The 95,098-nt window shown below is 68.7% G+C and carries 88 protein-coding genes and 3 pseudogenes; 49 read left to right on the top strand and 42 right to left on the bottom strand.

All coding sequences use genetic code 11. The annotated features are described in order from the left end of the window. Positions 1–80 precede the first annotated feature (80 nt). The 5 genes from ABIB25_RS23345 to ABIB25_RS23325 form a co-directional block, all read right to left on the bottom strand. Entirely contained in the window at positions 81–1,571 is a 1,491-nt protein-coding gene (locus ABIB25_RS23345; protein ID WP_354530926.1) for a PAS domain S-box protein, read from the bottom strand. A 152-nt stretch (positions 1,572–1,723) separates the two neighbouring features. Further along, entirely contained in the window at positions 1,724–2,194 is a 471-nt protein-coding gene (locus ABIB25_RS23340) for a (2Fe-2S)-binding protein (protein ID WP_354530925.1), read from the bottom strand. A gap of 8 nt (positions 2,195–2,202) precedes the next feature. Beyond that, positions 2,203–4,566 (bottom strand): molybdopterin cofactor-binding domain-containing protein, encoded by a 2,364-nt coding sequence (locus ABIB25_RS23335; protein ID WP_502919890.1) that lies wholly within the window; start codon positions 4,564–4,566, stop codon positions 2,203–2,205. 274 nt (positions 4,567–4,840) lie between these two features. After that, positions 4,841–5,467 (bottom strand): TetR/AcrR family transcriptional regulator, encoded by a 627-nt coding sequence (locus ABIB25_RS23330; RefSeq protein WP_354530923.1) that lies wholly within the window; start codon positions 5,465–5,467, stop codon positions 4,841–4,843. 347 nt (positions 5,468–5,814) lie between these two features. Continuing rightward, on the bottom strand, positions 5,815–6,360 hold the full coding sequence (locus tag ABIB25_RS23325) for an ArsR/SmtB family transcription factor (protein WP_354530922.1): 546 nt from the start codon (positions 6,358–6,360) through the stop codon (positions 5,815–5,817). 61 nt (positions 6,361–6,421) lie between these two features. Between ABIB25_RS23325 and ABIB25_RS23320 the strand changes: the two genes are divergently transcribed. The 9 genes from ABIB25_RS23320 to ABIB25_RS23280 all read left to right on the top strand — a co-directional run bounded on the left by ABIB25_RS23320 (position 6,422) and on the right by ABIB25_RS23280 (position 15,152). Beyond that, complete coding sequence (locus ABIB25_RS23320) at positions 6,422–7,720, top strand: MFS transporter (RefSeq protein WP_354530921.1); 1,299 nt, start codon at positions 6,422–6,424, stop codon at positions 7,718–7,720. A 175-nt stretch (positions 7,721–7,895) separates the two neighbouring features. Then, positions 7,896–9,461, top strand: coding sequence for an alpha-amylase (locus ABIB25_RS23315; protein ID WP_354530920.1), 1,566 nt, complete (start codon positions 7,896–7,898; stop codon positions 9,459–9,461). A gap of 128 nt (positions 9,462–9,589) precedes the next feature. After that, positions 9,590–10,045, top strand: coding sequence for an SRPBCC domain-containing protein (locus ABIB25_RS23310; protein WP_354530919.1), 456 nt, complete (start codon positions 9,590–9,592; stop codon positions 10,043–10,045). After that, complete coding sequence (locus ABIB25_RS23305) at positions 10,042–10,368, top strand: ArsR/SmtB family transcription factor (protein ID WP_354530918.1); 327 nt, start codon at positions 10,042–10,044, stop codon at positions 10,366–10,368. The genes ABIB25_RS23310 and ABIB25_RS23305 overlap by 4 nt, the downstream gene beginning before the upstream one ends. A gap of 53 nt (positions 10,369–10,421) precedes the next feature. Further along, the gene (locus ABIB25_RS23300; RefSeq protein WP_354530917.1) at positions 10,422–11,555 is read left to right on the top strand and encodes a trans-sulfuration enzyme family protein; all 1,134 of its coding nucleotides are present in this window, start codon (positions 10,422–10,424) and stop codon (positions 11,553–11,555) included. A 254-nt stretch (positions 11,556–11,809) separates the two neighbouring features. Next, positions 11,810–12,637 (top strand): glycosyltransferase, encoded by an 828-nt coding sequence (locus ABIB25_RS23295; protein ID WP_354530916.1) that lies wholly within the window; start codon positions 11,810–11,812, stop codon positions 12,635–12,637. Positions 12,638–12,918: 281 nt separating this feature from the next. Next, the gene (locus ABIB25_RS23290) at positions 12,919–13,689 is read left to right on the top strand and encodes a hypothetical protein (RefSeq protein ID WP_354530915.1); all 771 of its coding nucleotides are present in this window, start codon (positions 12,919–12,921) and stop codon (positions 13,687–13,689) included. A gap of 119 nt (positions 13,690–13,808) precedes the next feature. Then, positions 13,809–14,867 (top strand): hypothetical protein, encoded by a 1,059-nt coding sequence (locus tag ABIB25_RS23285; protein ID WP_354530914.1) that lies wholly within the window; start codon positions 13,809–13,811, stop codon positions 14,865–14,867. Between the two features lie 150 nt (positions 14,868–15,017). Then, a complete protein-coding gene (locus ABIB25_RS23280; protein ID WP_354530913.1) occupies positions 15,018–15,152 on the top strand; it encodes a hypothetical protein in 135 nt (44 codons plus the stop codon). A gap of 98 nt (positions 15,153–15,250) precedes the next feature. Here the strand turns inward: ABIB25_RS23280 and ABIB25_RS23275 are convergent, their stop codons facing one another. From ABIB25_RS23275 to ABIB25_RS23260, 4 genes are all read right to left on the bottom strand, one after another. Continuing rightward, positions 15,251–16,297: a sensor domain-containing diguanylate cyclase gene (locus ABIB25_RS23275; RefSeq protein ID WP_354530912.1), complete on the bottom strand. Its 1,047-nt coding sequence runs from the start codon at positions 16,295–16,297 to the stop codon at positions 15,251–15,253. A 247-nt stretch (positions 16,298–16,544) separates the two neighbouring features. Then, positions 16,545–17,153, bottom strand: a complete 609-nt coding sequence (locus ABIB25_RS23270; protein ID WP_354530911.1) for a GDSL-type esterase/lipase family protein — start codon at positions 17,151–17,153, stop codon at positions 16,545–16,547. Between the two features lie 42 nt (positions 17,154–17,195). Continuing rightward, positions 17,196–17,789, bottom strand: a complete 594-nt coding sequence (locus ABIB25_RS23265) for a DinB family protein (protein ID WP_354530910.1) — start codon at positions 17,787–17,789, stop codon at positions 17,196–17,198. A gap of 247 nt (positions 17,790–18,036) precedes the next feature. Continuing rightward, positions 18,037–19,014, bottom strand: a complete 978-nt coding sequence (locus tag ABIB25_RS23260; RefSeq protein WP_354530909.1) for a GGDEF domain-containing protein — start codon at positions 19,012–19,014, stop codon at positions 18,037–18,039. Between the two features lie 118 nt (positions 19,015–19,132). Between ABIB25_RS23260 and ABIB25_RS23255 the strand changes: the two genes are divergently transcribed. From ABIB25_RS23255 to ABIB25_RS23245, 3 genes are read left to right on the top strand one after another with little or no spacing between them, the layout of a single operon-like run. After that, entirely contained in the window at positions 19,133–19,519 is a 387-nt protein-coding gene (locus tag ABIB25_RS23255; RefSeq protein WP_354530908.1) for a lycopene cyclase domain-containing protein, read from the top strand. Then, a complete protein-coding gene (locus tag ABIB25_RS23250; protein WP_354530907.1) occupies positions 19,516–19,926 on the top strand; it encodes a lycopene cyclase domain-containing protein in 411 nt (136 codons plus the stop codon). Before ABIB25_RS23255 ends, ABIB25_RS23250 begins: the two co-directional genes overlap by 4 nt. Continuing rightward, positions 19,923–21,476: an FAD-dependent oxidoreductase gene (locus ABIB25_RS23245; RefSeq protein WP_354530906.1), complete on the top strand. Its 1,554-nt coding sequence runs from the start codon at positions 19,923–19,925 to the stop codon at positions 21,474–21,476. Before ABIB25_RS23250 ends, ABIB25_RS23245 begins: the two co-directional genes overlap by 4 nt. A 45-nt stretch (positions 21,477–21,521) precedes the next feature. On the opposite strand, the pseudogene ABIB25_RS23240 reads toward ABIB25_RS23245, so the two are convergent. The 6 genes and pseudogenes from ABIB25_RS23240 to idi form a co-directional block, all read right to left on the bottom strand. Further along, positions 21,522–22,355: pseudogene (locus ABIB25_RS23240) on the bottom strand (calcium:cation antiporter); the annotation flags it as partial. Between the two features lie 457 nt (positions 22,356–22,812). Next, a complete protein-coding gene (locus ABIB25_RS23235; protein ID WP_354530905.1) occupies positions 22,813–23,838 on the bottom strand; it encodes a Rieske (2Fe-2S) protein in 1,026 nt (341 codons plus the stop codon). Next, the gene (locus ABIB25_RS23230; protein ID WP_354530904.1) at positions 23,828–24,745 is read right to left on the bottom strand and encodes a phytoene/squalene synthase family protein; all 918 of its coding nucleotides are present in this window, start codon (positions 24,743–24,745) and stop codon (positions 23,828–23,830) included. Before ABIB25_RS23230 ends, ABIB25_RS23235 begins: the two co-directional genes overlap by 11 nt. Before the next feature lie 20 nt (positions 24,746–24,765). Continuing rightward, the gene (locus ABIB25_RS23225) at positions 24,766–26,247 is read right to left on the bottom strand and encodes a phytoene desaturase family protein (RefSeq protein ID WP_354530903.1); all 1,482 of its coding nucleotides are present in this window, start codon (positions 26,245–26,247) and stop codon (positions 24,766–24,768) included. Beyond that, positions 26,244–27,500: a polyprenyl synthetase family protein gene (locus ABIB25_RS23220; RefSeq protein ID WP_354530902.1), complete on the bottom strand. Its 1,257-nt coding sequence runs from the start codon at positions 27,498–27,500 to the stop codon at positions 26,244–26,246. The genes ABIB25_RS23225 and ABIB25_RS23220 overlap by 4 nt, the downstream gene beginning before the upstream one ends. Continuing rightward, the gene (gene idi / locus ABIB25_RS23215) at positions 27,497–28,087 is read right to left on the bottom strand and encodes an isopentenyl-diphosphate Delta-isomerase (protein ID WP_354530901.1); all 591 of its coding nucleotides are present in this window, start codon (positions 28,085–28,087) and stop codon (positions 27,497–27,499) included. Before idi ends, ABIB25_RS23220 begins: the two co-directional genes overlap by 4 nt. A 300-nt stretch (positions 28,088–28,387) precedes the next feature. Between idi and ABIB25_RS23210 the strand changes: the two genes are divergently transcribed. From ABIB25_RS23210 to ABIB25_RS23180, 7 genes are all read left to right on the top strand, one after another. Beyond that, positions 28,388–29,863 (top strand): TIGR02677 family protein, encoded by a 1,476-nt coding sequence (locus tag ABIB25_RS23210; protein ID WP_354530928.1) that lies wholly within the window; start codon positions 28,388–28,390, stop codon positions 29,861–29,863. Further along, positions 29,863–31,293: a DUF2398 family protein gene (locus tag ABIB25_RS23205; protein WP_354530900.1), complete on the top strand. Its 1,431-nt coding sequence runs from the start codon at positions 29,863–29,865 to the stop codon at positions 31,291–31,293. Before ABIB25_RS23210 ends, ABIB25_RS23205 begins: the two co-directional genes overlap by 1 nt. A 203-nt stretch (positions 31,294–31,496) precedes the next feature. Further along, positions 31,497–35,702: a TIGR02680 family protein gene (locus ABIB25_RS23200; RefSeq protein ID WP_502919889.1), complete on the top strand. Its 4,206-nt coding sequence runs from the start codon at positions 31,497–31,499 to the stop codon at positions 35,700–35,702. Next, positions 35,699–36,958, top strand: a complete 1,260-nt coding sequence (locus ABIB25_RS23195) for a TIGR02679 family protein (protein ID WP_354530898.1) — start codon at positions 35,699–35,701, stop codon at positions 36,956–36,958. The genes ABIB25_RS23200 and ABIB25_RS23195 overlap by 4 nt, the downstream gene beginning before the upstream one ends. Next, a complete protein-coding gene (locus tag ABIB25_RS23190; RefSeq protein WP_354530897.1) occupies positions 36,955–37,860 on the top strand; it encodes a beta-1,6-N-acetylglucosaminyltransferase in 906 nt (301 codons plus the stop codon). Before ABIB25_RS23195 ends, ABIB25_RS23190 begins: the two co-directional genes overlap by 4 nt. Before the next feature lie 466 nt (positions 37,861–38,326). Further along, on the top strand, positions 38,327–39,790 hold the full coding sequence (locus ABIB25_RS23185) for an NAD-dependent epimerase/dehydratase family protein (protein ID WP_354530896.1): 1,464 nt from the start codon (positions 38,327–38,329) through the stop codon (positions 39,788–39,790). Further along, on the top strand, positions 39,787–40,464 hold the full coding sequence (locus tag ABIB25_RS23180; protein ID WP_354530895.1) for a metal-dependent hydrolase: 678 nt from the start codon (positions 39,787–39,789) through the stop codon (positions 40,462–40,464). Before ABIB25_RS23185 ends, ABIB25_RS23180 begins: the two co-directional genes overlap by 4 nt. A gap of 25 nt (positions 40,465–40,489) precedes the next feature. Here ABIB25_RS23180 and ABIB25_RS23175 read toward each other — a convergent pair whose 3' ends face one another. Then, on the bottom strand, positions 40,490–41,416 hold the full coding sequence (locus tag ABIB25_RS23175) for a DMT family transporter (protein ID WP_354530894.1): 927 nt from the start codon (positions 41,414–41,416) through the stop codon (positions 40,490–40,492). A gap of 85 nt (positions 41,417–41,501) precedes the next feature. Further along, positions 41,502–41,921: a hypothetical protein gene (locus tag ABIB25_RS23170; RefSeq protein WP_354530893.1), complete on the bottom strand. Its 420-nt coding sequence runs from the start codon at positions 41,919–41,921 to the stop codon at positions 41,502–41,504. Between the two features lie 16 nt (positions 41,922–41,937). Here ABIB25_RS23170 and ABIB25_RS23165 point away from each other — a divergent pair, with 16 nt between their 5' ends. Next, positions 41,938–42,198 carry a DUF732 domain-containing protein gene (locus tag ABIB25_RS23165; RefSeq protein ID WP_354530892.1) on the top strand — a complete coding sequence of 87 codons (261 nt, stop codon included), beginning with the start codon at positions 41,938–41,940 and terminating at the stop codon, positions 42,196–42,198. Here ABIB25_RS23165 and ABIB25_RS23160 read toward each other — a convergent pair. Further along, positions 42,185–42,532 carry an AAA family ATPase gene (locus ABIB25_RS23160; RefSeq protein ID WP_354530891.1) on the bottom strand — a complete coding sequence of 116 codons (348 nt, stop codon included), beginning with the start codon at positions 42,530–42,532 and terminating at the stop codon, positions 42,185–42,187. The two genes, ABIB25_RS23165 and ABIB25_RS23160, sit on opposite strands and share 14 nt — an antisense overlap. A 153-nt stretch (positions 42,533–42,685) precedes the next feature. Between ABIB25_RS23160 and ABIB25_RS23155 the strand changes: the two genes are divergently transcribed. From ABIB25_RS23155 to ABIB25_RS23145, 3 genes are read left to right on the top strand one after another with little or no spacing between them, the layout of a single operon-like run. Then, complete coding sequence (locus ABIB25_RS23155) at positions 42,686–43,474, top strand: LamB/YcsF family protein (protein WP_354530890.1); 789 nt, start codon at positions 42,686–42,688, stop codon at positions 43,472–43,474. Then, positions 43,471–44,097 (top strand): 5-oxoprolinase subunit B family protein, encoded by a 627-nt coding sequence (locus ABIB25_RS23150; protein ID WP_354530889.1) that lies wholly within the window; start codon positions 43,471–43,473, stop codon positions 44,095–44,097. Before ABIB25_RS23155 ends, ABIB25_RS23150 begins: the two co-directional genes overlap by 4 nt. Next, on the top strand, positions 44,094–44,978 hold the full coding sequence (locus tag ABIB25_RS23145) for a 5-oxoprolinase subunit C family protein (protein ID WP_354530888.1): 885 nt from the start codon (positions 44,094–44,096) through the stop codon (positions 44,976–44,978). Before ABIB25_RS23150 ends, ABIB25_RS23145 begins: the two co-directional genes overlap by 4 nt. Before the next feature lie 10 nt (positions 44,979–44,988). Here the strand turns inward: ABIB25_RS23145 and ABIB25_RS23140 are convergent, their stop codons facing one another. Next, entirely contained in the window at positions 44,989–47,448 is a 2,460-nt protein-coding gene (locus ABIB25_RS23140; protein ID WP_354530887.1) for an ATP-dependent DNA ligase, read from the bottom strand. 37 nt (positions 47,449–47,485) lie between these two features. On the opposite strand from ABIB25_RS23140, the gene ABIB25_RS23135 reads away from it, so the two are divergent. Continuing rightward, a complete protein-coding gene (locus ABIB25_RS23135) occupies positions 47,486–48,721 on the top strand; it encodes a cytochrome P450 (protein WP_354530886.1) in 1,236 nt (411 codons plus the stop codon). Between the two features lie 46 nt (positions 48,722–48,767). On the opposite strand, the gene ABIB25_RS23130 is transcribed toward ABIB25_RS23135, so the two are convergent. Genes ABIB25_RS23130 through ABIB25_RS23115 form a run of 4 tightly spaced genes read right to left on the bottom strand, consistent with a single transcriptional unit; the run spans position 48,768 to position 52,366 of the window. Then, positions 48,768–49,436 (bottom strand): response regulator, encoded by a 669-nt coding sequence (locus ABIB25_RS23130; RefSeq protein ID WP_354530885.1) that lies wholly within the window; start codon positions 49,434–49,436, stop codon positions 48,768–48,770. Next, positions 49,433–50,593 carry a sensor histidine kinase gene (locus tag ABIB25_RS23125; RefSeq protein ID WP_354530884.1) on the bottom strand — a complete coding sequence of 387 codons (1,161 nt, stop codon included), beginning with the start codon at positions 50,591–50,593 and terminating at the stop codon, positions 49,433–49,435. Before ABIB25_RS23125 ends, ABIB25_RS23130 begins: the two co-directional genes overlap by 4 nt. Positions 50,594–50,615: 22 nt before the next feature. After that, positions 50,616–51,446, bottom strand: a complete 831-nt coding sequence (locus tag ABIB25_RS23120; protein WP_354530883.1) for an ABC transporter permease — start codon at positions 51,444–51,446, stop codon at positions 50,616–50,618. After that, complete coding sequence (locus ABIB25_RS23115; RefSeq protein WP_354530882.1) at positions 51,443–52,366, bottom strand: ABC transporter ATP-binding protein; 924 nt, start codon at positions 52,364–52,366, stop codon at positions 51,443–51,445. Before ABIB25_RS23115 ends, ABIB25_RS23120 begins: the two co-directional genes overlap by 4 nt. Positions 52,367–52,601: 235 nt before the next feature. On the opposite strand from ABIB25_RS23115, the gene ABIB25_RS23110 reads away from it, so the two are divergent. Then, complete coding sequence (locus tag ABIB25_RS23110) at positions 52,602–53,375, top strand: AraC family transcriptional regulator (RefSeq protein ID WP_354530881.1); 774 nt, start codon at positions 52,602–52,604, stop codon at positions 53,373–53,375. Between the two features lie 67 nt (positions 53,376–53,442). Here the strand turns inward: ABIB25_RS23110 and ABIB25_RS23105 are convergent, their stop codons facing one another. Beyond that, on the bottom strand, positions 53,443–53,835 hold the full coding sequence (locus tag ABIB25_RS23105) for a VOC family protein (RefSeq protein ID WP_354530880.1): 393 nt from the start codon (positions 53,833–53,835) through the stop codon (positions 53,443–53,445). A 123-nt stretch (positions 53,836–53,958) separates the two neighbouring features. On the opposite strand from ABIB25_RS23105, the gene ABIB25_RS23100 reads away from it, so the two are divergent. The 4 genes from ABIB25_RS23100 (at position 53,959) to ABIB25_RS23085 (ending at position 57,258) form a co-directional block, all read left to right on the top strand. After that, complete coding sequence (locus ABIB25_RS23100; RefSeq protein ID WP_354530879.1) at positions 53,959–54,501, top strand: VanZ family protein; 543 nt, start codon at positions 53,959–53,961, stop codon at positions 54,499–54,501. Positions 54,502–54,595: 94 nt separating this feature from the next. Beyond that, on the top strand, positions 54,596–55,648 hold the full coding sequence (locus tag ABIB25_RS23095) for an NAD(P)-dependent alcohol dehydrogenase (RefSeq protein WP_354530878.1): 1,053 nt from the start codon (positions 54,596–54,598) through the stop codon (positions 55,646–55,648). After that, entirely contained in the window at positions 55,648–56,415 is a 768-nt protein-coding gene (locus ABIB25_RS23090) for an SDR family NAD(P)-dependent oxidoreductase (RefSeq protein ID WP_354530877.1), read from the top strand. The genes ABIB25_RS23095 and ABIB25_RS23090 overlap by 1 nt, the downstream gene beginning before the upstream one ends. A 72-nt stretch (positions 56,416–56,487) precedes the next feature. After that, entirely contained in the window at positions 56,488–57,258 is a 771-nt protein-coding gene (locus ABIB25_RS23085; RefSeq protein WP_354530876.1) for an SDR family oxidoreductase, read from the top strand. Between the two features lie 201 nt (positions 57,259–57,459). Here the strand turns inward: ABIB25_RS23085 and ABIB25_RS23080 are convergent, their stop codons facing one another. Further along, positions 57,460–58,938, bottom strand: a complete 1,479-nt coding sequence (locus tag ABIB25_RS23080) for a purine-cytosine permease family protein (RefSeq protein ID WP_354530875.1) — start codon at positions 58,936–58,938, stop codon at positions 57,460–57,462. A 195-nt stretch (positions 58,939–59,133) separates the two neighbouring features. Here ABIB25_RS23080 and ABIB25_RS23075 point away from each other — a divergent pair. From ABIB25_RS23075 to ABIB25_RS23065, 3 genes and pseudogenes are all read left to right on the top strand, one after another. Beyond that, a pseudogene (locus tag ABIB25_RS23075) lies at positions 59,134–59,772 on the top strand (6-phosphofructokinase); the annotation flags it as partial. An 80-nt stretch (positions 59,773–59,852) separates the two neighbouring features. Further along, positions 59,853–61,418, top strand: a complete 1,566-nt coding sequence (locus tag ABIB25_RS23070; RefSeq protein WP_354530873.1) for an ATP-dependent DNA ligase — start codon at positions 59,853–59,855, stop codon at positions 61,416–61,418. Between the two features lie 74 nt (positions 61,419–61,492). Beyond that, a complete protein-coding gene (locus tag ABIB25_RS23065; RefSeq protein WP_354530872.1) occupies positions 61,493–62,506 on the top strand; it encodes a hypothetical protein in 1,014 nt (337 codons plus the stop codon). 59 nt (positions 62,507–62,565) lie between these two features. Here ABIB25_RS23065 and ABIB25_RS23060 read toward each other — a convergent pair whose 3' ends face one another. Both ABIB25_RS23060 and ABIB25_RS23055 read right to left on the bottom strand, forming a co-directional pair. Beyond that, the gene (locus tag ABIB25_RS23060; protein WP_354530871.1) at positions 62,566–63,711 is read right to left on the bottom strand and encodes a glycoside hydrolase family 3 N-terminal domain-containing protein; all 1,146 of its coding nucleotides are present in this window, start codon (positions 63,709–63,711) and stop codon (positions 62,566–62,568) included. 117 nt (positions 63,712–63,828) lie between these two features. Continuing rightward, complete coding sequence (locus ABIB25_RS23055) at positions 63,829–64,860, bottom strand: LLM class flavin-dependent oxidoreductase (RefSeq protein WP_354530870.1); 1,032 nt, start codon at positions 64,858–64,860, stop codon at positions 63,829–63,831. Between the two features lie 178 nt (positions 64,861–65,038). Here ABIB25_RS23055 and ABIB25_RS23050 point away from each other — a divergent pair, with 178 nt between their 5' ends. Next, the gene (locus ABIB25_RS23050; RefSeq protein WP_354530869.1) at positions 65,039–65,494 is read left to right on the top strand and encodes a VOC family protein; all 456 of its coding nucleotides are present in this window, start codon (positions 65,039–65,041) and stop codon (positions 65,492–65,494) included. Between the two features lie 83 nt (positions 65,495–65,577). On the opposite strand, the gene ABIB25_RS23045 is transcribed toward ABIB25_RS23050, so the two are convergent. After that, entirely contained in the window at positions 65,578–66,156 is a 579-nt protein-coding gene (locus ABIB25_RS23045) for a TetR family transcriptional regulator (protein ID WP_354530868.1), read from the bottom strand. A 27-nt stretch (positions 66,157–66,183) separates the two neighbouring features. Continuing rightward, complete coding sequence (locus tag ABIB25_RS23040) at positions 66,184–66,336, bottom strand: hypothetical protein (protein ID WP_354530867.1); 153 nt, start codon at positions 66,334–66,336, stop codon at positions 66,184–66,186. A 196-nt stretch (positions 66,337–66,532) separates the two neighbouring features. Between ABIB25_RS23040 and ABIB25_RS23035 the strand changes: the two genes are divergently transcribed. After that, positions 66,533–68,437, top strand: coding sequence for a glycoside hydrolase domain-containing protein (locus ABIB25_RS23035; RefSeq protein ID WP_354530866.1), 1,905 nt, complete (start codon positions 66,533–66,535; stop codon positions 68,435–68,437). Positions 68,438–68,630: 193 nt separating this feature from the next. Here ABIB25_RS23035 and ABIB25_RS23030 read toward each other — a convergent pair whose 3' ends face one another. Next, positions 68,631–69,431, bottom strand: a complete 801-nt coding sequence (locus tag ABIB25_RS23030; protein WP_354530865.1) for a hypothetical protein — start codon at positions 69,429–69,431, stop codon at positions 68,631–68,633. A gap of 146 nt (positions 69,432–69,577) precedes the next feature. Here ABIB25_RS23030 and ABIB25_RS23025 point away from each other — a divergent pair, with 146 nt between their 5' ends. Continuing rightward, a complete protein-coding gene (locus ABIB25_RS23025; RefSeq protein ID WP_354530864.1) occupies positions 69,578–70,276 on the top strand; it encodes a response regulator transcription factor in 699 nt (232 codons plus the stop codon). Then, the gene (locus ABIB25_RS23020) at positions 70,273–71,745 is read left to right on the top strand and encodes a HAMP domain-containing sensor histidine kinase (protein WP_354530863.1); all 1,473 of its coding nucleotides are present in this window, start codon (positions 70,273–70,275) and stop codon (positions 71,743–71,745) included. The genes ABIB25_RS23025 and ABIB25_RS23020 overlap by 4 nt, the downstream gene beginning before the upstream one ends. Before the next feature lie 90 nt (positions 71,746–71,835). Here ABIB25_RS23020 and ABIB25_RS23015 read toward each other — a convergent pair whose 3' ends face one another. Beyond that, positions 71,836–73,422: a Na+/H+ antiporter gene (locus ABIB25_RS23015; protein ID WP_354530862.1), complete on the bottom strand. Its 1,587-nt coding sequence runs from the start codon at positions 73,420–73,422 to the stop codon at positions 71,836–71,838. A gap of 167 nt (positions 73,423–73,589) precedes the next feature. Here ABIB25_RS23015 and ABIB25_RS23010 point away from each other — a divergent pair, with 167 nt between their 5' ends. Next, a complete protein-coding gene (locus ABIB25_RS23010; RefSeq protein WP_354530861.1) occupies positions 73,590–73,853 on the top strand; it encodes a UBP-type zinc finger domain-containing protein in 264 nt (87 codons plus the stop codon). A gap of 9 nt (positions 73,854–73,862) precedes the next feature. Here ABIB25_RS23010 and ABIB25_RS23005 read toward each other — a convergent pair whose 3' ends face one another. Further along, a complete protein-coding gene (locus ABIB25_RS23005) occupies positions 73,863–75,329 on the bottom strand; it encodes an LLM class flavin-dependent oxidoreductase (RefSeq protein ID WP_354530860.1) in 1,467 nt (488 codons plus the stop codon). Between the two features lie 85 nt (positions 75,330–75,414). Between ABIB25_RS23005 and ABIB25_RS23000 the strand changes: the two genes are divergently transcribed. Continuing rightward, entirely contained in the window at positions 75,415–76,560 is a 1,146-nt protein-coding gene (locus ABIB25_RS23000) for an MBL fold metallo-hydrolase (RefSeq protein WP_502919887.1), read from the top strand. A 58-nt stretch (positions 76,561–76,618) separates the two neighbouring features. On the opposite strand, the gene ABIB25_RS22995 is transcribed toward ABIB25_RS23000, so the two are convergent. From ABIB25_RS22995 to ABIB25_RS22985, 3 genes are all read right to left on the bottom strand, one after another. Beyond that, the gene (locus ABIB25_RS22995; protein WP_502919888.1) at positions 76,619–77,116 is read right to left on the bottom strand and encodes a GNAT family N-acetyltransferase; all 498 of its coding nucleotides are present in this window, start codon (positions 77,114–77,116) and stop codon (positions 76,619–76,621) included. 304 nt (positions 77,117–77,420) lie between these two features. Then, positions 77,421–77,660, bottom strand: coding sequence for a mycoredoxin (locus ABIB25_RS22990; protein ID WP_354530858.1), 240 nt, complete (start codon positions 77,658–77,660; stop codon positions 77,421–77,423). 39 nt (positions 77,661–77,699) lie between these two features. After that, positions 77,700–78,488: a type 1 glutamine amidotransferase family protein gene (locus ABIB25_RS22985; protein WP_354530857.1), complete on the bottom strand. Its 789-nt coding sequence runs from the start codon at positions 78,486–78,488 to the stop codon at positions 77,700–77,702. Between the two features lie 67 nt (positions 78,489–78,555). On the opposite strand from ABIB25_RS22985, the gene ABIB25_RS22980 reads away from it, so the two are divergent. The 4 genes from ABIB25_RS22980 to ABIB25_RS22965 all read left to right on the top strand — a co-directional run bounded on the left by ABIB25_RS22980 (position 78,556) and on the right by ABIB25_RS22965 (position 80,872). After that, complete coding sequence (locus tag ABIB25_RS22980) at positions 78,556–79,410, top strand: phosphotransferase (protein ID WP_354530856.1); 855 nt, start codon at positions 78,556–78,558, stop codon at positions 79,408–79,410. A 47-nt stretch (positions 79,411–79,457) separates the two neighbouring features. After that, the gene (locus tag ABIB25_RS22975) at positions 79,458–80,213 is read left to right on the top strand and encodes a dienelactone hydrolase family protein (protein WP_354530855.1); all 756 of its coding nucleotides are present in this window, start codon (positions 79,458–79,460) and stop codon (positions 80,211–80,213) included. Position 80,214: 1 nt separating this feature from the next. Continuing rightward, positions 80,215–80,481 carry a DUF6295 family protein gene (locus ABIB25_RS22970; protein ID WP_354530854.1) on the top strand — a complete coding sequence of 89 codons (267 nt, stop codon included), beginning with the start codon at positions 80,215–80,217 and terminating at the stop codon, positions 80,479–80,481. 64 nt (positions 80,482–80,545) lie between these two features. Then, complete coding sequence (locus tag ABIB25_RS22965) at positions 80,546–80,872, top strand: L-rhamnose mutarotase (RefSeq protein WP_354530853.1); 327 nt, start codon at positions 80,546–80,548, stop codon at positions 80,870–80,872. Between the two features lie 605 nt (positions 80,873–81,477). On the opposite strand, the gene ABIB25_RS22960 is transcribed toward ABIB25_RS22965, so the two are convergent. Together ABIB25_RS22960 and ABIB25_RS22955 are read right to left on the bottom strand one after the other, a co-directional pair. Beyond that, positions 81,478–82,419, bottom strand: coding sequence for a pseudouridine synthase (locus ABIB25_RS22960; protein ID WP_354530852.1), 942 nt, complete (start codon positions 82,417–82,419; stop codon positions 81,478–81,480). A 50-nt stretch (positions 82,420–82,469) separates the two neighbouring features. Continuing rightward, positions 82,470–82,823: a hypothetical protein gene (locus ABIB25_RS22955; protein WP_354530851.1), complete on the bottom strand. Its 354-nt coding sequence runs from the start codon at positions 82,821–82,823 to the stop codon at positions 82,470–82,472. 491 nt (positions 82,824–83,314) lie between these two features. Here ABIB25_RS22955 and ABIB25_RS22950 point away from each other — a divergent pair, with 491 nt between their 5' ends. Beyond that, on the top strand, positions 83,315–84,856 hold the full coding sequence (locus tag ABIB25_RS22950; protein ID WP_354530850.1) for a hypothetical protein: 1,542 nt from the start codon (positions 83,315–83,317) through the stop codon (positions 84,854–84,856). A gap of 30 nt (positions 84,857–84,886) precedes the next feature. Here the strand turns inward: ABIB25_RS22950 and ABIB25_RS22945 are convergent, their stop codons facing one another. After that, positions 84,887–86,593, bottom strand: a complete 1,707-nt coding sequence (locus ABIB25_RS22945; RefSeq protein WP_354530849.1) for a dihydroxy-acid dehydratase — start codon at positions 86,591–86,593, stop codon at positions 84,887–84,889. A gap of 123 nt (positions 86,594–86,716) precedes the next feature. On the opposite strand from ABIB25_RS22945, the gene ABIB25_RS22940 reads away from it, so the two are divergent. Further along, entirely contained in the window at positions 86,717–87,736 is a 1,020-nt protein-coding gene (locus ABIB25_RS22940) for a zinc-dependent alcohol dehydrogenase (RefSeq protein ID WP_354530848.1), read from the top strand. Positions 87,737–87,781: 45 nt separating this feature from the next. Here the strand turns inward: ABIB25_RS22940 and ABIB25_RS22935 are convergent, their stop codons facing one another. Further along, positions 87,782–88,591: a phytanoyl-CoA dioxygenase family protein gene (locus ABIB25_RS22935; RefSeq protein WP_354530847.1), complete on the bottom strand. Its 810-nt coding sequence runs from the start codon at positions 88,589–88,591 to the stop codon at positions 87,782–87,784. 403 nt (positions 88,592–88,994) lie between these two features. Here ABIB25_RS22935 and ABIB25_RS22930 point away from each other — a divergent pair, with 403 nt between their 5' ends. Both ABIB25_RS22930 and ABIB25_RS22925 read left to right on the top strand, forming a co-directional pair. Then, positions 88,995–89,168, top strand: coding sequence for a hypothetical protein (locus tag ABIB25_RS22930; RefSeq protein WP_354530846.1), 174 nt, complete (start codon positions 88,995–88,997; stop codon positions 89,166–89,168). A 77-nt stretch (positions 89,169–89,245) separates the two neighbouring features. Then, a complete protein-coding gene (locus ABIB25_RS22925) occupies positions 89,246–89,368 on the top strand; it encodes a hypothetical protein (protein WP_354530845.1) in 123 nt (40 codons plus the stop codon). 130 nt (positions 89,369–89,498) lie between these two features. Here the strand turns inward: ABIB25_RS22925 and ABIB25_RS22920 are convergent, their stop codons facing one another. Continuing rightward, complete coding sequence (locus ABIB25_RS22920) at positions 89,499–89,975, bottom strand: hypothetical protein (protein ID WP_354530844.1); 477 nt, start codon at positions 89,973–89,975, stop codon at positions 89,499–89,501. Positions 89,976–90,066: 91 nt separating this feature from the next. Here ABIB25_RS22920 and ABIB25_RS22915 point away from each other — a divergent pair, with 91 nt between their 5' ends. Further along, positions 90,067–91,272 carry a PucR family transcriptional regulator gene (locus ABIB25_RS22915; protein WP_354530843.1) on the top strand — a complete coding sequence of 402 codons (1,206 nt, stop codon included), beginning with the start codon at positions 90,067–90,069 and terminating at the stop codon, positions 91,270–91,272. Between the two features lie 207 nt (positions 91,273–91,479). Continuing rightward, a complete protein-coding gene (locus ABIB25_RS22910; protein ID WP_354530842.1) occupies positions 91,480–92,697 on the top strand; it encodes a TerC family protein in 1,218 nt (405 codons plus the stop codon). A 659-nt stretch (positions 92,698–93,356) separates the two neighbouring features. Here the strand turns inward: ABIB25_RS22910 and ABIB25_RS22905 are convergent. Beyond that, a complete protein-coding gene (locus ABIB25_RS22905; RefSeq protein ID WP_354530841.1) occupies positions 93,357–94,106 on the bottom strand; it encodes an SDR family NAD(P)-dependent oxidoreductase in 750 nt (249 codons plus the stop codon). Between the two features lie 89 nt (positions 94,107–94,195). Between ABIB25_RS22905 and ABIB25_RS22900 the strand changes: the two genes are divergently transcribed. Continuing rightward, on the top strand, positions 94,196–94,885 hold the full coding sequence (locus ABIB25_RS22900) for a TetR/AcrR family transcriptional regulator (protein ID WP_354530840.1): 690 nt from the start codon (positions 94,196–94,198) through the stop codon (positions 94,883–94,885). A 69-nt stretch (positions 94,886–94,954) separates the two neighbouring features. Here the strand turns inward: ABIB25_RS22900 and ABIB25_RS22895 are convergent. Then, positions 94,955–95,098 (bottom strand): annotated as a pseudogene (locus tag ABIB25_RS22895) (IS630 family transposase); the annotation flags it as partial.

The following is a 95,098-nucleotide window of genomic DNA, read 5'->3' as shown; positions in this document are numbered from 1 at the left end:
TCCCGCTGATCACCCGCTCGACCCTGCATCCACCCATCGTCCCAAACCCGCGAATCAGGTGGGCGGACCGACACAGTTATTCAGGAGTCTCCTAGCAGGTCTGAAACGGGGACCGCGAGAAGCTGCCCGAAGGCTGCGTTGGTATCGACCAAGAGGCCGTTCTCGTCTGCGAGCGCCATCGCCACCGGACTGTCGTCGAAGACCGCACGGAACCGGTGTTCGGAGGCGCGGAGAGCTTCCTCGGCCGCCGCCCTCGTGCTGATGTCGCGCAGTTCGACCTGGATGGCCGACGCGCCACGGTAGGTGACCGCCACGGCGTTGACCTCGACGGTCAGCACACTGCCGGATGCTTGGCGGAGCTGCCGGCGATGACTGCGCAGTGGCGGGCCGCCGGCGAGCACCTCATCGAAGACTCGCCTGATGTCGGGTAGATCGCCCGGCGGGGCGAACAGGCCTGCCGGCCGGCCCTCGATGTCCTCGCGTTCGTGCACCCCGTAGAGCACCAGCGCCTCGGGATTGGCATAGACGAAATTGCCATCGGCGGCGATCACCGCCACCGCCACCGGCGAATGCTCGACGAGCGCGCGCCAGCGTTCCTGCGATTCCTTCAGCTCCGAGCGGGCGGCGGCCAGTTCGGTCACATCGGTGGACACGCCGGCCACCGCGTACACCTCGCCGTCCTCGCCGCGCAGCGGGAACTTGGTCGATCGATACACCCGGAGGCCGCCGTCGGCGTGGTTGAGTTCCTCGGTGAACGACTCGGGGCGCCCGCTGGTGGCAATCAGGGCATCGTTGCGACGGAACGTGCCTGCGTCCTCGGGCGTGAACAGGTCGTAGTCGCTCTGCCCGAGCAGCTCTCCCTCCACCGGCCCGATCATGTCGCGCAGCGCCGGGTTCGCCAGGACGAACCTGCCCGTCAGGTCCTTGGCGTAGATCAGCACGTCGGTGTTGCCCAGTACCTCGTCCAGCAGGTGTTGGTTGCGGGCCCTTTCCTCCTGGGCGACCATCCGGGCTACGACCTCACTCGCGAGCCGACCCGCCTGCTCGCGCAGTTCGAGCAACCGCACGACCTGGCGTGACAACAGCGCGAGGTCCTCGACCTGCTGGGCGTCCCCCGCGCGCGGCACCGTATCGAGCACGCAGAGTGTCCCCAGCCGATGACCGTCCGAGGTGACCAGCGGCGCTCCGGCGTAGAAGCGGATCCCGGCCCCCCCGACCACCTGCGGATTGTCCCAGAATCGGGGATCCCGGTCAGCGTCCTCGACGACCAGGACATCGTCGCTGTCAAGGGCGTGGGCGCAGAACGATTCGCTGCGCGGGGTCTGCGGCGGCTCGAACCCCACCCTCGCCTTGAACCACTGGCGGTCACGGTCGACCAGGCTGACGAGTGCCATCGGGGCCCCGCAGAGTCGTGCCGCCAGCTCCGCGATCTCGTCGAACGCATCCTCGGCCGGCGTGTCGAGTACCCCGAACCGACGGAGGGCCTGGAGCCTCAGCTCTTCCAGATCGACGGCGAGGTTGGTGTCTGCGGGTAGGGGCAGCGTCAGCGCACGGGGAATCAGAGATGTCATCGCCCTCGCCCCATCAGACCTACCCGCGACACTGCTCCCGAGGGAGACCCCCGCCCTTCGCGATGTTATCCGGGCAGGCATCGGCGTTGTCGGCCCTGACGGTGGATGTCATCGACCCAAAGACGGAAAGAAAACTACGGAGGGTGAGCTGGCTACATCTTCGCTGCGCCCTGCCTGATCGCCTCCCGGATACGCGGGTAGGTGCCGCAGCGGCAGATGTTCCGGATGCCGTCGAGGTCGGCCTCGGTGATCGGGGCGCCGTTCTTGGACTTGACCAGCGCGACGGCCGCCATGATCTGTCCAGGCTGGCAGTATCCGCACTGCGCGACGTCCTGGTCCAGCCAGGCCTGCTGCATCGGGTGCAGGTCCGCACCGACCGTGGCCGGCAGGCCCTCGATGGTGGTGATCTGGTCCGTCGGCTTGATGTCGGCCACCCGCACCGAGCACGGGTTGAACGACTTCCCGTTGATGTGGCTGGTGCAGGCCTTGCAGACATCCAGGCCGCAGCCGTACTTCGGTCCGTGGATGCCGAGCAGGTCGCGGAGCACCCACAGCAGTCGGACGTCGTCATCGGTCTCGACGGTGACCTTCTGGCCGTTGACGTTGAACGTGTGCATGGACATGGGTTTCCTCAATTTCCGGACGTGAGGCCGTTGGTGGGCTCGAGGGGCAGCGGCGGTTCGAGCGGGAGCGGAGTGAAACCGAGCGGTGAATTGTGGTTGATCGGGAAACTGGTCGGCATGGTGCCGGTGGCCCGGCCGTAGGCGGTGGCGACGGCGGCCATGGAGGCGGCCACGCCGAATTCCCCGGCGCCGCCAGGGTTACCGGTCGTCGTCGGCATGACGATGACCTGGATCGTCGGCGGGACGTTCCACTGACGCGTGTAGTAGTAGTTGTCCCAGCTGCCCTCGAGCGGGATGCCGTTCTTGAAATGCAGGCTCGAGGTGAGCGTCTGGGCGATGCCGTCCATGATCCCGCCGAGCATCTGCGCCTCGATCCCCTTCGGATTGAGCGCGAATCCGACGTCGACCGCGAAGACGACCTTGGTCACCCGAGGGCCGGTGAACGCATCTCTGATCTTGCGATTGACAGTAGCTGGGGTGCAGTCGATCTCGACCAGACAGGCTGACACGCCCTTGTACTCGGAGTGGAAGGCGATGCCCTGGGCCGTTCCGGCCGGCATCGTGCGACCCCAGTTGCCGACCTGGGCGACCTTGTCCAGCACCGCAATCGACCGCGCATCCTTGAGGAAGGCGCGACGGAACTGGTACGGATCCTGGCCGGCTGTCTTCGCGATCTTGTCGACCATCAGCTCGGTGGAGGTGCAGACGTCGGGCGAGTAGATGTTGCGCGTGCTGCCCGTGTGAAAACCCATGTCGACCTCGCTGAGCAGCTGCGTGGTCACCCCGAAGTTGTAGGGCACGTTCGCGGTGAGCTCGAAGACCGTCTCGGAGAACGAGAGATTGCCGGCGACGGGCAGCTGTGCGGCGACCGAGGTGATCGCTTCACCGAGTCCGTGGGAGAAGTCGGTCGACACACTGGTGTGACGCTGTTCGAAGGTCACCACGTTGCCGGCCAGGTAGGTCGCCCTGATGCGCGAGGTGGCCAGCGGATGCGTCCGTCCATGACGGAAGTCGTCCGTCCGGTGCCACATCAGCTTGACCGGCTTCTTCAGCTTCTGCGAGATCTCGGCCGCCTCGATCGCCGCGTCCCAGAACAGGTGTCGTCCGAAGGAGCCGCCGCCCGTCGTGACGTGGCACTTCACCGAGGTCTGCGGAAGACCGAGCTTCTGGGCGATCGCCGCTTGTGCGGAGATGGGGCTCTTCAGACTCGACCAGATCTCCGCGCTGGTCGCCCTGACATCCGCGATGGCGCAGTTGGTCTCGAGCGGGCTGTTGCTGCGGAAGTAGAAGGTGAAGTCACCGTCGACGGTCTTGGCCAGCAGGTTGAGCGGCGGGACGACGAGCGGGATCTGTGCGGCTCTGATCTCCGCGAGCACGGTGGCGTCGGACTGGGCGTCCTCGCTGCCGGCACCCCAGGTCACCTCTAGCGCATCGACGGCGTCGATGCACTGTCCGAAGGTCGCAGCGCGCACGGCTACCCCGGTCGAAACGATGACGACATCGGTGACGCCCGGCATCAGCTCCACGGCGGCGATGTTCGCCACCGACTTCACCGTTCCGTTGATGCTCGGCGGGCGACACACCATGGTGGGCAGGGCGTTCGGCACCACCAGGTCCATGGTGAAGACCTTCTTGCCGGTCACCGCCGCCAAGGCGTCGACGCGATTCTGGGAGGTGCCGACCAGGGTGAACCGCGACTGCGGCTTGAGCTGCACCGGCAGGGTGATCACCACCGACGACGAGGCCGCGACCGCCAGCGAACCATAGGTGGCGGTCCGTCCGTCAGCCGTGGTGATGACGCCGCCACTGACCTTCAACGTGGACACGTCGACCCCGAACTTCGCCGCGGCAGTGGCCACCAGACGCGCGCGGGCCGTTGCTGCAGCCACCCGGACGGGCGTGTACATCGACCGGATGGAGTTGGACCCGCCGGTGAGCTGGTTGAGGAGCAGTTCCGGGCGGGCATCGGCCAGCGTGACGATCACCTTGTTCAGCGGGAGGTCCATCTCCTCGGCGATCAGCATGCCGATCGAGGTGGTGATGCCCTGGCCCACCTCGGCGCGCGGCAGGGCGAACGAAGCGGTCCCGTCGGCATTGACCTGGATGGAGATCAGGCCGGAGGTCGGTGCGGCGGCGAGGTTCTGCAGATCACCCAGATCGAATAGATCCGATGGACCGGGCGCAGACGGGATGGCGGCGTCGGCCTGGTTGCTCCTGGTACTCGACAGGCTGAGCTCGGCCGCGACGACCAGAGTCGGAGCGGCGAGCAGGTAACCGAGAAACCGCCGACGGCTGAAGCCGTCACGAGCGGCCTCGCCATTGTCCGGAATGTCCCCGTGATCGTGCGGGCGATTGTCGGTGCCGGGCGCCATTGCGGGCCCGGCGGGGTGCTTGCGGGACTGCTGTGAACGTGTCGCCATTGACTGTCCTTTCGAAGGCCTGACCCATTCGCAGAGCGGCCGGTGAACTCGACTTCCCGCCACCTTCCCCTTTGCGACGCGAAGAGTCAACACTGACCGGAAGAAAGGTGAAATGGTGTATTTGTCCCCTGCGAAAGTCCATGTTCGGAACCGGAGGGCACGCGGATGGGTGCGATGCGCAAAATCCTCTGACAGCACTCCACCGTGCTGAGTTTGCGCGAAACGCCTACCGGGACAGCAGCTCCCGAGCCATCTTCACCCAGTACACCAGGTGCGGGTCGGCCGCCGGCACGCGGTTGCGGAAGGTGTAAGCGAGAGCAACTCCGCGCATGCTGGACAAGAGGATCTCCCGGACCTGTTGGTAGCTCGATCGGGTGGAGAAGACCGGACCGAACAGGGCGTCGACCGTGCCGTAGATGCTCTGGTAGAGCACCCGCTCGCTCGGACCGAGCGCTGCGCGGAGTTCCTCGCTGTGCCGGGCCGCGATCCAGAGTTCCATCTCGGCCCAGAAGTAGGGCTGGTGGAAGTCGAGCCAGACCCGGGCGACGGCCTGGTCGATCCGCGCCGGATCGTCCTGCGCCACCCTGATGATGGTGGTGGCCTCGTTGCCCAGTTCGATCACCCGACCCGCCGCAAGATGGTGGACGGCGCCGATCAGCAGGAGATCACGGGACGCGAAGTGGTAGAGGAGACGACCGCGGGAGACCCCGGCGAGCTCCTGGATCTTGAGCGTCGAGGCGCCCGCGTATCCGAACTCGACCAGGCACCTGACGGCCGCGTCCAGGATCTTCTCGCGGCTGACCTGAGTGCGGCGCTGCTGGGTGGTCGGGGGCTGCAACCGGTCCACGCTCACCTGCTCATGTTATCGGCTCCGTAAATCCGGAACGAATGAGAAGTTGTCACCGACGAATACGGGCGAGTCCGGACCCCTCGTCGCGCCGGACCACCTGCTCGCCCTCCGAGACCCACCCGATATCGAGACCCACCCGACGACCACCCGCTGACAATCTCAGCGGAGGCGGTCCCGCCGGCTGTTGGCTCAACCGGCGGGACCTGAGAGATGAAACGCCTGCAGTACGTTTCTCGCCTAGTGCCCCAACATGCCCTGTTCGTGGCCCCCAAAACCGAATGTGCCCCAAGGTAAACCGTCCACGGCCCGCCTTACACCCCAATGCCCCTCCGAACCAGCGAAAACCGGCCTCAGGGTCGGTTCGGGTCGGGGTGCACGCTCAGGAAAACCGACCACGCCGGGGCCGCGGGATCATCCGGGCGGCTGGCGAAGTCGTCGAGGAGGTGCTGCAGCTGCGCCCGGAACTCCTCCATGTCCGCCGGCGGCAGCCGCAGCCCCAGACGAGCCGTGTTCACGTCGGCTTCCGGCACCAGGGCGATCTCCTCCAGGAAGGTGTCCAGCATCAGCTGATCCTGCGGAGGCGTGCTGAGCCGCCAGGACTTCCTGGTGGCCAGATACGGGATCTCGCGTGCGCCCCTGGCGCCCCGCCGTTCGGCCTGTGCCTCGAGAAACCCGGCGCGGACCAGGGTTCTGACGTGATGCAGCGTGTTTCCCGGTTCCAGGTGCAGGATCTGGGCGATCTCGGAGTTGGTGTGGCTCTCCCCCAGGCAGATTCGCAGCATACGGAGCCGCAGCGACGACGCCAGCGCCTTGGCCTCCTGGTCGGTGGCCGCCCTCCGCTGATTCGATCCAGGGCTGCCAGGCTGACTCGTTGCAGGACCGCCAGGCTCCGTCATGCCAAGAACTGTAGTCGAAAGTGATTGACAAACCTCTATCACTGGTTCCATGCTGGCCGGCGTGACCACAACAGACCCCACCACGACGCCTCATCGACGGGGTGGGCTCTGGCACCACCGCGACTTCCGGCGGCTGTGGATCGGCGAGACCGTCAGCCAGTTCGGCTCGACCGTCAGCCAACTCGCGCTGCCGCTGGTGGCCATCCTGGCCGTCCATGCGAGCACCTTCGAGGTGGGGTTGCTGACGACGGCCGAGACGGCTGCCTTCCTGCTGGTCGGGCTGCCGGCCGGCGCCTGGGTCGATCGCATGCGCCGACGCTCGGTCCTGATCATCAACGACATCCTGCGTGCGATCGCCCTCGGGTCCATCCCGGTCGCGCAGTGGGCGGGCATGCTGACCATCGGGCAGCTCTACGTCGTCGCTCTGGTCGTCGGGGTCTGCACCGTCTTCTTCGACGTCGCCTATCAGTCGTATCTGCCAGAGCTCGTCGGCCGGAAGGGCCTGGTCGAGGGAAATGCGAAACTCCAGGCCAGTGAATCGGTCTCGCAGATCGCCGGGCCCAGCGTGGGCGGTCTGCTGATCCAGGTGCTCACGGCGCCTTTCGCCGTGGTGGTCGATGCGCTGAGCTTTCTGTGGTCGGCGTCGTGGCTGGCCGCCATCAAGGCCCGCCCGGCCAAACCGCCCCGGCAACCGGATCGACAGCTGCGGCGGGAAATCGGCGAAGGGCTGCGTTTCGTACTCGGCAACCGCCTCCTGCGGGCGATCGCGTTGTGCACCGGTACGTCGAACCTGTTCAGCGTCATGACCTTCGCGGTCTTCTACGTGCTCCTCGCGCGAGATCTGGGCCTGTCGCCCGGCTGGATCGGCCTGATCAGTTCGACCGGCGCGGTAGGCGGCCTGACCGGCGCATTCCTGGCCCGACGCTTTGCAGACCGGGTGGGGCAGGGACCGGCGATCTGGCTCTCGGTCCTCGTCATCGCCCCGTGCGGGTTTGTGGTGCCGTTCGTGCAGCGGGACTGGACGCTCGCCCTGCTGGCGGTCGCCCAGATCATCACCTCGATGGGAGTGGTGATCTACAACATCACCCAGGTCAGTTTCCGCCAGGGTCTCTGCCCACCGGCACTTCTCGGCCGGATGAACGCCACCATGCGGTTCCTCGTCTGGGGGACGATGCCGCTCGGCGCCTTCCTGGGCGGCGTGCTCGGATCGACCATCGGCGTCCGGAGCGCCCTTCTGGTCGCCGCCTGCGGTGGTGCACTCGCGTTCCTGCCGGTCTTCCTGTCGCCTCTGCGTCGGATGCGGGAGCTACCGGTGTACCAGGATCCACCGATCATGGAGGACCCCACGCACCCCGCGTGAGGCTGGGTGACGCCGATCACTATGTTGGGCGGGCAACGCCCGTCCTGGCCGCGTCGGGCGGCCCGGACCATCGACCCGACGAAGTGGAGATTCCATGAGAGTTCAACTCTGGCAAACCCGATCACATGCGCACGCAGCACCGGGGCGGGCACGCTCGAGCTGGCGCCGGGCCACGATGCCGATCACCGTAGCCGCCACGGTCGCCGTGGTCGCGCTGGCCCTGCCGGCGGTCGCTCCGCACACGGTGGCCGGCACGGCGTCGGTGGCCACTCCCGTCGGCACCCCCGACAACCACGGCCAGGACGGCCGGAACCGGCCGGTCAAGGACGTCATCGCCAACCTGTTCGAGTGGAACTGGCCCTCGGTGGCCAAGGAGTGCACGACGGTGCTCGGGCCGGCCGGCTACGGCGCCGTCCAGGTGGCACCGCCGCAGGATTCGGTCAAGCGACAGGCGCTCGGCAATGGCAGCAATGTGGTCCTGCACCCGTGGTGGGAGGTCTACCAACCGGTCGACTACCACCTGAGCAGCCGGATGGGCACCGAGAGCCAGTTCGAGGCGATGGTCAGCACCTGTCGGCGCGCCGGGGTGAAGGTCATCGTCGATGCCGTCATCAACCACATGACCGGCCAGGGCAACCTGTCCTACGGCAACGTCGCCTTCACCAAGTACAGCTACGCCGGCCTGTACTCGCCGGCCGACTTCCACAGCTACCCGAAGGACTGCCCGATCGCGCCGAACGCGGGCAGCACCGACCAGAACGGCTCGATCGCCGACTTCAACAGCTACACGCAGGTTTTCAACTGCGAACTCGTCGGACTGTCGGACCTGAAGACCAGTTCGGACAGGGTCCGCAACACCATCGCGGCCTATCTGAACAAGCTGATCGGCTACGGCGTCTCCGGTTTCCGGGTCGACGCGGCCAAGCACATCGGGCAGACCGATCTGACGGCGATCGAGTCGCGCCTGCACAAGACGGTGGACGGCACCCGTCCGTACATCGCCCTCGAGGTCGGAGCCGGTAGCCCCGGCCGTATCTCGGCCACCGCGTTCCAGCAGCAGGGCAGCCTGCTCGGTTTCGACTTCGCCTCGCAGATCCAGTCGGCGTTCCGCAGCTACACCACCACACCGGGCGGAAACATCGGTGACCTCAGGGTGTTCGGCGAGGCGTCGGGCCTGCTGCCGAGTTCGAAGTCGCTGGCCTTCGTGGAGAACCACGACACCGAGCGGAACGGCTCGAGCCTGAACTACAAGAGCGACTCCAACACCATCGCGACGCAGTTCATGCTGGCCTACGGATACGGAACACCCGCCGTCTACGCGAGTTTCGCGTGGACCCTTCCTGACGACTCGCCGCCGTCGGATGCGAACGGGTTCGTGACGAACACCGATTGCAGCAACGGCTGGGTCTGCGTCGACCGGTACACCGGCGTGGCCAACATGGTCGGCTGGCACAACGACGCGGGCAGGGCCGCCGTGACGAACTGGTATGACGACGGCGACAACCTGGCCGCCTTCTCGCGGGGCGACCGCGCCTTCATCGCCGTCAACAACGAGACCGCTGCGAAGAAGGTCACCGTGCAGACCGGACTGGCCGCCGGCACCTACTGCGACATCATCCACGGGTCCAAGGCCCAGCACGGATGCTCCGGGCCGACCGTTCGCGTCGACTACCGCGGCCAGACGACGATCACCGTCCCGGCAAAGGATTCGGTGGCGATCTACCGCCTCGCCAAGATCTGACGCTCGGTGGGACAAGGCACCGCACATACAACCCAGGGGTTGCATGTGCGGTGCCTTGGTGTCATAGTGACTGCAATCGCGCAGTTGCACACGAGCCGACTGCGTCCCGAACGGAAGGCTCTGCCGACATGACCGACCAGATCGAACGAAACATCCTGGTGCAGGCCCCATTGCCTCGCGTCTGGGACATGGTGACCGAACCCGGTTGGTGGGTTCCGAGCGAGGTCCCCGCCCCCGCCTACCGCAGCATCGGAGCGGTGACCGTCCGGAGCTCGGACAAGTGGGGACGTTTCCCGGTCGAGGTGATCGCCATCGACCCGATGACGTACGTAGCCTTCCGGTGGGCGAGTCAGTTCCCGGGTCGGGACCTGACGAACGGCATCAGCACCCTGATCGAATTCCATCTCGAGGAGGCGCCGGACGGGGTCAGGGTCAGCGTGGTCGAATCCGGCTTCGATGCCCTCGATTCGCCGGAAGACGTGCGTCAGGCCGGTTTCTCGGACAACTCCGAGGGCTGGGAGTCGGAACTGCGGAGCCTTGCCGGACGAGCGGCAATCGCTCCCGAAAGGGTCTCGGCACGGTGACGGTGACCGTCCCGCCCGAGCGGGTCTTCACCGCGTTGGCCGACGGCACCCGGCGGGACCTGCTCGTCCTGGTCGCCGATCGTCCGTCCAGTAGTGCCAGCGCCCTGGCCCGCGCACTGCCCGTCTCGCGTCAGGCCATCGTCAAGCACCTCACCGTGCTGTCGGACGCGGGCCTGGTCTCCAGCGAGAAGACCGGCCGTGAAATGTGTTTCCGTGTCAGGCCGGAGCAGTTGACCGCCACTGCGGCCTGGATGAACTCCTTGGCCGCAGCCTGGGACGCCCGCCTGCAGGAACTCAAGGCCAGAGCGGAGCATCCCGAGTAGTCGAGGCCGGCCACGGGATCGTCGGGGATGGCGATGGACTACCGTCCTCGACCATGAGCTTGCGTGAGTCCTCCGCCCTGCGGCAGTCGAGCGTGGTGGTCGCCGCCGGGCGTCCGGCCCCGGAGCCCGGCGCACCGCTGAACTCCGGCATCCCGCTGTCCGCCACGTTCCACGCCGGGACCGATGCGAACTACCTCCGGCAGGGCGGAAGCGAGATCACCCGCGCCTTCGAAACCGCTCTCGGTGAGCTGGAAGGCGGTCTGGCACTTGGCTTCTCGTCCGGCATGGCGGCCATCGCCGCCGTCATCGAGGGGCTGCCGACCGGTAGTGTCATCGTGGCACCGCGGTCGGTGTACTCCGGGAGCAGCATGCTGCTCGACGAGCAGGTACGGCTCGGGCGGGCACTTGTCCGGCGCGTCGACATCAGCGACACTGCAGCAGTTCTCAAGGCTCTCCGGCTGGTACCGGCACCGGCCCTGCTGTGGGTCGAGACGCCGACCAACCCGATGTTCGAGGTCGCCGACCTGCCCGTCCTGACCGAGGCGGCCCATGCCGTCGGCGCGCTGGTCGCCGTCGACTCCACCTGGAACTCGCCGGTGGTGCTGAGGCCTCTCGAACACGGGGCGGACATCGTCATGCACTCGGCCACCAAATACCTGGCCGGGCACTCCGACGTCCTGATGGGCGCACTGGTCGCCAAGGACAGCAAGGTCTGGGCCGGGCTCAAGCTGCGACGTGACCTCGGTGGCGCATCTCCGGGCGCGCTGGAAACCTTCCTGACCCTCCGGGGCATGCGCACCCTGGCCGTCCGGATGGACCGGGCCCAGGCCAACGCCGCGGACCTCGCGCGGCGGCTCGACGCGCACCCGGGCGTCGAGCGGGTGCTGTACCCCGGTCTGCCTGCGGATCCAGGCCACGAACGCGTCACCCGACTGCACCAGGGCTACGGCGCGATGATCTCCTTCCTGGTCACCGGAGGCGCGGCGGAGGCCGAGGCCGTCTGCGACCGGGTCGCCCTGATCACCCATGCCACCAGCCTGGGCGGGGTCGAGTCGCTGATCGAACGCCGGGCCCGTTACGCGGTCGACGCGGCCAACGGCGCCCCCGAGAACCTGTTGCGGTTCTCCGTCGGCATCGAGCACGTCGAGGACCTGTGGGACGACCTGGTACAGGCCCTGGCAGGCTGAGGAAGGCCGACCAAGGGACTGCTGTCACGACCCGGATCTGGTTCGCCCAGTAGCGCTGTGTTGTTGCCCGGATCACAGCGCGCGACATCGTCCCAGGTCAGGGGTTCGCTCGACGGGCCGCGCCGAGACAGCCCTACCCTGGGAGCGTCTGTTGGCCCTGCCCTGCAGAAGATGGTCGGCCCGCCATGCGAGAGGTGGCCGTCCCTGCCATGCGAAATGGTGTCCGGACCCGCCGTGCGAAAGGTAACCGAGCGATGTTGACCGATGCGGAAGAAGTGACCCCGATCGAGCAGTCCGTTCTTGTCATCGTGCCTGCGTTCGGGGCGTCGAACCTGACCGACACGGTGGTCGGTGATCTCCTGGACTGCGACGTGGCGCTGGTGCCGAACTACCGGATCGTCGTGGTCGACAACCGGGGCGATTACGAATCCCCCTACCAGGACGAACGGGTGTCGGTACACCGCCCTGGTAGCAACACGCGCTGGATCGGCGCCACGAACTGGGGCCTCGAGCACGCGATGGCGCAGGGCGACGACGTGTGCATGGTGGTCAACAACGACACCCGGCTCTCCCCGAATTTCGTCTACTGGCTGGCACTGTCGGTGATCGAGAACGACGACGTGGCCATCGCGGCCGCCTGCTACAACGACTTCTGGCTACACCAACGAGTGTGGACGGTGCAGGGGAGCGCCGCTTCGTTCGAACCACGCCGCGCCTACCGCGAGGTGCCGTTCTGCGACGGCACCGCGTTGGCCTTCAACATCGACCTGGTGCGGGTCGTCGGCATCCTCAACGTCGAGGCCTTCCCCCGTCACGGGTACGGGGCCGACGTCGACTACGCGCTGCGGGCCAGGGCCGACGGACTGCGCTGCCTGGTCACCGAGACCGCCTACGTGGACCACGCGGGTCGCGGAACCATGAACCAACTGCCTGCCGAGACCCACGACGTAGCAAGGGCCGAGATCACCACCGGACTGAACAACCTGTGGGGAGATCAATGGCGCAAGATCGCCGGTCTCACCGAGCGGGCCTTCGAGCCGAACAACACCGGATCAACGCGAGCCTGGTACGTCGGCTGGTGAATCCGGCGTTGCCGCATCCGGCGGCATCGGCAGAATTGCAAAGAAAACCCAAAGAAATGGGCCACCCCACCGAGGTCACGATCTGACCGACGGTCACCGGAGCCATGATGCCGGCCCGGCGGCTCCCTGCCCTTTTGCCCGGGAGAGCGACATCTGAAAGCTTTCCGGCTGATCGATTCGGGGCTCTGGGCGAAACGGCTATCGTCTGATCTGACCATTTCATCCGGTGCGAACAGGATGACCGCGGGCCGGGCGTCATTCGATCAGAAAGGGGCAACTCCATGACGAAGAAGAATGGGATCATCGCCACCGGTCTGAGCTTTCTGCTGCTCTGCACCGCTGCCTGTGGATCCTCCTCGACCGCCACCGCCGGACCCTCGACATCTGCCGCGGCCACCACTTCGGCAGCGTCCCCCGCCGCGATGACCCCGCCCCCGGAGATGTCGTCGGCCCCCGAGATGTCGTCAGGCCCAGCGATGTCGTCGGCCCCCGAGATGTCGTCGGGCCCCGAGATGTCGTCTGGCCCAGCGATGTCGTCAGGCCCCGAGATGTCCCCGCCCCCGGCGGCGTCCGGCGCGCCCGCGGTGACCCAGACCGTCGGCGATCCCTCCAGCACGCTGGACGATGCCACGACCGCCTGGTTCACCGCGGTCTGCGCCGGATTGGCGCCACTGAAGGCCGAAGCGGCCAAGATGGGTACCGCCGGCGGAGCGACGGACGCCGACAAGCTGAAGGCGTTGAGCCCGGTGCTGGCCGACATCGGCACCATCTACTCGACCACGTCCAGCAGCGTGGCCACCCTGCCGCCTCCCGGGTTCAGCGGTGGAAGTGACTATGCGACCAAGGCCGTGGCCGCTTTCAAGGAACTCGGGGACCTGTTCCAGGCGGGTGCCACCTCCGCCGCCAACGGTGACAACAGCAAGGTGGCCACCCTGACCGCCGATGCGAACAGCGGCCCGGCTGCGGTGGCGATGGCCGCCGTGACGCTCACGCCGGAGACCAAGGCGGCGATCAACACCAAGATCCCGCCCTGCGCGGGCATCATCAACTGACCCCACGCGGCCGCCCCGACCGACCGGGTCGGGTTGGTCCGCCTACACCGGCCTCACGGCTCTGACCGTCCGGATAGCCCTGTTACTCAGACGTTACGGCGGCTGAGTCGGATGAGGTCATGACTCCACCTCGTCTCACCGCCGGCCTCCTGATCGCGGCCACCGCGCTCTGCCTCGTTGCCTGCTCCTCGACCTCAGCTCCGACCACCGGGCTCGGGGCTCCGTCGCTGCCCGCGGTGGTCGTGTCGGCGATCGCCGCCCAGTCCGCCGCGGGTCCCGCATCCGAAGCGGACACCTCGACCGCGCCGGACACCGGTCCGGCCAGACCTGCCATCGACCCCTGCCGGGCGTTGACCAAGGCCGACCTGCAGCCGTTCTTCACCGTGCCGGTCGCCACCTCTCTGCCCTCGCCGATCAAGTCCGACTCCACGCTCGGTTGCGAGTGGGCGGCGGCCGACGGCGGCGGGCTGTCCACCAGCATGGACATGCTGGTGGTGGTCGGTCAGGACGGTCAGGACCGGTGGAATCTGGCCACCGAGACCGGTCACCCCGAGCTGATCTCCGGCATCGGGGACCACGCCGGGCACCTCGCCGGGAACCCCGACATGTTCGCCATCAAAGGGACGGGGGCCCATGCCGTCTGGTGCGGGGTCACGAGCCTCGGCTGGAAGGAGTTGGCCGGCAAGAAGGACCTGCCGGACGTGCAGAACATCCCGGACTCCGCCGCTTCGGCCATCGCCGCCCAGTACGGCCTGCTCTGCAACCGGATCTTCGGCAGCGGCAACACCTCACCTACCATGACGGCGCCGCTCCCCACCGGATCGGCCGCTGTGGTGACGGCGTCCGGACCGACGGTGGCGCCGGCCGCCGTGGGCGGGGTGATGCCGGGCACCGACGTACCGCTGCCCCGGGGCGCCGACTGCAGCGGGTCCCACACTGCGAAGGACACCGTGGGCAACCTGGTGTGCACGACCACCGATACCGAACCCGACGCGGCCTACAACTTCTTCCTGCTGGCGCTGCCCAAGGCCGGCTACGCCGTCAACCACCAGAGCTACGAGAAAGGAGCGGACGGAAAGGCTCTCGCGGGTCTCGGGTTCTCCGGCGGCAAGTTCAGCGGGTTCGATTTCGTCAACATTCGCGGCATCAACCTCTCCGTCACCGTCGCCCTGGGCTGAGCCCCGCACCCGCCCCGGCACCCCCACACCCCACCCCCCCACCGCTATCCGCCATCCCCCACCCGCCACCCGCCACCCGCCATCCCGCCACCCGCCACCCGCCACCCACCCAGAGTTGCGGGGAGCATAATTCCGACATTCCGGACACAAATGGGACTTTTGCTCCCCGCTCGATCCGCCGCAGCCGCAGCCGCAGCCGCAGCCGCAGCCGCAGCCGCCGCCGCAGCCGCAGCCGCCGCCGCTGCCGCGAACGCAGCCGCAGCCGCAGCCGCCGAGAACGCCTGACCGGATCGGGCGCCGCCGCCGAACGGAGAGGCCCGAATCGGTGGACCGTCTCGGGGTGGATGTCGATCTGGGGTGGGTCCCGGCTCCGTGCGGCCGGATCAGCTGGCGGTCTGGGCCGAATGACCAGTGCCCGCTGCACGCGGGGGACTCGCCGGGGCTTCGACGATCACCAGGGCACCGGAACGCTTGGACTCGTACTGGGCGCTGTCGGCTCGGGCGAGCAGCGCGGCCACGGACTCGTCGATGTGGGGGCGTTGGGCGACTGCGATGCCGCACGACGCGCCGTCGCCCAGCTCGAGATCGGCGATGCTGGCCACCGCCGCCTCGGCAGCTGCCGCCACGATCTCGGTGCTGTGGCTGGGCACCAGCACGACGAACTCGTCGCCACCGACCCGGGCGGTGAGACTGCCCGGCAGTCGGTTGAACTGGTTCTGGATGGCGGCGGCCGCGCTGGTGATGAGGCGGTCGCCTTCGGCGTGGCCGACGGTGTCGTTGACGTTCTTCAGACCGTTCAGGTCGATGGCCACCACGCTGACCCGCAGCATGTTCTTCCCGGCCAGCAGCCCGTAGGCCGACTCGGCCGCTTCGTCCAGCGCGCGGCGGTTCGCCAGCCCGGTCAGGGGATCACGGAAGGCCAGCCGCTCCAGGACGCGGATCTGCAGGACCTTGGTGATTGCGCTCTCGAGAACCGCCACGCAGACCTCGACGTAGGCCTTGTCGCCGGCGCCGAACAAATCCGCCTCGGCGTAGGTGACGTAGAGCTCGCCCCACAGGGTGTCGTCGACGATGAGCGGCGCCCCCATCGCGGTCTTCTTGCCCAGTTCTTCGAGCAGTCTCACCTCCGACGGCTCGGCCTCCGGATCGCCGATCGTCATCGTCCACATCTGCAGGTTGCTGACGATGCCCTGCAGGTTCAGGAAATTCTGCAACGTGTAGACCTCGTCCTTGGGCCAACGTTGTTCGCTGGGGCCCAGATCCCCGACGTTGATCAGAGTGCGCAACATGCCGGCACCGGGCTCCAACCGGGAGATCGAGACGGTCGAACAGTCGAGGCCGGCACGGATCTCCTCACCGGCCACCTCGAGCAACTGCTCCAGGGTCGTGACCTGGCTGAGGGATCTGGCCAGCGCAGACAAGTTGTGCAATTGGCCCAGCAGGGTGCTGCCCCTGGCGAGGGAGGGCTCATCAGCGTGATTGACGCACCCGCAATCGCAGTGCCTCACCACCCTGTGCTCCCGCACGGCACCACGGCCACCTCTGGAAGTGCTCGTCGTCCACGCCCCCGAACGCGCGGATCCGATCGACTGACGCAAAAGGTAGCACGGCCACCGATCCGGCACACGGCTTCACTTGATCTGCTGCCCACGTCCCTGACCAGCCAGAACCGGCACCTCACCTGGCGGAGGACACCTCGGCGGCGGTAGCGAGAATCGCGGGCGCAAGGGCCGCCGCGATCAATCCATACCCGGCACTCGAGGGATGGAACCGGTCGGCACTGAACAGGTCGAGGTCGGCGGCGAAGGCCGCAGAGGTGGCGCCGTCCAGATCAGCGACCCTGGCGCCCTCGGTCTGGGCGGCCCTGGTCTGGGCCCGGCGGAGCTGATCACTGGCCGAACTGACCAGGATGCGCATCTGCGGCGGCACCCACGGCACCACGCTCAGATCCGGGGCGGGGCTGACCACCACCCTGACGCCGGCGGCCCGGAGCGCGCGGACCGCGGCGCCGAGGGCGGCTGCGGCCTGGCCCGTCGGGACGAAGTGCGTCAGGTCATTGGCGCCGATGACGACGAGGGCGAGGTCGGCGCCCCAGTCCGTGGCCTGTCGGACCTGACCTGACAGGGCGTCACTGCATGCGCGCGGAACCGCGAAGACCCGCAGTTCCGTCGGTCTGCCGGAGGCGATCAATTCAGCCGTGAGGCGGGCGCCGACGGTGTCGGCCGGACGACTGGAGCCCTGGCCGTACGCGATGGAATCGCCGAGGACGGCGAAGGAAAGTGTCATGACCCCGGTACAACGTGCGGACCGCCGAACAGTTCCCGCCGCTCAGGGGTGCACGTCGCCCACCTGCAGAGCGACGGCCTCCAGCTGTTCGCGGTAGCGCTGCCACCATAGTTCGTCGCCGGACGGGAGGTTGCTGTTGTCCGCGCGCAACCCGGCAGCGCCGTCCGCGAGCTCCCGCACGATGTCGGCGTGGCCGGCATGCCGGTTGGTCTCGGCGATGACGTGCAGCAACAACAGATGCAGGGTCACGTCGCCGTGCTCTCCCCACCACGGCACCCGTCCGACGGCGTCCAGCGGATTCGAGGTGATGGTCTGGTCCGAGTGGACCCAGACCCGTCGGTAGAGGCCGATGATGTCCTCGCGGGATTCGTCGGCGGTCGCCCACATGTCGGAGTTGTCCGGGGCCTGCTCGTCCAACCACGGCAGGGATTCCCCGAACGGACGGCCGAAGGAGCCGCCGAAATAGCCGATCTCGACGCCGGCGGCGTGCTTGACCAGCCCGAGGAGGTTGGTGCCGGTCGGCGTCATCGGCCGCCGGATCCCGTACTCGGACAGGCCGTCGAGCTTGAACACGAGCGCCTCCCGGGCGATGCGCAGATAGCGCTGGAAGTCATCCCTTGGTTCGGTGATCGGCATGAGGGACAGAATGCCACCGCACAACGAGGGCTGCGGCTACCCGGTTTCCTGGCGCGAAAAAAGTGCTGCTGCAATGCGCGCTGCAGCGCCGGTTTCGTCTTCTGCACCGCCACCGGACGGCGAGCAGCAGCCGCCTACCGGGCGCCTGCCACGACTGGGCCAGCGCCCAGGCCGCGACCGGTGCCTCATCAGGGAATGTTTCGGGGCTGTCGCGGCAGGGGAAGTGGATCACCGGTCCCGACGTCCGTCAGTCGAGAGCTGCTCGCCTGAAACGCTTGTCGTCGTACATGGCGACGTCGGCCCGCTTCCAGGCACCCGCGAGACCATCCGTGACGGTGATGGCGGCAGCGCCGAACGAACCGGCGATGCCGGCCGAATCCAGCGAGTGCCGCATCCGGAGCAGAACCCGGTCGATCGCGTCGGCGGCGGCACCGACCGCGACGACCCAGAATTCGTCACCACCGAGCCGGGCGAGCACATCTCCCGACCGGACGGCAGCACGCAGAGCAGCTGCCGTCCGGCGGAGGTGGGCGTCGCCGGCGTCATGGCCGCGGGTGTCGTTGATGACCTTGAGACCGTCCAGATCCATCACCACCACGCTGGCCTGATCGCCGAATCTGCGGAAGGTGCCCTCCTCGCGTTCCAGGTGCCGGTCCCACCCCCGCCGGTTGAGAAGCCCTGTCAGCGCGTCGGTGTCGGCCTCGACCTGCACCGCCTCGAGGCTCCGGCGCGCCGTGGTCGCGGCGTGATCCGCCTCCAGTACCGACGAGAGCAGCCCGGACAGCAGGGCCAGCAGTGGTTCGTGCGCCTTCAGCGTCTCGGGCAGCGGATCCTGGTTGAAACCGCAGACCGTGCCGAACAGCTGGCCTTCCGGGGACACGATCGGCGTGCCGATGTACGCGCCCAGCCGAACCTGCGACGCGACGCCAGTGTCCCGGTACTCCGGAATCGCCATGGCGTTCGGCGCAATCTGCGGCGCCGCACCGGAGACCATGGCGTGACAGGGTGAATAGGAGAACGGAACCTCCGCGCCCGGCCCGAAACCGTAGTCGCGATCGTTGGCGACGAGCAGGATCTGCCGACCGTCGACCACCCTGGTGACCGCCCACAGACCCATCGGGACGACCTCAGTCAGGTAGTCGACGACCTGGGCGCTGGCGACGTCGAAGGTGCGCGGCGGCTGCAGGGATCCGGCGACATCGACGACATCGGTCGACGTGACCATCGAACCAGCCTAGCGGCGCCGGCAGGTTGCGGGCGGACTCCGATGGGTACCCTCGAAGGGGCTGCCCACCGGCCGGGGCGGGTGATCCGGCCCACCCGGCGATGGAGGAGATGCACAGATGCGGGAACTGGCCTACCTGGCGGTCCTGCTGGCCTGCGTGCTCGGCACCCTCCCGCTGGAATTCGTGTTGCACGCCAAGGTCTATCGACGGTGGCAGCGGGCTGTCGTCGCCATCCTCCCGGTCGCCGCGGTGTTCCTCACCTGGGACTACCTGGCCACCAGGGCGGGCTGGTGGCATTTCGACCGCTCGTACCTCACGGGCGTCTTCGCCGGACCGCTGCCCCTCGAGGAACTGCTGTTCTTCCTCGTGATCCCGGTGTGCGGTCTCCTGACGTTCGAAGCAGTGCGGCACCTGCGGCCGGAGTGGGCAAGGGGATCTGTGCTGGCGGCCCGTCGCGCTCCGCCGTCCGTCTCGTCTCCCCGGGCGACCGGTGACGGCTCGTGATCGACTACGGCTACACCGGGGGGTCGCTGCTCGCGATCCTCGTCGCCGTCGCCGTCGACCTCTGGGTGCTCCGGACCCGGCTGCTGCGCACCAGGCTGTTCTGGGCCACCTACGCCATCGTCGTCTTCTTCCAACTGATCGTGAACGGTGTGCTGACCGGGCTCGGCATCGTCCAGTACGACCCGCGGGTGATGCTCGGGATCCGCCTCGCCTACGCGCCGATCGAGGACCTGGGCTTCGGCTTCGGGCTCGTCACGTTGACCCTCGTGCTCTGGGCCTGGCTGGAGACCCGCCGCGGGCCGGGCGGCGCCGCAGCGGCCACGGGCGCCACGACCACGGAGGCCGCCCCGTCGAAGGGAAATACCACGGAACCCATGACGCACCAAGGACAGGACCGCCGGACATGAGCTCGACCTGGAAACCGGGGCGCGACCGACGCGCCGTTCGTCACATCGCCCGTACCGGCACGGCGACACCGGTCGGACCGGCAAGGAGGGTGGTGGTCGCCGGCGGTGGCATCGCCGGTCTGGCGGCCGCGGCCGGGCTGGCCGAACGCGGTGTCGAGGTCATCCTGGTGGAGAAGCACCGGCAGCTCGGTGGTCGCGTCCGGTCGTGGCCGGTCGCGGACGGCCCGGACAGCCAGGACGCCCAGGACGCACTCACCATGAGTCGGGGGTTCCACGCCTTCTTCCGCCAGTACTACAACCTGCGGAGTCTGCTGCGGCGCGTCGATCCGGCCCTCGACCGGCTCACCGCGGTGCCCGACTACCCACTGGTCCTGGCCGGCGGGCACGCCGATTCCTTCGCCAAGATCCCGCGGACCCCGCCGGTCAATCTCGCGGCGTTCGTGGCCCGCAGCCCCAGCTTCCCGCTGCGTGACCTGACCAGGGTGGACATCGGAGCGGCGCTCGAACTGCTGGACGTCGACTTCCCGGCCACCTTCTCCCGGTATGACGGCGAGAGCGCGTCCCAGTTCCTCGACCGGCTTCGTTTTCCTGACGGAGCAAGGCATCTCGCCCTCGAGGTCTTCGCCCGGAGCTTCTTCGCCCACCCGGCCGAATTCTCGGCCGGGGAGCTCGTCGGGATGTTCCACACCTACTTCGTCGGATCGTCAGAGGGACTGCTGTTCGACGTCCCCACCGACGACTACGACACCGCCCTCTGGGCACCGCTCGGCGAGTACCTGCGGGGGCTCGGAGTGCAGGTCCTCACCGAACGGACGGTCGAGGCCATCGATCTGTCGACGCCCGGCGTCGTCACCGTCACGCTGGCCGACGGTGGGATCCGGGCCGACGCCATCGTCCTGGCCACCGACCCTGCCACCACCCGGCGACTGGTCGGCACCGCACCCGGGTTGGGCGACCCGACCTGGCGCGCACGGATCGCCACCACCCGCAATGCACCACGCTTTGCGGTGTGGCGGATGTGGTTCGACCGTCCGGTCGCGGCGGAGCGTCCGGCGTTCCTGGGCACCAGTGGCTACGGATTGCTCGACAACGTGACGGTGCTGGAACGTTTTGAGGCGGGTGCCGCGCGCTGGGCGGCCGGGCATGGCGGATCGGTGGTCGAGCTGCACGCCTACGCGCTGCCCGACGACGGGGATGACCTCGACCTGCAGCGCCAACTCCGCGACCAGCTGTCGCTCGTCTACCCGGAAACTACTGCGGCGCAGGTCGTGTCCAGCCAGTGGCTGGTCAGCGACGACTGCCCGCTGGTCGACGCCAGCCCCTGGATCGATCGGCCGGAGGTCACCACCCCCGACCCACGGGTGGTGATGGCGGGCGACGGTCTGCGCTGCGACCTGCCGGTGGCTCTGATGGAACGGGCCGCGACCACCGGTTGGATCGCGGCCAATACCCTGCTGAGCGGATGGGGTGTCGCCGGTCACGACCTCTGGACGGTCCCGATGAGAGGTCGGATCAAGGCCATGGCCCGGCTCAGAAAGCTACTGGCGTGACGAATCCCGCCTGCTGACGGCGCGGGACGCGGCCGGACGACGCAATCAGGGTACGACGGCGAGGAACAGGAAGCCGCCGAAGATCGCTAGGTGCGCGGTGCCCTGGAGCACGGTGGCCCGACCGGGTACCACCGTCAGGACGCCGACCGCGATGGTCAGCCCGAGCAGGACCATCTCGGTGGCACCGAGGCCGAGCGTCAGGGGCCCGGTCGGCCAGATCGAGGCGATGGCAATGGCGGGAATCGTCAGACCGATGCTGGCCATCGCCGATCCCAGCGCGAGGTTCAGACTCGTCTGCACCCGGTCGCGGCGGACCGCACGCACGGCCGCCAACGTCTCCGGCAGCAGCACCAGGAGGGCGATGATGACGCCGACGAGACTGGCCGGTAGGCCGGCGGCCTTCACCCCTTGCTCGATGATCGGCGAATCGACCTTCGCCAGACCCACCACCGCGACCAGTGCTGCGAGCAGCCACCCGAGGCTGGTCAGCGCCTCGCGGTTCGACGGAGGCGAGGCGTGATCGTCCTCGGTGATGATCCTGCCGGACTGCGTCACGGGCAGGAAGTAGTCGCGGTGCCGGACGGTCTGGGTCAGCACGAACACGCCGTACAGCACGAGGGATGCCGCCGCGGCGAACGCGAGCTGCGAGCCGGAGAACTCAGGGCCGGACCGGCTCCGGGTGAAGGTCGGCAGGACGAGGCTGAGGGTGGCCAGGGTGGCAACGGCGGCCAGCGCCCCACCGGTGCCCTCGGGGTTGAAGACGGCTACCTTCTTCCTGATCGCCCCGATCAGCAGGGAAAGGCCGAGGATGCCGTTGCAGGTGACCATCACTGCGGAGAACACAGTCGTCGCACCACGGGCAGCAGTCCGGCCATCGATGGCGAACCATCGTTGGCCCAGATGATCTTCCGGTTGATCCTCTCCTCCGCTCCGTCGTCGATCGACTTCCGCAGTGGCCGACTGTTTCGTCGACGCCAGTCCTGCTGCGAACCTGTCCCCCGTCTCGAGATCGGGCCGCCGGTATTTCCATCGGGTCCAGCACCCATCTCTCCGGCGTTCCGGTTGGGCTCCGTGTCCGCGCCGGTTGGGCGCTGCGCCGACCGGCTGGGCCACGGTATGCACCAGTGGCCATCACCATCGGCCGGATCGGACGACGATCGTCACGGAATGGAATGGTAAAGCTCTGGTCATTCGGGGCAACGGTCCTGATGCTCTCGCCGGCCACGGTGTCGGCGCCGATCTCGCTGACCGAGGCAGCGGTCCTGGCCGCCGGCTCGCGCCTGATGCTCGCGGCGAACGCCAGGTCTTTGCGCGCCACGCGCCGCGGATCTGTTGCTCAGCCGGGGAACTCGCCCCGGCGGCGGAGGTCGTAGCGTCTTTCGGCGTAGACCAGGTCGTCGACCCACAGCCGCCGGGCGGTACTGCGCATGGCCGGCCGGATCATCGGGGCGGCCCAGCGCGCCACCTTGAAACCCTTGCGCGGCGAGTAGGCGATGGTCGCTTCGGTGATGATCGTGATCGGGCGGCCCTGCTCGTCGACACCCACTGGGGTGGCGTGGGTCTCGACCACACTGCGGGCACCCTCGCCCTCGACGATCAACATCACGATCGAGCGGGTGTCGGGGCAGAAGAACTCGGCCCGCACCGGCACTCCCCAGGTCCGGCCCAGCCGGAAGGTGACGTCGACGGCGAGCGTCCGGTCGTCACTGGCACCGTCGTCGACCTTCAGGTGGCTGAAGGAGTACGGGTGGAACCAGGCGCCGTGCCAGGGATCCAGCCGGTTCGCGATGACATCCTGCGGCTCGCAGATCCCGCGCACGCTGACCACGGCGGCGACCGACGCGTCCAGTGGTGGGCGCGGCGGCAACGACGGTCGATCGGTCGGCGACTCGCCGGCGACCGGCAGGCCCACCCAGATGAGCACCCCGTCGTCGTACGCACGGAAGGGACTCCAGGTCCGGTCCCCGACGGGTTTCAGTGGATACCCGTGCCAGCGGCAGAGCAGCGTGCCGTCCACCACGTTGCACTTGTCCAGCAGCGCGCCGAGGTGCGGGCAGGCGCCCGGCCCGGCCACCAGGGCGCCGTCGGTGTCACGCCAGAAGACGATCTCCCGGCCGGCGATGGTGCGGGTGATCGACGTCGTCGCCGGCACATCGGCACTGACCCCCGCGACGAACCAGCCGCCGGAGTTCTGTTCCTGCGACACTGCGAGAGAGGCCGCGATCCGGCCCGGCTTGGCCTGACGCCAGGTGGGGGACATCGCGCCCTGCGTCGGCTGGGGCAGCCGGGACAGCGGGATCCGCGACCTGACCTCGCGCTGGACCCGTTCCACCGCAGCGGATCTGCGGGCCTCAAGCGACATGTCCTACTCTCCGTTTCGAGCCTCGGGCGGTCGCCGGCCCGGTGATCAGGATGCGGCCGGCGATGCCGGCCTTGCGCCAGGTCGGCACCCGGACCCGGCGGGTGAACACGTCGTAGTCGACATCCTCGATCAGTTCGAGGATCTGCGAGTACAGCACTCGAGCCGCTGACACACATCTCGCAGACCGGGGCGGGAGCATCGGAATACCCACGTCCGCCCGGCGATAGAGGTCACGGTTGCGGGCCAACTGGAACGCCATCATCGCCCGCCACTCCTTCGTCACCGTGCGCGCCTCGACGTCCACCCCAAACCGGCGCAGGTCCTCCTGCGGGAGATAGACCCGTCCCAGGTTCAGGTCCTCGTCGACGTCCCGCAGGAAGTTGGTCAGCTGGAAAGCTTTTCCGAGATCCCGGGCAGGTTCGCGGGCCATCGGATCCATCGGCTGCAGGACCGGCAGCATCATCTCGCCGATGACGGCGGCCGAGCCCTCCATGTACCCGCAGAGGTCGTCCCAGCTCTCGTAGGACGTGGTGGTCAGGTCCATCGCCATGGCACCGAAGAACCGGTCGAAGCACTCGGGGTCGATGTGGGTTCTCGTCACGGTGTCGACCACGGCGGCCAGCACCGGGTCGTCACTGCCACCGGCGGCGAGCGCGGTCCGGAATCTGGCAGCGAAAGCGGCCAGGGCAGCGGTGATCTCGTCGATCGAACGGCCGGCGTTGACCTCCTGGTCGTCGACGATGTCGTCAGCAAGACGACACAGGGCGTAGACGGCGTGCACGTGTCGACGCCGCGGCCGGGCGAGCAGCGCTGCCCCCCAGAAGTAGGTGGTTCCATACTCTTTCGTGAGGTAGGCGCAGCGCCGATACCCTTCCGTCAGAACCGGATCCGCCGGGTTGTCCAACATTCTCACCGTTCTCGCTGGTTTCACTGTCGTCCGGGGAGGTAGGAGTCGACCCGCTGGGCGGCGAGCTTGCCGGAGACCAGAACCATCGGCACCCCGACGCCGGGAACCGTTCCGGAACCGGCGAAAAACATTCCCGGTACCTGCTTCTCGGTGTTCGCCGGCCGGAACGGGCCCGTCTGGGCGAAGGTGTGGGCCAGCGAGAACGGGGTGCCCTGCTGCATACCCTGGGCCTGCCAGTCGAGCGGTGTGACGATCTCCTCGGTCACGATCTCGCTGGGGTAGCCTTCCCGGTCCAGGAAGGCGTGCAGGCGATCACGCATCGGCGAGGTCTCCTTGCGCCAGTCGATGTCGGCGCTGAGGTTGGGCACCGGTTCGAGGACGAACAGGGTGCTGCAGCCGGCCGGAGCGGCGGTCGGGTCGTCCAGGGACGGGATGGTGACGAGCCGCGACGGGTCGGGCATGAGCTGCTTGCGGTCCAGCAGTGCGTCGAACGCTCCGGCCCACTCATGTCCGAAATGGATGTTGTGGTGGGCGACCTCGGGCTTCGGGACGCCCTTGACGCCGACGTGCCAGACCACCGCCGACGGCGAGTACTTGCCGCGCTTCACCTTTGCCGGCGTCTTCAGATCCGGGAGCAGCCGCTCGTAGGCCACCGGCAGATCGAGGGTGCAGACGACCGCATCGGCGGTGACGGTCTCGCCGCCGGCCAGCCGGACACCGGCCACCCCACCGTTGTCGGACCGGCGCAGGATCTCGGTGACCGTCTCGGAATACCGGAAGTCGGCGCCTGCCTTCTCGCAGGCGGCGGCCAGAGCCGAAGGAATGGCGTGCATCCCGCCCTCCGGGAACCAGACGCCCTCGATGCTGTCCATGTAGGTGATGACGGCGTAGAGGGCCAGCGCCGACTCCGGGGACAGCCCCGCATACAGGGCCTGGAAGCTGAACAGCCGGTGCAGCCGCGGATCCCGGAACCGTTTCCGGATCGCCGGACCCAGCCGGCCGAAACCGCCGAGCTTCACCATCTGCGCGGCGGCCTTCGGCGAGCTCAGCAGGCCGAGCGGAGAGTCGAAGTTCTTGTCGATGAAGTGCGGCATCTCGACCAGGTACAGACGCCGGACCCACTCCACGAAATCGTCGAAGGCCGCGGCGTCGACACTGCCGCAGGTTCGGTTGATCTCGTCGCGCATCGCCTCCCGCCCGTACCGGACGTAGATGGTGCTGCCGTCGGCGAAGTTCGCCCGGTAGGCCGGGTCGAGCCGGTGCATCGGCAGGACCTCGTCCATCCGGGTCCCGACCGCTGCGAATGCGTTGGAGATCAGGTCGCGCATCGTCAGGACGGACGGGCCGGTGTCGAAGGTGAAGCCGTCCTGCTGCAGCCGGCCCGAGCGACCGCCTGGGATGTCCTCCCGCTCGAGGACCGTCACGTGGTGACCAAGACCGGTCAGATGGCAGGCGGCGGAAAGTCCAGCCAAACCCGCCCCGATGACGATGACGTTGTTCACCGATCCCTCCAGGCGATCTGGTGGGCCATCCGGGTCAGCGCGACCACCCCGTCGGGATCCAGCACACCACCAGCCGGAGCATTTCCCTCCAGCGCTGCCAGAGCGATCTCGACGTGGTCGGAGATCCGCTTCTCGACGGCCGCAGCGATGCCCTCTTCCTCCAGTTGGCGCATCAGGGTCGTCAGGTCGGCGTGACTGAAGTCGGCCGAGCCGACCCGCTGCAGGGCGGAGCGGGCCGACGAGGATCGCAACCGCTGTTGGGCCAGCGCCAGGATGACCGTGGGTTTGCCGGAGATGAGGTCGTCCCCGGCAGGCTTCCCCGTCAGGAGCGGGTCACCCCAGATGCCAAGGAGATCGTCGCGCAGGGCGAACGCCTCGCCGACGGCGCGACCGTAGGAAGCCAATGCGGCATTGACTGCGGCGCCGGCCTCCGCCGCGGTGGCGCCGAGCTCGAGGGGCCGCTCCACCGTGTACCGCCCGGACTTCATCCGCGCCACGCTGCGGGCGAAGGACAGGTCACGGCGGCCGGCCGCACTGCCGGCGATGTCGCGGCGCTGGCCGGCGACCAGTTCCGCGACCATCAACCGCCACAGCCGGCGCATCGGTCCGGGCAACTCGCAGACCAGGTTGCCGGCCTCGGCGTGGGCGAGATCGCCCACCAGGATGGCGATGCTCTCGCCGAACCGCCGGCCGTCGCCGGTCGCTGCAGCGGCCTGGTGCAGGCGCCCGGCCTGGACGTGCACCGTCGGCCGGCCGCGGCGGGACATCGACTCGTCCATCACGTCGTCGTGCACCAGGGCGAAGACGTGGAGCAACTCGAGCGCGGCACCGACCCGGACCACCTGGGCGCGACCGGTGGAAGCGCTACGGCCACCAGCGGCGAGCCATCCCAGGTAGGACATCACCGGGCGGAGTCGCTTCCCGCCCCCGCCCACCAGGTCGCGCATCAGCGCGGGCAGATCGCAGTCGGCGAGGATGTCCACCGGGCCGTTGTCGGGTAGTTCTGCCCAGAGCTGCTCCAGATCGGACATGGTGTGGTCCAACAGTGCATCGACCTCGGCGAGGTGGTCACGCAAATCCGTTTCGTGCACCTCCGCCGGGACCGCCTCGTCGGCCCCCGCCGGGATCGGCTCGACGGAGCGAGGGCGGAGCACCTGCACCACACCCCGACCGCTACTTCTCCGGAGGGCCACCTCCGCCTCGCCCTGCTCGACCGAGAACGCCCGGTCGGCGGAGATCTGCGCTCTGCTCATGTCGATGTTGCCTCCGGCTCCCGGTGGAAAAGGGCACTCTGATCAGGCAGCTTCGCGAGCTGACCGATCTGGTCGACGGCCCAGGGACTGAAAGCGAACGGGGCGGCCGCCGTCGCCGCCACCACATCGCTCCACTCCGTCCAGGACCACTCCATCACTTCCCCCCGGTTCGGTCGGATCTGCGCCGACGGATGCACTGTGGCGAAGAACACGGGGCAGATCTCGTTCTCCCAGATTCCACTCGCATCGCGCGCCCGATAGGCGAAATCCGGTAGAGCGCAACGGATCCCTTCGATCTGCAGGCCGAGTTCGGAGTCCACCCGACGTGCGATCGCGTCCTGCATCGACTCGTCGGGGCCGGGGTGGCCGCAGCACGAGTTGGTCCAGACCCCCGGCCAGGTCACCTTGGTCAGCGCTCGCCTCGTCATCAGGAGCCGGCCGGACTCGTCGACGAGGTAGGCGGAGAACGCCAGGTGCAGCGGGGTGTCGGCGTGGTGCACGAACGCCTTGGGCAGTTCACCCACCGGCTGCCGGTCCTGGCTCATCAGGACGACGAGTTCGGTCGTCGAGGTCGTTGCCGAGGTCACGGTTGTATCCACCGGCCAGAGCGCGTGTCGTCCATCTCTCCTTAGTACCCGATCCGGAGCGGGTGTACCTGCCCGGAGGAGGTCCGTCATCCGGTGACCGGCCGGTGCGGCCCGAAGCACCCGTTTGCCTGGTTGCCTGCCCAGGGCGTCGGTCTCCCTTCTGCGGCTCGTGGCCGATCCCTTGCGCATCCCGCTGATCAGGGCCCGTGGCAGTATTCCAGCGTGGAGGAACCCAGCGCGCCGGCCGGGCAACGGCCCGGCGGCGCATTCGGCCTGGAGGCGTTCACCCAGGACGACCGGCTGCGCCTGTTCTCGTTCACCAATGCGGAGAAGGCCACTGCCTACCTGTGGACGCTCCGGGCGCTCGACCGTGCCAGAGCCAATTACGTGGTGTTGCTGCACGCCGGTGACGTCGCGGCCTCGCTCGGGGAGCTGCGCGAGGACTACCTCGGGCAGGCCGACGTCCCGAGCCTCACCGGCGAGGAGCTGACACCGCTGCTGGACCAGCTCTACCTGTGGCAACTGCTGGACCGCAGCTACGACGGCGCCAGGGCAGCCTCGCTGGCCGAGTACCGCAATCGGCACTACGTCTACCAGTTCACCCAGGCCGGCTACCGGGCCTACCGGGCCGTCGAGGACGTGCTCGGCGCCCGGATGGACGACGCGACCCTGTCCAGGCTCGTGCTGCCCGAGTTGCTCGCCGATCTGGAGGAGCTCGCGGCGGCCAACATCGAGGGCGACTCGGAGATGGTCTACCGCAAGCTGAACCGACTGGATTCCACCCTCGGTGAGATGGCCGACCGGGCCGCGCGGTTCTACCTGATGCTCTCGGATCTGGCCCGCACCAACGAAACCAGCGCGGAGGTCTTCCTGACGCACAAGGACGCCCTGCTGGCGCACATGCGTGAGTTCTCCTCCGAACTGGCCCGGTACGCGCCCCGGCTGGCGGCCGGTGTGCGCGCCGTCGAAGCCACTGGCCTCGAGCAACTGATCGAACTGGCGGCAGAGGCCGACGACAGACTCTTCCGCACTCCCGCCGAGCGGCTGGCCGATTGGCGCCAGCGCTGGTCCGGCCTGGTGCACTGGTTCACCGCCGCACCGGAGGATGCCCGGCGGAGCGAGGCGGACCGGCTGCAGGACGGCACCGTCACCGCGATCGCCGGGGTGCTCTCCCTGCTACGCCGGGTCACCGAGGCGAGGCGGGGTGGCGTCAGCCGGGAAAGTCAGTTGCGTCACCTGGCCGCGTGGTTCGTGGCAACGGCCGATCTCCGGGGCGCCCATGCTCTGTTCGACGTGACGTTCGGGCTCGGACGTCCGCGTCACGTCAGCCTCGTCCACCCCGATCCGGAGCTGATCCCGACCCGACGGACGTGGTGGGACGCCCCGCCCGTCGAGGTGTCCAGGACCCTGGTGGAGACCGGCCGGACCGCTTCGCCGGGCGCACCGGGCAGGATCGACCGGAACGACGCGGGTCGGCGCCGGCTGCACGATGCCCAGCTCGCGCGGCAGCGTGAGCGTTCGGCCGCGGCCCGGTCCCTCGCCGACGAAGGCCTGGTGGGGCGCACGCTGACCGAGGCGGAGACCACCCTGCTGCTCAGCCTGCTCGACATCGCGCTGGCCGCGAGGGTTCCGGTATCCGGGAAGGCGACCGCGACCGGGTCCTCGGACGGGGTGCGGCTGACCCTGGCCCCGGCCGCGACCTCGAGCACCATTGCGACGGTCCGTGGTGTGCTGCACCTGGACCAACTGTCGCTGACCGTCTCGGGAAGTCGCTGATGGCTGCGGATTCCGAGCGCGTCCCCGGTTTCGAGCGCAACGCCTACCAGAAGGCCGCCCGCACCATCTTGATGTTCCCGCTGATCACCGAGGTCTTCCCGAACGCCGAGGCGTTGTCGTTGGTCCGTCGCTGGGCGACTCCGTTGGCCGAAGATCTGTCCGACCTCTTCGGCTACCGACTGGAACTGACCCCCAGCACCGCCCGCCTGATGCGCGTCAAGGACCACCTCGACGGCGGACACCCGGCCCAGACGGCCGGGGCGACCCCCCGTCCCTTCGACCGTCGGCGCTACGCCTACCTGACCCTTGCCGTTGCGGTGCTCGGCCGATCCGGTCAGCAGCTGGCCCTCTCGGAGCTGGCCGAGCGGGTGGCCGGTGAGACCGGGCGCATCGACGGTCTGGAACTGTCACCCGAAAAGGCCTCCGACCGAGCGGCTTTCGTTGACTCGGTGGCCTGGTTGGAGATCCGTGGTGCGGTCAGGCTTGCGGATGGGAACGCCAAACGCTGGGCGGACGATCCCTCGGCCGGCGAGGCGCTGTACGACATCGACCGTGACGTTGTCCGGGCGCTCTACCGCCCCACCAGGGTGCTGCAGCACATCGACAGCGTGACCGCCCTGCTGACCAGGGACGAAGCCGTCAGCCGGGACACCGTCCGCCGGGAGGCGGCGCAGCGCGTGCGCAGGGCGCTGGTCGAACATCCGGTCGTCTACTACGACGTGCTCGCCCCATCGGACCGGGGTCTGCTTCGCAACCCCTCGGCGGCAGCCGATGTCGCCGACCTGGTCGGTCTGGCGGTCGAGAGGCGGGCCGAAGGCGTTGCGCTGCTGGACACCTCGGGGTCGTTCTCGGACCGCCGGTTTCCTGGGCCCGGCACCGTGCCGCAGGTGGCCCTCCTGCTCGCGAACGTCATCGCCGACCGGGTGCTGGACCTGGACGCGCCTGATCTGGTGCACCTGAGCGCCCCGGACCCGCCCGGCACGGTGCTGGCGGTCCAGCTCGACCTGGCCCTGCCGAGATCCGGCCTGACCGACGGCGCTCCGGAGACCGCGCCGCGCCCGTCCGGGGATCGTCCCCCGCCGACGGCCGCCGACTCTGCGGAGGACGGTGCGGTCGAGGATGCGGGGGATTCCGCAGCACCGGACGACGCGTCCACGCCGCCGGCTCGCTACCCGTTGCTGCAGCAGGGTTGGCTGCGCACCGCGACCGTGGATCTCGTTGCCGAATACGGCACCACCTTCGCGGCCGCGTGGACCGCCGATCCCGATCGGCTGCTGGCGGCCGCGCTGGAACTGTTGGAGGAATTGTCACTGGTCGTTGCGGTTCCTGGTGGGGTGCTCGCGCTCCCCTTGTTGGCCCGCTACCGCAACGCCCGGATCGAGGTGAATCGCCGGGCCGGCCGTGCCGAGGTCAGCCTGTTCGATCTGTAGGAGCGCGCCTCCTCCGCACCGCCCGTCGGGTCTGCCGGGGACCTCTCGCAAGGCCGGCCGCGCTGGGACCGGAGCGGTGGCGCTCCCGATCGACCCGCCGCGGCGTTCCACTACGCTGATGACCCGTGGCGCGTAGGCAGGTGGTGGAGACGAGCCCGGGGACGGATCCGGGGACGACCTCCGAAGCGCCGCTCCGGGAGCAGATCGCCGGCGACCGGTTCCGGCCGACCCGCTGCGGCATCATCAATCTCTGGGACTACCGCGACGAGGAATTCGTCTTCGCCGACGGTCGCATGGTGCTGCGGGGGCCGAACGGATCGGGCAAGACCAAGGCCCTGGAAGTCCTGTTCCCCTTCGTGTTCGACGGCCGGGTCGAACCCCGCCGGCTCAACCCGTTCGCGGGTGAGGAGCGCACGATGAAGTCCAATCTGCTCTACCGCGGGCAGGATTCGGCGTACGCCTACGTGTGGATGGAGTTCCGGCGGGAGGCAGGCGCCGAGGCTGCCGGCAAGGCGACCGCTGAGGTCGTGACGGTCGGCGTCGGGCTGCGGGCCCAGCGCCAGAACGACAGGGTGACCCGCTGGTACTTCGTCGTCGATGGCCAGGTCGGCCGCGACTTCTCGCTGCTGGGTCCGGACGACCGTCCGCTGACCCGTCGGCAGCTGGCCGAGCAGATCGGTGCCGATGTCGTCACCGATCGGCCGGTGGAGCATCGACAGGCCATCGACGCCAGGCTGTTCGGGCTGGGCGCGCAGCGCTACGAGCAACTGCTGACCCTGATCCTCACCCTGCGACGGCCGCAACTGGCGAAGAACCTCGACCCGAAGAGCCTGTCGCAGGCCCTGTCGGACGGGTTGCGTCCGCTCGACGACTCGCTGATCACCGAAGCGGCACACTCCTTCGGCGACATGGAGAGCGTGCAGCGAACCCTCGCCGGGCTTGTACTCGCGGACATGGCCGCCGGCAGCTTCCTTGCCGGATATACGACCTACCTCCGCACCCACGCCAGGGCTGCGGCCGACATCCTGACGGCAAGACTCGACCAGGTGGAGACGTCGCGGGTCCGCCTGGTCGGGTCGCTGTCCGAGCAGCGCACGTCGGCGCGGGCCCAGCTCGCGGCACGCGCTCGTCAGGAGGAGATCGCCGCGGAGCGAACCACTCTCGGTGCCCGACTCGATTCTCTCAAGGCCTCGTCGGCCTACCGAAGCCGCGAGGCGCTCGGGCGGCTCGCGGAGCTGACGCAGGATCTGCAGGCAGCGGCGGGTCGGGACCACACGGCAGCGGAACGGGCCACCGCAGAACTGACGAAGCGCCTGGACGCCGTCCGCCGGGCGGAGGATGCCCATCAGCTGGCGGTATCGGCCGTGTCCCGCGCGGCTGGTGATCTGCTGGAGTCTGCGCAGGAGGCGGGTATCGCCTGGCAACCGGTGGACCAGGCCGAGGACGGGTCGCTGGCCGTCCGCGCCGCTGCGCGCACCGCTGCCCGGGACGACGACGTGGCCGTGGTCCGTGCCCGGCTGACGCAGGTCGAGGAGGCGAGGCGGGTGCGGGATCGGGCGAACCAGGTACTGGAGCGTGCCCAGCTCCGATTGACCGGGGCGCAGCGGGATCTGGATGCTGCGGAGGCCGCGCTGATCGACGCACGGGCCGCGCTGCTCGAAGCGCTGCAGGCGTGGGGTCTACGCCAGGTCGCCGTGCTGGACGAACTGCCCGATCAGCTGATCCCGGATCTCCACGCGGCCGTCGAACTGCTCGGCACACCGGATGAGACGACCCTGACATCGGTGTTCGACCGAGGTAGCGCTGAAGCGGTGCAGCAGGCCCGCGACGACCTGGCCCGCCAACAGGACTCGTTGGCTCGTCAGCGATCCGAGATCGACCTGCGCCGCACGGAGCGCGCCGCGATCGCGGCCGAGCAGGACGAGGCGCCCCCGCCTTTCGCCGCCCGGACCGACTCGCGGGAGGGTCGTACCGGTGCACCGTTCTGGGCCGCGGTGGCCTTCGCCGAAGGCGTCGGCGATGCGGAGGCGGCAGCCGTGGAGGCCGCTCTGGAGGCCGCCAACCTGTTGGACGGCTGGGTATCCGACGACTGGGAATCGCTGGACCCGGCGTCCGACGCCGTCCTGCGGCCGCTGCCGGTGGGACTGCGGCCCGCCGGAGCAACCTTGGCCGGCCTGCTCGTGCCGGAGCCCGGCGGTCCGGTGGCCGAGTCGGTGGTCGCCTCGTTGCTGGGTTCCATCGCACTGTCGACTCCCGGCCTGTCGGGCGAACCCGCTGCAGCCCCGTCGATCTCGACCGACGGCCGATTCGCGCAGGGCGTCCAGGTAGGTGCGCACGTCAAGCCGCAGGCCGAATACATCGGGGCGACGGCCCGCGCCCGTCGCCGAGCTACCCGACTGGCCGACTTGGACCTGGTGATCCGCGCGGCTGAGCGGGAAGCAGCCGAAACCGGTTCCACCGTCGACGATCTCGAGACCTCTTTGGCCTCGATCCGAAATGCCCGAGGTTCGCTGCCCGCTACGGGGGCGGTCCTGGACGCCGGTCGCGGCATCGTCGGGGCGGCCGCTGCGCTGCGGGCCGTCAACGGCGAACTGGACAACGCCCGCAGCGATTCCGACCGGGCCATCGCCGAGGTCGGGGGGCTCGACAGGGCCCTGACTGCAACGGCCGTGTCCCGGTCGATGCCCACCGCGCGCGCGGAGGTCGACCTGATCGCGGCTGCCGTGGTGGCGTTCACCAGGGCCGCGGGCGCGCTGGACGCGCTGCGGCTGACCGCAGCGGCTCGGGCGGAGCAGTCGACCCTCGCGCAGGAGGAGGCAGCGGCCGCGCGGGAGAGCCAGCGCGAGGCGATCGATGCGGCGGCCGAGTCCGGTTCGAACCATCTGGCCAGGGCCGAGGAACTCCGCACACTCCGCTCCGCGGTGGGCGCCGAGGCCGCGCAGGTGGAACGCGACGTCACCGACACCAATCGGGCGCTCGAGAAGACCGTCAAGGCACTGCTTGCGGCGCAGAGGGAACTCGAGGCGGCCATCGAGGCCGCCGGTCAGGCCCGGGGACGGGCGGAGGGGGCGTCGGCGGCGCTGGCCAGTTCGGTCGTCGAGGCCCAGCACGATTCCCGTCGGCTGGCACCGTATGCACGGCCGGACATCCGTGACGTGCTCAGGTTGCCGGTGAGCGTGTCGGCCTGGCCGACGGCACTCGAGCAGTGGGCGGATCCGGAGGCCTTGATGGCCGAGGCGTTGCTCGGACTGCAGGACGATCCTGACGCACCCGTGACCAGCGTTCCCGAGACGGTGGCCGCGATGCACGCGGCCGTGCTGGCCGCCACCGCGGAGCTGCGCCCGACCGAATCGTCGCTGAAGTCCAGCCGCACCAGGGTGTCCGGGTCGTTGGCCGAGTTGCAGAGCCAGCTCTCGGCAGCCGGACACGACTACCGCCCGGAATGGGAGGCGGACGACGAGGTGATCGTCGTGAAGGTCGCCGACGAGCAGGGGTTCTCCTCCATCGGCGAGTTCGCGTCGAGGATAGCGACGGCCCGCAAGGACCAGGAGGTGCTGCTCACCGAGTCCGAGCGACGTGTCCTGGAGGATGCACTGCTGGGTCGGCTCGCACAGCAGATCCACGAGCGGACCACCGATGCGCGCGACCTGATCGGCGCGATGAATCGCGAGATGCGCAGCCGCCGGATGTCGTCCGGTGCCACCGTCGGGATCGGCTGGGAGCTGGCGGACAGCCTGGATGACGAGCAGAAGGTGGTCTCCCGGCTACTCGATCGGGAGGCGGCCAGGCTGTCGACCGAGGAGCTGACGCGGATGCGGGCGCACTTCGCCTCGCAGATCAAGAACCTCCGTGCGGCCCGCCCTGACCGCCCCTACGCCGAGATCCTCGCCGACGCTCTGGACTACCGCCGATGGCGGACGTTCGCCCTGACGCTGGTGGCGCCCGATGGCAAGGAAGACCGTCTCACCCAGGCCAGGCACAGCACGCTGTCCGGCGGTGAACAGTCCGTGTCCCTGCACCTTCCGCTGTTCGCGGCCGCGCACGTCATGCTCTCCTCGGCCGCGCCGCACGCTCCGCGACTGCTGGCCCTTGACGAGGCGTTCGCCGGCATCGACGATCCAGGTCGGAGCGAACTACTCGGCCTGACGGCGCAGTTCGACCTCGACCTGTTCATGACGGGTTACGACCTGTGGGCCACCTACGCCACGGTTCCCGGCTGCGCCCACCACGATCTGTCGCACTCCGCCGTCGAGCACACCGTCAGCGCGCTGTTGCTGGTCTGGGATGGCGCCAAGATCCTGACGGACGGCCAGACCGCCGGTGGCAGCGGGGATCTCGCGGCAGATCTCGGCTCCCCGGGGACCCGGCGGGTCAGCGCGCCTCCGGTCGGGATGGACGACCTGAGATGAGCCTGGAGTCCCTGCAGACGCCGGCGTGGTCGCGGTTGCTCGCCCTTGCGCGACGACGCCTCGAACGCACCGGCGGCGAGCTCTCCGGGTCGATCACGCTGTCGAATTCCACCGACGAGGAGCGGAGGTTGATCATCGGAATCACCGGCGTGCACCGTCCTGTCGGGGTGAAGTCGATGAAGGTCGATCTGGCAGACCTGGATGATTCCGTGCATCAGGAGCACGAGATGTCCTTGGTGGCAGCACTTGCCCTTCTCCACGGGCCGGTGCGCAATCGTCCGGTCGAGAGTTCGGAGGAGGATCAGGCCAAGTCGGAGGCGATCCGGGACGTCCGCCGGCGTGCCGGAGCGCATGCCGGTGAACAGTGGTTCCGGACGTTCCTGGATCAGTTGACCCTGGACGGCACCATCACCCGCCTGGTGCGGCGGGGCGACGCAGACCAGCTGGGCTGGGCCGGCGAGGTGTTGGCACTGCTGCCGGCCGCACAGCCGATCTCCATACCGGTGCTGGCCGAGCGGGCCACCGGGAACACCAAGGCGTTGTCCGGAACGCCGATCGCCACGCTCGTGCTGCGGGCCCTGGCGGCGCGTGCGGGGGTGGTCCCGCCGGCCAACTCGGAGCAGCGGCGGGACTGCTGGGAATCGGCCGGCGTCGTGATGGACGACCTGTCCAGCCAGGTGCTGGTGGTGGGATTGCGCCCCAGAGGGGACCATGTGGTCGCCGATTGGCTGCGGGATGCCGCCGATTTCGGCATCCCGTTCCGGCTGACCCTGCACCAGCTGACGGGCGATGTGACAACCCTGACGCAGCCGGACATCTGGGTCTGCGAGAATCCGGCAGTGCTGCGCGCCGCGGCGGCCGAGCTCGAGGACCGATGCGCGCCGCTGATCTGCACGGAGGGCCAGCCGTCGGCGGCCTGCCATCGGCTGTTGGCCAGGGCCACCGGTACCGTTCACTGGCGCGGTGATTTCGACTGGACCGGCCTGCGCACGACGGCAGCGGCGATGACCCGGTACGGCGCAGTGCCGTGGCGGATGTCGAGTTCGGACTACCTGGCGGCGCTGGATGCTCCACTGACCGAAACCGAACCACTGAAAGGTCCGGCGGCCGAGTCGCCCTGGGAGCCCGAGCTGGCCGGGTTGATGGCCGAGCGGGGACGCGCCGTCATGGAGGAGCGCATCATCCCGGAACTGATAGCCGACCTCTCCTCGGGCAAGCGCCATCCGACTTCACCACGGGCAGGCCGAAGCAGATGAGCAGCCAGATCGACCAGCCGCACCCCGGTGCCGCAGCCCCGGCCCTGGCCTGCATCCTGCTCACCCACCGGGATCCGGCCCACGTCCACCGCCTCATCGACGCGCTCGACCCGTTCCCGGTCTTCCTGCACTGCGATCGACGCACCGCAGACCCGGTGTTCGAGCAGATGACCGCCGGCCTCCCGGACCGTGTCACCGTGCTGCCGCGGATCGCCACGCCGTGGGCGGGGTGGATGGCGGTGGAGGCAGAGATCGCCGGCTACCGGGCGGCGCTGGCCCAGTCCAGCGCGACCCACATCGCCACGCTGAGCGGGAGTGACTACCCGCTCGTGTCCACCGAGCGGATCGCCGCGTACCTCGACGATCACGACGGCCGGTCGATCGTCGGGTTCGATCCACTGCCGCGGGCACCCTGGGGCCGCGACGGCGGTCTGGCGCGACTGCGCTACCGGCACCGGCCCTGGCGCCAGCACATGATCCGCATCCCCCTCCCCCGTCGGATCCCGTCCGATGTCGCGCCGGCCGGCGGGTCGGTGCACAAGGTCCTGGCCCGCCACCACGCGCAGCAGCTCGTCGACGCCTTCGACAGCCGGCCCGACCTGAGAGCCTTCTGGCGCCACAGCTGGGCGCCGGACGAAACCTTCATCCCGACCATCCTCAATTCGCCGCTCTTCGCCCCGGACTGGGCCGAATCCCACGCCTTCTCCGAGGACCTGTGGTTCATCGACTGGGCCGGCGGCGGGGGCAAGAGCCCCGAGTGGATGCGTATCGACCACCTGCCGAAGCTGACGGAACGCGCTGCGGCCGGCTCGACCCTCTTCGCCCGCAAGTTCTCCAGCGACAGAGCGCCAGGCCTGCTCGACGCGATCGACGCCGGCCCACGCAGCACCGCCCGCGCCTGACCTCGGGCGTGGGCAACGGTATTCGCAGCCCCAGAGTTTCACGGGGGTGAACAGCTGACGGCGAATAGATTTCAGCTCCGGTCCGGCCGGCCGAGTTTCATGATCCATTGAGCACGGAGGGTGATGGTTGCCCCGGGTTGCCCACCGATATCGTGGGCCAGGCCACTCATTGGAATGAACCAGAGCGCACCGAGCGTGATAATCTGGGCCGGCTTCCACCAGCCACCCTTCCTGTGACGCAGTGCGGCCGGCCCAGCGGCAAGGTATCGGTATTGCGAGCCCGGATTCGAAGAATTCGGACAAAGCAGCCGAGAAGATTCACCTGCGTCCCCAACGGTGCGGCTCGCAACCCGAAGAGTCCGTCGAACGCGGCTCTCCGTACCGGTCAGCACCAATCGACTAGTGGGGTCAAGATGCGTCTCAGCCGTCCTGTCAACACCTGTCCGACTCGCCGGAAGACCGCAGCGTGACAGCATCCGCCCTCACCCCGGACCAGGCCGTCACCGAACTCGCGCGGGTCGTCCCACCCGGCCGCACCAATCTGACCGCTGCGGAACAGGCCGCCCTGGCTGCGGCGACCACCCGCTTGCTGAGCACCAACTCCGCCGCCGCGCGCGCGGAGTTCTCGAGATTCCAGGACACCGCATCTCGCGGTATCGACGTCCACACCGAAGGACTGCGACAACTACACGCCGGCGCAACGGTCCTGGTCACGGGTGGGACGGGCTGTATCGGCAGCGCCGTCGTGCGGGAGCTCATCTCCCTCGGACCCTTGCGCGTCGTCAGTATCAGTCGGGGTCTGGAGACACGCTGGCCGCGCTTCGACGGCGTGGAATACCTCGAGGTCGACATCCGCGACGCCGATGCGGTGGCCGGGTTGATCAGCACACTGCAGCCCGATCTCGTCTATCACCTTGCCGCCCAGCACGATCCCGGCCGCGCCGAGTTCGAGGTCCACCGCACCCTATCCACCAATGTCACCGGGACGGCGAACATCCTGGCCGCCTGCGCCGGCCGACCCGGCATGCGCGTGGCCTGTGCCTCGACCGGGAAGGCGTTGCGCCCGTTCAGCCGCGACGTCTATTCCTCGTCCAAGAAGATGACCGAGTGGCTGCTGGAGCGCGCCGCGGTCGATACCTCGATCACGGTGTCGGCGGTCCGTTTCACCCACGTCGTCGACAATTCGATCATTCTTCGCCGGCTCGAGGAATGGTCGTCGACCAATTCGCCCATTCGTCTCCACAGCCTCGAAACCATGTTCTACATCCAATCCGCGCGGGAAGCGGCACAACTGTTGATGTCGGCCGCATTGGATGCCTCGCCGAATACTTTCACCCTCGCCGCCATCCGGGACCTCGGATGGCCGATCGGTTTGATGGATCTGGCGCTGGGCGTCGTGGACAGCCGGGGCAGTGCTTCGCCGCTCTACCTGTGCGGTACGGAGGCGGGCTACGAAAAGGCCCCCTACCCGGCCCTGTACGACCCGATCGTGTCGGGCGGTCTCAGTCCCCTGTTCAATGCCCTCGAAGCGTTCTCCGTCGAGGAGTCCGGCACCTGCACCGATCTCGACGTCCACCGGCCGGTCAGCAGCAGCGCGCCGGAGGTGACGGAGCTCATCGTCGGGCTCTGCCGCAGTGCGGCGTCCGGGGCGCCGGCGGGCGATCTGCGGGCGCTGATCGAGCAGGTCGGATGGTCGATGTGGCGGCACCGGGTCGCGTCCACGTCACCCGACATCGTCCGGCGCCATCTCGCTCTCGCACAGAGCAAACCGACCTCCGGCTTCTCCCCCGACGACCTGACGGTCCGCTCGATCGTGGAGTGTGCGGTGCTCGGTCTTCCCGAGCGCCGGATCCCGGGTCAGCGGGCACCGATCGGTCCGCACCGCCCGGCGGGTTCCTACGCGTTCGCCGCCGGCCCGCCGGTGTCATGAACGGACGCGCTGACACGGGTGACGAAAGTCTTGCCACCCCGGCTCCCGACGTGTCGGCGAGCGAACCGATCACCCGGAGATTCCAGGCTGCCAACGCGGGCGCGGAGTGGCTCGCCCGCACGACACGATGGGTGTGGTCGCCATGCGTTCTGGTGCTGCTGATCGTCGCCCTCGACCTGGCGCAGAACGCCCGGCGTTGGTCGGTGCCGATCAGCGGACTGCTGGACGAGCCCGCCCACCTCTCCACGTCCGCGCTGGTGCTGCTGGCCATCGCGGGACCGCGATGGCTGCAACGCAATCCGTTCGCGACCTTCTCGGCGTTGATCGCCTCGATGGCCGTCGACATCGACCACATCCCGCTGTACGCGGGCCTTCCGCACATCGCCGACGGCGGTCGCCCCTACAGCCACTCGCTCTTCACCGTTGGCGTGCTCGCGGTGATCGCTCTCCTGGTCCGCGGACGACGGGCGCTGGTCGGTGGTCTGGCGATCGGGGTGCTGCTGCACTTCGTCCGGGACATCAGTACCGGCCCCGGCCTCATCCTGCTGTGGCCCTTCGATTTCGAGACCGTGCGGCTCCCCTACGAGCTGTACCTGTGGGTACTCGTCTTCGCTGCAGCGGTCGCCACCACCCGCATCCTCATGCACGCGCTTCCGGCACGTCCGGGCCGGTGACCTGGAGCCGGACCAGCTGGACCAGCTAGCCGCGTGCACCGGCCATCGCCGGAACGTGGGCCTGCTCCGTCTCCGCATGGTGCTCCGGGCATTCTTCCGTTGGCGCCAGACTCAGGATCGCCGGCGAGCGGACGAGCAGGGCGACGCCTCCGCAGATGACGACCGCAGCGGCAGCGATCAGGACGAGGGCAGACGTCCCGGACGGCAACTTCTCGTGCAGCAACAGGCCACCGGCCAGCACCGCGACGAGTGGGTTGAGCACGGTGGTGGCGGCGATGGACGCAGCAAAGTGCCCGGCACGATAAGCCCCCTGCAGCAGCAGATATCCGTACGGTCCGAGCAGCGCGATGGCAATGGAGACGGCGACGACCACCGGAGCCGATCCTGGCTCCCTGCTGGCCAGGAGGAGCGTCCGCACCAGCACTGCCGTCATTCCGAAGGCGGTGCCTGCCGCTGCGGCTAGCAGCAGGGCACGAGGTCGTCCCGGAGCGAAGTGGGCGCCCAGCGTCAGCGCGGAGACCAGGCCGAGCACGGCAGCCACCATCCAGATGACCGACAAGGCGGACGGCAGCGCCGTCGTGGGATTCGACGGCAGGGTCTTCAGGAGGGTGATCAGACCCGCGACCACTGCCAGCGCGGCCACGATGTCCAGCCGACGGATTCGCTGCCTGCGTAGCAGTGCCGCGAGCGGTATGGCGAACACCAGCCCCGTGACACCGAGCGGCTGGACCAGAGCCAGCGTGCCGAGCGAGAGCGCAAAGATGTGCAGGGTCATGGAGCCCAGATCCGCGACGGTGCCGGCCAGCCACCAGGGACGCCGGCACAGCTTCCACAGCAGCCGCACGTCGGCCACATGGGCCGACGGGACGACCAGAGCCTCCCGATGCTGCAGCGCGGCCCCGAGCGCAAAACAGAAAGCGCTGGTCAGGGCAGCGATCACGGCGATGACCACGCCTATTTCCTCCGAACCGCCGAGACTGCAACGCATGCGCGTGCAGACACCTCAGCCTCTTCTTCTGCAAGCTAGCAGGGCCAGATCAGCAGAACTTGAGAACTGCCGGGCTCGGCCCCGGCGGTAGGGGTCGACCGGCGGGCTGGAACATCACAATGGCTGGACTCCGGACCCGCGGACGGAGGATCGTGACTGGCATGACCGCACCCAGGGCCCGGCACTCCATCCGGTGGGCACGCTGGAAGTGCGGGGGAAAGCGATACCGGCGGGGCGCCACCTCCGCGCTGCTGGCCCTCTCGCTCGCGTCCTGCGCCGCACCGTCCGTCGGGTCCCCGTCTGCGGCATCGGTGTCCCCGCCGGCTGTCGTTGTCACGGTGGCGACCACCGCCACCTCCAGCGCGATGTCGACGACCGCCGCCACCTCCAGCGCGATGTCGACGACCGCCGCCACCTCCAGCGCGATGTCGACGACCACCGCCACCTCCAGCGCGATGTCGACGGCCACCGCCACTTCGCGCGCGATGTCAACGGCATCGGCACCACCGCGCCTGACAGCGTCGTCCGCGACCAGGTATCACGATCTCGCAAGAGCGGCGTACCCGGGCCGGAGCGCCGCGCAGTTGGCGGCCACCGGTCAGGCCGTCTGCGCCGCGCTGAAGATCGATCCGTCGGTGCACGACGCCGTCGGCACCCTCGCCGGCCAGATCCAGGGCCAGGGCTCGGCCGACCAACTCGTCCGCGCCGCCGTCGCCGCCTACTGTCCGGACCTCACCACCCGGTAAGCCCACCGCCCGCGACCGGCGGCTCCGACCCTTCGGTGCGCACCGCAAGCAGCAGGGCCGGTGCCCTGCTCAAGCGGCGGAGCGCAAAGGCGAGGGCGCGTTCGCTCGGCTGATCCAGGTCGGCGAGAGCGCTGCAGGGGAGCCGCCGTTCGGACTCGGTCGGGGCCGCGGACAGCACCACCGAGCCGGCCGCTTCCGGCTCGGCCCCGAGCACCTGCCAGACAGACGTTTTCCCGATTCCGGCCGGTCCTTCGAGCAGGACACCGCCGGCAGTCGCCAGGACGCGCCGGGCCTGGTCGAGCACCGTTTCACGGCCGACCAGCCTGGAGTCCACGCGGGTGAAGGTGACATCAAGGGGAGCCGCGCAGATCAAACTGCCCGATTTGACCCTCGCGAGGACATTTTTGGGCATTCCTGTCTGCGCCGGGCAGAACTGTATGCGCAGTGAACGGTCACCCGACCAGCGGGCACCGCTATCTTGCTAGGCATGAGCGAGGTACGAGCGACGAGCGGGGAGCGCCTTCTGATCGACCTCAACGCAGATCTGGGTGAGGGGTTCGGCGCGTGGCGGATGACGGATGACGCGGCGCTGCTGGACGTGGTGACGTCGGCCAACGTCGCGTGCGGCTTCCACGCCGGCGATCCGCGGACGATGCGGCGGGTCTGCGAGCTGGCCGCCGCCCGCGACGTCCGGATCGGCGCGCACGTCGGGTACCGCGACCTGGCCGGTTTCGGGCGCCGCGATCTGGACGTCGACCGGGACGAGCTGCGTGACGAGGTCACCTATCAGATCGGCGCCCTGGCGGGGATCGCCCGGTCCTGCGGCACTCGGGTCAGTTACGTGAAAGCCCATGGGGCGCTGTACAACCGGGCAGCTCGGGACGAAGTGCACGGCAGTGCGCTGATCGACGGCATCCTGGCCTTCGCCAAGGAACTGCCGGTGCTGTCGCTGCCCGGCTCGGTCGTGTTGCAGCTCGCCGCCGAGGCGGGTCTGCCCACCGTGACCGAGGCTTTCCCCGACCGTGGCTATACCGCCGACGGCGCGTTGGCGCCGCGTTCGGTCCCCGGCAGCGTGCTGCACGACGTCGCGGAGGTGTCCGCCCGCGCGGTCCGGATGGCACGCGACGGGGAGGTCGTCGCGGTGACCGGTGAAGTCGTCCGGCTGGCCGCCCGCTCGCTGTGCCTGCACGGCGACACCCCCGGCGCGGTCGCGCTCGCCATCGGGACCCGCGAGGCCCTGCGGGGTGCGGGCGCTGCCCTGGAGGCGTTTGCGTGATCGAGTTCGTCCGGGTCGGTCGTACCGGTGCTCTGCTGGAGCTCCGCCCGGATGGGCCCGACGTTGCGCTCATGGCGCTGACCGTCCGGCGGGTGGCGTCGGACCTCGGGATCCAGGTGCGCGAGGTGGTGCCGGGCGCCCGGACCGTGCTGATCCAGGCCTCGGACGCCCAGGCTCTGGTTGTTCTGTTGGCTGCCCTCCCCGATCAGCCGGACCTGGCCCCGACCGAAGCGCAGCTGCCCGTCGTGGAGCTGCCCGTTCGCTACGACGGCCCCGATCTGTCCATCGTCGCCGCAGCCACCGGATTCGCCGTCGCGGAGATCGTCCGGCGTCATCAGGGCGCGACCTACCGGGCCGCCTTCACCGGGTTCGCCCCCGGCTTCGCCTACCTGACCGGACTCGACCCGGCCCTGCGCCTGCCGCGTCTCGACACCCCACGTCCGGCTGTGCCCGCCGGGTCGGTGGCCATCGCGGACGACTACTGCGCCGTCTACCCACGCCGGAGCCCCGGTGGGTGGCACCTGCTGGGCACGACGACGACCATGATGTTCGACGTCGACCGGGATCCGGCCGCGCTCGTCAGCCCCGGCCAGACGGTGCGTTTCGTGGACGCCGATCGATGACGTCTTCCGACATGCAGGCGCTCGAGGTCCTGACGCCCGGTCCGCTGACCACGGTGCAGGATCACGGCCGACCCGGGATGGCCCACCTCGGTGTTCCGCCCTCCGGTGCCCTGGATCGACCCGGTGCCGACCTCGCCAATCAACTCGTCGGCAACCCACCCGGGTTCGCCGTGCTGGAAACCACTCTCACCGGCCCCCGACTACGAGTGCTCGGACTCTCCGGCAGCAGCGTCGTGCTGGCCGTCACGGGCGCACCGGCGCCCATCACGGTGGACGGCCATCCGGCATCGATGGGCCGAGTGCTGCAGGTACCGGCCGGCGCAGTCGTGCAGCTCGGAACCTGCTCGGCGGGGGTGCGCAGCTATCTCGCCGTCCGCGGTGGCATCGCGGTGGCGGAGGTGCTCGGCAGTCGATCGCACGACCTGCTCAGCGGTCTGGGTCCACCGGCGTTGCAGCGGGGCCAACGACTACCGATCGGGGCCATGCTCGATGCTGGGATCACCGCCACCACCGCGTGGCCCGACACGATCGACCCGCCGCCCGTGCTGCCGATCGTGCTCGGTCCCCGCGACCACTGGTTTGCCCCCGAAGCGCTGGAGCTGTTGACCGGCACTGCCTGGCAGGTCAGCCCGGCGAGCAACCGCATCGGCCTCCGGCTCACCGGCCCGGCACTGCCGCGGAGACGTCCGGAGCAGTTGCCGTCGGAAGGGGTGGTGACCGGCAGCATCCAGATCCCGCAGGACGGGCAACCCGTGCTGTTCCTCGCCGACCACCCGACCACCGGCGGCTACCCGGTGATCGCCGTGGTCGACGAGTCCGCTCTGCACCACGCCGCCCAGGCCCGCCCCGGTACCACCCTGCGCTTCGTCCTCGGACGATGACGACACACACTCACCGCAGGTCGGACACGTCCTTGTCGGCGCGCAGCCCACGCCAGACCGGATGGCGGAGGTGCTGGTCCGGCGTCCACTCGGAGTAGCCGACCTCGCCTACCAGCACCGGCCGGACCCAGGTCACCCCCACGGTTTCCGCTCGCGGCATCGGGCTGGTCACCGGGGAGGTGGCCCTGGTGAGCGGCGTCAGCGTCTCGAGCAGATCGTCCAGCACGGCATCGCTGAACCCGGTACCGACCCGGCCGACGAACCGGAACCCGTCCCCATCGGGCAGCGCCATCAGCAGCGCACCGATCCCGCCCGCCCGGCGGCCGTTCCCGAGACGCCAACCCACCACCACGATCTCCTGGTCGGCCACGTTCTTGATCTTGATCCAGGTGCGGGCCCGCTTGCCCGGTAGATAGACGGAATCACCACGCTTGGCGATGATCCCCTCCCAGTTGCGCTCCCTGGTCGCCGCCAGCGCCTCCTCTGCCGGTCCGGGCAGCGGTTCCGGGACGGAGAAGGTCGCTCCGGACGGACCGAGCGCTGCCAGTACTCGGCGGCGGTCGTCATAGGTCTTGCGCAGCAACGAGATCCCGTCCAGGTGCAGGACGTCGAAGATCAGCAGTCGGACCGGCACCTGCTCGGCGACCCTGGCGATCTCGGCCGGCTTGGTCAGCTTCATCCGTCGCTGCAAGAGCCCGAAGTCCGAGCGCCCCTTGCCGTCCAGCGCGACGATCTCCCCGTCCAGCACCGCCATGTGCCCGCGCAACACCTCGCCGACCTCGCGGAGCTCCGGATAGGCGGCGGTGACATCGTTCCCGTTGCGGCTCAGCAGCTTGAAGTGTCCATCGCCGACCTCCACGACGGCCCGGACACCGTCCCACTTGCCCTCGAAACGCCAGTCGTCGCCGGTGATCTCGGACAGCGTGCCGGCGGTGGCGAGCATCGGCAGCAGATCAGCCGGTGGGGTGCGGTGCACGATCTTGCGGTCCGCGCCGAACTTCCCGCTCTCCCGTGGCACCACCTCCTCGAGATCGGGCTGGTCCTTCGTCCGTCGCATCAACCACTGATTGCCCTTGGCCGAGGCCTGCTCCCCCGCACCGCGTTTGGTGCGGATCAAGGCGAACCGGCCGTGGGCACGGGCACCGTCGAGGGTGACGATCACCTCGCCGTCGCGCCATTTCTCGAGGCTGTAGGTACCGGAATCCCAGATGGTGACGTCGCCCCCGCCGTACTCACCGTGGCCGATGGTCCCCGCGAAGTCGGCGTATTCCATCGGATGGTCCTCGGTCTGCACCGCGAGCCGATTGTGCGCCGAGGTGGTCGGAATGCCTTTGGGCACCGCCCAGGACACCAGCACGCCGTCGTGTTCCAGGCGGAAGTCCCAGTGCAGCGCGGTCGCGTGGTGCTCCTGGATGACAAACGTGTTGTCGTCACCCGACGGGGCAGGATCAGCTGCCGCCGGCACCGGTTCCGGAGTGCGGTCCGCCGACCGCTTCGACCGATAGACAGCGAGTTTGTCCGCCACCGATCCACCTGCCTGGCCGGCGGCCGATCCAGCAGGCGATCCGGCAGTCGATCCAGTGGCCGGTCCAGCAGTCGATCCAGCAGGAGCCGGGAACGGGGAGATCCCGTTCTCCAATCGTGCCAGCACTTCTCGGTAGTCGAGGTGCCGGAATCCTGATTCCTCCAGCTCTGCCCACTCGCGGGGCGCGGCCACCGTTGGTTGGTCGCGGCCACGCAGTGAATAGGGGGCGATGGTCGTCTTGTTCCCGTTGTTCTGCGACCAGTCGATGAAAACCTTGCCCGGCCGCAGGGCTTTCGACATCTTCGACACCACCAGCGCCGGCAGGTCCCGCTCGATGGTCTCGGCCAGCAGTCTCGCGAAGGACGACACCTCGTCCGACGTCTGGTCTCCGGGCAGCGGGACGTAGAGGTGCAGGCCCTTTGAACCGCTCGTGACCGGGTAGGCGGTCAGTGCGAGGTCGTCCAACCGTCGGCGGATGGCCAGCGCCACCTCGGCGCAGTCGGCGAGATCCGCGCCGGGCCCCGGATCGAGGTCGAAGACCGCCCGGTCGGGCCGGCCGGGGTCCCCGCCGGCACCGAATCTCCATTGCGGCACATGGAGTTCCAACGCGGCGTTCTGTCCCAGCCAGGCGAGCGTCGCCGGCGAGTCGACCAGCGGGTAGGTGATCGTCCGGTCCTTGTGGGTGATCTCCCGTCGCGCGATCCACGAGGGCGTGCCCTTGTCGATGTTCTTGTGGAAGAACGGAGTCGTCTCCACCCCGTTCGGCCACCGTTTGCGCGTGACGGGACGGCCCTGCACCAGCGGGATCATCACCGACGCGACCTTGGCGAGATACCCGATCACGTCGGCCTTGGTGGTGCCCGCGTCCGGGTACAGCACCTTGGAGAGGTTGGTCAGGCCGAAGCGATGCCCGTCCATCTCCACGTGCGCACTGTCACCGGCCATCGTGTGATGGTAGGTCGCCCGGACGTTAACCTGGCTTGTGACCGTCGACTTGCACCCCGCCGCCGTTGGTTTCGATCCCCAGGACCCGCAGTTCCTGGCCGACCCCTACCCGGTCTACTCCCGGATGCGGGCGCTCGGCCCTGTCCTCTACTACCCGGCCCGGGATGTCTTCCTGCTCACCGGTTTCGCGGACGTGAACGCCGCGCTGCGGGATCGCCGCCTCGGCCGGGCGTACCGGCACCGCTACACCGACGAGGAGTTCGGGCAGAGCGGACCGGACCCTCGGTGGGAGCACTTCAACAGCTCTGAACGCTGGTCGCTGCTCAACATCGAACCGCCGGACCACACCCGGCTGCGGCGCCTCGTCACCAAGGTGTTCACCGCCCGATCGATCGCGGCCCTCCGCCCGCAGATCAATTCCTTCGCAGCCCATCAGCTCGCCCTGGCAACCAAGGATGACGGCCCCTTCGACCTGATTTCCGGCTACGCGCAACCGTTCTCGATCGCGGTGATCTGCACGCTGCTGGGGGTACCGCAGCAGGACGGTCCGCGATTGCTCGACTGGTCGCACGCGATCGTCAAGATGTACGAGTTCTCCACCAGCGACGTCGAACGGGGAAACGCCGACCGCGCCGCGCAGGACTTCATCCGCTACGTCCACGACCTGATCGCGCAGCGTCGCCAGGACCCCCAGGACGACCTGATCTCCGAGCTGGTCAACGTCGCCGACCAGGGCGACAAGCTCAGCCTGGACGAGATCGTCTGCACCGTCATCGTGCTGTTGAACGCCGGACACGAGGCCACCGTCAACACGCTGGGCAACGGGATGCGAGCGCTGCTCGGCCATCCCGACGAATGGGACAGGGTGACCTCCGGTGAGGTCGAGCCGGCCGTGGCCGTCGAGGAGATGCTGCGCTGGGACCCGCCGCTGCAGCTGTTCGAGCGGTGGGTGCTGGAGGACGATGTGGTGATCGGCGGCCGGACCTTCACCGTCGGCGAGCGCATCGCGATGATGTTCGGCAGCGCGAACCGGGACCCGGAGCGGTTCGCCGATCCCGACCGATTCGACGCCGGCCGCGGCGATTCCACCCACATCGGGTTCGGCGGCGGCCTGCACTTCTGCATCGGGGCGCCGCTGGCCCGCTTGGAGCTGGAGGCGTCGCTGGCGCTGTTGCGCAAGCAGCCGAGCCTCCGCCTGGCCAGTCCCCCGGTCTACCAGCCCTACTTCGTCATCCGCGGGTTGGAGAACCTGATGCTGACCACCGACGGCTGATCCTGTCAGCGGCGGTCTTCGGAGGTTCGGCGGTCTTCGGAGATTCTCAGCGTTCGTCGGGCGTGACGAGACCGGATTCGTAGGCAAGGACGACCACCTGGATGCGGTCGCGCAGTTCGAGTTTGGACAGGATGTGCCCGACGTGGATCTTGACGGTGCTCTCCGACAGATAGAGATGCGCAGCGATCTCGCGGTTGGATCTGGCCGCGGCGATGAGGAGGAAGACCTCCTGCTCCCGCTCGGTGAGTTTGCTCAGGACGCCGTGGCGTCGATCGATCCCGTCGGGGGTGGGGAGCAGCGGCATGAATTGATCGATCAATCGTCGAGTGGTGGTGGGGGCCAGCACGGCGTCGCCGGCGGCGACGGTGCGAATCGCGGTGAGCAGTTCGCCCGGGGGTGCGTCCTTGAGGAGGAACCCGCTGGCTCCGGCCCGGAGGCCCGCGTAGACGTAGTGGTCGAGGTCGAAGGTGGTCAGGATCAACACCTTTGATCCGCTGCCGGCGGCCATGATCTGCCCGGTGGCGGCGATGCCGTCCACGCCGGGCATGCGGATGTCCATCAGCACGACGTCCGGTTGGAGCGCTGCCGTCATCCGGACGGCGGCTGCCCCGTCGCCGGCTTCGCCCACGACGGTCAGATCGGGTTCGGCGTCCAGGATCATCCGGAACCCAAGGCGCAGGAGTGCCTGGTCGTCGACCAGCAGGATGCTGGTCACGGGCGGCTCTGCCCGTCCAGGCGCAGGTTGGCCGACACTCGCCACCCATTCAGGGTTTTCGGTCCGGACGCGATGGTTCCGCCGTAGGCACTGACTCGTTCCCGCATCCCCGCCAGACCACGACCGGGGCTGGCCGGGGCCGCGGCGGCAGCACCTGCGCCGTCGTCCTCGACGTCCAGGAGCAATTCGCCGGGCAGGTAGCGGACCTTGACGCTGGCCCGCACTCCGGGGCCGGCGTGTTTCAGCGTGTTGGTCAGGGTTTCCTGCACCAGCCGGTAGAGGGTGAGTTGCAGACCCGGCGCCATCGGGGTCGGGGTTCCCTGGATCTCGTAGCTGACCGGAAGTCCAGCTGCCCGGACCCCGTCGAGCAGGGTGTTGACATCGTTCAGATCAGGCAGCGGAGCCCGGCCGTCCTCGCCCTCCACATGCAGGACCCCGAGCAGTCTGCGCGTGTCGGCCAGTGCTTGCCGGCCGGTGCTGGACACGGTCCGCATCACCTCTTGCGCCTGCGCCGGGTTGCGCGTGACGGCGGCCGCGGCGCCGTCGCTCAGCGCGACCATGACGGTGAGGTGATGGGCGACGATGTCGTGCATCTCGCGGGTGATCCGGGCCCGTTCCGCGAGGGCAGCCAACTCGTCGAACTGCTCCTTCTCCCGCTCCAACCGTTCGGCGCGGTCCCGCAGTTCCTGCAGGTAGGCGCGCCGGGTGGAGCGGTACAGGCCCAACCCAACAGCGCCGATGATGAGCGCGGTCAGCATGGCGATCGCGTACCACCGGTTCGCACCGGCCAGCGGGACGAGGGCGATCGCACCGGTGATCTCCAGCACGACGGCGGCGACGATCGCGGTGCGGCGAGGTCCCCAGGCAGCGACGGAGTACAGGGCGACCATGACGGCGACCCCGGTGGACAGATTGTGATCCCACCACCCCGTAGCGGTGGTGAGCACGAACAGCCAGATCAGCACCGCGGTGGGCCAGACCCGGCGCAGCACGAGTGGCGCCGTGGTGAGGACCATGGCCGTCACTGCCAACCAGAGCGGTGACGCGTCGGCCTCGAACCACCACGGGAGGGAGGTGATCGCGACCAGCAGCGTCACGGAGGCGTCGAACGCCCACCAGCGCACGGATCGCACGGGAAGGCGTTCGAGAGGCTTCATCACAGCAGTATGTCCAGCCCGATCAGGCGTCGCGGGTTTTGAGGCGCCAGGCGGCGGTTCCGACGAGGACTGCGGTGAATGCGGCGAGCACCAGGAACCCGTTGAGCGGGGTCAGGACGTTGGTGATGCCGTCGGTCCCGCTGAACATCGCGGCGCCGGCGTTGGATGGTAGGTACTGGATCAGGTGGTCGCCGATGGTGGCGGGAAGGGCTTGGGCGACGAGCGGCACGACCATGAACACACCGACGTAGGTGGAGATGCCGGCGGCGGTGTTCCGCAGCAGCGACCCCACGGCGACGCCGATCATTCCGGCCAGGGTGACGTAGAGGGCGGCGCCGAGGATTTTGCCCGGCGTGCCGGGGGCGGACAGCGCGACGTCCAGGTTGTCGCTGCTCAGCAGGGCCTGACCGAGCAGGAACGCGACGAGCGCGGCGGTCAGGGTGAGCACGAACGTGACAATGGCGAAGACGACCAGTTTGGCCCACAGCATGGGCAGGCGTCGGGGGATGACGGTGAGGGTGGAGCGGATCATGCCGGTGCTGTACTCGGCGGAGACGAACAGCACCCCGAGGATGCCCAGGGCCAGTTGGGCGAACACGACCCCGGACAGGCTGGTGTCGGTGGCGTCGAAGGCGGCCAGGTCGGCGGCGCTCATGCTGTCCAACTGGCCGGGGATGGTCGCGGCGATCAGCGCGCCGACGCCGACGGTCAGGATCACCGCGATGAGCAGCGTCCAGGTGGTGGACCGCACGGTGTGGAACTTCGTCCACTCGGAGGCGATGACCCGTCGTGGGGTGACCTTCAGGCCGTCCTGCGGCAGTGTCTCGCTGGCAGTTTGGATGGTGGTGTTCATGCCGACACCCGGGCGGTGTCGGTGGGGCGGTACTCGACGGATTCGTCGGTGATTTCCATGAATGCTTCTTCCAGGGACGCTTGTTGGGCGGTGAGTTCGAACAGGGGGAGGTTGGCTCTCCAGGCGATGGTGCCGATCTGTTCGGCGGTCAGACCCTGGACGTGCAGCAGGTTCCGTTCGGTGCTGCTCACGGTGATGTCGGGGCCGAGCAGTTGGGCGCGGAGTTGGGTGGCCTCGGGGCTGCGGACGGTGACGGAATTGCGGGCCGCGCGGGCCACGAACTCCTGCACGCTGGTGTCGGCGATCAGCCGGCCCCGGCCGATGACGACCAGACGCGTTGCGGTCAGGGCCATCTCGCTCATCAGGTGGGAGGAGACGAAGACGGTGCGGCCGTCGGCGGCGAGGGATTTGAGCATGTTCCGGATCCACAGCACCCCCTCGGGGTCCAATCCGTTGACCGGTTCGTCCAGCACCACGACTTTCGGATCGCCCAGCAGCGCGGCGGCGACGCCGAGTCGCTGACCCATGCCCAGGGAGAACCCGCCGACCCGTTTGCCGGCGACGCCGCCCAGACCGACGAGGTCGATGACCTGGTCGACGCGGGCGCGGCTGATGCCGTTGGTCCGGGCCAGCGCCAGGAGGTGATTGCGGGCCGACCGTCCGGTGTGGACGGCTTTGGCCTCCAACAGGATCCCCAGCTCGGCCATCGGCGCCTTCGCCGCCCGGTAGTCGCCGCCGTTGACCCGGATGGTCCCGGCGGTCGGCTGGTCCAGGCCGGCGATCATCCGCATCGTGGTGGACTTCCCGGACCCGTTCGGGCCCAGGAAACCGGTCACGATCCCGCGGTGCACCGTGAACGACAGACCGTCCACGGCCAATTTGTCGCCGTACTGCTTCCGCAAATTCTCGACTTCGATCATCAACTACCCCTTGCTGTTTCGTCTCTTGCCATTCGTGGAGATCCCGGTTCTGCGGGATACCACTGACGGTAGGCAGGGCACGACGGGGCCGCATCGGTCGAGACGGCCACACAATCCGCGCTCGCGTAGGCCCTGCGACCTATACGACGGTCGATGTCCCAGCGGCGAGTGGGTCGCGTGGGGACCACATCCACCACGACGTGTCCCGCCGGCGTCGATGGTCCAGGATGGGGGGATGGGCGCTGTGCGTGGTGTCGATGCTGTCGATGCTGTCGATGCTGTCGATGCTGTCGATGCTGTCGATGCTGTCGATGCTGTGGATTCCTACCGGGAGTGGCGCTCCCGGCTGCCCGGCGCCGTGCTGTGGACACGGACCGATCCCCGCGTTGTTTCGGGTACGAAGCACCGGATTCTGCCCGACGGATGCATCGACCTGCTGCTGCTGGACGGCCGACTGCAGGTTGCCGGACCGGACAGTACCGCCGCCCTGGTCGCCGCCATCGGCGGCCGCCGATACACCGCGATCCGCTTCCCGGCCGGCCTCGGCAGCCAGGTCCTGGGCGTCAACGCAGCTGAGATCCGTGACGGAAGACCATTTCTCGATCAACTCTGGCACGCGCGGCAGGTCATCGACTGGGAGCAGCGGCTTGCCGCAGCCGACGACAAGGCGGCCACCCTGGAAGACCTGGTGCTGAACAGGTCCGGCTCGATCACCATCGATCGCGGGCCGGCGGCTATCGCCGCACTGCTCGCCGGTGGCGCCGAGATCAACGCGGTGGCCACCGCACTGGGGTGGAGCCAGCGGCGCCTGCACCGCCGGTCGCTCGGAGCCTTCGGCTACCCGCCCAGCGTGCTGCGCCGGATCCTGCGCTTCCAGCGGGCACTGACAGCGGCCCGGTCCGGACCGCGCCCGGCCCAGGTGGCCGCCGACTGCGGCTACACCGACCAGGCGCACCTCGCCCGGGACGTGAAGGCCTTGGCCGGCGTACCGATGAGCCGGCTGCTCTGACCGATCAGCCCGGCAGGATCGGCCCGGCTTCTCCGACCGATCGGCCGGCAGGATCGCCCCGGCAGGATCAGCTCGGCAGCGGGCAGAACAGGTCGACAGTGGTGCCGTCCGGGTCGTGCAACACTGCATAACGCTGACCCCACACCGCATCCCACGGCGAAAGGTGACCCTTGTAACCGGCGGACACCATGTCGGCGAAGGTCGAATCGACCACGGCCGGTGAGCCGGCCAGGAAGCCGAGTGAGGCCCGGCCGGCCGGGACCTTCGCGAAGGACGGGTCGAACGAACCCATCACCTCCTCCGTATCCCAGCACAACCGGATCCCTCCGGGCAGGGTGTGCTCGACGTGCGGCTGCTGATCCGCTTCGGCGGGCAGAGCGAGCCCGAGACGACGGTAGAAGGCGAGGCTGGCCGGCATGTCGGAGACGACCAGCCCGATGACGTCAAGAGTGAGTTCCATGCCGGGAAGGTAGCTCCGCCCGCGACGCCCTGTCTTGTACGAATCGGACAGCGCACGAAATCCGCGTCCGCCCCGGTACTGCGGCCCCGCGCAACGACCCCGCGGCCCGGACGTCCTGGCAACATGCGTGAACTCTGGCGACTCTTCGGGACCGAGCTGACCTGGATCGCCCTGCCGGTGCTGCTGGTGGTGGTCTCCACCGCAATCCGGATGCGCTCGCAGGCCTTGGCTCTCAATCTCCGCACGGGCGCCCGTTCGTTGATCGCGGTGATCTCGCTCATCGCCGGCGCGATGCTCTTCAGTCCCGTGACCAGGACGACCCACGCCCGCTTCCTGGATCTGCAGCTGCTCAGCACCCTGCGCTCGTCGCTGACCAACCGCATCATGTTCACGCAGATGGTCGGCAACCTGCTGCTCCTGGTCTGGCTCGGTTTCCTGCTGCCCATCGCGTTCGAGAAGGTCCGGCCGTGGATGGCCGTCGTCATCAGCGGGCTGGTCTCCATCGCCATCGAGACGGTGCAGTACGTGATCGCCGTCGGCCGGGTCAGCTCGGTGTCCGATGTCGCGTTCAACACCGTCGGCGCGGCCGTCGGCGCGGGCCTGGTGAAGCTGATCCTGACGGCCAACGACAGCAGCCGACGCGTCGGGTCGGCGGCAGCTGCCTGAGCGACGGACCCCGGCCTTCGCCCGGGACCCCGACGTATGGGAACGTGCCGTGTGCACAGGACGATGCCGTGCACAGGAAGCTGGAGGAGCGCGCATGACGAGCACCACCCCACCCGAGCTACCCACCCAGATGCAGGTGAGCGTGCTGCGCGGGATCGGCGACGTGGCCGTGGAGACCCGGGCGGTCCCCCGCCCGGCCGCCGGCGAGGTCCTCATCAAGGTCGGCTCGGTCGGCATCTGCGGTTCCGACATCCACTACTTCCGCCACGGCCGGATCGCCGACTACGTGGTCCGCGAACCGATGATCCTGGGCCACGAGGCCGGCGGGCACATCGTCGCGGTCGGTGACGGTATCGATGCCGGCCGGATCGGCCAGGCCGTCGCGATGGAGCCGGGCGTGCCGTGCCGGGTCTGCCGAGAGTGCAAGGCCGGCCGCTACAACCTCTGCCCGGACGTCCGGTTCTTCGCCACCCCGCCGATCGACGGCGCGTTCGCGGAGTACGTGGTGCTGGCCGCCGACTTCGCCCATCCGGTGCCGGACTCGATGAGCGAGGACGCCGCCGGACTCATCGAACCACTCTCGGTCGGAGTCTGGGCGTGCGAGAAAGTCCAGGTCGGCGCGGGTAGCCGCGTGCTGATCGCGGGCGCCGGCCCGATCGGCGTGATGAACGTCCAGGTCGCCAAGGCGCTCGGGGCCAGCGAGATCATCGTCTCCGACATCTCTCCGAAGCGGTTGGAATCCGCGACCAGGTTCGGCGCCACCCGCGTACTCGACGCCCGCACCGAGAACGCCGCGGACCTCGGCATCGAGGTCGACGCCTTCATCGACTGCTCGGGCGCCGAGATCGCCGTGAAGCAGGGCATCCGCGCCGTGCGGCCTGCCGGCCACGTCGCTCTGGTCGGCATGGGCGCCGACGAGATCTCCCTGCCCGTCGGCCTCATCCAAGGTCGCGAGCTGACCATCACCGGCACCTTCCGTTACGCGAACGTCTACCCGACCGCCATCGCGCTCGCCGCGTCCGGCGTCATCGATCTGGACGGGATGGTGACGGGCCACTTCGGGCTGGAGGACGTCGAGGCGGCCCTCACCCAGGACGGCAACCCCGACACCATGAAGGTCATCGTCCGCCCGGGTGGTGTCGGCTGATGCCCATCCTCGACACCTTTGATCTGACCGACAGGGTCGCCGTCGTGACCGGCGGGAACCAGGGCCTCGGCCGGGCTTTCGCGCGTGGTCTGGGTGAGGCCGGGGCCAAGGTTGCCGTTCTCGGCCGCAACGCGGCGCGCAACGCGGACACCGTGGCCGAGCTCGTCCTCGACGGGATCCAGGCGGCGGCCTTCACCGCCGACGTCGTCGACAAGGCCAGCCTGGAAGCCGCTGCCGACGCCATCGAGGCGCAGCTCGGTCCGGTCGGCATCCTGATCAACAACGCCGGCGCCTGCATCCACCGGCCGGCCTTCGAGGTCACCGACGACGAGTTCGCCGAGGTGATGAACGTCAACGTCACCGGCGTCTGGAACGGCAGCCAGGTCTTCGGCAGGCGGATGGCGGCAGCGAAGAAGGGCGTGATCGTCAACATCGGCTCGATCTCCGCCCAGATCGTCAACCGTCCGCAGTGGCAGCCGGCGTACAACGCCTCCAAGGCGGCCGTCCACCAGCTGACGAAATCACTGGCTGCTGAGTGGGCACCGCTCGGCATCAGGGTCAACGCCGTCGCCCCCGGCTACGTCCGGACCGAGATGGCGCCGGTCGACCGGCCGGAGTTCCGCCGGCACTGGATCGAGGACGCGCCGCAGCAGCGCGCCGCCCTGCCGGAGGAGATCGCGCCGAGCGTGGTCTTCCTCGCCTCCGACGCGTCCGCCTTCATGACGGGATCGGTGCTGGTCATCGACGGTGGCTACACCCTCTACTGACGGCGGCCGGGATCTGCTGGAAGCGCTGAAAACTACTGAGACCGGGGATCTGCTCATGAGCGGGAGCGGCGCGTGAGCACCGTGCTGGTGACCGGCGGGACGGGCAACCTCGGGCGTCATGTGGTGTCGGCGTTGCAGGCCGCCGGCCACACCGCGAGGGTGGCCAGTCGCAGCCCGCGTCCGGCCGGGCGACTCGAGTCCGAGCCGGGGTGGAGCACCGTCGACTACCGCTCCCGATCCGGTCTCGACGACGCGCTTGCCGGTGTCGATGTGGTTGTCCACTGCGCGTCCGGTTCGGCCCGCGGCGAGGCCGAGACCATGGCCGGGTTGCTCTCCTCGGGCAAGCGCGCGGGTCTTCGCCACCTGGTCTACATCTCCATCGTCGGGATCGACCACCTCCCCACGAGTTACTACCGCGCGAAGCTGACGGCCGAGCGGGCGCTGATCGCGTCGGGCGTCGGCTGGACGATCCTGCGCGCCACGCAGTTCCACGATCTCGCGTTGACGCTGGTCAAGGGCATGTGCAAGTTGCCGATCGGGGTCGTCCCCCGCCGGGTGAACTGCCAGAGCGTGGCCGTCGAGGAGGTGGCGACCCGGCTCTCCGAACTGGCCGCCGGCGCGCCCGCCGGACGGGTGCCAGAGCTGGGTGGGCCGGAGATCAGGTCGATGCACGAGCTGGCCCGGCTGTATCTGGCCTCGACGGGTCACCGGAAGACGGTGCTCCCGGTACCGATGCCCGGACGCCTCGCCGGCGCCCTGCGCGCCGGCCACCAGCTGACCCCGGACCACGGCGATGGGATGCAGACGTTCGCCGAGTTCCTGCGCCTCGGGCCGGCCTACTAGAGGCGCCGGATTCCCAGGGTTGGTCGACGCGGTGGTCCGCGATCGTCAAGAGCGTGCGGATGAGTCCCCCATAGTCGGGGGACTCATCCGCACGTACTGGCCAGTAGCGCGATGACGCAGCCGGGCACCCCCGGAATGCGGCGGTCCGATCTACCCGGCGTCCTCGGTTCCGTGCCGCTGCGTCGATCTCAGCGCCGTAGGTCAGTCGTACGGGTCGGCGTAGCGGAGCATCGGAGTGCCCTCCTGCCGGCGAACCCGCCACGGCGAGAAGATCAGCGTGCCGAGGAAGCCGACCAACAGCGCGACCAGCACGCCGATGTTCGCGAACGCCCACGCGCCGGTCCGGTTGCCGAGGTTGAACGGTTCGAGCAGGTAGCCCTGCCAGGTCAGCCAGCCGGCAAGGGTGTTGGTGACCAGCCCCCAGCCCAGCGCGGTCCCGACGACGACGAGCGACAGCGGCACCCATTGCACATCGCCGTACCGGCCGCGAGGCTCGAACAGTTCGGGCTCGGCGTAGTCCTGACGACGCAGCAGGATGTCGGCGAGCATCACGCCCGCCCACGCCGCGACCGGCACCCCGAGGGTGATCAGGAAACCCTGGAACTGATTGACGAAGTTCTTCGCGAAGAAGACCACAGCGATCGACCCGGCGAGCATGATCGTGCCGTCGATCAGGGCGGCGACATATCGCTGGACCTTCAGCCCGAGGCTGAGCAGCGCCAGACCGGACGAATAGATGTCCAGCACCGCACCGCCGACCAGCCCAAGGACGGCCACGATCACGAACGGGATCAGGAACCAGGTGGGCAACAGCTCGGCCAGGGCCCCGATCGGGTCGGTCCCGATCTTGCCGCTCAGATCCTGCGACGACCCGGCCAGCAGCAGCCCGAAGATCACCAGGATCACCGGGGCGAGTGCGCCACCGAAGGTGGTCCACCAGACCACGCCCTTGCTGGACACCGCCCTCGGCAGGTAGCGGGAGTAGTCGGCGGCCGCATTCACCCAGCCCAGCCCGAAGGCGGTCGCCACCAGAACGAAAGCCCCGATGACAGCGGTGGCCGAGGCGGCCGGCGCGGACGTCACCACCGAGAAGTTGATGTGCTTGGCCACCAGCACCATGTAGACGATGGTGAACACCCCGGTGATGATGGTGATCCACTTCTGCATCTTCATGATGACGTCGAACCCGGCCACCCCGCCGAGGATGGTCAGGGCCGTCACCACGATCATCGCGATGACCTTGACCAGTACCCCGCCACCCCAGCCCAGCCGCTCGAAAACCGTTGCGGTGGCGAGGGTCGCGAGTACGACCAGCACCGTCTCCCACCCGACGGTCAGCACCCACGAGATCAGCGAGGGGACCTTGTTGCCGCGCACCCCGAAGGCCGCGCGGGACAGCACCATCGTCGGGGCAGAACCGCGCTTGCCGGCGATCGCCACGAACCCGCAGAGCAGGAAGGAGAGCGCAACGCCGATGACACCGGCGATCAGGCCCTGCCAGAACGACACCCCGAAGCCGAGCACGAAGGCCCCATAGCTCAGCCCGAGCACCGACACGTTCGCCCCGAACCACGGCCAGAACAGGTCACGGGGTTCGCCCTTGCGCTCGTCGTCGGCGATGACGTTGATGCCGTTCAGCTCGACGGCCGAGGTGCGTGTTTCGTACGTCTGGCTGGTCATGGGTGCAGTGTCGCACTGCGGAAGTTTCTTGTCCCGGTCACACCGACGACACACCGGACGCCCACGCTGGGAGCCATGGGAACACCGAGTCGCGTGGGGGGCCGACGATCTCCTGGTGTCCCGGATCGGGGCCCTGCCGGTACGACTCGCCGTTGGCCAAGTACGTGGCGGGGCGGCGCACGAACGTGCACTGCGTCGACGAGGACGACCGGGTGCTGTTCGACGACACGGTCAGCCTGCTGCGCGAGCCGGGGGGTCGGGCTGGTGCGGGTGATGGGCCGTCATTCCGGTTTCATCGCCTGCTATGCGGCACTGGCGAACCACGACGCCGATTTCGTGCTGATCCCCGAGGTGCCGTTCACCCTCGATGGCGACGGCGGACTGCCGGCCAGTCTGCGCCGGCGGGTCGCCGAGAAGGGCAGCGCGGTGGTCGTGGTTGCGGAGGGTGCCGGCCAGGAACTGTTGAGCGCCAGCGGTTCCAATGCCTCCGGCAACAGCACGGTGGCCGACATCGGGGTGTTCCTCGAGGACCTGATCACCGCTGACTTCAAGGCAGCCGGGACTCCGCTGACATTCGAGTACATCGACCCGGGCTACACCATCCGGTCGGTGCCGGCCCAGGCCTCCGACTCGGTCTACTGCGTCCGGCTCGCCCAGGCCGCGGTGCACGCGGCCATGGCCGGACGGAGCGACGTGGTGGTCGGACGCCGCCACAACCGATTCATCCCTGTGCCGATCGCGCTCGCGGTCTCGATGCGCAACCAGGTCGCCCCGGACGGAGACCTCTGGCTCTCGATCCTCGAATCCACCGCCCAACCCCTCCAGATGCGCTGACCGCCTTGGTGTGCGGCCGACGTCGTTGGCCAAGTCCGGAGCCACTCTCACCCAGCAGCACCAACAGGCAGTATGGATCCATGCTGCTCTTCCGGCTCGTCACCACCTCGGCGGACGTCGCCGCCACCCGCTCACGGCTGGCCAAGCGCAAGTTCCTGGCCGAGTGCATCCGGCAGAGCGCGGACCCGTCAGAACCGGCGGACTCGATCGAACTGGTCGTGACGTTCCTGTCCGGCACGTTGCGGCAGCGCCGGACGGGCGTCGGCTGGGCGTCGCTCTCGACCCTGCCGGCTCCGGCGGATGAGCCGACCCTGACCGTGCAGGACGTGGACAACACCTTCGAGACGATCGCGGCGATGGGCGGCTCGGGGTCCGCGGCACTGCGCACGGCCGGGGTGGAGGCACTCTTCGCCCGGGCCACTGCCGCCGAGCAGGTGTTCCTGCGCGGGCTGGTGTTCGAGGACCTGCGCCAGGGTGCGCTGGATTCACTGGTACAGGACGGCCTCGCGGCCGCGTTCGAGGCTCCGCTCGCCGTCGTCCAACGCGCGGCCATGTTGCTCGGGTCGACAGCCACCGCGGCTGTACTCCTGGCGCAGCAGGGGATCTCGGCCCTCGAAGCCGTCGGGCTACGGGTCGGGATCCCGGTCCGACCGATGCTCGCCGCGAGCGCCCCCCATCCGGAAGCCGCGGCGGCGAAGTCCGGCCTACCCGCCCTGGTCGATGCCAAACTCGACGGGATCCGGGTGCAGGTGCACCGCACCGGCGGCACCGTCCGGCTCTACACCCGGAGCCTGGACGACATCACCGACCGCCTGCCGGAGGTGGTGGAGGCGGTCTCCGCGCTGCCCTGGCACGACCTCGTCCTGGACGGCGAGGTGGTCGGCATCGGCGCTTCCGGGCGGCCACTCCCCTTCCAGGACATCGCCTCCCGTACCGGCAGCAGCCTGGACGTGGCTGCCGGGCGGACGAAGACCCCACTGTCGCTGTACGTCTTCGACCTGCTGCACGTGGACGGACGAGACCTGCTGGACGAGCCGCTGTCGGTGCGGGCCGCCGTCATGACGGAGGTGCTGCCGCCGTCGATGCTCGTCCCGCGCATCCAGGCCGAGACCGAGGAGGAGGTGACGGAGTTCTTCACGACGGTGGTCGGCGACGGCTTCGAGGGTGTCGTGGTCAAGAATCCGGCTGCGGCCTACGCGGCCGGACGCCGTGACGCGGGCTGGATCAAGCTCAAACCACGGCACACGTTCGACCTGGCCGTCATCGGAGCGGAATGGGGCTACGGCCGCCGCGAGGGCTGGCTGTCGAACCTGCACCTGGCGGCGCGCAACCCGGTCACCGGTGACCTGGTGATGCTGGGCAAGACCTTCAAGGGGCTGACCGACAAGACGCTCACCTGGCAGACGGAGCAGTTCCTGGCGCGCGAGGTCCGCCGGACGAAGTCGACCGTCTTCGTCGACCCACCGCTGATCGCCGAGATCGCCATCGACGGAGTGCAGCGGTCGACGCGCTATCCCGGCGGGGTGGCCCTGCGCTTCGCCCGCGTGCTGCGCTACCGCGACGACAAGAGCATCGACGAGGTGGACAGCCTGGATTCGGTGGTGGCGCTCGGTCCGGTGGTCGAGGCAGCAGCCGATACCGATTGACGCGCAAACGGGTCAATCAGCTTTACGGACACATTGCATAGGCCGATTCCCGCTGGGTCTGCATACCCTGTGGAATGTCCATCCGACGAAGTCTCCCCGTCCTGGCCCTGGTCGCCGCTGCGTTCGCCTCGGTGACCCTCGCGGCCCCGGCCTCCGCAGCCGTTGCGACCGGCCCAGCGCTCGATGCAGCAAGCTCCGCCTCGAGCCCGGCATCCAGCTACGGCAATGACCACGCGCCCACCACCATCGCCCTCCCCGACGGCATCCAACCCGAGGGCATCACGTCCTCGGGGTCGACGTACTACGTCGGATCGCTCAACGACGGCCGCATCGTCACCGGCAGCCTGGTCCGGGGCGGCGAGTCGAAGGTGCTGCTCACCGGCGCGACCGGGCGTCAGCTGCGTGGCCTCGAATACGACTTCCGGACCGGGTTGGTCTGGGCCGTCGGCAATGTCGGGACCGTTGCCCACGTCTGGGCCGTCGACTCCCGCTCCGGCCGCATCGCCTCCGACACCGTGGTCGCCGGCGGCGGGTTCCTCAACGACCTGATCATCACGCCGACCGCCGTCTGGGTCACCGACTCCCGCGTCGAGCGACTGACCAGGATCCCGCTGACCCTGTTCGGCAAGCCGACCGGAAAGGCTCCGACCTTCCTGACGCTCGGCGGTGCCTGGCCGGGAACCCAGGCCGGTGGCCTGAGCGCCAACGGCATCCGTCAGCTCGACCGCACCCACGTCGTGCTGGATCACAGCACGGCCGGTGGGTTGTGGTCGGTGGACCTGCGCACCGGCAAGGCCGTGCAGATTCCGGTGACCGGCGGCCCGGCCATCACCGGCGGCGACGGACTGGAGCGCCGCGGATCGACCCTGTTCGTCGTCCGCGGAACCACTCAGACTTCAGTGGCTCAGCTGACGCTCCAGCACACGCGATCGGGCTGGACGGCCAAGTGGCAGAAGCTGCTGACCGATCCGTCCCTTGACGTCCCGTCGACCGCGACGTACTCGGTCGGTGCATTGTTCGCCGTCAATGCCCGGTTCGGCACGGCGTCGCCGGCCACGGCGAAGTACTACATCACCCGCCTGCGCTGACCTGGACGCCGACAAGCTCGGCGAATCGTCGACGACAGCGGCCGCGCTGGTTGTCGACGTCAGGCAAGTCGTCTCTGGAGGTCGAGCACCCGGGCGAGAGCCTGCTCGAACTGACCCGGGTGGCATCGACGGGTGCGGAGCGCGGTGGCCAGAGCGGCCACCGTGCTCGTGCCCTGGTCGACGTCGCGCGCCGAACACAGCAGCAGATCCATCCCGGCCTCGGCCGCCTTGACGGCCAGTTCCGCCGGAGATCCGAAAGCCGTCAGCGACCCAGCCTCCAGGGCATCCGTGATGGTGACGCCCCGGAAACGCAGGCGGCGACGCAACTCTCCTTCGATCACGGCTCGCGACAGCCCCGCCGGCAGCCGGTGGTCGAGGGCCGGATAGATCGCCCAGGAGGCCATCACGAGATCGACGCCGGCGGCGATGGCCGAGGCGAAGGGTGGCTCGTCCACCGATCGCAACTGCGAGAGCGTCGCGTCCAGGGTCACCGGGACGAGATCGGTGTTCTGCTCCTTCGTCGCGAGGCCGAGTCCGGGGAAGTGCTTGGCGGTCGCGGCCACGCCGACCTTCTGCTGGCTTCTGACGAAGGCGGCGCCCAGCGATGCCGCCACCGCCGGATCCGAGCTGTACGACCGCCCGAATTCGTCGTCGAAGTTGCCCTCCTGCCGGTACACGTCGAGCACCGGCGCGAGGTTGAGGTTCATCCCGACCTGGCTGAGGATCTGGCCGGCGCCGGTGCCGGCGGCGGTCGCCTCCCCGACGGGATCGGCCGACGCCCCGATGGCCTTCTCGGACAGCACGGGCGCCTGGCCCTTCAGGCGGCGGACCACTCCGCCTTCCTGATCGGTCATCAGCAGCAGCGATGATTTCAGCGGACTCTGCGCCCGCGCCGAGCGGAGCTGGTCGACGACGGCGGTGATCTGCGGCAGGCTCGTGATGTTCTCGCCGAAGAAGATCACGCCGCCGACGAGCCCGGCGCTGATCTGCTGCAGCAGGGTCGCCGGTGGGGTCAGGCCCGGGTAGGAGAAGATCACCCGCTGGCCGGCCTGTTGCGCGGGCGAGAGTTTCGGGTGTCTGGACTGCCCACCATCTCCGGGTTCACCCGCCTGCGCCGTCCCGGCGAAGCCGAGGCCGCCCATCACGGCGGCGGTCCCGGCGATCAGGGCCGTACGACGGTTGATCAAGTGGCGTGAATCGGTCACGAAAGTCTCCTTGTCCCTGGCCGAAGACGTGAGCCGTCCCCGGCCAAAGACGTTAGCCCGGCTCACTTCTTCCGGCAACCGCTGCCAGGTGCTTTGCCAGGACCGTCAGCCGCGGCGTCAGGCGAGCATGTCCCGCACCATCGGGGCGACCTTGGTGCCATAGAGCTCGATCGAGCGCATCATCTGCTCGTGGGGCAGGGTGCCGTTGCTGTACTTCAGGTCGAACCGGTCGGCGCCGATCGCCTTGACGGTCGAGGCGATCTTCGTGGCGACCGTCTCCGGTGAGCCCACGTACAGCGAGCCCTGGACCACATCCGCCTCGAAGCGGTCGCGGGTCAGCGCCGGCCAGCCGCGCTCGCGACCGATGCGCGACATCATGTCGCGGTGGTGCTCCCAGATCTCTTCCTTGGCCTGCTCGTCGGTATCGGACACGTGGCCGGGCGAGTGCACGCCGATCGGCGCCGGACCGGTGCCGAACTGGTCGAGCGCACGGTGGAACAGGTCCGAGTAGGGAGCGAACCGTGCCGGCTCGCCGCCGATGATCGCCAACAAGAGGCCGAAACCGTACCGGGCCGCCCTGACCACGGACTCCGGACTGCCGCCGACCCCGAGCCAGGTCTTCAGCGCGCCGGAATCGGTGTGCGGGAACACGGACTGGTTGTCCAACCCGGACCGGGTGGTTCCGGACCAGGTCACCGGGCCCTCGCTGCGGAGAGCGGCGAACAGCTCGACCTTCTCCTCGAACAGCCTGTCGTAGTCCGACAGCTCCTCACCGAAGAGCGGGAACGACTCGGTGAACGACCCCCGGCCCAGGATCACCTCGGCGCGGCCGTTCGACACGGCGTCGAGGGTGGCGAAGCGCTGGAACACCCGGACCGGGTCGTCGGAACTGAGCACCGTGACGGCCGAGCCCAGGTGGATGTTCGCGGTGCGCCCGGCAATCGCCGAGAGCACGACATCCGGTGCAGTGACGGCGAAGTCGGCACGGTGATGCTCGCCGATACCGATGAAGTCCAGGCCGACCTGGTCGGCGAGGACAGCCTGTTCCACCAGGTTGCGGATGACCTGAGGCTGCGGGACGGGCTTGCCGTTCGCGTCCACCGTCACGTCACCGAAGGTGTCAAGGCCGAGTTCGAGTTGCTGTGTCATGAGAGCCTCCAGAAGATTTCTGATTGCAGTATATGACGTGTCAACAATCTCCGGTACTCGTTGTTCCCCACCATCCGGCGGACATCCGTCACAGTGCGAACAGGGCAGGCACCGGGGGGTCGCAGTAACGTGACCGGCACCCCGTTTGATCCCAAGCCGCCCCGAGAAGAGCAAACCCGTGCAGATCACGCCGTGCCTGTGGTTCGACGACAACGCCGAAGAGGCAATGGCTTTCTACGCCGGCGTCTTCCCGGACTTCGAGGCGATCGACGTGTCGCGGAGCGGCCCGGAAAATGCGGTGCTGACCGCGACGTTCCAGATGGCGGGCGCCCGGTTCATGGCACTCAACGGTGGGCCGCAGTTCCCGTTCACCGAGGCCATCTCGTTCTTCATCCCGGTCGAGACCCAGCAGGAGGTCGACGATCTCTGGTCCGCACTCACCGCCGACGGCGGCCAGGAAAGTCGATGCGGGTGGCTCAAGGACAGATTCGGGGTGGCCTGGCAGGTCGTTCCGACGGCACTGGGGCGGCTACTCGGGGATCCGGATCGCGAGAAGGCCGGGCGCGTCCTGCAGGCCATGATGCAGATGCAGAAGATCGACGTCCCGGCCCTGGAAGCCGCCTACCGCGGCTGACCATGCCCGTTCCGCCCGACGACCGACGTCCACACCCCGTCACCTCCACCCGACGGCCGGCATCGACCTGCCACCCAGCCCGGCTACGGCGCGACCATCCGGGCCACCACCAGGACCACCGCCGCTCGACGTGACTCGATCAGCTCCGCCGAGACCTCGACGTCGGCGAGTTCGGGTGACCCCGCCGACCAGGTGGCCGTGATGCCGACGACCAACGCCACGATCTGGTCGGGGGCAAGCTCGTTGGTCACCAGCCCATCGGCCTGAGCAGCCGCGATCCGATTGATCTTGGCCAACGTGTTGGTCATCGCCTCCTCCAGCTCGAGGAATCCGCCGGGCTTCTCCAGGCCGAACCAGCGCGCGAGCCGGCTGAGATCCGGGTGGCGCACCATGTGGTCGTAGAGCGCACCGGCGTAACCCGGAAGATCGGTCGCGTCCATCGGCACCGTCTCCAGCAGCTGCTCGATGGCCTCGGCCAGCACACCGTCGAAGAGCTGTTCCTTGCTCCCGAAGTAGATGTAGATCATGTTCTTGTTGGCCTGCGCAGCGACAGCGATGCGGTCGACCCGGGCGCCCGCGATCCCGTGCGTGGCGAACTCGGCGGTGGCGGCAGCCAGGATCCGGGCGCGGGTCGCCGCCGCGTCCCGCTTGGGTGCCGTCATCTCTTGCTCACCGCCTGGTGTGTGCGCTCAAGCGCCGAAGATTGCCTGCGTCAGTCTGTCGTACGAGCGGTCGGTCAGCATGCGCCGGGCGAACAGGATCGGCTTGGCGCCACCACCGACGGCGTAGCGGATCCGCGGACGCTTCGCAGTCGACGCCTTCTCGATCGCCGCCGCGATCACCTCGACCCTTCGAAGCAGTTACTGACTATCTGGTTAGACAGTCGACCGGGTCGATGGGCGCGTCAAGCTAACCGGTTAGTCATGTTTGGACGACGCACCCTCGTTCTTCTCCGCTGTGGTTACATGAACGGCGGTCAGGGCCGGTCAGGCCAACATCCTCGCCCGATGATCCCTATTTTCGAAGGTCGTTCCCGCTATGCGCCTCCGCGCCCAGTTCCGCGGTCTCCTGATTTCAGCACTCACGGCCGGAGCGCTGGTCGCCCTCCCGGTCGCGTCGGCTTCCGCCGCCACCCCGGTCGGTGTGCTCGGCAAGATCACCCCGGGACTGCTCGGATTCGACAGCCTGAACGTCGAAACCCAGGCCCAGATCGACTGCCTGAGCCAGACCTACGGCTACTCCTACGACGTCATCAACACCAACGCCCTGACGTCCGCGGGCTCCTATCGGGAGTACAACGCAGCGGCGACGGCCGGTATGAAGGTCGTGCTTTTCCAGGGTTACCGGACCAACGACACGTTCTGGACGACTGCGGCCAATGGCACCAGCCGAGGCACGGACGCCGTCACGGCCGCGAACACCGTCGGATATCCCAAGGGCGCCCAGATCTTTCTGGATCTTGAGGCGACCGGAACCGCTCAGCGTTCGACGGTCGTGGCGTGGGTGAAGAACTGGGCAGCCGAGGTGAAGCGCTCCGGATATCTGGCGGGCATCTACGTCGGCGCAGACTCCGGACTGGAAGCGGCTGATCTCAACACAGTCCCGTACGTCAGCGTCTACTGGAAGTCGGCATCGACATCGGGCGTACCCGTCGCGGCCCGCGGATATGTCCTTCAGCAGCAGCCTCCGCCTGCCTTCGACAAGTCGCTGTGCGGGACCAGGATCGACGACGACATCGCCGGGATCGACCGGAACGGTGCGCAGCTGGTCGGCGCAGCATTCCCGGTGACGCCGGCCAAGACGACGTCCGCCGGCACCTTCAACCCGCTCACCCCGGCGCGCCTACTCGACACCCGCAGCGGCCTCGGTGGTTCCGGTCCGGTCGGTGCCTCCCGCTTCGTCGATCTGCAGGTCACCGGTCGCGGGGGTGTGCCGACCACCGGTGTGTCGACCGTCGTCGTGAACGTCACCGTCACCGCACCGACCTCGGCCGGATTCGTCGGCGTCTACCCGACCCCGGCGGGCAGCACCCGTCCGGACGTCTCCAACCTCAACTTCGTCGCACGCCAGACGGTGGCGAACCTCGTGTCCGTCCCGGTGGGCGTCGGCGGCAAGGTCAGGCTGTTCAACGGTTCGGCAGGCGGCGCACAGTTCCTCGCCGACGTAGCCGGGTACTACTTGAGTGGAACCGACTCCGTACCAGGGGCATTCGTGCCGGTCGGACCGCAGCGTGTGCTGAACAGCGGTGCAACGGCATCCTCGACCACGACCATCACGCTGGCGGGACGCCCGGGCATCCCGACCAGTGGTTTCGACGCCGCCGTCCTCAACGTCACCGCCGTCGCCCCGGCCAAGCAGGGTTTCCTGACGGCCTACCCGGCTGGGGCGCAGCGGCCGAACGCCTCCAACCTCAACTTCCTGCCGAAGCAGATCGTGCCGAACCTGGCGACGGTTCCGGTGCTGCCCTCTGGGTCGGGGGCGGGAAAGATCGCGCTGTTCAACGGATCTGCCGGCAGCGTCAAGCTGCTGGCCGACGTCGCGGGCTACTACCGATCCGGCGCACGCGCCGCCTCTGGCGCCTTCAGCCCACTCACCACCCCGACCCGGATCCTCGACACCAGGAAGAACCTTGGCTCTGTCGGGAAAGTTCCCGCTCTGAAGGCGATCTCGCTCCTGGTACGCGGGAGGGCCGGGGTTCCAACAGGGGCGTCCGCGGTCGTCCTCACCGTCACCGTCACCGGCCCGGCGGCGGGCGGTTACCTGACGGTCTTTCCGTCGGACCGGTCGGCTCCGGTGGCGTCGAACGTCAACTTCGTGCCGCAGCAGACCATCGCGAACCAGGTCGTCGTGCCGATCGGCAAGGACGGCCGCATCATCCTGCTCAACCAGTCCGGTGGGACCATCGACCTCTTCGCGGACGTCGCAGGCTACTTCCTGACCTGACGGGACCGCTCGACCTGTCCTTGCAGGCGCTGATGTTCTTCATCGAAGCCGCTCCGCACATACCGAAGGTCTGGGTCGTTCGACTACGAACGACCCAGACCTTCGGTATCGAGCACGTGGCGCGGCTGCGCCGGTGACTACTTGCGGGTGACTGCCGGCCGACGACTACCTGGCGGCGACTACCTGCCGGCGACTACTCGGTGGTGGTCGCCGTCGGCGGAGCAACGGTGCCGCTGGGCGTCGCCGCCCCGGACGTGGGCGCCGTGCCCGGACCGGGAGCCGCCGGGGCGGTGCCGTCAACCGGCGGTACCGGCCGATCGCCGCCCGGTCCGCGGCCAGGGCCGCCATGTCCACCGGGTCCGCCCTTCGAACCGCCAGGGCTGCCCATCGGGCCCTTGTCGAGCCCGACGGCGGCGGCGTCGAGCGAGGTGCCGTTCGCATCGACGGTGCCCTCGGCGTGGATCTTGGTGCCGGCCTTGATCGCCGTGGCGGACAGGCTGTCGGTGTACCTGGTCGAACTGCTCAGCAGAATCATCCGAGTGAAGCCCTCACGGTCCTTGATCAACACCGTCGACCCGCTGACCGAGGTGACCGTGCCGGCCAGGTGTGGCTTCCGGGTCGGCGGGGTCGGGGCCGCGGCGGTACCACCGGCAGCGGCCGGAGCCGACGGACTGGTCGACGGCGCTGCTCCACCGCTGGTGGGCAGGGCCAAGGTGGTCGTCGATACCGGGGCGAGCGAAGCGACCGGGGATGCTGCGTTCGGTGCAGAGGCGTAGGCCACCGCACCCACTCCGCCGCCGATGATCGCGATGGCCGCGATCCCCCCGATGGTTGCCATCCGGAGTCGGTTGCGGGGCCGATCCGGCCCGCCACCCGGGGCGGTGCTGCCCGCGGCCGGGGCGGTGCTGCCCGCGGCCGGGGCGGTGCTGCCCGCGGCCGGGGCGGTGCTGCCCGGGGCCGGGTCCGGGCGGTCTCGCCAGTTGTTGTCGCTCATGTGCCGAACTCGCTTTCCTGAAACCGGGCGGGGCATTCCCGCCGGATGACCCGACTCTGTGCGGCGAGCCTGAACGCCCGCTGAATCGGCCAGGATTTGCGTCTTTCCCTCAGGAATCCCTCAGCTGGGAAGGGCAGGCTCATGCCATGGATTCCGATGCTGCACGCGTGCTGGTGGTCGAGGACGACCAGGTGCTCCGCACCTGTATCGAGGAAGGTCTGGTCGATGCCGGTTACCAGGTCCGGAGCGCGTCCGATGGCAGCGGCTTCGCGGCGGTGGTCGAGAACTTCCGGCCGGACGTCGCCGTCCTCGACGTGATGCTTCCCGGATCCTCCGGCCTGACCCTGGCCCGCCACCTCCGCGACCACACCCAGACCTCCGTACTGTTCCTCACGGCCCGTGACGCGGTGGCCGACCGGCTCGCCGGATTCGACGCCGGCGCCGACGACTACATCGTCAAACCGTTTGTGATGGCCGAGCTCCTGGCCCGGACGCGGGCGGTGCTGAGGCGGAGCGGCAAGCTGAGGTCCGGGAGGCTGCAGGTCGCCGATCTCCTGGTCGACGAGGACGCGGGCGAGGTCATCCGCGCCGGCCGGCCCATCGCCGTCACGGCCACCGAGCTCAGGCTGCTCACCTACCTGGCCCGCAATCGGGGGCGGGTGCTGTCCAAGACCCAGATCCTCACCCAGGTCTGGGGGTACGAGGCCTACGACCCGAACCTGGTCGAGGCCTACGTCTCCGGGTTGCGCCGCAAGCTCGAGGCCAACGGTGAACGGCTGATCCACACCGTCCGCGGAGTCGGCTACCGGATGAGCGAGTCCACCCCGCGGATGCGCGCCTCGTGAGCGCCCAGGTCGAGAAAACCACGCCCGAACGCCCGTTGAAGACGGTGTCGCTGCGTCGGCGGGTCACCGTCTGGGTGTTGTTGCTCCTGGTGCTGGTGTTGACGGTGATGGGACTGGTGGTGAACTGGCTGCTCGGCGACGCGCTCCGTTCCGATCTGCAGCAACGACTCGAGGACAAGGCCGGCTACGCCGCCGTCCTCCAGGAGCAGGGGGTCACCGGGCAGACCCTGGCCGACCGCCTGGCCGGCAACGGCGTCTTCAGTACCTTCACCAGCGGTCGGCAGGAGTACATCGGCCGTGACAACGGTCCACCCGCCGCGGGACCGGGCCGCGGGGGTGGCGGTCCCCACCCGGCCAAGCCGGTCCCGACGGTGACACCGGCGATCGTCTTCAGCGAGTCCGACGGACAGCTGATCGCCCAGGTCGCCCTGCCCGACGGACAGCTCATGCTGTCCACCACCGAGAGCGATGTCGCCAACACGCTGGCGCGATTGCAGCAGATCGAGTTGCTGGCCGGCGGCGCGACCGTCGTCATCGCTGGATTGTTGCTGGTCACCGTGGTGCGGGCGGCGCTCCGACCGCTGGAGCGGATGTCGGGCCTGGCCCGGCGGATCCGTGACGGCACCCGCGGCCGGCGACTCCGGCCGACGAAGGCGAACACCGATCTCGGGCGGACCGCGGCCGCATTCGACGACATGCTCGACGCTCTGGAAACGGCCGAATCGCAGGCCCGGATTGCGGAGGACAGGATGCGGCAGTTCCTGGCCGACGCCTCCCACGATCTCCGGACCCCGCTGGCCGGCGTCATCGCCGGTTCGGAGCAGTTGCTGCGAACCCCCCTCGGGCGGGCCGAGCGCGAGGAACGGCTGGTGCAGGTGGTCCGTCAGGCCAGGCGGGCCGCCAGGTTGGTCGACGACCTGCTGTTGATGACCCGGCTGGACACCCCGTCGGACGTGGGGGGCCCGTCCGCTCGGCTCTACCAGGCCGTTGACCCGGCTCTCCTGCTCGAGCGGGAGATCTGCCTGCTCCGGCTACGCCGTCCCGACCTCGACGTCAACCTGTCCGAAGCGCAGCCCGCTCTGGTCTCGCTCGACCCCGACCAGCTCCAGCGCGCTCTCGGCAACCTGCTGGAAAACGCCGCGACCGTCTCGCCCGTCGGCGGATGGATCCGGGTTGATCGTTCCTACCACGACGGCCATTTGTCCATCCGGATCATCGATGCAGGTCCAGGCATCGTCGAGGCCGACCGCGAGCGGATCTTCGACCGGTTCGTCCGGCTGTCGACTGCGCGTAGCGGGGCCGGGTCAGGCCTGGGTCTGCCCATCTCGCGCGCCATCGTCCGGGCCGGCGGAGGCGATCTGCGGTGTCTCCCCTGGCACGGCGGTGCCTGCTTCGAGATCGTGCTTCCGGCCACCCACCCGACGCCCGACGTCACTCCGGACACCGCAAAGCTGCTCCAGCACCTCTGAGCCCGTCCGGTTCCCTGCGCTTCGGATGACCGGCCGGCTCCTCCGCCGCTGCGCCGGCTCCGAAGACCGCTGCGCTGGCTCCGAACCGGATCAGCGATCCAGCATGGCTTCTTCCAGATCGAGCTCGCGCTGCACCCGGCGCAGCACCTCGTCGTCGATCCGGCCGCTGTCGCGCTCCTGGATGTACACGGTCCGCTCCTGGTGCAGCATGTCGCGGCGCAGCCGCCGGTACAGCTCCGACGGCGTCTCCAACCGACTCTCGTCCTGCGGACCCAGTCGTTCCCAGGCCGCGTTGGCCCTCGATTCGGCAGAGGTCCGGAGGTCGTCGACGATGGTTGACCCGGTCGGGAGCTCGGCCTCGGCGATCTCCTCGAGCCGGTCGACCGCGGCCTGCGCGGCCTGCTGCGCGGCCTGCGCCTCGGCCAGGGCGTCTGCCTGATCCTCGTCGACGGGCAGGTTGATCCGGCGGATCAGCCACGGCAGCGTCAGACCCTGGAGCAACAGCGTCGCGATCACCACCACGAAGGCACAGAGCAGCACCAGGTCCCGACCCTTCAGCTCCTGGCCGTTGTCCATGGTGAGCGGCAGCGCGTAGGCCGCAGCCAACGTCACCACGCCACGCATCCCGGCCCAGGCCAGCACGCCGATGACGGCTTTGGACGGGGCAGGATCCCGCTCTCTGATGCGTTTGGAGAATTTGCGCGGCCCGTACGTCGCCGGGAACATCCAGACGATCCGGGCGATCAGGACGGTCAACGTCACCGCGATCACCAGCAGGGTCACCTGGGCTGCCGACCGGTCGTGGACCGAGGCGATGATCGACGGCAGCTGCAGGCCGATCAGCCCGAAGACGAGCGTCTCCAGGACGAAGTCGATGGTCGCCGTCACCGAGCCGCCCTGCAGCCGGGTGGCGTAGTGCATCTTCGGCATCTTCCGGCCGATCAGGATGCCGGCAGTCACCACCGCCAGCACGCCCGAACCCTCGAAGTGCTCGGCCAGCGCGTAGGCGCCGAACGGCAGGATGAGGAAGATCGCGACCTCGACCAGGGAGTCGGACAGTTTGCACAGCAGCCAGGCCGCGGCCGCGCCCAGGATCAGACCCACCGCCACGCCGACGCCGACGGCCATCCCGAACAACGCGAAACCGTGCACCACGGACACTCCGCTGCCCACGGCGGCCAGCAGCGCCACCCGGTAGGCCGTCAGCGCGGTGGCGTCGTTGAGCAGGCTCTCACCGCCGAGGATGGTCAGGCTCTTGCGGGGCAGTTTGAGATTGCGGGCGATGGCCGTCGTGGCCACTGCGTCAGGGGGCGACACCACCGCGCCGAGCACCAGAGCGAGCGGCCACCCCAGGCTCGGGCCCATCACCCAGAACGCGACCGCGCCGACGACGACGGTGGTGAACAGCACGAGGCCGACGGACAGCAGCGCCACCGCCCTGACGTTGGCGCGGAGGTTCAGGTACGAGCTGTCGAGGGAGGCGTTGAAGAGCAATGGCGGCAGCACCCCGAACAGCACGAGGTCGGGGTTGAGCTCGATGTTCGGGATCTGCGGGACGAAGGAGAGGGCGAGGCCGGCCACCACCAATACCAGCGGTGAGGGGAGGTTGTACCGGCGGGCGGCCGCGGCGATAGCGATCGCGCCGACCACTAGCATCAAGATCGTGGCGCCTGACATCTTCGAAAGTCTCCTGTCCTTGGGGTTCGGATGGATCTTCGGCGCCGTTGCCCCCGCGAGCTGCGCGTCCGAGCATTACCTACCAGGAGTGAAGACGCCATCGCCTGCCGAATTATTCGCTGTCCGCGCAAGTTGAACCCTGCGCGCACGATGATCAGGAGTTGCCCATGGCCTGCGGCCACGTGAAGGATCTGGGTCCCGAGCCGACCTTCGAATCACCGGCGGTGTGCGCGGAGTGCCACGACGAGGGTATCGCCACCTGGGCCCACCTGCGGATGTGCCTGACGTGCGGTCACGTCGGCTGCTGCGATTCATCCCCCTACCGCCACGCCCGCGGACACTTCACCGAGACCGGCCACGTCCTCATGCGCTCCATCGAGCCTGGCGAGTCCTGGAAGTGGTGCTACGTCGACAAGACCATCGCCACCTGACGCTCGCTCCTACGCCTGGAAAGTCCGGACGACGGGATCGAACAGCCGGACGTCGTCCGGACCGGTGAGACCCTCGGGTGAGACGAATACCGTCCGCGCTCCCAGGTCGGCCAGCCGTCGGTAACGGACGATCTGCTGGTCCGGGGTACCGGCGCGTCCGGTCAGGGTCGCAGCTGCGCGGCGGCCACGCAGACGTTCGATGCGGTGCAGCACGTCCTCCCGGTCACTGCCCAGGATCGGCAGATCCAGGACCGTCACCGCCACCTCGTCGCTGTCCCGCCCGACATCCCGGCAATGACGACGCAGGACATCGATCTTGTGGGCGAGCACCTCGTCGCTGCCCGAGAGGTTGCAGGCATCGGCCAGCATCGCCGCGATCCGTAGGGTGCGACGTTCACCCCCACCGCCGACAATGATCGGGATGCGCCCGATCGGCCGCGGGTAGCACGTCGTCTCGGGCAGTTGAACCCGTTGTCCCGCATGGCTTTTGGTTCCGGGCGACCAGAGGGCCCTGATCGTCTCGATGGCCGACTCCAGGTCGTCGAGCCGCTTCTTCGCGTTCGGGAAGGGCAATCCGAACCCGGCGTGCTCGCGATCCCACCAGCCGGCGCCGAGCCCGCAGAACGCCCGGCCGCCGGACAGCACGTCCAGGGTGGCGGCCGCCTTCGCGACGATACCGGGCGGCCGAAACGTGACCGGCGAGACGAGGGTCCCCAGCTTCAGACCCAGGTCGAGCCCGGCCAGGAGTCCCAACGTGACCCACGGTTCGGGAATCGGATCCCACGCCCGTCCGACCTGCGGAATCTGGATCAGGTGGTCCATCAGGGCCACCCCGGCGAAACCTGACTCTGCGGCCGCCCGCGCCATCCCGGCGAGCCAGCCTGCCGGATCCGTGCCCCACGGGAACCGGGAGATCTGCAGGATGAACTCCAGCCCGCCGTCCGGGACCACGACGTCGGGTCTCGCCGCCGCACCGGTCGCAACCGCCGGCACGTCTTCCTGCACCGTGACGACGAGATCCCAGCCTTCGTAGGCGATCTCGTGCTCCACCTGACGGAGCCGCCGGACCTGCGCGGTCAGCACCGCCGCCGGCACCGGCACGTCCCGCGCGGCGTTCCGGGAACGGCACCGGGCGACCGGGGTGCGGAAGAGAACAACGGCGCACCGCAGGCCCGCCACCCGGGCGACCTGCAGGTACTCCCGCCGGCGGGCGGCATCCAGGCCGAGGGTGTCCACCACCGTCGTCAGGCCGCGGCGTAGGCGGGACCGCAGGATCACCTCCAGAAGTCGGAACGCGTCGGCGGAGGCGTCGAGGTCGTGCGGACCGGTCCCGACCACGCCGCGCAGCTGATCGGAGGAGACGATCTCGCCCCGGGCATAGTGCGCGGCCGCCCAGGTCGACTTGCCCGCTCCTGACGGACCGACGAGCACGACCAGCGCCGGTTCGGCAAGGCCGGGTGCGCTCTCGTCAGGCACAGCAGCCGCTCTCGTCAGGCACAGCAGCCACTCTCGTCGGGCATGGCAGAAGTGTGCCCGACAGCCGGCCTGGAAGACTGATCAGATGCCTGCCTCTCGTCGCCCCCGCGGCCTTTCTCCGACATCTCCCGTCGCTCCGCTCGCCCGGGCGATCCTCACCGTGGTCGGCCTCGCTGCCACGGCCGGTCTGGTCCAACTCGGCCGCGCCACCAGGGGGCTGCCGTCGGCGATGGGTGCCTCCCGGCGCCGGATCGAGCCGGAAGTGACCGGTTCCCCGCACTACGACGGCGTTTTCCACAACGTGCTGCCGGGGAGCACGCTGGCGCCCGGGTCCACCGCGAGCATGTTCAAGAGCCTGCTGACCAGGGGCGACCGCGGCAAGCCGCAGGGAGTGGTCCCGCTGGCACCGGTGCCGCCGCTCACCGAGGCCGCCGATCTGGCGGCCACCTGGTTGGGCCACGCCAGCGCGCTGTTGGAGATCGACGGCCATTGGATCCTCGCCGACCCGGTCTGGGGCGACCGCGTGTCGCCCTCGCCCACCGTCGGGCCGCACCGGTTGCACCCCGTCCCGATGGCCCTCGAGGACCTCCCCCGGCTCGACGCGGTGATCATCTCCCACGACCACTACGACCACCTCGACCTGCCGACCGTCCGCGCGCTGATCGCCTCGCAGTCGGCGCCGTTCTTCGTGCCGATGGGGATCGGGGCGCACCTGCGCAAGTGGGGGGTGCCGGAGGACCGGATCGTCGAGCTGGGCTGGAACGATTCGTCGAAGGCCGGCGAGATCACCCTGACCTGTACGGAGGCACGTCACTTCTCCGGTCGGGGGCTGAAGCGTGATGTGACGCTCTGGTCTTCCTGGTCGCTGGCCGGGCCCGAGCACCGGGTGTTCTTCGGCGGGGACACCGGTTACACACCGGCGTTCGCCGAGATGGGCGCGCGGCTCGGCCCCTTCGACCTGACGCTGCTGCCCATCGGCGCCTACGGCGACCAGTGGCCCGACATCCACATGAATCCGGAACAGGCCTGGCGCGCGCACGGCGACCTCGGCGGCAAGATCTTCATGCCGATCCATTGGGCCACTTTCGATCTCGCGTTCCACACGTGGGCGGAACCGATCGAGCGGCTGCTGGTGGCTGGCAATCCGAAGTCGATCGTGGCACCGCCGCCGGGCGGTCGTGTGCTCGTCTCCTCGCCGCCGGCCGTGACGCGGTGGTGGGCCGGTCTCTGACGCCCGTCCGTCGCAGGCCCTGCCCTCCAGGTCAGGACGTCAGGTCAGTGCCGGGACGTCAGATCAGTTCGGAGACAAGGAGTTCCATCAGCAGCCCGTCGTGCCAGCCGGTACCGTCGGGATTGCGTTCGTACTCCCGCAGGACGCCGACGGGACGGAATCCCACGGCGGCGTAGGCGCTGATGGCCCGGTGGTTCTGGGCCGCCGGGTCGATGACGATCCGGTGGTGGCCACGCTCGGAGAACAGATACCCGGCGATGGTTCGCAGGGCGGCTCGACCGATGCCGCGGCGCTGCACCTGCGGGTCGATGAAGATGTCTATGCCCGCGTGCCGGTACATCGGGTCGGCTTCCTCGCTGTATTGGACCAGCCCGACGACGACGTCCTCGACCACGACGGCGAACTTCACGGTGAGCGGATCGTCGACGAGCCAACTGCCCTCGTCGACGTCGTCCCCGCCCCACCACCGGGCCACCTCAGGGGTGCGGAGGATCGCGAGCAGCGCCGGCCCGTCACCGAGTGCCACCGGCCGCAGGGTCACCCCGCCTCCGGTCAGGGTCGGGGGCGTGGTCACCGCTCCACGGTAGGACAGCGGCGGCGGCCCGGCGAGCTGACCAGCCAGCGAGTTCGCCTCTACCTGTCCGGCTCGCCGAAGCTCGGACGTATCCAGGGCTCGTACGACGGCCGCGAACACGTATGGCCGGCCGCAGCTCGTGTGACCGGCCGCGACCTCGTGTGACGGGCCGCACCTCGTGTGACGAGCCGCACCTCGTGTGACGGGCCGCAGTTCGTATGACCGGCCTGGAACTCGTCTGACGCTCGAGCGTCAGACGACGGGGCGACCGTCATACGAGTGGCCGTCAACCTGCGAGTTTGGCCTTGACCTGGGCCAGCGGCGGGTTGGTCAGCGAGGATCCGTCGGCGAAGACGACCGTGGGCACCGTGCGGTTGCCGTTGTTCAGACCTTGCACGATCAGCGCGGCGGCCTGGTCCTCGTCCACGTCGATGTCGAGGTACTCGATGCCGGCCCGGTCCAGGTCGGTCACCAGTCGACGACTGAAGGGGCACCAGGAGGTCGTGTAGACGGTCAGTGAGCTCATGCCTGCATTCAACCAGCGGCCGCGCGCGAGCATTCCGGATCAGTGCGTGGCCGCCCCGACCAGCGGAAACGTATCGCCAGCGACGAGCCGACGTATGGTCACCGCCATTGGTCCGACATCACTGCTCGTCGCGACACTGCTCGTCGCGACACTGCTCGTGGCGACACTGCTCGGGGCGACGTGGTGCACGTGCCCGAGTCCGGCCACCGAGACGACGCCATCGAGGACGGACAGCACGGTGTTCTCGTCGATCGCCACCCCGGTGGTCCCGGCCCGACCGACCGCGGCGATCAGGCGCGGCAACGTCCCCCACTGAGCGGTGTGCACGTCCACCAGGAATGGGACGAGCCCGAGACCGCGGGCGAGTGCGACCTCATCCAGATCCTCGCCGGAGTCCTCCGGGATCAGCGGGCGACCGTCGAGCGACCAGCCACCGGTCAGAGCGACATCGGCTGCCACGCAGGCGCCCGCAGAGAACCCGCAGTAAGGACGGTCGCCGAGCCACTCGGTGAGCTCGTCGCGAACGGGATCCAAAGCTGCTGCGTACGCCGGGGTGAGACCACCGCACACGAGTAGAGCGTCAGCGCCCTCCATCTGTGCGGGGTCCAGGGTGCTGCCGATCGGGACCAGGACCGGCGAGGGCCTACAAGGCGTCACGGCGGTCATCACCTCCGACCACCGGGCGAATTCGGCATGACCATCGCCCTCGTCGATGACCAGGCAGGCGATGCGCGGGTTGACCCCGGCCTGCGCGAGAAACGGCCCGTAGAGCGTCACTGCGGCTGCCGGGTCCCAACCGCCGCCGATCAGATGGATCCCCTGCGTCATGAGCGATCTCCTTCCTTCGTCCGGGTCACCTCACGGGTCAGATCGATCCGGTGGCAAGGTGACGGGTGTGTCATGGAAAGGGTTGTCCTCGGGTGAAGCGTGCTCGGATGATGCCGGGTGGTCCGGCGAGCCCCACCCGGACATCTTCGTCCCCAGGGCGGTCCGGGACGCGGCCGGCCCGGAGCCCATCCGGCCGGTGTGGCGCAACGAGGCCGCCGGGGTGACCTTCCAGGTGGGCGTCGGTATCGACCGCCGCTTCGTGAAGTGGTCACCACCAGGGGGTATCGACCTCACCGGTGAGGCGGCCCGGCTCCGGTGGGCGGCGGCGCACGTCACGGTGCCGCTCATTCTCGGCATGGGCTCGGACGACCAGGGCAGCACCCTGATCACCGCCGGCCTACCGGGCGAGAATGCGGTGACCGCCCGCTGGAAGGCTGACCCGGCGAAGGCCGTCGCCGCCATCGGTGCCGGGCTACGTGAACTGCACGAGGCCGCGCCCGCGTCCACCTGCCCGTTCGATTGGACCCAGCCGGCCAGACTGGGCGAGATCCTCTCAGGTGCAGGCCGTCTCGACCCAGGCGACTGGCATCCGGAGCATCAGGACCTGACCGTCGAGCTGGCGCTGGCGCGGCTCGAGCATCCGCCGGACGTGGATCGGGCGGTCGTCTGCCACGGGGATGCCTGCGCGCCGAACACCCTTCTCGCCGACGACGGAACCGTCAGCGGCCGTGTCGATCTCGGTGCGCTCGGCGTTGCCGACCGGTGGGCCGACCTGGCCATCGCGACGTGGAGTACAAATTGGAACTACGGGCCCGGCTGGGAACGACCCCTGCTCGAGGCCTATGGGATCGAACCGGACCCGGAACGAACGGCCTACTACCGGCTGCTGTGGGATCTCGGGCCTAGACGGCTCCGGACCTGAGGGCCGGTAGGATCACGAGAACGACGAGAGGTGCGGTGCAGCAGCAGATGTCAGATTCGATGACGGCCACGACCATCATGATCGCGGGGGACGCGGGCGACCAGGTCGAGGCCTATCTCGCCCGGCCGGAGGCGCCGGAGAAACGGGGTGGGGTGGTCGTCATCCACCACCTGCCCGGCTTCGACCGCGGGACGAAGGAGATCACCCGCCGTTTTGCCGAGATGGGCTACGACGCAATCTGTGTCAACCTCTACTACCGGGACGCGCCCGGTGCTGCACCGGACGATGCGGCGGCGACGGCCCGCGCGATGGGTGGCATACCCGACGCTCGGCTCATCGGCGATGTGGCCGGTGCCGCGGCCCACCTGCGGTCACTGACAAGCAGCAACGGACGGGTCGGCGTGATCGGCTACTGCTCCGGTGGCCGCCAGAGTGTGCTGGCCGCCTGTCATCTCGACCTCGATGCCTGCGTCGACTGCTACGGGGCGTTCGTCACCGGCACACCGCCGGAGGGTTTCCCGCTGCAGGTCAGCAACCTGGTCGACCAGCTGCCCCACCTGCGCGCACCGTTGCTCGGGTTGTTCGGCGAGGAAGATGCGTATCCGAGCCCGGAGGCGGTCGCCGAGACGGGGCAGATCCTGACAGCGGCCGGCAAGGACTTCGAACTCAGGAGCTATCCGGACGCCGGTCACGCCTTCTTCTCGACGGACCGCATCGCGTATCGGCCGGCTGCCGCCCTTGACGGCTGGGAACGCATCCAGGCGTTCTACGGCAAACACCTCTCCACAGCATCGGGGATCTGACGTGTGCACCTACGCAACCGTGAAGACGTCCATCGACGGCAGCGCGAAAGGCCCTGGTGGCCAATGGTTCCACGTCTCCGACGGGGTCGTGTACTTCGACCATCCCGTGCATGCGATGGCCGAGCACACGCTGAACATCGACTTCAGCGCACCCGGCGACGGCCCGTCCGCGCGGGTCGCCGTCGAGCTGACCGCCGCCTCCGCCCGGACGTTGATCGAGGCCATCCAGGCCGCGCTCGACTCGGCACCGGAGGTGCTGACCGTCTGAGCCGCGCCGACCCGACCCGCCGAACTTCACGAATCCAGCCGAACTCGATGAAACGAGAAGCGCCATGACCGAACGTGTCTGCTTCCTCCTGCAGATCCGCCCGGACATGCTCGCGGAGTACCTGACCGCGCACGAGGTGGTCTGGCCAGAGATGCTCGATGCCCTGAGCCGCACCGGATGGCACAACTATTCGTTGTTCGTCCGCAAGCCCGACGGCCTGGTGGTCGGCTATCTGGAGACCGAGGACTACGCCGCCGCGCAGGCTGCCATGGACTCCGAACCGATCAACCTGCGCTGGCAGGAGCTGATGGGGCGCTACTTCACCCTGCCCGACGGCGCCCGCCCCGACGACGGCTCCGTCCGCCTCACCGAATACTTCCATCTCCCCTGACCCCCCGTTTCGCGCATACCGAACTTCCCGGCGCGTTCAGAAATGCCCGTTTCCAGTCCAAAACAGTCGATTTCGGGCAGAACCGTATGCGCAGTCGCGCCGGATACGGCGCGAGCACGGCCCCTCGGACGACGGCTGGCCGACCTCGACCGGCACTCATCCGATGGTCTGCGCCACCGGCAACCCGGGCCGGCCAGCCCGTCAGCAGCGACAGATCTCGCACGGTCGCCAAGGACGCCGGCGGCCTCGTCAGCCTCCGTTCGTGGGCAGTCCTCGTCAGACAAGGGGCGTGTGACGGCTGCGGTAGTCGTTCTGGCCCAACGCATCTACCGGTCCCGTTGCTTCCGGGCCCTGGCTGCGCAGACCAGCGCCGAGCATTCCGTCAGACGCGCATACAGAAGGGTCCATCTCGGCCCGAAAACGCGATTTTAGGCAACTTCCATATGCGCCGGGCAGTCCTCTATGCGCACACACGCTCAGCCCTGCATGCGCACCCACGCTCAGCCCTGTATGCGCACACACGCTCAGCCGTGCATGCGCACCCACGCTCAGCCTGCATGCGCACCCGCGTTCAGCCGTGCGTGCGCACCCGCGTTCAGGGTGGGTCAGGTGGGGGCGAGCGGGGGCCAGGACTGCAGGCGGCGGCGCGAGGAGAACGAGCGCTCCTGCCCCGTCACGGGGTCGGTGAACTCGATCGACGCAGCCAGGAGTTGGAGCGGGCGGGAGTAGTCGTCATGCGGGATGTCCAGCATCCGCGGGTAGAACGGGTCGTTCAGGATCGGGATGCCCAGCGAATTCATGTGCACCCGGATCTGGTGCGTCTTGCCGGTGGTCGGGTCGAGTCGGTAGAGCGCGCGGTCGCCACTCGCTCCCAGCATCTCGATCCGGGTTTCGCTGTTCGGCTCGCCGTCGGTCTCGTAGGCGGTGGGGGTGCCCCGGTCCTTGATGATGCGGCTCCGGACGGTGCGCGGCAGCTCGAGATCCGGATCGTGCCGGGCCACGGCCCGGTAGGACTTCCGCACTTCACGGCGGGCGAAAAGGGTTTGATAGGCGCCACGTTCAGCCGGCACGAGGCTGAACAGCAGTACTCCGGCGGTGATCCGGTCGAGACGGTGCATCGGCGAGAGATCCGGCAGGTCGAACTGGCGGCGCAGCCGCACCACGGCCGATTCGACGATGTACGAGCCGTTGGGCAGGCTCGACAGGAAATGTGGCTTGTCGGCCGCCAGGATGTGCTCGTCGCGGAACAGCAGGTCCACCTCGAACGGTATCCGCGGCTCCGGAGCCGGGTCGCGATACAGGTAGACAAACGAGTTGGGGCGGAATGGCATCAGTTCGTCGACGGGCACGCCGTCGTCATCGACGACCTCGGACTCGGCCACCTTCTCCAGCAGCCGGACCCGTTCCACGTGAAACCTGGCCAGCAGATAATCGAGGGTGGTCGCCCAGGGTCCGCTCTCGGGCAGCCGGACCCGACTCGGGTTCAGCCCGTCCCGCACCGGAAGCGGCGCCGGCCGGCGACCGGTACGTTCCTGCCGACGGGCCATGCCCCCAGCCTGCCATGGGCGCCGTACACCAACCGCCGGCCAACCCCCTCTCAGTACACGCCCTCCTGGGTGAAGCCCCGATGCGGAGCGGCCAACTCCCCCACCACACCCACGTTGCACGGGACGGGCTTCGGCACGGGTCCGCCATACATCCCACCGGCCAGACACATCGGGCCATGAGCCAGACGGAGGTACGCGACGATCAGCCCCTTCGGAAGGCCGCCCCCGCCCGACCCCACACCGACCCACAAGGTCACCTCCTGTGCCTTCCTCCTCAGCGCCGACACCGACTCGCCCTGAACCAGGAGCATCAGCAGCCCGCTCACCGTGACAGAACTGCGGTCGAACGACGCAGGGAGCGGCAGCAGCCTGAAGGCCCCATCGACGTCAACCGGCTTCGTCACCCAGGTGATGCTGAGTCCGGCGCCCGATGCCGCGGATGTAGGCACCGATCGCATCGCCGGTGCAGGTGATGCCGAACTCGAACTCGAACTCGAACTCGATAGCGACAGAGGCGGGGCGGATGCCGACGCGGTGGGTAGGGATACAGCGGGTGGTATTGGCGGGGGTTGCGCCGACGCGGCTCCTCCGGTCGGTACTCCTCCACCCGCGCAGCCGGTGAGACAGCTGAGCACCCCGACGAGGATGACGGCGATGACCGTCGATCGCCCCTGTGGAATCACCACACACCTCCGGGAGAGGTCGTTTCGCTCGGTGAGAGCGTTCGCCATTGGAGAGACGGGAGCGAGCCACCACCGGGTTGCACGACTGCCGTCGTCCGCGCCGCCCGGCCCACCTCCGGCAGATCGCCTATGCTGCGCTAACAACCGCTCACATCCAGTAGTTGCCGCGGGCGGCGTCGTTGTCGTGCTCGACCCACCGGGCGGGGGTGCAGATGAGTGGACCGGCCGACCGACCTTCACGTCCGCTGCTCGTCGTCGCCCTGCTGGGCGCCCTGCTGGTAGGCGGGTGCACCACCGTCGTCGCGGGTGAGGCGGCCAAAGCCCCCGCCACCGCCGCGGCGAGTGTCCCATCGACCGTCAGCACGACCGACGACACCGTGGCGGTTGCCCCCACCTCACCCACCACGAGCACCACCCCGGCGACGACCCCGGATCAAGACCGGCCGCAGTCCGCCTCGCCGACCACAAAACCCCTCACGACCGCTCCCACGTCGGTCAGCCCGTACGACCTCCAGGTCAGGCACGACGCTGCCTTCGAGAAACTGCTGGCTTCCCTGGCCGCCGGGCTCCGGTCGGGCGATCGGAAGAAGTTCCTGGCGCCGTTTGCCCCATCCCTGAACAGTCGGGTGGGCCATTGGTTCAGCAACACCAGAGCATTGGGCGTGGCGGCGGTGAAGTTCGCTCCCTCGCAGGACTACTCCTCCGGGGCAACGGATTCGGTGTCCTCGCTCACTCGCACCCTGGTGCTCGGCGTCCGGACCCCGTATGACGACGACGATTCCATGCCTGGCATCGTCTACAGCGTCGGTGCGCGCATCACCACCCGAGCAGGTGTCGACACCTTGACCATCACCTCCTGGCAGCCCAAGTACCTCGGGGATCCGATGAACTGCGATTGCACGCTGAAGGTGGTCAACCACAACAACATCGCGGTGGTGGCCGACGCCGCCGACGGCGATCTCGTCTACTGGTCCGACTCGGCGCTGCAGGCCGCCGACCGCGGCATCTCCTGGTCCTCCGCGCAGCTCGCCGGAACCGGCCTCGTCGTCCCGAAGGGTCAGGTGATCTTTCTGGCGGACAAACCCTTTCACTGGTTCCTGAGTCTCGACGGAACGGGGCAACAATCCAACGTGACAGCTGGTCTGGTCGACGCAGACGGGGACTACCCCGGTACCCGCTACTCCGACCAGTCGCGAATCGTGCTGATGCTGCAGTCGGCCGACGGTTCGGTCGTGCCGAACGACCGTGAGGGACGCCAGTACGCCACGGACGTCATCACCCACGAATCGACCCACCAGCTGATGAATCGCAACTCGTCGCTGCCAAGCCGCAACGAGAACTCGCCGCCCACCTGGGTTGCCGAGGGCATTGCCGTAGCGGTGGAGACGCTCTACCGCGACTCTCTGGGCGACAGCGCGGATGTCGACTACCCGGAACCGAACGACCCGAAGAACACCTCGTCCAGCTGGTACACCGAGCACCTCACCGACGGCATGCCGACCAAGGCGCAGCTGTACTCGTCCTCGTCCACCGACGGTTCGGGTTACTACGCGATCGCCGGATCGGTCTTCCGATATCTCGAGCGCGAGGACGGCTACCTGACGATGATGCAGATCGCCGCGCTGATGTACCTCAAACCGGCCCAGACTCCGTTCGACTTCTTCCCCGACCCGGACCACCCCGGACAGCGCCTACCAGCCGCGACGGCCAAGAGCCGCTGGAAGGCCTGGTTCGTGGACAACTACGAGAACTGACCGGCGCCGTCGGCCCCTGGGCGGACGAGGTCAGTGCGACTCGCGGGTGACCACGTCGCCGCTCGACCCGACCAGGAAGTCCAGGTCGGCGCCGGTGTTCGCCTGCATCACATGATCGACGTAGAGCCGCTGCCAACCGCGCGTCGGTGCGGCGAACGCGGCCGTCGTCGCGGTCGACGCCACCCTGGCTGCGAGATCTGCTGCCGGGATGTCGATGTCGATGCGACGGCCGGCGACGTCGAGCACGATCGGGTCACCGGTCTGCACCAGCGACAGCGGCCCACCGGCCGCGGCTTCCGGCGAGACGTGCAGAACGACTGTGCCGTAGGCGGTTCCGCTCATCCGCCCGTCGCAGACCCGGACCATGTCGCGCACTCCGCGGGCCAGCAGCTTCTGCGGGATGGGTAGATTCGCCACCTCCGGCATCCCGGGATACCCTCGCGGTCCGCAGCCGCGCAGTACCAGCACCGAGTCCTCGTCGACGTCCAGATCCGGGTCGTCGAGCCGGGCGTGAACGTCCTCGATGCTGTCGAAGACCACCGCCCGCCCGCGGTGCTGGAGCAGCGCGGCGGTGGCCGCTGCGGGTTTGATCACCGCACCGTCTGGAGCGAGATTGCCGTGCAGCACGGCGATCCCGGCGTCGAGCAACAGCGGGTCGGTGCGCGGACGGATCACTTCGGTGTCCCAGATCTGCGCTCCGGCCAGGTGTTCCACGAACGGCCGGCCGGTGACGGTCAGCGCGTCCGGGTCCAGCAGGTCCGAGACCTGGGCCAGCACCGCGGACAGACCACCGGCCCGCAGCAGGTCGTCCATCAGGAACCGGCCGGCCGGCTGCAGGTCGACCAGCAGCGGCACCCCCGCCCCGGTGGTGTCGAAATCATCCAGCGTCAAGGGGATACCGAGCCGTCCGGCAATCGCCAGCAGGTGCACGACCGCGTTCGTCGACCCGCCGATGGCGGCCAGCGCGACGATCGCGTTGCGGAACGAGCCGGCCGTCAGGATCTTGCTCGGGCGGCGGTCGGCCTCGATCATCTCGACGATCAGGCGACCGGTCGCGTGGGAGCGCTCAAGCAGTCGGCTGTCCGGGGCGGGCGTGCCGGCGATGCCCGGCATCGTGGTGCCCAGCGCCTCCGCCACACAGGCCATCGTCGACGCGGTTCCCATGGTGTTGCAGTGCCCACGACTGCGGATCATCGACGATTCGGAGTCGATGAAGTCCGCCTGCGAGAGGGTGCCGGCCCGCACCTCCTCGCTGAGCCGCCACACGTCGGTGCCGCAGCCCAACGGCTGCCCCCGGAAGTGGCCCGTCAACATGGGCCCGCCCGGCACCACCACGGCCGGGAGATCCACCGAGGCGGCCGCCATCAACAGCGACGGGATGGTCTTGTCACAGCCGCCGAGCAGCACCACACCGTCGATCGGGTTGGCGCGCAGCATCTCCTCGGTCGCCATTGCCGCCATGTTCCGCCACAGCATCGCGGTCGGCTTGACCTGCGTCTCCCCCAGCGAGACCACCGGGAGGTTCATCGGGATGCCGCCGGCCGCCCAGATCCCCTGTTTGACGCTGGTCGCCACCTCGTCCAGATGCGAGTTGCACGGCGTGAGATCGGAGGCGGTGTTTGCGATCGCGATGTGCGGACGGCCGTCGAAAGCACCGGCCGGCAGGCCACGCCGCATCCACGCCCGATGGATGTAGGAGTTGCGGTCGTCTCCGCCGTACCACTGCTGGCTGCGCACAGTTGGCTCCCTACTGATCTCCGGGCCGGGCCGGCCGCTCGCGCGGTGAGCCGTTCTGCACGCTATCGGACCCGAGTGCCACCGCACCCCGGGGGTTGTCCTGGCAGGCGGTTATCGTGCGGCATGCGAACCATGCGGGCACTGGTCCTCGATGGGCCGGGCAAGGCCGTCATCACCGACGTTCCGGCTCCGGTGGCCGGGCCGGGTCAGGTCGTCGTGGACGTGCACCGCGCCGGCGTCTGCGGGACCGATGGCGAGTTCTTCAACGGCCACATGGCGTACCTGGTCAGCGGTCAGGCGAGCTACCCGCTGCGGCCGGGCCACGAATGGTCCGGCACCGTGTCGAGCACCGGCGACGGACCGGAGGCCGCATGGCTCGGAAAGCGGGTCACCGGTGACACCATGCTCGGCTGCCACCAGTGCGAACGATGCTGGCGAGGTCGCCAGCACATCTGCGAGAATCGTTATGAGGTGGGGGTTCTCGGAGGCTGGCACGGGGCCGTGGCCGAACAGGTGATGGTCCCGGCCAGCAGTCTGCACGCCCTGCCGGACACCGTCGGGGACAGCGCAGGCGCAATGGTCGAACCGGGCGGGAACTCCAGGCGGGCCGCCGAATCGGCACAGTTGACGCCGGGCTCCAGGGTCGCCGTCTTCGGACCGGGGACCATCGGCCTGCTCGCTGCCGCATTCGCCCGGAGCCTGGGGGCTGAGGTCCACGTCATCGGACGGTCTCTCCCCGGCCTGCAGCTCGCCCGCGACCTCGGACTGACCGCCTGGGCGGCCGACGAACTCCCCGCCCTGCGTTTCGACGCCATCATCGACGGCACCGACGGTCCCGATGTACCCAGCGCCGCAGTAGATCTCGTCGAACCAGGCGGACGGATCATCTGCGTCGGCCTGGCCGGCCGGCCCAGCCTGATCGACACCCGGCAACTGGTCCTCAAGGACCTGACGGTGATTGGCCACCTCTCCGGCTCACCGGCGATGGCCGCCACCATCGCCGCCTACGCTGACGGCAGCGTCGATCCCGACCCCTTGGTGGCCGCCACCGTTGCGCTGGACCGGGCACCGGACGTGCTCGCCGGCTGGCGGCCCGACGACGCCGGGGCGGGACCCAAGATCCACATCGATCCCCGCCGGTAGGCCACATCTCTGGGCAGGTCAGGACTTTCCGAGCTGAACCGGAGCTCAGCGCGGCCAGACCACCGGGAACAGCGGGTGCTCGAGAACCGCCCCGGCGGGCAGCTCGAGGTCCATCCCGTCGAACGGCGGCGAGGTGCGCCACCGGCGCGGAGCGTGCCGGGCGGATTCGGACAGGTAGCGCAGGGACAGGACGCGCCGACGGCCGCTGAACGGGAAGCCGGGCGCGCCGTGCACCGTCAGGAAATCGAAGTAGATGGCGTCGCCGGGCTCCATCTCGTAGCGACGGATGGAGAATGCGTCACGGTCGTGCTCGATGTCCGGCAGTTCTTCGAGAGTGCCTTCGGGGAACCACTTCGCCTCGCCCGCCATGAAGGTCCTGGGCATCAGCCACGGACCGCGATGCGTCGTCGCGACGAGTTCGAGGCAGCCCGCCTCCGGTATCGGGTCGACCGGGATCCACGCGCTGACCCCACGACCGTCGACGTTGTAGTAGGGCTGGTCCTGGTGCCACGGCGTGCGCTGAGTCGTTCCGCCCTCCTTCACCAGCACGTGGTCGTGGTACAGCCGGACCGTCGGCGAGCCCATCAGCTCGGCGGCGATCCGGGGCACCTGCGACAGGGTGGCCAGATCCGCGATCGCCGGCACGTCGTTCCAGCGGCGGAAATCCTCGGTGAACGAACCCGGGTCCGTCGGGCCGCTCGCCACCTGCGCCAACGATGACGGCGACGCCAGCACCGTCTCGATCGCACCGGCCGCGGCAGCCACCTCCGCCGGGCTGAGGACCCCGCGCACGAGCACCACGCCCTCGCGCTGGTAGGTCCGCACGGTCTCCGGCGAAACAGTGATCTGCGTCATCCGGCAGATTCTATGGTCGCGTTCTCTGGTCGCGCGGAGAATCCGACCTGGTGGTCCGGGCGTGGTGGTCCGGCGTCGTGGGGTCTGGCGTGGTGGTCCGGGCTTCGTAGGTCCGGGCGTGGTGGGTCTGGCGTGGTGGGTCTGGCGTGGTGGGTCTGGCGTGGTGGGTCTGGCGTGGTGGGTCTGGCGTGGTGGGTCTGGCGTGGTGGGTCTGGCGTGGTGCTGTCGCCACGGCCAACCCCGGTGCCCGCTCCCTCGCCCGGCAGTCCGTGCAGCGATCAGGATCGAACCACCGGCCGATCCAGCAGCCCGGCACGTATCAGAACCCGATCCACCGCGCTCTACCCACCGTCAGGCCAGGTTCCAGGCCTGCTCCGTCCTCCGGAAAGAAGAACCGAACGCCATGACCGCCCTGCTGACCCGCATCCGTCCGCGGAGCCCGCGCGCCGCGCGGATCCGGCTGACCCACCGCACGCAGATCCGGCTCGCCGGTGCGCTCCCGGCGTCGGAAGAGCGCCTGGCCTCCCGATCCGAGATCGAGAAGCTGCAGGCCAAGCACCTCACCCCCTTGGCTTGAGGCCGTCGAAGCCGACTGCGGCGCCACTCCCGCGGTTGCGGCGCTTCGCCGCAAGCCGGTTGGCTGCGGTCGTCCCGGTGACTGCCCCCGGGGACGACCGAGCTGGCCCCACCGAACTCCAACCGCTCTTCAGCGCCATCTTCGACGCCGCGATGGACGCCGTCGTGACGATCGACCACTACGGCCGCGTCCTGGGATGAACATCGCCGGCCAGCTCACCTTCGGCTGCTCCGCGGACGAAATGCCTGCCGGTCCCGCTGCCCGCACCGAAGGGTCGCCGGACGAGTAGGCCGGTCGGTCGCGGAGCCGACTCCAGGACTGATGGTCGGACTAGTGGCGACGGAACGTCCGCGCCAGCCGGCGCAATACCGGGCCGGCGGCCAGACCGGTCCCGACCGCGGAGATGGCGCTGATCCCGAGGTCGACGGACACCCGGCCCTCCTCGGCCCAGTAGACGTCCTTCAGGTCGAGCAGCAGGGCGAATTCGTCGACGATCAGGGCCAGTCCGGCCCCGTAGGCCAGGGGCACGGTGGCATGTGGTTTCAGGGTGTTGCCCCGGACGGCCATGCCGCCGACCCCGGCCAGCAGCCCGATCCCCCACAGGTAGTGGTGGATGTGGGTGCCGCCGATCAAGACATTGCGGAACGGGCCGCGACCGTTCTTGATGCTGTAGGTGATCCCGCGCACGGCAGCGAAGGTCGCGGTGAAGCTCGACCAGCTCAGAACGACGTTCCGACGGGCCGGATTGAGCTCCTCCCGGAAGGCGGCCTGGACCTCCTCGGCGGCACCGGTGATCTTCGTGGTCATGCCCACACAGTAGGTGGGCCATCCTCGACATCAGACCGGTTGCCCGCCGCCCGGGGAGCGAACCGGGAGACGGATGCATGATCATGTGACCATGACCAGCCCCGGGACCACCGCTGCCGGTCTGGACGCGATCGCCGCGAAGGCCGCACACGACGCCGGCGGCATCGACGCCGAGTTGCTCGGCGACTTCCTGCCGGTGTTGGCCGCCGCTGTCGGCACGGGCACCCGACTGCGCCGGACCGAACTGGCCGGCTACCGGGACTCCGGCCGCCGGGCCGCCGCGCGCGGAGTGGCACTGCGGGCCCTGGTCGACCTGTACCTGTCGGCGGCCTGGCGCTTGTGGCGGCACCTCCCCGAAGTGCAACGCGCCGCGCAGGATCCAGCCGCGGTGGTGCTGGCCGGCGAGGTGATGCTGCGGGCTGCCGACGACGCGGTCGCGGTCCTGACCGAGGGCTATCAGCTCGCCCGCCGGGATCTGGTCAGGGCGCAGGCCGCCGCTCGACGGGAGTTCGTCGACGACCTGCTGCTCGGCGGTGCCCAAGCCCTGTCCGGACTCGTCGACCGGGCGGCGCTCTTCGGACTCAGTTTGGCCGGGCCGCACGCCGTGGTGGTCGTCCAGGCGGACAAGCCGTTCACCGACTCCTCGCCGCTGACCGGCCTTCTCGAGCGATCCATCCAGGGCTCGAAGGCCGACGCGGACGCACTGGTTACCACCAAGGAAGGTGCGCTGGTAGTCATCTTCGCCGCGCCAGATCGCAATGCGATCGACGAGGTGATCAAGGGCCTGACCCGATCGTTGCCAGGAGTCTCTCTGGACCGCGCGGCGAAGCTCCGCCGGACCGCGCCGGTCGGCGACTGGCGGATCGGCGTCGGGCAGGGTCACCAGGGTCCGAGCGGTGTACGGCTGTCGTTCGAGCAGGCCCAGGAGGCGCTCGAGCTCGGGGCCAGGCTCGGCGGAAACGAGCGGGTGCTCAACGCGGCCGACCTGCTGGTGCAACGAGTGCTGGTCCGCGACGAGTCGGCGATGCGCGAGCTGCTCGAGGGTGTGCTGACACCGCTGCTCGACGCGCGCGGTGGCGCCGAGCCGTTGCTCCGCACACTGGAGGCCTACTTCGCCGCGGGGGGCAACGCCTCGCTCAGTGCCCGATCACTCCACCTGTCGGTGCGGGCCCTCACCTACCGGTTGGAGAAGATCGCCCAACTCACCGGCCGCGATCCGGCCGACCCCGCCCAGCGCTTCGAGCTCCAGACGGCCGTTCTGGGTGCGCGCCTTCTGCACTGGCCGGAGAAAAGCTGAGAGCTGCCTGGCTTCGACGGTGAACCTGGCCTCCTCATTCAAACTGCCGAAGATCGGCAGCGCGAGCTCCAAATTATGGCCTATTTCTGCCGTAGATCTGCAGCGATGTCGAAGGCAGACTAGGGACATCGGAGCAAGCGGCATCACTGCTCCAGCCGCTTTCCTCCTCATTCCCCTGTCTTCACCCTTCCCCATCAAGGAGCAATCGTGACCGTTCCACTCTGGGCATGGGCCGCATTCGGCGCCGTGGTCATCATCATGCTGACGATCGACCTACTGGCCCATCGCGGGGCCCACATCATCAAGTTCCGGGAAGCCGCGATCTGGAGCGCCGTGTGGGTCGGCCTGTCCCTCGTCTTCGCCGGCGTCATCTGGGCCACCATGGGCGGCGAATCGGCAGTCGAGTTCACCACGGCCTGGTTGCTCGAGAAATCGCTGAGCGTCGACAACCTCTTCGTCTTCGCGCTGATCTTCGGTTACTTCCAGGTTCCGCGTGAGTACCAGCACCGGGTTCTGTTCTACGGTGTCATCGGCGCACTGGTATTCCGCGGCATCTTCCTCGCGGCCGGCGTTGCGATCGTCAGCCAGTTCACCGCCGTGCTCTTCGTCTTCGGCGCCATCCTGATCTACAGCGCGATCAAGCTGCTGAAGGACAACGACGAAGCGATGGATCCCGGCAAGAGCTTCGCGGTCCGACTGCTGCGCAAGGTCGTCCCGGTCTCGGATGAGTACCACGGCACCAAGTTCTTCTTCAAGGAGGCCGGTAAGCGCATCGCCACACCGCTTCTCGCCGTCGTGGTCGCCATCGAAGCGGCCGACCTGGTCTTCGCCGTCGACAGTGTTCCCGCCGTCCTCGCGGTCAGCGACAACACCTTCATCATTTACTCCAGCAACGCTTTTGCCATCCTTGGTCTGCGGGCCCTGTACTTCCTCCTGGCCGGCATGCTCAAGAAGTTCCACCACCTGGGCAAGGGCCTCGCGTTCATCCTCGCCTTCATCGGCGTGAAGCTGTTCCTGCAGGCCGGCCACAAGGTCATCTCCAACTCGATCCCGGAGATCCCGTCCCTGGTCTCGTTGGCCGTCATCATCATCGCCCTGACCGTCTCGATCGTCGCCTCGCTCCGGAATCCGCTTCCCGAAGAGGACATTGCGGAGGACGAGGACGCCGAACTCGCCGAGATCGCTGACGGCGGAACGGCTCACGATGGATCGGTTACTGCCGGATCGGTCGCTGTAGGATCAGTCACTGCCGGATCGGTCGCTGCAGGATCAGTCACTGCCGGATCGGTCGTTGCAGGATCAGCCGGTGCCAGATCGACTGCCGGGTCCACCGGGGACGGCTCCACTCCAGCCATGCTGACGAAGCCGGCGGCCGGTGACGGGCAAAGCTCTACCGCATCAAGCGATACCGGCTCGACCAACTAGTCCGGGTACCACCGGTAGTGGCCCAGCACCACCAATAGCTCGGCATCACTCGAAGGCCGAGCACTAGAGCTGCCCCGGAGCGCACATCGCGCCCCGGGGCAGTTCTCGTTGTGTCACCGCCGCACCGGGAGGCCTTGAGATAGCTGACGCCCCCACGTTTTCAACCGCTGACCTGATCACTCACGAGTCTCTTCGTTGTCGCGTGGGAGCGGCTGATTACTTGACTGCGACCACGTCGACTTACTTGACGGCGACCGGTCGAACGTCCGGCGCGGATGCGAGCAACTCGGTAGCGACCTGGCCGAGAGCCCGTGGGATCTTTCCGGCAAAGTGGGCTTCGCGGTCGTCGTAGGTCTCGAAGGTGTCGAGGATTCCGCAGTTGCTGTCGCTGATCTCGAAGGCGTACCAGGTGACAGTCCCCTGCTCGGCCGGCGCCAGTTCACGGCCCGCTTGCCGGAATGCGCAAGTTCGTCACCCTTGCCGGGCCTGGCCTCGAGAAGCGCGAGAATTCGCAGCCCGATTGTCATGTGGGGATTGTCTTTTCTGCTGAGGTGAATGCGTGAATGTCGGCCGGCGACGCTCCACCCGGGTCAGCGACCGGGCAGAGCGTGTCGACAATGCACATGATCCAGTTGAGCTGCTCGGTGCTTGCAGAACTGTCAGACGGCGAGACGTCCGCCGTCGACGGGCAGCACGACACCGTGCACGAAGCTAGCCTGGTCGGTGACGAGGAAGGAGATGGCCGCGGCGATCTCCTCCGGCTGCCCGGCGCGCCCGGCGGGTGCTCCTGCGGCGAGTTGGTCCAGCGCCTCGCCCATGGGAAGAGTGCCTTCGGTGCGGGTGGGGCCGGGGCTGACGGCGTTCACGCGGACGCCGGCGGGACCGAATTCAGCGGCCCAGGACTTGGTCAGCAGGACGAGGGCGGCTTTGCTGGAGCCGTACAGGCCCATCCCGGTCATGCCGATCGCCGACACCATGGTCGCGACGTTGACGATTGCGCCGTGGCCGCGTTCGGCCATCGCCGGGGCAAGAGCGGCGACGAGCAGGTAGGGGGCCTTGACGTTGACCGCGAAGACCTCGTCGATCTGCTCGGTCGGTGTGTCGGCGGTGGCGCCGAAGGGGAAGATGCCGCCGCTGTTGACGAGGATGTCGACGTGCCCTCCACCCGCCTCGGCAGCGCGGGAGGCGAGGTTGCGCACGCTGTCCTCGTCGTTCAGATCGGCTGAGACGAAGTCCGCCGTCCCGCCCGCGGCGCGGATACCGGCGACGACGGCGTCGCCGCGTGTCTTGTCTCTTCCGGACACGATGACGTGCGCGCCCAGGGCGGCCAACTGGTCGGCGGTTGCTTTGCCGATTCCGCTGGTGGCGCCGGTGATCAGGGCGGTGGAGCCGGTCAGGTCGGGGGTCATGAGAACCTCTCGGTTAGTGGAGTGAGCACTCCAGACCATGCACCCGAACGATTGGAGTGTCAACTCCAAAATGGAGATAGTCTGCCAACGTGAACCCGACGACAGCGGAGCAGCAAGGTAGCCACGAACGCCGGACCGGCGAAACGAACGCGGCGAGCGGGGTCACGCCGACCGCCGCACGGAAATTCACCGCGAAGGGCCTGGCCACGCGGCAGCGCATCATTGCGGCCGCCGCGGAACTGGTGTTCGCCCATGGAGTGGCCTCCACCGGCATCGAGGACGTCCAGCGTCGAGCGGGTGTCAGCGCGTCGCAGCTCTATCACTACTTCACCGACAAGGACGAACTCATCCGCGCCGTCATCGCCCATCAGACCGATGGCATCCTTGCCGCGCAGCGGCCAGTCCTCGACCAACTCGACAGCTTTCCAGCGCTCGAGCGGTGGCGCGACCTCCTCGTCGACATGCAGGAAAGGCGGCACTGCGCCGGGGGCTGCCCGATCGGATCGATCGCAGCCGAACTGGCCGAGGACAACCTGCGGGCCCGGGCAGACCTTGCCGACGGTTTCGAGCGCTGGGAGGCACCCATTCGCGCCGGCCTCGGGCGCATGCGGGACCGGGGTGATTTGCGCCCGGACACCGACACCGATGCACTCGCACTTGCACTCCTCGTCGCACTACAAGGCGGACTCCTGCTCACCCAGACCCGCCGCAACACCACGCCTTTGCGGACCGGCCTCGACACGGTTCTGGCCCATATCCGGACCTACGCTGCCGGGTAGATCGGAACGCTGATCGGCACTGCAGCGCCGCTGGATGCGGTGAATCTGGCGGCATTCTAGTGGTGTGTCTCAAATTTGGCTGACTTTTGCCAGGGCGACACGGCCGCGGGCGACCTTTGCCAGGATCTGGTCCGTGGTGGCCGTCCAGGTGAACTTTATCCCTTTGCTGTTGTGGGCAGCCAGATACTCTTCGATCTTTTCGATTAGGTCCGG

This window comes from Nakamurella sp. UYEF19, from assembly GCF_040546275.1.
GTDB lineage: Bacteria > Actinomycetota > Actinomycetes > Mycobacteriales > Nakamurellaceae > Nakamurella.
The sequence above is the reverse complement of the archived record's forward strand: the minus strand, read 5'-3'. Positions and strand labels throughout refer to the sequence as shown.

What these genes read in the sequence shown, in the direction of transcription:
- ABIB25_RS23345 (WP_354530926.1), bottom strand. Translation starts at nt 1,571, where the DNA reads ATGACATCTCTGATTCCCCGTGCGCTGACGCTGCCCCTACCCGCAGAC.
- ABIB25_RS23340 (WP_354530925.1), bottom strand. Translation starts at nt 2,194, where the DNA reads ATGTCCATGCACACGTTCAACGTCAACGGCCAGAAGGTCACCGTCGAG.
- ABIB25_RS23335 (WP_502919890.1), bottom strand. Translation starts at nt 4,566, where the DNA reads ATGGCGCCCGGCACCGACAATCGCCCGCACGATCACGGGGACATTCCG.
- ABIB25_RS23325 (WP_354530922.1), bottom strand. Translation starts at nt 6,360, where the DNA reads ATGACGGAGCCTGGCGGTCCTGCAACGAGTCAGCCTGGCAGCCCTGGA.
- ABIB25_RS23315 (WP_354530920.1), top strand. Translation starts at nt 7,896, where the DNA reads ATGCCGATCACCGTAGCCGCCACGGTCGCCGTGGTCGCGCTGGCCCTG.
- ABIB25_RS23310 (WP_354530919.1), top strand. Translation starts at nt 9,590, where the DNA reads ATGACCGACCAGATCGAACGAAACATCCTGGTGCAGGCCCCATTGCCT.
- ABIB25_RS23300 (WP_354530917.1), top strand. Translation starts at nt 10,422, where the DNA reads ATGAGCTTGCGTGAGTCCTCCGCCCTGCGGCAGTCGAGCGTGGTGGTC.
- ABIB25_RS23295 (WP_354530916.1), top strand. Translation starts at nt 11,810, where the DNA reads ATGTTGACCGATGCGGAAGAAGTGACCCCGATCGAGCAGTCCGTTCTT.
- ABIB25_RS23290 (WP_354530915.1), top strand. Translation starts at nt 12,919, where the DNA reads ATGACGAAGAAGAATGGGATCATCGCCACCGGTCTGAGCTTTCTGCTG.
- ABIB25_RS23285 (WP_354530914.1), top strand. Translation starts at nt 13,809, where the DNA reads ATGACTCCACCTCGTCTCACCGCCGGCCTCCTGATCGCGGCCACCGCG.
- ABIB25_RS23280 (WP_354530913.1), top strand. Translation starts at nt 15,018, where the DNA reads ATGGGACTTTTGCTCCCCGCTCGATCCGCCGCAGCCGCAGCCGCAGCC.
- ABIB25_RS23270 (WP_354530911.1), bottom strand. Translation starts at nt 17,153, where the DNA reads ATGACACTTTCCTTCGCCGTCCTCGGCGATTCCATCGCGTACGGCCAG.
- ABIB25_RS23265 (WP_354530910.1), bottom strand. Translation starts at nt 17,789, where the DNA reads ATGCCGATCACCGAACCAAGGGATGACTTCCAGCGCTATCTGCGCATC.
- ABIB25_RS23260 (WP_354530909.1), bottom strand. Translation starts at nt 19,014, where the DNA reads ATGGTCACGTCGACCGATGTCGTCGATGTCGCCGGATCCCTGCAGCCG.
- ABIB25_RS23255 (WP_354530908.1), top strand. Translation starts at nt 19,133, where the DNA reads ATGCGGGAACTGGCCTACCTGGCGGTCCTGCTGGCCTGCGTGCTCGGC.
- ABIB25_RS23245 (WP_354530906.1), top strand. Translation starts at nt 19,923, where the DNA reads ATGAGCTCGACCTGGAAACCGGGGCGCGACCGACGCGCCGTTCGTCAC.
- ABIB25_RS23235 (WP_354530905.1), bottom strand. Translation starts at nt 23,838, where the DNA reads ATGTCGCTTGAGGCCCGCAGATCCGCTGCGGTGGAACGGGTCCAGCGC.
- ABIB25_RS23230 (WP_354530904.1), bottom strand. Translation starts at nt 24,745, where the DNA reads ATGTTGGACAACCCGGCGGATCCGGTTCTGACGGAAGGGTATCGGCGC.
- ABIB25_RS23220 (WP_354530902.1), bottom strand. Translation starts at nt 27,500, where the DNA reads ATGAGCAGAGCGCAGATCTCCGCCGACCGGGCGTTCTCGGTCGAGCAG.
- ABIB25_RS23205 (WP_354530900.1), top strand. Translation starts at nt 29,863, where the DNA reads ATGGCTGCGGATTCCGAGCGCGTCCCCGGTTTCGAGCGCAACGCCTAC.
- ABIB25_RS23195 (WP_354530898.1), top strand. Translation starts at nt 35,699, where the DNA reads ATGAGCCTGGAGTCCCTGCAGACGCCGGCGTGGTCGCGGTTGCTCGCC.
- ABIB25_RS23190 (WP_354530897.1), top strand. Translation starts at nt 36,955, where the DNA reads ATGAGCAGCCAGATCGACCAGCCGCACCCCGGTGCCGCAGCCCCGGCC.
- ABIB25_RS23180 (WP_354530895.1), top strand. Translation starts at nt 39,787, where the DNA reads ATGAACGGACGCGCTGACACGGGTGACGAAAGTCTTGCCACCCCGGCT.
- ABIB25_RS23165 (WP_354530892.1), top strand. Translation starts at nt 41,938, where the DNA reads ATGTCAACGGCATCGGCACCACCGCGCCTGACAGCGTCGTCCGCGACC.
- ABIB25_RS23155 (WP_354530890.1), top strand. Translation starts at nt 42,686, where the DNA reads ATGAGCGAGGTACGAGCGACGAGCGGGGAGCGCCTTCTGATCGACCTC.
- ABIB25_RS23145 (WP_354530888.1), top strand. Translation starts at nt 44,094, where the DNA reads ATGACGTCTTCCGACATGCAGGCGCTCGAGGTCCTGACGCCCGGTCCG.
- ABIB25_RS23140 (WP_354530887.1), bottom strand. Translation starts at nt 47,448, where the DNA reads ATGGCCGGTGACAGTGCGCACGTGGAGATGGACGGGCATCGCTTCGGC.
- ABIB25_RS23125 (WP_354530884.1), bottom strand. Translation starts at nt 50,593, where the DNA reads ATGAAGCCTCTCGAACGCCTTCCCGTGCGATCCGTGCGCTGGTGGGCG.
- ABIB25_RS23120 (WP_354530883.1), bottom strand. Translation starts at nt 51,446, where the DNA reads ATGAACACCACCATCCAAACTGCCAGCGAGACACTGCCGCAGGACGGC.
- ABIB25_RS23115 (WP_354530882.1), bottom strand. Translation starts at nt 52,366, where the DNA reads ATGATCGAAGTCGAGAATTTGCGGAAGCAGTACGGCGACAAATTGGCC.
- ABIB25_RS23110 (WP_354530881.1), top strand. Translation starts at nt 52,602, where the DNA reads ATGGGCGCTGTGCGTGGTGTCGATGCTGTCGATGCTGTCGATGCTGTC.
- ABIB25_RS23105 (WP_354530880.1), bottom strand. Translation starts at nt 53,835, where the DNA reads ATGGAACTCACTCTTGACGTCATCGGGCTGGTCGTCTCCGACATGCCG.
- ABIB25_RS23100 (WP_354530879.1), top strand. Translation starts at nt 53,959, where the DNA reads ATGCGTGAACTCTGGCGACTCTTCGGGACCGAGCTGACCTGGATCGCC.
- ABIB25_RS23095 (WP_354530878.1), top strand. Translation starts at nt 54,596, where the DNA reads ATGACGAGCACCACCCCACCCGAGCTACCCACCCAGATGCAGGTGAGC.
- ABIB25_RS23090 (WP_354530877.1), top strand. Translation starts at nt 55,648, where the DNA reads ATGCCCATCCTCGACACCTTTGATCTGACCGACAGGGTCGCCGTCGTG.
- ABIB25_RS23080 (WP_354530875.1), bottom strand. Translation starts at nt 58,938, where the DNA reads ATGACCAGCCAGACGTACGAAACACGCACCTCGGCCGTCGAGCTGAAC.
- ABIB25_RS23070 (WP_354530873.1), top strand. Translation starts at nt 59,853, where the DNA reads ATGCTGCTCTTCCGGCTCGTCACCACCTCGGCGGACGTCGCCGCCACC.
- ABIB25_RS23065 (WP_354530872.1), top strand. Translation starts at nt 61,493, where the DNA reads ATGTCCATCCGACGAAGTCTCCCCGTCCTGGCCCTGGTCGCCGCTGCG.
- ABIB25_RS23055 (WP_354530870.1), bottom strand. Translation starts at nt 64,860, where the DNA reads ATGACACAGCAACTCGAACTCGGCCTTGACACCTTCGGTGACGTGACG.
- ABIB25_RS23045 (WP_354530868.1), bottom strand. Translation starts at nt 66,156, where the DNA reads ATGACGGCACCCAAGCGGGACGCGGCGGCGACCCGCGCCCGGATCCTG.
- ABIB25_RS23035 (WP_354530866.1), top strand. Translation starts at nt 66,533, where the DNA reads ATGCGCCTCCGCGCCCAGTTCCGCGGTCTCCTGATTTCAGCACTCACG.
- ABIB25_RS23030 (WP_354530865.1), bottom strand. Translation starts at nt 69,431, where the DNA reads ATGAGCGACAACAACTGGCGAGACCGCCCGGACCCGGCCCCGGGCAGC.
- ABIB25_RS23025 (WP_354530864.1), top strand. Translation starts at nt 69,578, where the DNA reads ATGGATTCCGATGCTGCACGCGTGCTGGTGGTCGAGGACGACCAGGTG.
- ABIB25_RS23015 (WP_354530862.1), bottom strand. Translation starts at nt 73,422, where the DNA reads ATGTCAGGCGCCACGATCTTGATGCTAGTGGTCGGCGCGATCGCTATC.
- ABIB25_RS23010 (WP_354530861.1), top strand. Translation starts at nt 73,590, where the DNA reads ATGGCCTGCGGCCACGTGAAGGATCTGGGTCCCGAGCCGACCTTCGAA.
- ABIB25_RS23000 (WP_502919887.1), top strand. Translation starts at nt 75,415, where the DNA reads ATGCCTGCCTCTCGTCGCCCCCGCGGCCTTTCTCCGACATCTCCCGTC.
- ABIB25_RS22990 (WP_354530858.1), bottom strand. Translation starts at nt 77,660, where the DNA reads ATGAGCTCACTGACCGTCTACACGACCTCCTGGTGCCCCTTCAGTCGT.
- ABIB25_RS22985 (WP_354530857.1), bottom strand. Translation starts at nt 78,488, where the DNA reads ATGACGCAGGGGATCCATCTGATCGGCGGCGGTTGGGACCCGGCAGCC.
- ABIB25_RS22975 (WP_354530855.1), top strand. Translation starts at nt 79,458, where the DNA reads ATGTCAGATTCGATGACGGCCACGACCATCATGATCGCGGGGGACGCG.
- ABIB25_RS22965 (WP_354530853.1), top strand. Translation starts at nt 80,546, where the DNA reads ATGACCGAACGTGTCTGCTTCCTCCTGCAGATCCGCCCGGACATGCTC.
- ABIB25_RS22960 (WP_354530852.1), bottom strand. Translation starts at nt 82,419, where the DNA reads ATGGCCCGTCGGCAGGAACGTACCGGTCGCCGGCCGGCGCCGCTTCCG.
- ABIB25_RS22950 (WP_354530850.1), top strand. Translation starts at nt 83,315, where the DNA reads ATGAGTGGACCGGCCGACCGACCTTCACGTCCGCTGCTCGTCGTCGCC.
- ABIB25_RS22940 (WP_354530848.1), top strand. Translation starts at nt 86,717, where the DNA reads ATGCGAACCATGCGGGCACTGGTCCTCGATGGGCCGGGCAAGGCCGTC.
- ABIB25_RS22935 (WP_354530847.1), bottom strand. Translation starts at nt 88,591, where the DNA reads ATGACGCAGATCACTGTTTCGCCGGAGACCGTGCGGACCTACCAGCGC.
- ABIB25_RS22930 (WP_354530846.1), top strand. Translation starts at nt 88,995, where the DNA reads ATGACCGCCCTGCTGACCCGCATCCGTCCGCGGAGCCCGCGCGCCGCG.
- ABIB25_RS22920 (WP_354530844.1), bottom strand. Translation starts at nt 89,975, where the DNA reads ATGACCACGAAGATCACCGGTGCCGCCGAGGAGGTCCAGGCCGCCTTC.
- ABIB25_RS22915 (WP_354530843.1), top strand. Translation starts at nt 90,067, where the DNA reads ATGACCAGCCCCGGGACCACCGCTGCCGGTCTGGACGCGATCGCCGCG.
- ABIB25_RS22905 (WP_354530841.1), bottom strand. Translation starts at nt 94,106, where the DNA reads ATGACCCCCGACCTGACCGGCTCCACCGCCCTGATCACCGGCGCCACC.